Annotated in this window: 97 protein-coding genes and 1 pseudogene (2 of these 98 running past the window's edge); 46 read left to right on the forward strand and 52 right to left on the reverse strand. The window is 63.6% G+C overall.

From position 1 onward, the window contains the following. On the reverse strand, positions 1-451 hold the beginning of the coding sequence (locus AB5Y72_RS05510; RefSeq protein ID WP_325782303.1) for an acyl-CoA dehydrogenase family protein. Its footprint begins 707 nt before the window's first position; the window shows 451 of its 1,158 coding nt (coding positions 1-451); the start codon lies at positions 449-451; the stop codon falls past the left edge of the window. Positions 452-544: 93 nt separating this feature from the next. Continuing rightward, on the reverse strand, positions 545-2,056 hold the full coding sequence (locus AB5Y72_RS05515) for a CoA-acylating methylmalonate-semialdehyde dehydrogenase (RefSeq protein ID WP_325782302.1): 1,512 nt from the start codon (positions 2,054-2,056) through the stop codon (positions 545-547). Positions 2,057-2,341: 285 nt separating this feature from the next. Here AB5Y72_RS05515 and AB5Y72_RS05520 point away from each other — a divergent pair, with 285 nt between their 5' ends. The 8 genes from AB5Y72_RS05520 to AB5Y72_RS05555 all read left to right on the forward strand — a co-directional run bounded on the left by AB5Y72_RS05520 (position 2,342) and on the right by AB5Y72_RS05555 (position 13,652). After that, positions 2,342-3,490, forward strand: coding sequence for an isovaleryl-CoA dehydrogenase (locus AB5Y72_RS05520; RefSeq protein WP_325782301.1), 1,149 nt, complete (start codon positions 2,342-2,344; stop codon positions 3,488-3,490). Between the two features lie 55 nt (positions 3,491-3,545). Then, positions 3,546-5,174, forward strand: a complete 1,629-nt coding sequence (locus AB5Y72_RS05525; RefSeq protein WP_325782300.1) for a carboxyl transferase domain-containing protein — start codon at positions 3,546-3,548, stop codon at positions 5,172-5,174. A 10-nt stretch (positions 5,175-5,184) separates the two neighbouring features. Beyond that, a complete protein-coding gene (locus AB5Y72_RS05530; RefSeq protein WP_216990173.1) occupies positions 5,185-6,039 on the forward strand; it encodes an enoyl-CoA hydratase-related protein in 855 nt (284 codons plus the stop codon). Continuing rightward, the gene (locus tag AB5Y72_RS05535) at positions 6,036-8,000 is read left to right on the forward strand and encodes a biotin carboxylase N-terminal domain-containing protein (protein ID WP_325782299.1); all 1,965 of its coding nucleotides are present in this window, start codon (positions 6,036-6,038) and stop codon (positions 7,998-8,000) included. The genes AB5Y72_RS05530 and AB5Y72_RS05535 overlap by 4 nt, the downstream gene beginning before the upstream one ends. Then, positions 7,997-8,959 (forward strand): hydroxymethylglutaryl-CoA lyase, encoded by a 963-nt coding sequence (locus AB5Y72_RS05540; RefSeq protein ID WP_325782298.1) that lies wholly within the window; start codon positions 7,997-7,999, stop codon positions 8,957-8,959. Before AB5Y72_RS05535 ends, AB5Y72_RS05540 begins: the two co-directional genes overlap by 4 nt. After that, complete coding sequence (locus AB5Y72_RS05545) at positions 8,949-9,377, forward strand: MerR family DNA-binding transcriptional regulator (RefSeq protein ID WP_245195859.1); 429 nt, start codon at positions 8,949-8,951, stop codon at positions 9,375-9,377. Before AB5Y72_RS05540 ends, AB5Y72_RS05545 begins: the two co-directional genes overlap by 11 nt. A 213-nt stretch (positions 9,378-9,590) precedes the next feature. Then, positions 9,591-12,479 carry a DUF748 domain-containing protein gene (locus AB5Y72_RS05550; RefSeq protein ID WP_325782297.1) on the forward strand — a complete coding sequence of 963 codons (2,889 nt, stop codon included), beginning with the start codon at positions 9,591-9,593 and terminating at the stop codon, positions 12,477-12,479. A 576-nt stretch (positions 12,480-13,055) separates the two neighbouring features. Then, entirely contained in the window at positions 13,056-13,652 is a 597-nt protein-coding gene (locus tag AB5Y72_RS05555; RefSeq protein WP_325782296.1) for an acetate uptake transporter, read from the forward strand. Between the two features lie 90 nt (positions 13,653-13,742). Here AB5Y72_RS05555 and AB5Y72_RS05560 read toward each other — a convergent pair whose 3' ends face one another. Together AB5Y72_RS05560 and AB5Y72_RS05565 are read right to left on the reverse strand one after the other, a co-directional pair. Continuing rightward, on the reverse strand, positions 13,743-14,552 hold the full coding sequence (locus AB5Y72_RS05560) for a zinc-dependent peptidase (RefSeq protein ID WP_042077840.1): 810 nt from the start codon (positions 14,550-14,552) through the stop codon (positions 13,743-13,745). A gap of 18 nt (positions 14,553-14,570) precedes the next feature. Continuing rightward, positions 14,571-15,002: a GNAT family N-acetyltransferase gene (locus tag AB5Y72_RS05565; protein ID WP_325782295.1), complete on the reverse strand. Its 432-nt coding sequence runs from the start codon at positions 15,000-15,002 to the stop codon at positions 14,571-14,573. Positions 15,003-15,311: 309 nt separating this feature from the next. On the opposite strand from AB5Y72_RS05565, the gene AB5Y72_RS05570 reads away from it, so the two are divergent. After that, a complete protein-coding gene (locus tag AB5Y72_RS05570) occupies positions 15,312-16,805 on the forward strand; it encodes a sodium:alanine symporter family protein (protein WP_042077838.1) in 1,494 nt (497 codons plus the stop codon). 91 nt (positions 16,806-16,896) lie between these two features. Here AB5Y72_RS05570 and AB5Y72_RS05575 read toward each other — a convergent pair whose 3' ends face one another. Then, a complete protein-coding gene (locus AB5Y72_RS05575) occupies positions 16,897-17,703 on the reverse strand; it encodes a crotonase/enoyl-CoA hydratase family protein (protein WP_325782294.1) in 807 nt (268 codons plus the stop codon). Between the two features lie 158 nt (positions 17,704-17,861). Between AB5Y72_RS05575 and AB5Y72_RS05580 the strand changes: the two genes are divergently transcribed. The 5 genes from AB5Y72_RS05580 (at position 17,862) to AB5Y72_RS05600 (ending at position 24,153) form a co-directional block, all read left to right on the forward strand. Continuing rightward, the gene (locus AB5Y72_RS05580; protein ID WP_325782293.1) at positions 17,862-19,649 is read left to right on the forward strand and encodes a putative nucleotidyltransferase substrate binding domain-containing protein; all 1,788 of its coding nucleotides are present in this window, start codon (positions 17,862-17,864) and stop codon (positions 19,647-19,649) included. Positions 19,650-19,651: 2 nt separating this feature from the next. Further along, positions 19,652-20,278: a 3'-5' exonuclease gene (locus AB5Y72_RS05585; protein ID WP_219144150.1), complete on the forward strand. Its 627-nt coding sequence runs from the start codon at positions 19,652-19,654 to the stop codon at positions 20,276-20,278. Between the two features lie 109 nt (positions 20,279-20,387). Next, positions 20,388-20,699 (forward strand): DUF485 domain-containing protein, encoded by a 312-nt coding sequence (locus AB5Y72_RS05590; RefSeq protein ID WP_042077834.1) that lies wholly within the window; start codon positions 20,388-20,390, stop codon positions 20,697-20,699. After that, positions 20,696-22,351 carry a cation acetate symporter gene (locus AB5Y72_RS05595; RefSeq protein WP_042077833.1) on the forward strand — a complete coding sequence of 552 codons (1,656 nt, stop codon included), beginning with the start codon at positions 20,696-20,698 and terminating at the stop codon, positions 22,349-22,351. Before AB5Y72_RS05590 ends, AB5Y72_RS05595 begins: the two co-directional genes overlap by 4 nt. A 209-nt stretch (positions 22,352-22,560) precedes the next feature. Beyond that, complete coding sequence (locus AB5Y72_RS05600) at positions 22,561-24,153, forward strand: ABC-F family ATPase (RefSeq protein WP_323939792.1); 1,593 nt, start codon at positions 22,561-22,563, stop codon at positions 24,151-24,153. Positions 24,154-24,453: 300 nt separating this feature from the next. Here the strand turns inward: AB5Y72_RS05600 and ppiD are convergent, their stop codons facing one another. The 6 genes from ppiD to tig all read right to left on the reverse strand — a co-directional run bounded on the left by ppiD (position 24,454) and on the right by tig (position 32,891). Beyond that, positions 24,454-26,367: a peptidylprolyl isomerase gene (gene ppiD / locus AB5Y72_RS05605; RefSeq protein ID WP_325782291.1), complete on the reverse strand. Its 1,914-nt coding sequence runs from the start codon at positions 26,365-26,367 to the stop codon at positions 24,454-24,456. A 150-nt stretch (positions 26,368-26,517) separates the two neighbouring features. Next, positions 26,518-26,790, reverse strand: a complete 273-nt coding sequence (hupB, locus tag AB5Y72_RS05610) for a nucleoid-associated protein HU-beta (RefSeq protein ID WP_005315375.1) — start codon at positions 26,788-26,790, stop codon at positions 26,518-26,520. 240 nt (positions 26,791-27,030) lie between these two features. Next, positions 27,031-29,385 carry an endopeptidase La gene (gene lon, locus AB5Y72_RS05615; protein ID WP_209792075.1) on the reverse strand — a complete coding sequence of 785 codons (2,355 nt, stop codon included), beginning with the start codon at positions 29,383-29,385 and terminating at the stop codon, positions 27,031-27,033. Between the two features lie 140 nt (positions 29,386-29,525). Then, positions 29,526-30,800, reverse strand: coding sequence for an ATP-dependent protease ATP-binding subunit ClpX (gene clpX / locus AB5Y72_RS05620; RefSeq protein WP_042075566.1), 1,275 nt, complete (start codon positions 30,798-30,800; stop codon positions 29,526-29,528). A 70-nt stretch (positions 30,801-30,870) separates the two neighbouring features. After that, a complete protein-coding gene (clpP, locus tag AB5Y72_RS05625) occupies positions 30,871-31,494 on the reverse strand; it encodes an ATP-dependent Clp endopeptidase proteolytic subunit ClpP (RefSeq protein WP_325782290.1) in 624 nt (207 codons plus the stop codon). 86 nt (positions 31,495-31,580) lie between these two features. Beyond that, positions 31,581-32,891 carry a trigger factor gene (gene tig, locus AB5Y72_RS05630; protein WP_042075565.1) on the reverse strand — a complete coding sequence of 437 codons (1,311 nt, stop codon included), beginning with the start codon at positions 32,889-32,891 and terminating at the stop codon, positions 31,581-31,583. Between the two features lie 428 nt (positions 32,892-33,319). On the opposite strand from tig, the gene AB5Y72_RS05635 reads away from it, so the two are divergent. Further along, a complete protein-coding gene (locus tag AB5Y72_RS05635) occupies positions 33,320-33,754 on the forward strand; it encodes a YccF domain-containing protein (RefSeq protein WP_325782288.1) in 435 nt (144 codons plus the stop codon). A 71-nt stretch (positions 33,755-33,825) separates the two neighbouring features. After that, positions 33,826-34,416 (forward strand): 5'-deoxynucleotidase, encoded by a 591-nt coding sequence (gene yfbR, locus AB5Y72_RS05640; protein ID WP_042075561.1) that lies wholly within the window; start codon positions 33,826-33,828, stop codon positions 34,414-34,416. Between the two features lie 75 nt (positions 34,417-34,491). Here the strand turns inward: yfbR and lolE are convergent, their stop codons facing one another. From lolE to AB5Y72_RS05655, 3 genes are all read right to left on the reverse strand, one after another. Continuing rightward, on the reverse strand, positions 34,492-35,733 hold the full coding sequence (gene lolE / locus AB5Y72_RS05645; RefSeq protein ID WP_042075558.1) for a lipoprotein-releasing ABC transporter permease subunit LolE: 1,242 nt from the start codon (positions 35,731-35,733) through the stop codon (positions 34,492-34,494). After that, on the reverse strand, positions 35,733-36,431 hold the full coding sequence (gene lolD, locus AB5Y72_RS05650) for a lipoprotein-releasing ABC transporter ATP-binding protein LolD (protein WP_209792069.1): 699 nt from the start codon (positions 36,429-36,431) through the stop codon (positions 35,733-35,735). The genes lolE and lolD overlap by 1 nt, the downstream gene beginning before the upstream one ends. 79 nt (positions 36,432-36,510) lie before the next feature. Continuing rightward, a complete protein-coding gene (locus tag AB5Y72_RS05655; RefSeq protein WP_325782287.1) occupies positions 36,511-37,746 on the reverse strand; it encodes a lipoprotein-releasing ABC transporter permease subunit in 1,236 nt (411 codons plus the stop codon). A 279-nt stretch (positions 37,747-38,025) separates the two neighbouring features. Here AB5Y72_RS05655 and AB5Y72_RS05660 point away from each other — a divergent pair, with 279 nt between their 5' ends. Both AB5Y72_RS05660 and mfd read left to right on the forward strand, forming a co-directional pair. Then, positions 38,026-38,601: a PilZ domain-containing protein gene (locus tag AB5Y72_RS05660; protein ID WP_042075552.1), complete on the forward strand. Its 576-nt coding sequence runs from the start codon at positions 38,026-38,028 to the stop codon at positions 38,599-38,601. Positions 38,602-38,643: 42 nt separating this feature from the next. Next, complete coding sequence (gene mfd, locus AB5Y72_RS05665) at positions 38,644-42,108, forward strand: transcription-repair coupling factor (RefSeq protein ID WP_325782286.1); 3,465 nt, start codon at positions 38,644-38,646, stop codon at positions 42,106-42,108. A 92-nt stretch (positions 42,109-42,200) separates the two neighbouring features. Here mfd and fbp read toward each other — a convergent pair whose 3' ends face one another. Continuing rightward, positions 42,201-43,235 (reverse strand): class 1 fructose-bisphosphatase, encoded by a 1,035-nt coding sequence (fbp, locus tag AB5Y72_RS05670; protein ID WP_042075549.1) that lies wholly within the window; start codon positions 43,233-43,235, stop codon positions 42,201-42,203. A gap of 372 nt (positions 43,236-43,607) precedes the next feature. Between fbp and AB5Y72_RS05675 the strand changes: the two genes are divergently transcribed. Continuing rightward, positions 43,608-45,224, forward strand: a complete 1,617-nt coding sequence (locus AB5Y72_RS05675) for a peptide ABC transporter substrate-binding protein (RefSeq protein WP_325782285.1) — start codon at positions 43,608-43,610, stop codon at positions 45,222-45,224. Between the two features lie 48 nt (positions 45,225-45,272). Here AB5Y72_RS05675 and AB5Y72_RS05680 read toward each other — a convergent pair whose 3' ends face one another. The 3 genes from AB5Y72_RS05680 to sixA all read right to left on the reverse strand — a co-directional run bounded on the left by AB5Y72_RS05680 (position 45,273) and on the right by sixA (position 47,200). Beyond that, entirely contained in the window at positions 45,273-46,193 is a 921-nt protein-coding gene (locus AB5Y72_RS05680; protein ID WP_042075545.1) for a DMT family transporter, read from the reverse strand. 199 nt (positions 46,194-46,392) lie between these two features. Continuing rightward, entirely contained in the window at positions 46,393-46,599 is a 207-nt protein-coding gene (locus tag AB5Y72_RS05685; protein WP_005324080.1) for a DUF1107 domain-containing protein, read from the reverse strand. A 133-nt stretch (positions 46,600-46,732) separates the two neighbouring features. Next, the gene (gene sixA / locus AB5Y72_RS05690; protein WP_042075542.1) at positions 46,733-47,200 is read right to left on the reverse strand and encodes a phosphohistidine phosphatase SixA; all 468 of its coding nucleotides are present in this window, start codon (positions 47,198-47,200) and stop codon (positions 46,733-46,735) included. A gap of 162 nt (positions 47,201-47,362) precedes the next feature. Between sixA and AB5Y72_RS05695 the strand changes: the two genes are divergently transcribed. After that, a complete protein-coding gene (locus AB5Y72_RS05695) occupies positions 47,363-50,137 on the forward strand; it encodes an insulinase family protein (protein ID WP_368198670.1) in 2,775 nt (924 codons plus the stop codon). Positions 50,138-50,442: 305 nt separating this feature from the next. Here AB5Y72_RS05695 and AB5Y72_RS05700 read toward each other — a convergent pair whose 3' ends face one another. Together AB5Y72_RS05700 and AB5Y72_RS05705 are read right to left on the reverse strand one after the other, a co-directional pair. After that, entirely contained in the window at positions 50,443-51,090 is a 648-nt protein-coding gene (locus AB5Y72_RS05700) for a thiopurine S-methyltransferase (RefSeq protein WP_042075539.1), read from the reverse strand. A gap of 162 nt (positions 51,091-51,252) precedes the next feature. Then, complete coding sequence (locus AB5Y72_RS05705) at positions 51,253-52,632, reverse strand: leucine-rich repeat-containing protein kinase family protein (RefSeq protein ID WP_368198671.1); 1,380 nt, start codon at positions 52,630-52,632, stop codon at positions 51,253-51,255. 341 nt (positions 52,633-52,973) lie between these two features. Here AB5Y72_RS05705 and AB5Y72_RS05710 point away from each other — a divergent pair, with 341 nt between their 5' ends. After that, positions 52,974-53,738, forward strand: a complete 765-nt coding sequence (locus AB5Y72_RS05710; RefSeq protein WP_368198672.1) for an SDR family oxidoreductase — start codon at positions 52,974-52,976, stop codon at positions 53,736-53,738. A 51-nt stretch (positions 53,739-53,789) separates the two neighbouring features. Further along, positions 53,790-54,617, forward strand: a complete 828-nt coding sequence (locus AB5Y72_RS05715) for a bifunctional transcriptional activator/DNA repair enzyme AdaA (RefSeq protein WP_368198673.1) — start codon at positions 53,790-53,792, stop codon at positions 54,615-54,617. 315 nt (positions 54,618-54,932) lie between these two features. On the opposite strand, the gene AB5Y72_RS05720 is transcribed toward AB5Y72_RS05715, so the two are convergent. The 5 genes and pseudogenes from AB5Y72_RS05720 to AB5Y72_RS05740 all read right to left on the reverse strand — a co-directional run bounded on the left by AB5Y72_RS05720 (position 54,933) and on the right by AB5Y72_RS05740 (position 61,383). Then, positions 54,933-56,213 (reverse strand): hypothetical protein, encoded by a 1,281-nt coding sequence (locus tag AB5Y72_RS05720; protein ID WP_323902052.1) that lies wholly within the window; start codon positions 56,211-56,213, stop codon positions 54,933-54,935. Positions 56,214-56,706: 493 nt separating this feature from the next. Continuing rightward, positions 56,707-56,969, reverse strand: a pseudogene (locus AB5Y72_RS05725) (hypothetical protein). Positions 56,970-57,344: 375 nt separating this feature from the next. Next, positions 57,345-58,934 (reverse strand): glutamine-hydrolyzing GMP synthase, encoded by a 1,590-nt coding sequence (gene guaA, locus AB5Y72_RS05730; protein WP_368198674.1) that lies wholly within the window; start codon positions 58,932-58,934, stop codon positions 57,345-57,347. A gap of 84 nt (positions 58,935-59,018) precedes the next feature. After that, positions 59,019-60,482: an IMP dehydrogenase gene (gene guaB / locus AB5Y72_RS05735; RefSeq protein ID WP_103243222.1), complete on the reverse strand. Its 1,464-nt coding sequence runs from the start codon at positions 60,480-60,482 to the stop codon at positions 59,019-59,021. A 265-nt stretch (positions 60,483-60,747) separates the two neighbouring features. Continuing rightward, positions 60,748-61,383: a YitT family protein gene (locus tag AB5Y72_RS05740; protein ID WP_010674548.1), complete on the reverse strand. Its 636-nt coding sequence runs from the start codon at positions 61,381-61,383 to the stop codon at positions 60,748-60,750. 281 nt (positions 61,384-61,664) lie between these two features. On the opposite strand from AB5Y72_RS05740, the gene AB5Y72_RS05745 reads away from it, so the two are divergent. Next, positions 61,665-61,874, forward strand: a complete 210-nt coding sequence (locus tag AB5Y72_RS05745) for a hypothetical protein (protein ID WP_325782277.1) — start codon at positions 61,665-61,667, stop codon at positions 61,872-61,874. A gap of 131 nt (positions 61,875-62,005) precedes the next feature. Here AB5Y72_RS05745 and AB5Y72_RS05750 read toward each other — a convergent pair whose 3' ends face one another. Next, the gene (locus AB5Y72_RS05750) at positions 62,006-65,212 is read right to left on the reverse strand and encodes an alpha-amylase family glycosyl hydrolase (protein WP_325782276.1); all 3,207 of its coding nucleotides are present in this window, start codon (positions 65,210-65,212) and stop codon (positions 62,006-62,008) included. A 418-nt stretch (positions 65,213-65,630) separates the two neighbouring features. On the opposite strand from AB5Y72_RS05750, the gene AB5Y72_RS05755 reads away from it, so the two are divergent. From AB5Y72_RS05755 to xseA, 5 genes are all read left to right on the forward strand, one after another. Continuing rightward, on the forward strand, positions 65,631-66,404 hold the full coding sequence (locus AB5Y72_RS05755; RefSeq protein ID WP_325782275.1) for an energy transducer TonB: 774 nt from the start codon (positions 65,631-65,633) through the stop codon (positions 66,402-66,404). Positions 66,405-66,407: 3 nt separating this feature from the next. Further along, a complete protein-coding gene (locus tag AB5Y72_RS05760; protein ID WP_325782274.1) occupies positions 66,408-67,163 on the forward strand; it encodes a MotA/TolQ/ExbB proton channel family protein in 756 nt (251 codons plus the stop codon). Further along, a complete protein-coding gene (locus AB5Y72_RS05765) occupies positions 67,163-67,585 on the forward strand; it encodes a biopolymer transporter ExbD (RefSeq protein ID WP_042075525.1) in 423 nt (140 codons plus the stop codon). The genes AB5Y72_RS05760 and AB5Y72_RS05765 overlap by 1 nt, the downstream gene beginning before the upstream one ends. A gap of 145 nt (positions 67,586-67,730) precedes the next feature. After that, a complete protein-coding gene (locus AB5Y72_RS05770; RefSeq protein WP_042075523.1) occupies positions 67,731-68,639 on the forward strand; it encodes a DMT family transporter in 909 nt (302 codons plus the stop codon). 106 nt (positions 68,640-68,745) lie between these two features. Further along, positions 68,746-70,107, forward strand: a complete 1,362-nt coding sequence (xseA, locus tag AB5Y72_RS05775; RefSeq protein WP_325782272.1) for an exodeoxyribonuclease VII large subunit — start codon at positions 68,746-68,748, stop codon at positions 70,105-70,107. 76 nt (positions 70,108-70,183) lie between these two features. Here xseA and hutW read toward each other — a convergent pair whose 3' ends face one another. The 12 genes from hutW to pspA form a co-directional block, all read right to left on the reverse strand. After that, on the reverse strand, positions 70,184-71,554 hold the full coding sequence (gene hutW / locus AB5Y72_RS05780; RefSeq protein ID WP_368198742.1) for a heme anaerobic degradation radical SAM methyltransferase ChuW/HutW: 1,371 nt from the start codon (positions 71,552-71,554) through the stop codon (positions 70,184-70,186). Between the two features lie 259 nt (positions 71,555-71,813). Then, the gene (locus AB5Y72_RS05785; protein WP_368198675.1) at positions 71,814-72,302 is read right to left on the reverse strand and encodes an OmpA family protein; all 489 of its coding nucleotides are present in this window, start codon (positions 72,300-72,302) and stop codon (positions 71,814-71,816) included. 32 nt (positions 72,303-72,334) lie between these two features. After that, a complete protein-coding gene (locus tag AB5Y72_RS05790) occupies positions 72,335-73,576 on the reverse strand; it encodes a diguanylate cyclase (RefSeq protein ID WP_368198676.1) in 1,242 nt (413 codons plus the stop codon). Next, positions 73,573-74,118 carry a YfiR family protein gene (locus AB5Y72_RS05795; RefSeq protein WP_216990139.1) on the reverse strand — a complete coding sequence of 182 codons (546 nt, stop codon included), beginning with the start codon at positions 74,116-74,118 and terminating at the stop codon, positions 73,573-73,575. The genes AB5Y72_RS05790 and AB5Y72_RS05795 overlap by 4 nt, the downstream gene beginning before the upstream one ends. 193 nt (positions 74,119-74,311) lie before the next feature. Then, a complete protein-coding gene (gene tyrR / locus AB5Y72_RS05800) occupies positions 74,312-75,859 on the reverse strand; it encodes a transcriptional regulator TyrR (RefSeq protein WP_209792035.1) in 1,548 nt (515 codons plus the stop codon). Between the two features lie 142 nt (positions 75,860-76,001). Next, positions 76,002-76,340, reverse strand: coding sequence for a 4a-hydroxytetrahydrobiopterin dehydratase (locus tag AB5Y72_RS05805; RefSeq protein ID WP_042075512.1), 339 nt, complete (start codon positions 76,338-76,340; stop codon positions 76,002-76,004). A 42-nt stretch (positions 76,341-76,382) separates the two neighbouring features. Then, on the reverse strand, positions 76,383-77,177 hold the full coding sequence (gene phhA / locus AB5Y72_RS05810; RefSeq protein ID WP_209792031.1) for a phenylalanine 4-monooxygenase: 795 nt from the start codon (positions 77,175-77,177) through the stop codon (positions 76,383-76,385). Positions 77,178-77,349: 172 nt separating this feature from the next. After that, positions 77,350-78,372, reverse strand: coding sequence for a TIGR01620 family protein (locus AB5Y72_RS05815; RefSeq protein ID WP_325782269.1), 1,023 nt, complete (start codon positions 78,370-78,372; stop codon positions 77,350-77,352). 30 nt (positions 78,373-78,402) lie between these two features. Continuing rightward, positions 78,403-79,809 carry a YcjX family protein gene (locus AB5Y72_RS05820; protein WP_325782268.1) on the reverse strand — a complete coding sequence of 469 codons (1,407 nt, stop codon included), beginning with the start codon at positions 79,807-79,809 and terminating at the stop codon, positions 78,403-78,405. 71 nt (positions 79,810-79,880) lie between these two features. Beyond that, positions 79,881-80,285, reverse strand: coding sequence for an envelope stress response membrane protein PspC (gene pspC, locus AB5Y72_RS05825; RefSeq protein WP_042075505.1), 405 nt, complete (start codon positions 80,283-80,285; stop codon positions 79,881-79,883). Further along, on the reverse strand, positions 80,282-80,518 hold the full coding sequence (gene pspB, locus AB5Y72_RS05830; protein ID WP_042075503.1) for an envelope stress response membrane protein PspB: 237 nt from the start codon (positions 80,516-80,518) through the stop codon (positions 80,282-80,284). The genes pspC and pspB overlap by 4 nt, the downstream gene beginning before the upstream one ends. Positions 80,519-80,521: 3 nt before the next feature. Beyond that, positions 80,522-81,196, reverse strand: a complete 675-nt coding sequence (gene pspA / locus AB5Y72_RS05835; RefSeq protein ID WP_042075501.1) for a phage shock protein PspA — start codon at positions 81,194-81,196, stop codon at positions 80,522-80,524. A gap of 197 nt (positions 81,197-81,393) precedes the next feature. Here pspA and pspF point away from each other — a divergent pair, with 197 nt between their 5' ends. The 7 genes from pspF to AB5Y72_RS05870 all read left to right on the forward strand — a co-directional run bounded on the left by pspF (position 81,394) and on the right by AB5Y72_RS05870 (position 88,222). Further along, positions 81,394-82,440: a phage shock protein operon transcriptional activator gene (pspF, locus tag AB5Y72_RS05840; protein WP_216990136.1), complete on the forward strand. Its 1,047-nt coding sequence runs from the start codon at positions 81,394-81,396 to the stop codon at positions 82,438-82,440. A gap of 150 nt (positions 82,441-82,590) precedes the next feature. Beyond that, on the forward strand, positions 82,591-84,186 hold the full coding sequence (sapA, locus tag AB5Y72_RS05845) for an ABC transporter substrate-binding protein SapA (protein WP_209793099.1): 1,596 nt from the start codon (positions 82,591-82,593) through the stop codon (positions 84,184-84,186). A 73-nt stretch (positions 84,187-84,259) separates the two neighbouring features. Continuing rightward, positions 84,260-85,219 carry an ABC transporter permease subunit gene (locus AB5Y72_RS05850; RefSeq protein WP_209792021.1) on the forward strand — a complete coding sequence of 320 codons (960 nt, stop codon included), beginning with the start codon at positions 84,260-84,262 and terminating at the stop codon, positions 85,217-85,219. 32 nt (positions 85,220-85,251) lie between these two features. Continuing rightward, positions 85,252-86,145 carry an ABC transporter permease subunit gene (locus tag AB5Y72_RS05855; RefSeq protein ID WP_042075494.1) on the forward strand — a complete coding sequence of 298 codons (894 nt, stop codon included), beginning with the start codon at positions 85,252-85,254 and terminating at the stop codon, positions 86,143-86,145. Continuing rightward, positions 86,145-86,273: a hypothetical protein gene (locus AB5Y72_RS05860; protein WP_302055599.1), complete on the forward strand. Its 129-nt coding sequence runs from the start codon at positions 86,145-86,147 to the stop codon at positions 86,271-86,273. Before AB5Y72_RS05855 ends, AB5Y72_RS05860 begins: the two co-directional genes overlap by 1 nt. Positions 86,274-86,355: 82 nt before the next feature. Next, positions 86,356-87,354 (forward strand): oligopeptide/dipeptide ABC transporter ATP-binding protein, encoded by a 999-nt coding sequence (locus AB5Y72_RS05865; RefSeq protein ID WP_209792020.1) that lies wholly within the window; start codon positions 86,356-86,358, stop codon positions 87,352-87,354. Positions 87,355-87,436: 82 nt separating this feature from the next. After that, positions 87,437-88,222: an ATP-binding cassette domain-containing protein gene (locus AB5Y72_RS05870; protein ID WP_325782267.1), complete on the forward strand. Its 786-nt coding sequence runs from the start codon at positions 87,437-87,439 to the stop codon at positions 88,220-88,222. Positions 88,223-88,353: 131 nt separating this feature from the next. Here AB5Y72_RS05870 and miaE read toward each other — a convergent pair whose 3' ends face one another. Both miaE and AB5Y72_RS05880 read right to left on the reverse strand, forming a co-directional pair. After that, complete coding sequence (gene miaE, locus AB5Y72_RS05875; RefSeq protein ID WP_042075489.1) at positions 88,354-89,112, reverse strand: tRNA-(ms[2]io[6]A)-hydroxylase; 759 nt, start codon at positions 89,110-89,112, stop codon at positions 88,354-88,356. A 93-nt stretch (positions 89,113-89,205) separates the two neighbouring features. Continuing rightward, complete coding sequence (locus AB5Y72_RS05880) at positions 89,206-90,216, reverse strand: LacI family DNA-binding transcriptional regulator (RefSeq protein WP_368198677.1); 1,011 nt, start codon at positions 90,214-90,216, stop codon at positions 89,206-89,208. Positions 90,217-90,470: 254 nt separating this feature from the next. Between AB5Y72_RS05880 and ascF the strand changes: the two genes are divergently transcribed. Then, entirely contained in the window at positions 90,471-91,925 is a 1,455-nt protein-coding gene (gene ascF, locus AB5Y72_RS05885; protein WP_325782265.1) for a PTS cellobiose/arbutin/salicin transporter subunit IIBC, read from the forward strand. A 30-nt stretch (positions 91,926-91,955) separates the two neighbouring features. After that, positions 91,956-93,386, forward strand: coding sequence for a 6-phospho-beta-glucosidase (locus AB5Y72_RS05890; protein WP_325782264.1), 1,431 nt, complete (start codon positions 91,956-91,958; stop codon positions 93,384-93,386). A 102-nt stretch (positions 93,387-93,488) separates the two neighbouring features. On the opposite strand, the gene purF is transcribed toward AB5Y72_RS05890, so the two are convergent. The 7 genes from purF to lrp all read right to left on the reverse strand — a co-directional run bounded on the left by purF (position 93,489) and on the right by lrp (position 102,572). Continuing rightward, positions 93,489-95,009: an amidophosphoribosyltransferase gene (gene purF, locus AB5Y72_RS05895; RefSeq protein ID WP_219144115.1), complete on the reverse strand. Its 1,521-nt coding sequence runs from the start codon at positions 95,007-95,009 to the stop codon at positions 93,489-93,491. An 18-nt stretch (positions 95,010-95,027) separates the two neighbouring features. Beyond that, positions 95,028-95,519, reverse strand: coding sequence for a CvpA family protein (locus AB5Y72_RS05900; protein ID WP_042075481.1), 492 nt, complete (start codon positions 95,517-95,519; stop codon positions 95,028-95,030). A gap of 182 nt (positions 95,520-95,701) precedes the next feature. After that, complete coding sequence (serS, locus tag AB5Y72_RS05905) at positions 95,702-96,997, reverse strand: serine--tRNA ligase (RefSeq protein ID WP_209792014.1); 1,296 nt, start codon at positions 96,995-96,997, stop codon at positions 95,702-95,704. 343 nt (positions 96,998-97,340) lie between these two features. Next, positions 97,341-98,678: a replication-associated recombination protein A gene (locus AB5Y72_RS05910; RefSeq protein ID WP_325782263.1), complete on the reverse strand. Its 1,338-nt coding sequence runs from the start codon at positions 98,676-98,678 to the stop codon at positions 97,341-97,343. Positions 98,679-98,709: 31 nt separating this feature from the next. Next, positions 98,710-99,318, reverse strand: coding sequence for an outer membrane lipoprotein chaperone LolA (gene lolA / locus AB5Y72_RS05915; protein WP_325782262.1), 609 nt, complete (start codon positions 99,316-99,318; stop codon positions 98,710-98,712). Between the two features lie 71 nt (positions 99,319-99,389). Then, a complete protein-coding gene (locus AB5Y72_RS05920) occupies positions 99,390-101,891 on the reverse strand; it encodes a DNA translocase FtsK 4TM domain-containing protein (protein ID WP_325782261.1) in 2,502 nt (833 codons plus the stop codon). 189 nt (positions 101,892-102,080) lie between these two features. After that, positions 102,081-102,572: a leucine-responsive transcriptional regulator Lrp gene (gene lrp, locus AB5Y72_RS05925; protein ID WP_005300047.1), complete on the reverse strand. Its 492-nt coding sequence runs from the start codon at positions 102,570-102,572 to the stop codon at positions 102,081-102,083. A 150-nt stretch (positions 102,573-102,722) separates the two neighbouring features. Between lrp and ald the strand changes: the two genes are divergently transcribed. The 3 genes from ald (at position 102,723) to AB5Y72_RS05940 (ending at position 106,272) form a co-directional block, all read left to right on the forward strand. Further along, complete coding sequence (gene ald, locus AB5Y72_RS05930; protein ID WP_042075473.1) at positions 102,723-103,838, forward strand: alanine dehydrogenase; 1,116 nt, start codon at positions 102,723-102,725, stop codon at positions 103,836-103,838. Between the two features lie 184 nt (positions 103,839-104,022). Next, positions 104,023-104,973 (forward strand): thioredoxin-disulfide reductase, encoded by a 951-nt coding sequence (gene trxB, locus AB5Y72_RS05935; RefSeq protein ID WP_325782260.1) that lies wholly within the window; start codon positions 104,023-104,025, stop codon positions 104,971-104,973. Positions 104,974-105,030: 57 nt separating this feature from the next. Continuing rightward, positions 105,031-106,272: a diguanylate cyclase gene (locus AB5Y72_RS05940; RefSeq protein ID WP_318163149.1), complete on the forward strand. Its 1,242-nt coding sequence runs from the start codon at positions 105,031-105,033 to the stop codon at positions 106,270-106,272. A 100-nt stretch (positions 106,273-106,372) separates the two neighbouring features. Here AB5Y72_RS05940 and AB5Y72_RS05945 read toward each other — a convergent pair whose 3' ends face one another. After that, the gene (locus AB5Y72_RS05945; RefSeq protein ID WP_325782259.1) at positions 106,373-106,843 is read right to left on the reverse strand and encodes a glycine zipper 2TM domain-containing protein; all 471 of its coding nucleotides are present in this window, start codon (positions 106,841-106,843) and stop codon (positions 106,373-106,375) included. 17 nt (positions 106,844-106,860) lie between these two features. Between AB5Y72_RS05945 and aat the strand changes: the two genes are divergently transcribed. From aat to infA, 3 genes are all read left to right on the forward strand, one after another. After that, entirely contained in the window at positions 106,861-107,568 is a 708-nt protein-coding gene (gene aat / locus AB5Y72_RS05950; RefSeq protein ID WP_325782257.1) for a leucyl/phenylalanyl-tRNA--protein transferase, read from the forward strand. Then, positions 107,565-108,281 (forward strand): arginyltransferase, encoded by a 717-nt coding sequence (locus tag AB5Y72_RS05955; protein WP_216990126.1) that lies wholly within the window; start codon positions 107,565-107,567, stop codon positions 108,279-108,281. Before aat ends, AB5Y72_RS05955 begins: the two co-directional genes overlap by 4 nt. 68 nt (positions 108,282-108,349) lie before the next feature. After that, positions 108,350-108,568: a translation initiation factor IF-1 gene (infA, locus tag AB5Y72_RS05960; protein ID WP_005300033.1), complete on the forward strand. Its 219-nt coding sequence runs from the start codon at positions 108,350-108,352 to the stop codon at positions 108,566-108,568. Positions 108,569-108,637: 69 nt separating this feature from the next. Here the strand turns inward: infA and clpA are convergent, their stop codons facing one another. After that, positions 108,638-110,890 carry an ATP-dependent Clp protease ATP-binding subunit ClpA gene (clpA, locus tag AB5Y72_RS05965; protein ID WP_325782256.1) on the reverse strand — a complete coding sequence of 751 codons (2,253 nt, stop codon included), beginning with the start codon at positions 110,888-110,890 and terminating at the stop codon, positions 108,638-108,640. Between the two features lie 60 nt (positions 110,891-110,950). Beyond that, the gene (gene clpS, locus AB5Y72_RS05970; RefSeq protein ID WP_005325410.1) at positions 110,951-111,268 is read right to left on the reverse strand and encodes an ATP-dependent Clp protease adapter ClpS; all 318 of its coding nucleotides are present in this window, start codon (positions 111,266-111,268) and stop codon (positions 110,951-110,953) included. A gap of 228 nt (positions 111,269-111,496) precedes the next feature. Here clpS and cspD point away from each other — a divergent pair, with 228 nt between their 5' ends. After that, positions 111,497-111,715: a cold shock-like protein CspD gene (gene cspD, locus AB5Y72_RS05975; protein ID WP_005300025.1), complete on the forward strand. Its 219-nt coding sequence runs from the start codon at positions 111,497-111,499 to the stop codon at positions 111,713-111,715. Between the two features lie 131 nt (positions 111,716-111,846). Here cspD and asd read toward each other — a convergent pair whose 3' ends face one another. Further along, the gene (asd, locus tag AB5Y72_RS05980; RefSeq protein WP_325782255.1) at positions 111,847-112,959 is read right to left on the reverse strand and encodes an aspartate-semialdehyde dehydrogenase; all 1,113 of its coding nucleotides are present in this window, start codon (positions 112,957-112,959) and stop codon (positions 111,847-111,849) included. Between the two features lie 337 nt (positions 112,960-113,296). Between asd and sugE the strand changes: the two genes are divergently transcribed. Continuing rightward, on the forward strand, positions 113,297-113,611 hold the full coding sequence (sugE, locus tag AB5Y72_RS05985; RefSeq protein WP_042075456.1) for a quaternary ammonium compound efflux SMR transporter SugE: 315 nt from the start codon (positions 113,297-113,299) through the stop codon (positions 113,609-113,611). A gap of 123 nt (positions 113,612-113,734) precedes the next feature. Here sugE and AB5Y72_RS05990 read toward each other — a convergent pair whose 3' ends face one another. Then, positions 113,735-114,433, reverse strand: a complete 699-nt coding sequence (locus tag AB5Y72_RS05990) for a B3/4 domain-containing protein (protein WP_209792006.1) — start codon at positions 114,431-114,433, stop codon at positions 113,735-113,737. Positions 114,434-114,724: 291 nt separating this feature from the next. Here AB5Y72_RS05990 and ycaO point away from each other — a divergent pair, with 291 nt between their 5' ends. Continuing rightward, positions 114,725-114,848, forward strand: partial view of a 30S ribosomal protein S12 methylthiotransferase accessory factor YcaO gene (ycaO, locus tag AB5Y72_RS05995; protein WP_368198678.1) — the 5' portion only. The gene runs 1,637 nt beyond the window's last position; only the first 124 of its 1,761 coding nucleotides appear in the window; the start codon lies at positions 114,725-114,727; its stop codon lies off the right edge, out of view.

Here is a 114,848-nt window from a genome sequence, read left to right on the forward strand (position 1 = left end):
CGTCGATGAGGTAGTCATCGCCGTCCCGCACGGCGCGAGTCTTGAGGGCCGCCGCATCCGACCCGGCCCCCGGCTCGGTGAGGCAGTAGGAGCCGAGCAGCTCGCCGCTGGCGAGCCTCGGCACCCACTCCTCGGCCACCTCAGGAGGCAGCCAGCTGCCCAGCATCCAGCTCACCATGTTGTGGATGGTGAGATAGGCCGTGGTGGAGGTGCAGCCCATGGCGAGGCGCTCGAAGATCAGGCTGGCATCGAGGCGGCTCAGGCCCAGGCCGTCGTATTGCTCCGGGGTGTAGAGGCCGCACAGCCCCAGCGCCGCCGCCTGCTTGATGGTGGGGATGGGGAACTCGTGCTCCCTGTCCCAGCGCGCGGCGTGGGGTTTGAGCGCCAGATCGGCGAAGGCGCCGGCCGACTCGACACAGGCTCGTTGGGATTCGGTCAGGGTAAAATCCATCTTGTTCGCTTCCTCGTTATCTCAATCGTTCGGGCCACTCAAGGCAGGTGGCCGGTCGTGGCTGTCCCGGCGGGAGTGCCTTAGGCCCATCCCTCAACGCAAATGGATGGTCATATTGGGCCCGCCCGGTATGTCCTCGTCGAACCAGCGCTCCGTCACCGTCTTGGTCTCGGTGTAGAAACGCACCGCCTGCTTGCCGTAGGCGTGCAGATCCCCGTAGAAGGAGCCGCGCCAGCCGGTGAAGGAGAAGAACGGCAGCGGCACCGGGATGGGCACGTTGATCCCCACCTGGCCCACCGCCACCTCGTGGCGAAACTTGCGGGCCGCGGCGCCGCAGCCGGTGAAGAGGGAGGTGCCGTTGCCGTAGGGGTTGGCGTTGATCAGGGCAAGCGCCTCGTCCAGGCTCTCCACCTCGAGGCAGACCAGCACTGGCCCGAAGATCTCCTCTCTATAGATGCGCATCTCGGGCGTCACGCCGCGAAACAGGGTGGGCCCCACCCAGTTGCCCACAGGGTAGCCGGGCACGTCGCAGAAGCGTCCGTCCAGCAGGCACTCGGCCCCCTCGGCGATCCCCGCCTCGATAAGCCCCTCCACCCTGACCTTCGCCTCGGGGCTGATAAGGGGACCGTAGGCCGCCTCTGGATCGTGCCAGACGCCGGGTTTCACCCTGGCAAACTCGGCGGCGAGCTCGGGGATCCACTCCCTCGCGCTCCCCACGAACACCGCCACGCTGATGGCCATGCAGCGCTGGCCGGCGGCGCCAACACCGGCCCCCACCAGGTTGCCGAGCACCTGCCCCTTGTTGGCATCCGGCATGATCACCATGTGGTTCTTGGCGCCGACGAAGCACTGGGCCCGCTTGAGCTGCGACGTGGCGGTGCGATAGACGTGGGCGCCCACCCGGGCCGACCCCACGAAGCTCACCGCCTTGACGTCGGGATGGGCCAGCAGCGCATCCACCTGCTCGGCGCCGCCGTGCACCACCGACAGAATGCCCGCTGGCGCCCCTGCCTCGGCGAACAGCTGTGCCAGGCGCATGGGGGTGAGCGGGTCCTGCTCCGAGGGCTTGAGCACGAAGCCATTGCCGCAGGCCACCGCCAGCGGGAACATCCAGAGCGGGATCATGGCCGGAAAATTGAACGGCGTGATGCCCACGCACACCCCGAGCGGCTGCACCCAGGAGTGGCCGTCCACCCGGCGTGCCACGTTGCCCATGGTCTCCCCCAGGGTCTGGCTCGCGATGGCACAGGCCTGCTCCACCACCTCGATGCCGCGCCACACATCCCCCTTGGCGTCCGCCAGATTCTTGCCCGTCTCCTGGGCCAGCAGGGTCGCCAGCTCGTCGTGATGCACCTTCAAGAGATGCTGGTAGTTGAACATCACCCGGGCCCGCTCCGAGGCCGGCACCTCCCGCCACTGCAGATAGGCGTCGTGGGCGGTGCGCACCGCGAGTGCGATCTCTCCCTGGGTGGCTTTCGGTACCCGCGCCAGCAGGCTCTGATCCGCCGGGTTGGTCACTTCGATCCACTGCTCGCTCGCCGACGGGTAGGCCTCGCCGCCGATATGGAGCGGCAGATCCCCGTACTGGGTATGGTGTTGGCTCATGCCGCCCCCTCCTCTGGTTGACAGGAAATAGCGGCTCGCGACAGACCCGCCTCCCCCATGCACATGCTGTTCATCCTGTTCGCTCCTTGCGGTTGCCCACCCGAAGGGATCCCCTTGCAGTCGGCAGGCAACGAATTTACCTTAGACTAACAACTCATTTACGTTTACGCTAACGTAAACTTAATTCATGAATGGACTGACCAGTGCCAACGGTGCCAACCCGCCTGGGTGAGCCCACAGCACTCGGTCCCACAGAACGGAACCCCCAGGAAAAGGAGAGCACGGATGCATGCCCTGATGGACGACACCCTCCAGGCCCTGACCGAACAGGTCGAGGCCTTCTGCCAGAAAATCATCGCGCCGCGCGCCGAGGAGATAGACAGGAGCAACGCCTTCCCCCGGGATCTCTGGCCGCAGATGGGTGAGCTGGGGCTGCACGGCATCACGGTGGCAGAGGCCTATGGCGGGGTGGACCTGGGTTACCTCGCCCATGTGCTGGTCATGGAGCAGGTGAGCCGCGCCAGCGCCTCGGTCGGTCTCTCCTACGGCGCCCACTCCAACCTCTGCATCAACCAGATCCACCGCCACGGCACCCCTGATCAGAAGGCCCGCTACCTACCTGATCTGGTCAGCGGTAAACACGTGGGGGCGCTGGCCATGAGCGAGCCGGGGGCCGGCTCCGACGTGGTCGCCATGCGCCTGAGCGCAGAAGAGAGGGGCGATCACTTCCTGCTGAGCGGCAACAAGATGTGGATCACCAACGGGCCCGATGCGGACACCTTCGTCATCTATGCCAAGACGGATCCCGTCGCCGGTCCCAGGGGCATTTCCGCCTTCATCGTGGAGAAAGGGACGCCGGGCTTTACCACGGCCCAGAAGCTCGACAAGCTCGGCATGCGCGGCTCCAGCACCTGCGAGCTGGTGTTCGAGGCGTGCAAGGTGCCCAAGGAGAATCTGCTCGGCCCCCTGCACGGCGGCGTCCGGGTGCTGATGAGCGGCCTCGACTACGAGCGGGTGGTGCTGGCGGCCGGGCCGCTCGGCATCATGCAGGCCTGCATGGACGTGGTGCTGCCCTATGTGCGCGAGCGCAAGCAGTTCGGTCAGGCCATCGGCGAGTTCCAGCTGGTGCAGGGCAAGCTCGCCGACATGTATACCCGTCTCGCCAGCAGCCGGGCCCTGGTCTATTCGGTGGCCTCGGCCTGCGACAAGGGGCATACCAGCCGCAAGGATTGCGCCGCCGCCATCCTGTTTGCCGCCGAAAACGCCACCCAGATGGCTCTGGACGCCATCCAGCTGCTGGGGGGCAACGGCTATATCAACGACTATCCCACAGGCCGCCTGCTGCGGGACGCCAAGCTCTACGAGATCGGCGCCGGCACCTCGGAGATCCGCCGCTGGCTCATCGGCCGCGAACTGATGGGGGAACACGCATGAAGCATGTCGCCCCGTCCACCACCATCGGCAACGACGCGCCCAGGGGAGAAGGCAGATGAGCCGCATCCACTCCCGTCTCGACACGGCCAGCCCCGACTACCTCGCCAACAGATCCGCCATGCAGGAGCTGATCGAGGATCTCCATGCCCGGCTGGAGGAGATAGCCCAGGGGGGCGGCGCCGCCAACAACGCCCGCCACCAGGCCCGAGGCAAGCTGCTCCCCAGGGAGCGCATCGACCGGTTGCTGGACCCGGGCTCCCCCTTCCTCGAGCTCTCGGCCCTGGCCGCCTGGCAGGTCTATGACGAGCCGGTGCCCGCCGCGGGCATCCTCACCGGCATAGGCCGGGTCTCTGGCCGGCTCTGCATGCTGGTGGTGAACGACGCCACCGTGAAGGGCGGCACCTACTACCCCCTCACGGTGAAGAAGCATCTGCGCGCCCAGGCCATCGCCGAGCGGCTGCGCCTCCCCTGCCTCTATCTGGTGGATTCCGGTGGTGCCTTCCTGCCCATGCAGGACGAGGTGTTCCCCGACCGGGACCACTTCGGCCGCATCTTCTACAACCAGGCGCGCATGTCGGCCAAGGGCATCCCCCAACTCGCGGTGGTGATGGGACTCTGTACCGCCGGTGGCGCCTATGTGCCCGCCATGGCGGACGAGTCCATCATGGTCAAGGACCAGGCCACCATCTTCCTGGCGGGCCCGCCGCTGGTGAAGGCCGCCACCGGCGAGGAGATCAGCGCCGAGGCCCTGGGCGGCGCCCTGGTGCACTGCGCCCACTCCGGGGTGGCGGATCACCTGGCGCAAGACGATGCCCATGCCCTGGCGATTGCCCGCACCCTGGTGAGCAACCTGGGGGCCAACAATCCGGGAGAGTCACCCGCCCAATCCAGCGCCGCCCATAACGAACCGCTCTACCCCATCGAGGAGCTCTATGGCCTGGTGGGCACCAGTCTCAAGCGCCCCTATGACGCCCGGGAGCTGATCGCCCGTCTGGTGGATGGCTCTGAACTCGACGAATTCAAGGCGCTGTTCGGCACCACCCTCGTCACCGGCTTTGCCCGGATCCAAGGCATGCAAGTGGGGATCCTCGCCAACAACGGGGTGCTGCACAGCGACAGCGCCCAGAAGGGCGCCCACTTCATCCAGCTCTGCAATAAACGCGCGATTCCCCTGCTGTTCCTGCAGAACATCACCGGCTTTATGGTGGGCAGCCAGGCGGAACAAGAGGGCATCGCCAAGCACGGCGCCAAGCTGGTCACCGCCGTGGCCTGCAGCCGGGTACCCAAGATCACCCTGATCGTCGGCGGCAGCTTCGGCGCCGGCAACTACGGCATGTGCGGGCGCGCCTATGAACCCGATTTTCTCTTCAGCTGGCCCAACAGCCGCATCTCGGTGATGGGGGGCGAGCAGGCGGCCGGCGTGCTGGTGCAGGTGCGCCGTGACAGGCTGGCCGCCGAGGGCAAGGCCTTGAGCGAGCAGGAGGCAGGCGCCATCCGCGCCCCCGTGATAGCGCAGTATGAGCAGCAGGGTCACCCCTATTACGCCAGCGCCAGGCTGTGGGACGACGGCGTCATCGATCCGGCCCAGAGCCGCACCGTGCTGGCCCTGGCGCTGGCCACCTGCCAGGGGGCCCTGTCAGACTCAACAACCAGCCCCGAGCAGTACGGCATCTTCCGGATGTAAGGAGTTCGACATGTCTGATCCTATCTGCAATGACCCCCTGGCAGGTTTTCGGCTGGAGCGCCATGGCCCCCTGATCGAGCTGGTGCTCGCGCGCCCCGAACGCCACAACGCCCTCGACGCCGACCTGATGCAGGGGCTGCTCGAGTGCCTGGGGGATCTGGCCCACTGCCACGGCCAGCCCCTGGCCGAACGCCCCCATGTGCTGCTGCTGCGGGCCGAGGGCCCCCACTTCTGTGCCGGCGCCGATCTCAACTGGATGCGCAAGATGGCCGGAGGGGATGCCTCCCCCGGCGCCTTCGACCGGAACCGGGAAGACGCCAGGGTGCTGGCACACCTGATGCAGGCTCTGGATGAGCTCCCCTTCCCCACCCTGGCCCTGGTACAGGGCGCCGCCTACGGCGGGGCCTTGGGACTTATCTGCGCCTGCGACATCGTGCTGGCCAGCGAGGATGCCCGTTTCTGCCTCTCGGAGGTGAGCCTTGGCCTGGTCCCCGCGGTGATCAGCCCCTATGTGGTGCGCGCCATGGGCATGCGCCAGGCCCGCCGCTACATGCTGAGCGCCGAACCCTTCGATGCCATCACCGCCTGCCGGCTCAATGTGGCGCACCGACTCAGCAAACCGGCCCAGTTGCTGGCCGAAGGGCGCCTGCTGGCCCTGCGCCTGTGTCGCAACGGTCCAGAGGCGATGAAGGAGACCAAGCGGCTGCTGGCCGCCATCGAGGATCACCCCGGCCGTCAACACGAAGAGAAAACCGTCGAGACCATCGCCCGGGTGCGGGTTGGACTCGAGGCCCAGGAGGGGATCCAGGCCTTCTTCGACAAGCGCCCCCCCACCTGGCGCCCCCGTTTCAAGGACGAAGCATGACCCAATACCATCCCATCAAGCGCCTGCTTATCGCCAACCGAGGCGAAATCGCCGTGCGCATCATCAAGACCGCCAGGCGCCTTGGCATTCACACCATCGCCCTCTATTCGGACGCGGACGCCAACGCCATGCACGTGCGCGAAGCCGACGAGGCCTGGCACCTGGGGCCAGCCCCCGCACGGGAGAGCTACCTCGATGCCGGCAAGGTGCTCTCCATCGCCAGGGAGACGGGCGCCGACGCCGTGCACCCGGGCTACGGCTTCTTGTCGGAGAACAGCGACTTCGCCACCGCCTGCGAACAACGCGGCCTGCGTTTTGTCGGCCCAAGCGGCGCCGCCATCCTCGCCATGGGGGACAAGTCCGGCGCCAAGGCGCTGATGGAGGCGGCCGGCGTGCCCGTGCTGCCCGGCTATCACGGTGCGGATCAACGACCGGCAGTCTTGCGTGATCAGGCGACCCTGGTGGGCTTTCCGCTCCTGATCAAGGCCGCCAGCGGTGGCGGCGGCAAGGGGATGCGCCGGGTCGATCAGCTGGGCGAGTTCGACGCCGCCCTGGCGGCGGTCAGGCGCGAGGCCCTGGCGGCCTTTGGCGACGACAGGGTGCTGCTGGAGCGCTACCTGCCCCGCGCCCGCCACGTGGAGGTGCAGGTCTTCGCCGATACCCTCGGCAACGCCCTCTACCTGGGGGACAGGGACTGCTCCCTGCAGCGCCGCCACCAGAAGGTGATCGAGGAGGCCCCCGCCCCCGACATCCCTCCGGCGCTGCGCCGCGCCATGGGCGAGGCGGCCGTGGCCGCCGCCCGGGCCATCGCCTATGTGGGGGCCGGCACCATCGAGTTCCTGCTCTGCAAGGATGAATTCTTCTTCATGGAGATGAACACCCGGCTGCAGGTGGAGCACCCGGTCACCGAGGCCGTCACCGGCCAGGATCTGGTGGCCTGGCAGCTGGCGGTGGCCGAAGGCAGGCCGCTGCCCCTGACCCAGGAGGAGGTGGTGCTGCGCGGCCACGCGGTGGAGGCGCGCCTCTACGCCGAGGACGTCGCCGCCGGCTTCCTGCCCGCCAGCGGCCCCATCCAGTGGCTCAATTGGCCCAAAGGGGTACGCATCGATACCGGGGTGGCCGCCGGTGATGCGGTGAGCCCCTATTACGACCCCATGATCGCCAAGCTCGTCGCCCACGGCGATGACAGGGCCCAGGCCTTCGCCAGGCTGGCGGACGCCCTGGCGGCACTGGCACTGGGCCCCCTGGTGCACAATGGCCCGCTCCTGCTGCGCCTGTGCGAGGATCCCGAGGTGCTGCAGATGGACCACCACACCCAGTGGCCCATCCCCACAGCCCCCCTGCCCATCCCGGCGCTCGCCTGGCCCCTGGCCACCCTCTGGCTCGCCAGTCGCCCCGGTCCCTCCCCCTGGCAGCAGGCCCCCGGCTTTCGACTGGGGCAGGCCGGCAGCCTGACGGCGGCGGTGCGCATCGGCGACGAGGCCAGGGTGCTGACCCTGCGCGCCCTGCCCGGCCGCATCGAGTGGCAGGGGGAGAGCATCCACTATGCCCTCGGGCAGGATCACATCCGCCTGCGACGAGGCGATGGCTGGCTACGCTGCCCCGTCAACGAGCTGGCCGACGGGGCCTTCGTGCTGCAGCTGGATGGCCGGCGCCTGCGCGTTGACGAAGACGATCAGCAGCACAGGCCGCACCATGATCACGACCACCCCAGGGGCGCCGTTGCCCCCATGCACGGCATCATAGTGGCGATCCTGGTCGAGGCCGGGCAGGCCGTCACCCGGGGCCAGCCCCTGCTGGTGCTGGAAGCCATGAAGATGGAGCACGTCCTGAAAGCGGACAAGGACGGGGTGGTCGCCGCCCTGCCCTGTCGCCAGGGGGATCAGGTGAGCCAGGGCACCCTGCTGGTGCACTTCGCCACCGATCATGACGAGACAGACGAGCAGGGGGAAGCGCCATGAACAAGGAGATCCACTCTCCCGTCGATCGGGTCAGCCTGGTGGAGATGGGGCCGAGGGACGGCCTGCAAAACGAGGCTCGCATGCTGTCGCTGGCCCAGCGGCGGGCCTTCGTCGAGCGCCTCGTGGCGTGCGGCCTGCAGCGCATCGAGGTGGGGGCCTTCGTCTCCCCGAAACGGGTGCCCCAGATGGCGGACTCCGCCGCCCTGCTCGAGGCGTTGCCGCGCAAGGGCGCCACCCGTTACGGCGCCCTGGTGCCCAACCTGCAGGGCCTGCAGGGGGCCATCCAGGCCAGGGTCGACGAGATCGGCCTCTTCACCGCCTGCTCGGACGGCTTTACCCGGGCCAACATCGGCATCGGCGTGGAGGAGTCCCTGGTGCGTTTCGCCCCTCTGGTGCAGGAGGCACGCCGCCTCGGCATCAAGGTGAGAGGCTATCTTTCCACCGTCATCGCCTGCCCCTATGAGGGACCGACCAAGCCCAAGCGGGTCGCCGCCCTGGCCGAGCGCCTGCTGGATCTCGGCTGTCACGAGATCTCCCTTGGCGACACCATAGGCGTCGGGACCCCGGGCACCGTCGTCCCCATGCTGGACGCCGTGCTGCACGAGGTGCCGGCCGGGCGCCTCGCGGTGCACTTCCACGACACCTATGGCCAGGGGCTGGCCAACCTGCTGCCGGCGCTCGAGCGCGGCATCCGCACCATAGACTGCTCGGTGGCCGGGCTAGGTGGCTGCCCTTATGCACCCGGCGCCTCGGGCAACGTCGCTTCGGAGGAGGTGGTCTATCTGCTGCACGGCCTTGGCATGCACACCGGGGTGAACCTGGAGGCGCTGGCAGCCACCGGCCAGTGGGTGAGCGAGCAGCTCGGTCGCCCCAACGGCTCCCGGGTCGGCCAGGCCCTGCACGCCAGGGCCCGCCAGCCTGCTGCTGAGACAACGCAAGGAGATCACCATGCCGGATAACGTCATGAGGACCGGCGGCTTCGGCGGCAAGGAGAGAACCTACAGCATCTCGGAGCTCGCCCAGGAGTTCGACATCACCCCGCGCACCATCCGCTACTACGAGGACGAGGGGCTGATCACCCCGGCCCGGGAGGGGCAGACCCGCATCTACAGCCACAAGGACAGGATCCGCCTCAAGCTCACCCTGCGGGGCAAGCGGCTGGGGTTCAGCCTCGCGGAGATCCGCGAGCTGTTCGACATGTACGACACCGACCGCTCGAGCCGGATGCAGCTGCACTCCATGATCCAGCTCATCGAGGCGAGGCGCCACTCCCTGCGCCAGCAGCTGGAAGACATCCAGATGGTGATGGCCGAGCTCGATGCCGCCGAGCAGCGCTGCATCCACTCCCTCGATGGCTTGAAAACCGACGCGGATTGACCGAATCTGGGGGCATATCGCCCCCGGAGTCCCCCATGCCACAGATGCGCCCCAGGTACACGACAGCCCCGGCAGGAGTGGCTCTGTGCCCCTTGCTCAACATGGTGCTCAACATTTGTGCCATCCCGGTCAGAGTACGGCGCAACCCATGAGCCCCAGCCATGATCCCCTCTCGATTACTTGCTACCATATGCGCATCAAATGGAGACCATCATGCTCAAGCCCCTCCCTGCTCGTCTGCTGCGCTATGTCTTCTATCTCTGCGCCGGTCTGCTCGTCTGCGTCACCCTACTGCTCTGGCAAGCCCCCAACCTGATCCAGCGTCACCTGCCCGGCTGGCTCGCCACCCACTACGGTCTGCACCTCACCCTGGGAGAAATAAAGGTAGGGCTGCGCTCCCCCTCCCTCACCCTGGGCCCCAGCGCCCTGCTCGATGAGCAACAAAAGACCCTGGTGTCGTTCGACGAGCTGAAGGTCATTCCCGCCCTGAAAGAGAGCTGGCGGCAGAGGGCACTGGTACTGGAGGAGGTCACCCTGACCGCCCCCAGGGCAGATCTGGTGCGCCTGGACGATCTCAAGGGGAAGGTGCGCTTCAACCTGACCGAGGCCCTGGCCTCCCTGCTCACGCCTTCGCAGGTGCAGACGCCGCCATCCGCCACCGAGCCCCTGCCGGTACGCATCGGCAAGCTGTCGGTTGAACAGGGTCGGCTCAGCTACCGGGACAGCCGCAAGCAGAGCAGTCCGGGCTGGGTGCCCCCCCTCGCCCTTGCCGACCTCGGTCTGCAGGTGCCCGGTTTCTCCAGCGCCGCGGGCGCCCTCACCCCCTATCGCCTCAGGGCCACCCTCAACGAGAGGAGCCCCCTCAAGGCCGAAGGCGAGCTCGACCTCCTGACCGGCGCCGGCAAGGGTCGACTCAGCCTCGGCAAGGTGGTGGTCGCCCCCTTCACCCCGCTCTGGGCGCCCTACGTCAGGGCCAGACTGACCAAGGGAGAGGTCAGCGCCGAGCTGGACTATCGCCTCGCCCCGGGCAAGCAGGGGTTGGGGTGGCAGCTCTCCAAGGGCAGGCTGACCCTCGATGACTGGCAGCTCAAGCAGGAGAAGGGCGGCGAGTTTGCCCGCTTCAAGCAACTGGCGCTGACGGGGATCCGGGTCGATGGCAACAAGCACTCCCTCGCCGTCGATGCCGTCACCCTCAAGAGCCCGGCGGTCAACGCGGTGCTCGACGACAAGCAGCAGCTGGATCTCGCTGGCCTCATCATTCCCCAGCCGACCCCCAAGGCGGTCAAACCACCGGCCAAACCAGCCGCCCCATGGCGCTGGGCCCTCAAACTGACCCGCATCGACCAGGGCCGGCTCAAGCTCACCGAGTCCAGCAGCGGCAAGCCCCTGCTGAGGGAGCTCTCCGGCCTCACGCTGGCCCTGGGCCCCCTCGGCAGCCAGCCAGGCCAGGGCAGCCCCCTCACCCTCGGCACCACTTTCGACAACCACACGACGCTGGACTTTGACGGCACCCTGGGGCTGGCCCCCTTCACCCTGGACGGCACCCTCAAGCAGCAGGGGCTGCCGCTCACCCTGGCACAACCCTACCTGCAGGATCTGCTGCGCATCAGCGTGCGGGAAGGCGAGCTCGCCAGCCGCATCAAGCTGGCGCTGGCCACCGATGACAAGGGGGCACTGAGCAAGCTGGAGGTCAGCGGCGGGCTCGACGTCGCCGGGCTCAACGTGCTGGATCGGGCCGACAACCAACGCCTGCTGCAGATAGACAAGCTGCAGCTGAGCGGCCTGCACTACGACGGCCTCAGCCGGCGGGTGACGATTGCCGACATCCTGCTGAGCAAGCCCTTCGCCCGCATCGAGATCAGCGAAGAGGGGATCACCAACGTGCAGCAGTTGCTGCTGCCGCAACCGGCCGGCCAGGAGAGCGCCCCAGCCCCACGCATCCTCATCGATCAGGTGCGCACCGAGCAGGGCAACCTGCGCTTCGCCGATCGCAGCCTGAGCCCGGAGTTCGTGGTGGACATCGCCTCCCTCGAGGGTCAGAGCCGCCACATCAGCAACACGCCGGGACAGCGCTCCGAGCTCGCCTTCCACGGCAAGGTGGACAGGTATGCCCCCGTCACCATCCGGGGGGGCGCCAACCTGCTCATCGCCGATCCCGTGCTCGACGTGGCCGTGGCCTTCAACAACCTGGAGCTCACCACCTTCACCCCCTACTCCAGCACCTATGCGGGCTACGCCATCGACAAGGGTCAGCTCTCCATGAGGCTCAACTACAAGCTGCAGGGCAACCGGCTGGAGGGGGACAACGACATCACCATCAAGAAGCTGCAACTCGGGGAGAAGGTGAAGAGCGAGCAGGCCAGGGATCTGCCCCTGGGCCTCGCCATCGCGTTGCTGAGCGATGCCAGCGGCGTCATCAAGATGAACCTCAAGGTGAAGGGCAACCTGGATCAGCCGGATTTCAGCCTGGGCAACATCTTCTGGGACGTGCTCGGCAACACCCTCGGCAAGGCCATCACCTCCCCCTTCTCCCTGCTGGCCTCCCTGACGGGCGGCACCCAGGATCTCGACGAGCTCCCCTTCCTGCCCGGCGATCCCGCCCTGACCCCGACCCAGCAGACCAAGCTCGCCACCCTGGCCAAGGCGCTGCAAGAGAGACCCAGGCTCAGCATGAACATCCGCGGCAAGGTCAACTTCAACGAGGAGCGGCCCATTCTGCAGCGCCAGAAGCTCGAGCGGGCGCTGGCCAAGATCACCGGCAGCCCGGTGGACCTGGCGCAGCTGGAGCAGGATCCCACCATGCAGTCGGCACTGGCCCAGGCCTATGAGGCCAAGTTCAACGAAGACCTCAGGGATCTGGCCGACAAGTTGCAGCTCGAGGAAGGGAGCGAGGCCCTGCACGCCCGGGCGGTGCTCCTGCTGCGGGATCAGCAGCTCATCACCGCCAAGTCCCTGCGCAACCTCGCCATGCGCCGCGCCCAGAACACCAAGGAGTATCTGGTGGACACCCAGGGTATAGCGCCGGAGCGCCTCTTCGTGCTCGACAGCCAGGTGAAGGAGACGGACAAGGAGGCCAAGGTCGTGCTGACCCTGGACGACTGACCCAAAAAGGGGAGCCATAGTGGCTCCCCTTTTTGTGGTCGGGCACGTTAGCCTTGGTTACGCCCCGCCCGTTCGCCGCTTGGCGCCACTCCCTTTCTTTACTGGCGGCCACGCCCCTTCCCCACAGCCGCTGTTCGGCCTTTCCCCTCCCTTAACCCCCTCGCAAGGGTTCTCCCGTCCGCCTCCGAGTGGCCGACAGAAAAGGGCATGCCGGTTGTCTGGGAGTCGAGGTGAGAGAAATGGTGGTAAACATCTATTGTCTGATGGCATATCAGATGTTTTTTTGTACCAAACCCTGCTTGCACCCAAGTCCCGCAGCACCCGTTCGCTGCCAGCGGGGTCACTGCCCCATTCGTTACCCAGTTTCATTTTCGACGTCAAAAACACAAAAATGCAACGAAGAAAACGTTATTCATTCACGTGTTGCCTACCTGAATCGCACGAATGGTTGGCTGCGTAAAATTTCGTGTCATTTTTTTACCGTTTCAGCCCTTCCCCCCCTTGCCCGGGACCAAGAGCCTGCCTAAAATCGCGCGTCTTTTATCAACCCCCACCTCTATTGTTGGAGAACACCACGTGAGCGAAAAATTGGCCAACCCTGCCCCTCTGGGTCTGATGGGTTTCGGTATGACCACCATTCTGCTGAACATCCATAACGCAGGTTTCTTCCCCATCAGCGCCATGATCCTGGCCATGGGCCTGTGCTATGGCGGTCTGGCCCAGATCATCGCCGGCATCATGGAGTTCAAGCGTGGCAACACCTTCGGCGTCACCGCCTTCATCTCCTACGGTACCTTCTGGTGGAGCCTGGTGTTCCTGCTGGTGATGCCGACCATGGGTCTGGCCGAAGCCACTCCCCACGCCTACATGGGCTGGTACCTGCTGATGTGGGGCATGTTCACCCTGTTCATGCTGGCAGGCACCGTCAACTTCCCGCGCGTGAAGCAGTTCGTGTTCGCCTCCCTGACCGTGCTGTTCTTCCTGCTGGCCGCCCGTGACTTCACCGGCAGCACCCTGATCGGCACCATCGCCGGTTTCGAAGGCATCATCTGCGGTGCCAGCGCCATCTACCTGGCCATGGCCACCGTGTTGAACGAGCAGTTCGGCCGTACCGTGCTGCCCATCGGCGATCACAAGAAGGCCGCCGCCGTCCAGCTGAAAGCCGCTGCCTAAGTCTGCCGCTGTCATTGCTGTCACGAAAAAGGCACCCCGCGGGGTGCCTTTTCGTTTTTGCTGGTTTGGCCATGCCAGGGGATCTCCCAACTAGCCGCGAGGCTCAGCCTCCCCCGCCAGCAGCCGGGTGGCCGGGAAGCGCGTGGCAGGCTCCTGGCCGTAGAAACGGCAGAACTGCTCATACACCGCCGGATAGACGTCGCGCAGGCGCAGCGGCTCGGTGAAGAAGCTTTCGCTGCACACCGCGAAGAACTCGGCGGGGTGCGAAGCCGCATAGGGATCGATCTCGGTCACCTCCCCCCTGGCCAGCTGGTCGTTCATCTCGTCGAATGCGCTTTGCAGCGCCCGGGTCCATTGGCGCGGATCCATGCCGCCCGGCAGCGGCGGCGCTCCGTCCGCCGCCCCCCCCAGCATGTCGAGCTTGTGGGCGAGCTCGTGGATCACCAGGTTGAAGCCATCCCAGTCCCCGTCCTGCTGCAGCTCGCTCCAGGCCAGCACCAGGGGGCCCTGGGGCCAGGATTCACCGGCGTTCTCCTCTTCAACCTCGCTCACCAGACCGAACTCATCCTGCACCTCCTGCCGGCGGGTGACGGGCTCCGGGATGATGATCACCTCGTGAAAACCGCGATACCACTCCAACCCCAGGTGCAGGATGGGCAGCACCGCCTGCAGGGCCAGCACCCCCTGCTGCCGGGGGCTCAGCTCGACCCCTATCTGGGTGAGCGTCTTGCGCGCAAGGAAGTGGCGCGCCAATTCAATCAGAGTCTGCTCCTCCTCGCCGGAGAAACCCTGCAGGATGGGCACGGCCGCCAGGGCCTGCCGCCACTCCAGCTCCCCCGGGAGCGCACGCTCGATGGGGGAGGCACGCCCAAACACCTCTTTCAACCTGGACCAGAACACAGGGACTCCTCTTGCCAATCAGACAGCTTTCACGAAGCGCTTCGGGCGCTCGCAATAGCCTTGCGCCAGATAGAAACGGTGTGCCCCCTCGCGCTTGAGGCTGCTGGAGAGCTCCAGCTGGCAGCACCCCAGATCACGGGCCCGCCGTTCGGCCGCCGCCAGCAACCGGGCACCGATACCGCCTCCCCTTGCACCCTCATCGACAACCAGCGCCGAGATCAGGCCCCAGGCTGGTGCAAGGTGCACGGGGTGCAGGCGGTGCCACACCAGCACACCCACCATGCCACCCCGGTGACATGCCACCAGCACCTCCCGGGCCGGATCGGGCTCGGCCAGGCGCGCGGCCACCTCGCCGTCAGGGTTCGGGTAGCCCAGCTGGGCAAACAGTCCCGACAACGTGGCCCCATCCCCCCGTTCGGCAGGGCGAATGGTGCACTCCTGTTCCGTCATTGCCACTCATGGCCTCCTATTTGCATTATGCCCCTTGGCCCCAGGACATGAAAAAGGTGTAGATGATGGGTAAGTACCGAATCTTGTCCAGTTCCATTCATCGTTTGTTAATGTCAATTCACAAATTAACAAAGTGACAACACATTTCACTAGGAAGGGCCTGTACAAACCGATATGTTAAATCCCGCGGACCAAGCAGTGGAAAGTCCTGCCCAATGCTGAGTGACCCCCTTGGTCACCGTCTATTTCAATGTTAAGGGAGCGAGGCACAGACCTCGCCAAGACAGCGCAACAAAGGAGTTGTTGTACATGAATGAGATCGTCAATGCCATCAATGGCGTGATTTGGAGCCCAGCGCTCATCTATCTGTGCCTGGGGGTAGGCCTCTACTTCTCCCTGCGCAGCCGCTTTTTGCAACTGCGCCACATCAAGGAGATGATTCGCCTGATGTTCGATGGCAAGAGCACGGATGCGGGAGTCTCCTCCTTCCAGGCCCTGGCCATGACCCTGGCCGGTCGCGTCGGTACCGGCAACATCGCCGGTGTCGCCACCGCCATCACCTTCGGCGGTCCGGGTGCCCTGTTCTGGATGTGGATGGTCGCCTTCCTCGGTGCCAGCTCCGCCTTCGTGGAGTCCACCCTGGGCCAGGTCTACAAGGAGAAGATCAACGGTGAATACCGCGGCGGCCCGGCCTTCTACATCGAGAAGGGGCTCGGCATGAAGTGGTACGCCTGGACCTTCGCCATCGCCACCATCTTCGCCTGCGGCGTGCTGCTGCCGGGCGTACAGGCGAACTCCATCGGCTCCAGCCTGCAGACCGCCTTTGCCATCGATCCCAACGTGACCGCCGCCGGTCTCGCCCTGCTGCTCGGCTTCATCATCTTCGGCGGCGTCAAGCGCATCGCCAACTTCGCCAGCACAGTGGTGCCCTTCATGGCGCTCGGCTACATCATCGTCGCCTGCGTCATCATCGCCCTGAACATCGGCCAGCTGCCAGGCGTGATCCTGCTGATCTGGAAGAGCGCCTTCGGGATGGAAGCCGGCTTCGGTGCCATTCTGGGCCTGGCCATCATGTGGGGCGTCAAGCGCGGCGTCTACTCCAACGAAGCCGCCCAGGGCACGGGTCCGCACGCCTCCTCCGCCGCCGCGGTGAGCCACCCGGCCAAGCAGGGTCTGGTGCAGGCGTTCTCCGTCTACATCGACACCCTGTTCGTCTGCTCCGCCACCGGCTTCATGCTGCTCATCACCGGCCTGTACAACGTGCAGGGTCCGGACGGTGCCGCCCTCTACACCGGCATCGCCGGCGTGGCCGCCGGCCCGGGCTATGTGCAGACCGCCATGGAGAGCATGATGCCGGGCTTTGGCAACTACTTCGTCGCCATCGCGCTGTTCTTCTTCGCGTTCACCACCATAGTGGCCTACTACTACATCGCCGAGACCAACATCGCCTACATCAACCGCAAGATCAACCGCCCCTGGCTCACCTTCCTGCTGAAGCTGGCCCTGATGGCCTCCACCGTCTATGGCACCGTCAAGACCGCCGAGCTGGCCTGGGGTCTGGGTGACATCGGGGTCGGTCTGATGGCCTGGCTCAACATCGGCGCCATCCTGCTGCTGCAAAAGCCCGCCTTCGCCTGCCTGAAGGACTACGAGGCCCAGAAGGCCCTGGGGCTGGATCCCGTGTTCCATCCGGAGAAACTCGGCATCAAGAACGCCGACTACTGGACGGGCCGCCGCTCCGAGCAAAACCTGGAGCAGGAGCAATCCGGTCACCCATTCGAGCCGGATCGCGAACCCACCTGATCCTGTGATCCACAAGCAGATAAAAAAATGGCAGCCTAGGCTGCCATTTTTTTGATCCATTTTGATTGGGCCAGACGGGTGAGCCAACCGCTCAGAGGGCGTTGCGCCTGGGGCCGAACGGCAGGCGCCAGCGCAGCAGGCTGTTGAGGGTGGCCCGCCACTGGTTCGGACGCCCCAGGATCTGCCGCTGCAGCCGGGTCTCTTCCTTGAGCATGGCCTCATCACTGCGGGCCCAGGCCTGGGTGTAGAGCTGCTTGATCCCCGCCAGCGCATCCGGCGACTTGGTGATGAGGGTCCTGGCGAATGCCCGCGCCTCCTCCAGGGGGTCAGTGCAGACCCGGCTCACCAGCCCCAGGCTCTTGGCCTCCGCCGCCTCCAGCTCGCGGCCGCTCATGGCCAGCTCCATGGCGGTATCCATCCCCATCAGGTTGCGCAGGGTGACGCTGCCACTCATATCGGGGATGATGCCCCACTTGATCTCCATCACCGAGAAGCGGCAATCCGGGGTGCTGAAGCGAAAATCGGCGCCGAGCGCGATCTGCAGGCCGCCACCGAAGCAGACTCCCTGGGTCACCGCGATCACCGGCACCGGCAGCTGGTGCCAGCCATAGGCGACCCGCTGGGCCAGGTTGGTCGCCTCGTCCGCCTCGCGCTTGAGGATCTCGAGCGCCGCCACCGGCTGTCTCAGCATGGATTTCACATCCAGCCCGGCGCAGAAGGCCCGCCCCTCCCCGTGCAGGATCACCGCCCTCAGCCCCTTCTGCCGCGACACCTGGCCCAGCACCTCGTCGATGGCATCAAACATGGCCCGATCCAGCGCGTTGAGCTTGTCACCCCGGGTCAGCATCACCTCGGCGATACCGTCCTGAAACCCCCATTTGACCCTTGGCTTGTCCATTTCCGTCCTCGTCCTCTCATTCAACTGGTCATACCACAACGTTACCAGAGTGTTACCGGCAGGTACAGGGAGGCGACCCCGGGTCTGCGACTAAAGTCGGCTGGCCCCGGCCCTGTCCCTTTGCCAGACTGGCCCCATGCTCACGGCGGAGAGTCGTCATGTCACTTCTGTTCAATTTTTCCCGCCCGCCGTTCGACTGCCTGGACGAGGCGGCCCGCCAACGGCTCGGCCAGCTGCTCAGCATCTGCTACTTTCGCGCCGGCCAGACGGTGCAGAGCCCGGGGGACGAGCCCGAGGGCCTCTATCTCATCATCAAGGGGGCCGTAGAGGAGTCCGCCCCCCATCAGACGTTCGGCGACTACGGCGAGGGGGACATGTTCGACGTCCGGGCCCAGTTCGACGGTCGCTGCCGCCACCGCTTCGCCGCCCTGGAAGACACCCTCTGCCAGCTCGTTCCCCGCCCAGACTTCCTGTCGCTGTGCGACCAGCATCCCGACATCGCCCGCTACTTCACCGCCACCCTGGCGGAACGCCAGCGGGAGCAGGAGCGGCGCGGCCAGCTCGGGCAACAGAACCTGGCGGAGTTCATCCTGACGCGGATAGACCCCGGGCATCTGCAGCCGGCCCTGCAACTGGACAACCAGACCAGCCTGCTGGCCGCCACCGAGGCCATGGTGGCCCGGGGAACGGACTGCCTGCTCTACCCCGCCGCTGATGGCAGCCAGAGCCTCGCCACCCGCAAGACCCTGCTCCATGCGCTGACCCTCAAGGGACTGCCGCTCACGGCGCCGCTCGCGGTGCTGACCCCCGCCCCCCTGATCGGCCTGGCCCAGGGCAGCTATCTGTTCGACGCCCTGCTGCTGATGACCCGCCACCGCATAAAGCGCCTGGTCATCTGGCAGGGGCAGGAGGTGGCAGGCATACTGCACCTGACCCAGGTGCTGGGGCTCTTCTCTGCCCACTCCCACGTGCTGACCCTGCGCATCGCCCGGGCCGACAGCCCCGCCGCCCTCGAGGCGGTGGCCCGGGAGCAGCAGCAGCTCACCCGCTCCCTGTTTGCCCAGGGGATCCACACCCTCTTTCTGATGAAGCTCATCGCCACCATCAACGAACAGCTGATCGCCAAGGCCTTCGCCCTGGTGATCCCCCCCGAGGTGCAGGAGAAGGTCTGTCTGCTGATGCTGGGCTCGGAGGGGCGCGGCGAACAGATCCAGAAAACCGATCAGGACAACGCCCTGATCCTGCCAGAGGGCCTGACATGGCCCGCACGGGAGGCGGATCTGGCCGCCTTCAGCGATCTGCTGGCACGGCTCGGCTACCCTCCCTGTCCGGGGCATGTCATGGTCAGCAACCCGGCCTGGGTGAAGGGGGCGCAGCAGTGGCAGGCGCAGATCGAGCTGGCCTGCGCCCGGGCCGACGAGGACGATCTGCTGTGGCTCGCCACCCTGGCCGATGCCCAGGCCATCATGGGGGATCGCCCCCTGCTCGCCCCCGTCGCCCGCCACCTGAGAGCCTGCCTGGCCGACAGGCCGGATCTGCTGGCGGAGATGGCGCGGGCGGCGGTGGCCTTTCACACCCCCCTCACCCTGTTTGGCCGGCTGGAGCAGGATCCCGAAGGGCTGGATCTCAAGCGGGGCGGCCTCTTCCCCCTGGTGCACGGTGTGCGGGTGCTCTCCCTGGAGGCGGGCGTGCTGGAGACCTCGACCCTGGGGCGCATCGACGCCCTGGTGGCCCAGGGGCGCCTCAGCAGCGACTACGGCGCCAATCTGGCGGAGGCCTTTCGACTGTTTATGCGGCTTCGGTTGCGCAGCCAGTTGCAGGAGGGGGACGGGCGGGTACACGTGGCCGGGCTCGGCCACACCGAGCGGGATCTGCTGCGCCATGCCCTGCACCAGGTGAAGAAGTTCCAGCAGTGGCTCACCTTGCACTTTCGTCTGAGGCAATAGGGATGTGGGCGCACTGGCGACGCCGCTGGCAAGGCAGGGCCTTCCGGGACGGGGAGTTTGCCCCCCTCTTTGCGAGCCCTCCCGCCGACGAGTGGGTGGCGCTGGACTTCGAGACCACCAGCCTCAACCCGGCGCGGGCGGAGATCGTCTCCATCGGGGCGGTGCGCATCCGCGGCAACCGGATAGAGACAGGCGACGCCCTCAGCCTCCGGGTCCAGGCCCCCGCCAGCCTGAGCACCCAGTCTGTGGTGATCCACGGCCTGCGCCACCGGGATCTGCAACAGGGCATGACGCTGGAAGCCGCGCTGCGCCAGCTGCTCGCCTTCATCGGTCCCCGCGAACTGGTGGGTTACCATATCGCCTATGACCTGCGCATCCTCAACCTGGCGTGTCAGCGGCTGTGGGGGCTCACCCTGCCCCAGCGGGGCCTTGAGGTGAGCCGGCTCTACCACGACCAGCTCTACCGCCGTTATCCCGATGCCGCCATCGACCTGCATCTGGCTGCCATCTGCGCCCACCTGGCACTGCCCCCCCTGCCCCTTCACGACGCTCTGAGTGACGCCGCCGCCGCCGCCCTCATCTTTGTCCGCCTGCGCAATGGCGGCCCCCTGGCTTATCCCAAAGTCTAATTGTCGACAAATAACATTTAATTCACATTTTGCTTACATGAGCGGCCTGGCTGCTCGGTAGGGAACCCCCTTCATCCACCGCTGACACTCAATGTCATGGAGCACTGCAATGGAACAGCAACCGTATCTTCGGATCCAGCAAGATCCCAACTTCCAGGCTCTGGTCGCCAAGCGCCAGCGCTTTGCCTGGATCCTCTCCATCCTGATGCTGGGACTCTACCTGGCGTTCATCCTGCTCATCGCCTTCGCCCCCGGCTGGCTCGGCACCCCCTTGAGCGAAGGCTCGAGCATCACCCGCGGCATCCCGGTCGGGATTGGCCTCATCCTGTCGGCCTTCGTGCTGACCGGCGTCTATGTGTTTCGGGCCAACGGCGAGTTTGACGAGCTGAACCAGAAGATCCTCAAGGGAGTGCAATCATGAAAGGCAAGTCTCTGCTGCTGTTGACCGGTCTGGTCTCCACCCCCCTGCTGGCGGCCGATGCCCTCACCGGCGAGGTGCAACGCCAGCCCCTCAACGTCTCGGCCATCGTCATGTTCGTGGCCTTCGTGGCCGCCACCCTGTTCATCACCTACTGGGCCTCCAAGCGCAACCGCTCGGCCTCCGACTACTACGCCGCCGGCGGGCGCATCACCGGCTTCCAGAACGGTCTGGCCATCGCCGGTGACTACATGTCTGCCGCCTCCTTCCTCGGCATCTCCGCCCTGGTCTACACCTCGGGCTATGACGGCCTCATCTACTCCATCGGCTTCCTGGTGGGCTGGCCCATCATACTGTTCCTGATCGCGGAGCGGCTGCGCAACCTCGGCAAGTACACCTTCGCCGACGTGGCCTCCTACCGCCTCAAGCAGACCTCGGTGCGCAGCCTCTCCGCCTGTGGCTCCCTGGTGGTGGTCGCCCTCTACCTCATCGCCCAGATGGTCGGTGCCGGCAAGCTCATCGAGCTGCTGTTCGGCCTGCAATACCATGTGGCCGTGGTGCTGGTCGGCATCCTTATGGTGCTCTACGTGCTGTTCGGCGGCATGCTGGCCACCACCTGGGTACAGATCATCAAGGCGGTGATGCTGCTCTCCGGTGCCTCCTTCATGGCCATCATGGTGATGAAGTCCGTCAACTTCGACGTCGGCGCCCTGTTCAGCGAGGCGGTCAAGGTCCATGCCAACGGCGCCGCCATCATGAGCCCGGGCGGCCTGGTCGCCGATCCCATCTCCGCCATCTCGCTCGGGCTGGCCCTGATGTTCGGCACCGCCGGTCTGCCCCACATCCTGATGCGCTTCTTCACCGTGAGCGATGCCAAGGAAGCCCGCAAGTCGGTGTTCTACGCCACCGGCTTCATCGGGTACTTCTACATCCTCACCTTCATCATCGGTTTTGGCGCCATCCTGCTGGTCAGCACCAACCCTGACTTCAAGGACGCCACCGGCGCCCTGCTGGGCGGCACCAACATGGCGGCGGTCCACCTGGCCGATGCGGTGGGCGGCAGCCTGTTCCTGGGCTTCATCTCCGCCGTGGCCTTCGCCACCATACTGGCGGTGGTCGCCGGGCTGACCCTGGCGGGTGCCTCCGCGGTCTCCCACGACCTCTATGCCTGCGTGATCAAGCAGGGCAAGGTCAACGAAACCGACGAGCTGCGCGTCTCCAAGATGACCACGCTAGTGCTGGGGGTCGTCGCCATCGGTCTGGGCATCCTGTTCGAGAAGCAGAACATCGCCTTCATGGTGGGCCTGGCCTTCTCCATCGCGGCGAGCTGCAACTTCCCTGTGCTCTTCCTCTCCATGTTCTGGTCCCGCCTGACCACCCGTGGCGCCGTCTATGGCGGCTGGCTCGGGCTGGTGAGCGCCGTGACCCTGATGATCCTGGGTCCCACCGTGTGGGTGAAGGTACTGGGCCATGCCGAGGCTATCTTCCCCTACGAATACCCGGCGCTCTTCTCCATGGCGCTCGCCTTCGTCGGGATCTGGTTCTTCTCGGTGACCGACAAGTCCCAGAGCGCCTCCGACGAGCATGCTAAGTTTTTCCCGCAGTTCGTCCGCTCCCAGACCGGGCTCGGTGCCTCCGGCGCCTCCGCCCACTGAGGTCCCCCTCCCCCTTCCAAGCCGGCCCTGCGCCGGCTTTTTTCATGTGAGGCGCCCCTCGCCCCCCCCTGTTCGCCCCGGCGGCCCCAGGGGTCCGTTGCACGATGGCAAAACCCCCTGCAACCGGTCTGGATCACAGTTCTTGCTAAAACTTTCGGGGGATCTGTGCCATAATGCGCGCCATTTGACAGATCAACCGGGACATTCCAGTGCTTTCGAGTAACAACATCACCATGCAGTTCGGCGCCAAGCCGCTGTTTGAGAACATCAGCGTCAAGTTTGGCGGCGGCAACCGCTACGGCCTTATCGGTGCCAACGGCTGTGGCAAGTCCACTTTCATGAAGATCCTCGGCGGCGATCTGGAGCCCACTGGCGGTAATGTGAGCCTGGACGTCAACGAACGTATCGGTAAGCTGCGTCAGGATCAGTTCGCCTACGAAGAGATGCGCGTACTGGACGTGGTCATGATGGGTCACACCGAGCTGTGGGCCGCCATCGCCGAGCGCGATGCCATCTACGCCAACCTGGAAGCGACCGACGACGACTACATGAAGGCCGCCGAGCTGGAAGGCCTGGTCGCCGAGTATGACGGCTATACCGCAGAATCCCGCGCAGGCGAGCTGCTGCTGGGTGCCGGCATCCCCATCGAGCAGCACAACGGCCCCATGAGCGAAGTGGCGCCGGGCTGGAAACTGCGGGTGCTGCTGGCACAGGCGCTCTTCTCCAACCCCGACATCCTGTTGCTGGACGAACCGACCAACAACCTGGACATCAACACCATCCGCTGGCTGGAACAGGTGCTCAACGATCGCGAGAGCACCATGATCATCATCTCTCACGACCGTCACTTCCTGAACTCCGTCTGCACCCACATGGCGGATCTGGACTACGGCGAACTGCGGGTCTACCCGGGCAACTACGACGAGTACATGACGGCCGCCACCCAGGCCCGTGAGCGCCTGCTGGCCGACAACGCCAAGAAGAAGGCCCAGATCGCCGATCTGCAATCCTTCGTGTCGCGTTTCAGCGCCAACGCCTCCAAGTCCAGCCAGGCCACCTCCCGTCTCAAGCAGATCGACAAGATCAAGATTGAGGAAGTGAAGGTCTCCAGCCGGCAGAACCCCTTCATCCGCTTCGAGCAGGAGAAGAAGCTCTACCGCAACATCCTGGAGATCGAAGGGGTATCGAAAGGCTATGGCGAAGCCCCTCTGTTCAAGGGCCTCAACATGATGCTGGAAGTGGGCGAGAAGGTCGCCATTCTGGGGACCAACGGGATCGGTAAATCCACCCTGATCAAAACCCTGGTGGGTGCGCTGGCACCGGATACCGGCACCATCAAGTGGTCCGAAAACGCCCAGATCGGTTACTACGCCCAGGATCACGCCGAGGACTTCGACACCGACCTCAACGTGTTCGACTGGATGGCCCAGTGGAAACAGGAGAACGAAGACGAGCAGGCGGTACGCTCCGTACTGGGCCGTCTGCTGTTCTCCCAGGACGACATCAAAAAGCCGGTCAAGGTGCTCTCCGGTGGTGAGCAGGGCCGCATGCTGTTCGGCAAGCTGATGATGCAGCGCCCCAACATCCTGATCATGGATGAGCCGACCAACCACCTGGACATGGAATCCATCGAATCCTTGAACCTGGCGCTGGAGATGTACAAGGGCACCCTGATCTTCGTCTCCCACGACCGTGAGTTCGTCTCCTCCCTGGCGACCCGTATTCTGGAGCTGACTGAAGACGGCATCCGCGACTTCGGCGGCACCTACGAGGATTACCTGCGCAGCCAGGGCGTGGTGTAACCCCTCGCAATGCAAAGAGAGAAACCGGCGCCGGGTGCGCCGGTTTTTTTATGGGCGCCTCACGCTTCCGGGATTGTCCGGAGGAGCTGGCCCGCTGGCTTGCGCAGCTTTAATTGACGATAGCGGCGGCCCGCGTCCCCTCCCCCGGGGCTGCAACCCGCTTCTCTTGCTCCCCCTTCTCCCGCAAGGAGGCAGTAGAAAAGCACAGAACACAAGTTGGCCGCGCAACCGGCCTCCCCCTCTCGCGCATAAAAAAACGGCCCCGTAACGGGGCCGTTTTCAAGCGGGAGCGGCGTCGGCTTACTCGACGGCCGCTTCCACATCGGTGAAGTACTCGATCTTGGCCGCCTTGCGCAGTTCGTCGATGAGGGACTTGTAGTCCGCCTGGGCCTTGCCCTGGCCGAGCTGGCCTTGCAGCAGGCTCACCATCTGGGACGGCTCCTTGATCAGGTTGACCCTGTCAAGGGCCACCACCACGCGATCGCCGTTGGCCTCGGTCACCAGCTCCACGCTCGGCTTGCCATCCTTCGGATGGGGCATGCGGAAGGCCTGGGCCACCAGGTTCTGATCCATCTCCTGGGCGAAGCGGGCAACACCCTTGTGGGTCTCCACCTTCAGTCCCAGCGCAGCCAGGTCGGCCTCGATGGATTCGCCGGCACGCAGCTTGTCCAGCAAGCCCTGCGCCTTGCCGCGGGCCACTTCGCTCGCCTTGTCGTGCTTGATGGCCGCGATCACCTGCTCTTTCACCTCCGCCAGCGGCTTGGCCGCCTTCGGCTGGTGACCCATGATGTGCAGCACCAGCGCCTTGCCGTCGCCGAGCTCGATCACGTCGGAGTTGGTGTTGTCATCGCGCAGCTGCTCGGAGAAGGCCACGGAGAGCACCTTGGGATCGCTGAGCGGTGCCGGCGCATCGGCCTGGCTGAAATAGTCGGAGGAGACGACTTTCAGACCCATGGTCTCGGCGGTGAGATCTAGGGAGTCCGGGTTCTCGAAGCTGCTGTCGGCCATCTTCTGCTGCTCGGCGAAGAACTGCTCCTTGGCCTTGTCAGACTGCAGACGGGCGATGGTGTCGCTCTTCACATCGGCAAAGGGCTTGGTCTTGGCAGGCTCGACCGCCAGCAGCTTGATGATGTGGAAACCGAACGGGCTCTTCACCACGGCAGAGAGATCCCCGGCCTTGGCCAGCGCGAAGGCGGCCTGCTCGAAGGCGGGATCCATCACCCCTTTCTCGAACCAGTCCAGCTCGCCGCCCTTCTTGGCGGAGAAGGTATCGGAAGACTCGGCCTTGGCCAGCGCGGCGAAGTCGTCGCCCGCCTTGGCCTTGGCCAGCACGGCCTCGGCCTTCTGTTCGGCGGCCTTGTCATCCTTGCCAAACGGGATCAGGATATGAGCCACCTGGCGACGCTCGGCACGCTGGAACAGATCCTGATGCTGATCGTAGTAATCCTGGGCGTCCTGCTCGGTGACCTTGATGTTCTTGCCAAGATTGGCGGCATCCAGCAGCAGATAGTCGACCTTGACCTTCTCGTCGTTCATGAAGCGGCCGCTGTTGGCCTTGTAGAACTGCTCAATCTCGGCATCGCTGACCTCGACCCCGTCCACATAGGCGGAGGCGGCCAGGCGCACCAGGCGCAGATCCCGGGTCTGGTTGTAGAGCCGGTCGAGCTGCTCGGCCTCGCCCTTGAGGGCGAACTCTGAGCCCAGCACGGCCCCCATCAGTTGCTGGCGCACCATGTCCTGGCGCAGGGAGTCGCGGAACATCTCGGGGGTCATGCCGGCGCGGCGGATGAGCTGCAGGTAGCGGTCGTTGCTGAACTTGCCATCTTCGGCAAACTCCGGCATGGCGACAATGGCCTGCTTGATCTGCTCGTCACTGACGCGCAGGCCCAGGGAGCGGGCCTTGTCATCGATCAGCGCCTGATCGATCAACCGGTCCAGCACGCCGCGACGGAACTGTTTCATGTAGTCGGGGTTGGCAGCCAGCTGGTTGAAGGCCTCACCCATTTGGGCTTCCATGCGGGCCCGCTCGTTGCGGTAGGCATTCTCCAGTGCGGGGGCACTGATGTCATTGCCGTTGACGGTGGCGGGGGCGGTACGTGCCGGGCCGTTGAGGTAGCTGCCTACACCGGCCAAGGCAAAGGAGAGGATGATCAGGCCCAAGATAACCTTGGCTACCTTGCCCTGCGCCCCTTCGCGTAGTTTATCCAACATCATGTTTGTACTTATGCTCCCGAACTCGATGGGCGTAAATAATGAAAAGGCGCACCGATTGCGATGCGCCTTGGTCAATCAGTATGAGGGAGAGCCCTCTCACTTGTCTGGTCAACGACCAAGGACGGTGCCGATGTGATATCAGCGACCGGCTTAGTTGACCGCGTCTTTCAGGGCCTTGCCGGCTTTGAAGGCAGGAACTTTACCGGCGGCGATTTCGATGGTCGCACCAGTTTGCGGGTTACGGCCAGAACGGGCGGCACGCTCGCGCACGGCGAAAGTACCGAAGCCAACCAGTGCAACCTGGTCACCCTCTTTCAGAGCTTCGCCCACGGCATCGATGAAGGCATCCAGCGCACGGCCAGCGGCAGCTTTGGAGATATCAGCACCGTCTGCAATCTTGTCAATCAGTTGAGATTTATTCACTCTTATATTCCCCTTTTATCGAACATCGCTGCGGCGCTGATTTCCCTGGCCACAACAAGTGGAGGTTTTATAACAAGCCTCCTGATCAGTTGCAAGTGACAATCTGGCGCAAACCCGCGCCACATCACGCCTTGCGACTCATCATGAGTACCCGATCGGTGGTCAAGGCTACTTCCGTTGTCCGGCGCATGCAAGCCTTAACCACCCCCCGAATGCGCCAAATTTGCGGCGCATCAACATTTACACGACAGAAACGCGTTCGAAACCCTGCGGATTGTCCTGCAGCGCCAGTGCAAGCACCTCGTCAATCCAGCGAACCGGATAGATTTCAAGATCTTGTTTGACGTTGGCCGGGATCTCCTCGAGGTCACGCTCGTTCTCTTTCGGGATGAGCACCCGCTTGATGCCGCCGCGGTGGGCCGCCAGCAGCTTCTCCTTGAGACCGCCGATGGGCAGCACTTCACCGCGCAGGGTGATCTCGCCGGTCATGGCCACGTCGGCACGCACCGGGTTGCCGGTGAGGCTGGAGACCAGGGCGGTACACATGGCGATGCCGGCGCTCGGACCGTCTTTCGGGGTCGCCCCTTCCGGCACGTGCACATGGATGTCGCGCTTCTCATAGAAGTCCGCGTTGATGCGCAGTTTCTCGGCACGGGCCCGCACCACCGTCATGGCCGCCTGGATGGACTCCTGCATCACGTCACCTAGGGAGCCGGTGTAGGTGAGCTTGCCCTTGCCCGGCATGTTGGTGGTCTCGATGGTGAGCAGATCGCCCCCCACCTCGGTCCACGCCAGGCCGCACACCTGACCGATCTGGTTCTGGTCGGTGGCCTTGCCGTAGTCGAAGCGCTGTACCCCCAGGAACTCCTTGAGGTTGGCCTGATTGACCTGAACATGCTTGATGCTCTTGTCCAGCAGGATGCGTTTGACTGCCTTGCGACAGATCTTAGAGATCTCGCGCTCCAGGCTGCGTACCCCAGCCTCGCGGGTGTAGTAGCGGATAACCCCAATCAGCGCCGAGTCCTCAATGGTGATCTCGGAGGCCTTCAGGCCGTTGCGCTGGATCTGCTTGGCCACCAGGTGCTGCTTGGCGATGTTCAGCTTCTCGTCCTCGGTGTAACCGGACAGGCGGATCACCTCCATCCGGTCCAGCAGCGGACCCGGGATGTTCATGGAGTTGGAGGTGGCCACGAACATCACGTCCGACAGGTCGTAATCCACTTCCAGATAGTGATCGTTGAAACTGCTGTTCTGCTCGGGATCCAGTACCTCCAGCAGGGCGGAGGCGGGATCGCCACGCATGTCCGAGCTCATCTTGTCGATCTCGTCGAGCAGGAACAGCGGGTTCTTCACGCCGACTTTCGCCATCTTCTGGATGAGCTTGCCGGGCATGGAGCCGATGTAGGTGCGACGGTGACCGCGGATCTCCGCCTCGTCACGCACGCCACCGAGCGCCATGCGTACGTATTTGCGGCCAGTGGCCTTGGCGATGGACTGACCGAGGGAGGTCTTGCCCACCCCGGGAGGCCCGACCAGGCAGAGGATGGGGCCCTTGAGCTTGTTGACCCGCGCCTGCACCGCCAGGTACTCGAGGATGCGATCCTTGACCTTGTCCAGGCCATAGTGATCCGCGTCCAGCACCTCCTGGGCCTTGCCCAGGTCCTTCTTGACCTTGGAGCGCGCCTTCCAGGGCACCTGCACCATCCAGTCCACGTAGCTGCGCACCACGGTCGCCTCGGCAGACATGGGGGACATCATCTTCAGCTTGGCGAGCTCGGCCTGGGCCTTCTCGCGCGCATCCTCCGGCATCCCCGCCTCGTCAATCTTGCGATTGAGGGCTTCGAATTCGTCCGGGCTGTCTTCCAGCTCACCCAGCTCTTTCTGGATGGCCTTCATCTGCTCGTTGAGGTAGTACTCCCGCTGGCTCTTCTCCATCTGTTTCTTGACCCGGGAGCGGATGCGCTTCTCGACCTGCAGCAGATCGATCTCCGACTCCATCATGGCCATCAGAAACTCGATGCGTTCGGACACTGAGGCGATTTCCAGCACCTTCTGCTTGTCTTCGAGCTTGAGCGGCATGTGGGCAGCCATGGTGTCGGCCAGGCGCGCCGCGTCATCGATCGCCGAAATCGAGGTGAGCACCTCGGGCGGGATCTTCTTGTTGAGCTTGATGTAACCTTCGAACTGGCCGATGGCGGAGCGCACCAGCACATCCTGGTCCTTCTCCTCGATGGGGGAGGATGCGATGTACTGCGCCTCGCCGACGAAGAAGTCGCGATCGTCGATCATCCGCTCGAGGCGGGCACGCTGGCTCCCTTCCACCAGCACCTTGACGGTGCCGTCCGGCAGCTTGAGCATCTGCAAAATATTGGCCACTGTCCCGACGGAGAAGATCTCCTCCACCGTTGGCTCGTCAGTAGACGCATCCTTCTGGGCCACCAGCAGGACTTTCTTGTCCTGCTCCATGGCCGCTTCCAGACAGCGAATGGATTTTTCCCGCCCCACAAAGAGTGGAATGACCATGTGGGGGTAAACCACCACGTCACGAAGAGGCAGGACGGGAATCTCGATGCGTTCTGAACGCTCTAGGTTCATATATGTCCTCTCGGCTTGTTATACCGTTGGCAAAGCGCTTGGCTGAGTATATGGGGGCGCAAAGATGAGATTCAATCGCCTTGGCCGTAAAAAGCATGAAAGGGGCAAAAAGCCCCTTTATGTGATTAAAAATCAGACAGTTACTCTGAGGCTGCGGCCTGAGTCTCGGGATTGTCGTAGATCATCAGGGGCGCTGAGTCTCCCTTGATCACCGTCTCGTCGATCACCACCTTGCTGACCCCTTTCAGGGACGGCAGGTCATACATGGTGTCAAGCAGCACGGCTTCGACGATGGATCTCAGACCGCGGGCACCGGTCTTGCGCTCCATGGCCTTGCGGGCGATGGCGTTCAGAGCGTCGTCACGGAACTCCAGTTCCACCTCTTCCAGAGCGAACAGGGCGGCATACTGCTTGGTCAGCGCGTTCTTCGGCTCTTTCAGGATCTGGATGAGGGCGGCCTCGTCCAGCTCGGTCAGGGTCGCGACCACCGGCAGACGACCGATGAACTCGGGGATGAGACCGTACTTGATGAGATCTTCCGGCTCCACCTTGGCAAAGTTCTCGCTCAGGGTTGCCTTGGCATTCTTGGACTTCACCTCGGCGCCAAAACCGATGCCGGTTCCCTTGACGGAGCGCTGCTCGATCACCTTGTCCAGACCCGCAAAGGCGCCTCCACAGATGAAGAGGATCTTGGAGGTGTCGACCTGCAGGAACTCCTGCTGCGGGTGCTTGCGACCACCTTGCGGCGGCACTGAGGCAATGGTGCCCTCGATCAGCTTCAGCAAAGCCTGCTGCACCCCTTCCCCGGAAACGTCGCGGGTGATGGAGGGGTTGTCCGACTTGCGGGAGATCTTGTCGATCTCGTCGATGTAGACGATGCCGCGCTGGGCCTTCTCCACGTCGTAGTCGCACTTTTGCAGCAACTTCTGGATGATGTTCTCCACGTCCTCGCCCACGTAACCGGCTTCGGTCAAGGTGGTGGCATCGGCCATGGTGAAGGGCACATCCAGCAGGCGTGCCAGCGTTTCGGCCAGCAGGGTCTTGCCGCTGCCGGTCGGGCCAATCAGCAGGATGTTGGACTTGCCCAGCTCCACGCCACCGGACTCGCTGCCGCTGCGCAGACGCTTGTAGTGGTTGTAGACGGCGACCGCCAGCACCTTCTTGGCGTACTCCTGCCCGATCACGTAGTCGTCCAGATGGGCGCGGATTTCATGAGGGGTCGGCAGGTCGCTACCATCGCGCTTGGGAGAGATCTCGCGGATCTCCTCGCGGATGATGTCGTTGCACAGCTCGACACACTCATCACATACGTAGACGGAAGGGCCAGCGATCAGCTTGCGCACTTCATGCTGGCTTTTGCCGCAGAAAGAGCAATACAGCAGCTTGTCGCCCTCACCCTTGCGTTTCTCTGTCATTCAGCGACCTCGTTTTATCAATAGAGGATGGATCGTCCTGTTGAGTTTACAACAGGACGGGATACCCTGCTCAGCCGCGCTGGCTCAGGATGCCGTCAACCAGACCATAGGCCACGGCCTGCTCCGCCGACATGAAGTTGTCACGGTCGGTGTCGCGCTCGATGGTGACCATGTCCTGGCCGGTATGGAACGCCAGACGATCGTTCAGGGTATTCTTGATTTTCAGGATCTCCTGGGCATGGATCTGGATGTCAGAAGCCTGACCCTGGAAGCCGCCCAGCGGCTGGTGGATCATCACACGGGCATTGGGCAGGCAGAAACGCTTGCCCTTGGCGCCACCGGCCAGCAGGAAGGCCCCCATGGAGCAGGCCTGCCCCATGCAGACGGTGCTGACATCCGGTTTGATGAACTGCATGGTGTCATAGATGGACATACCCGCAGTGACGGCGCCACCCGGCGAGTTGATGTAGATGCTGATGTCCTGATCCGGGTTCTCGGACTCCAGGAACAGCAGCTGAGCCACCACCAGGTTCGCCATGTGGTCCTCGACCTGTCCGGTCAGGAAGATCACCCGCTCCTTGAGCAGACGGGAATAGATGTCGTAGGAACGCTCACCCTTAGCCGTCTGCTCGACCACCATAGGGATGAGCGCATTGCGTGGGGATTCAGTCACATCGTTATAGTTCTTGTACATAAGGCATTGTCCCTAAAATAAAATGGCCCGAGTGGAGATCACACGAGCCATTATACTTAACAGTTTTGACCTTAAGTCAAATGTTCTTAGGCAGCGGCACCGGACTTGTTGATCACTTCGTCGAAGGCCACTTCTTTCTCGGTCACTTGCGCCTTGGACAGGATCAGATCGATGGCTTGATCTTCAATGGCCAGGTTACGCACGCCGTTCAGCATCTGCTCGTTCTGCTGGTAGTACTCGATCACTTCCTTCGGATCTTCGTAAGCGGTGGCCATGGACTCGATGATGCTGGTCACACGGGCTTCGTCAGCCTTGATCTCGTTGGTGCGGATCACATCGCCCAGCAGCAGGCCAACGCGTACGCGACGTTCGGCCTGGGCCTGGAACAGCTCGGCCGGCAGCTCGGGAGCGTTGCCGCCCTGGAAGCCACCGAAGCGCTGCAGAGCCTGCTGACGCAGGGTGTCGATTTCCTGAGCAACGGCAGCCTTCGGCAGATCGATCTGGTTGGCTTCAACCAGGCCGTTCAGCACCTGCTCTTTCACGCTGTTTTTCAGGGCCTGGGCCAGTTCGCGTTCCATGTTCTTGCGCACTTCGGCTTTCAGCTCTTCAACGCTGCCGCTCTCGATGCCGAAACGCTTGACGAACTCTTCGGTCAGCTCGGGCAGGATCTGCTCTTCAACCTTGTGCAGCTTGGAGGCGAACTTGGCAGCCTTGCCCTTCAGGGCTTCGGCGTGGTAGTCGGCTGGGAAAGTCACGTCGATGGTGAACTCGTCGCCCGCTTTCTTGCCCAGAATGGCGTCTTCGAAGCCCGGGATCATGCGACCGGCGCCCAGTTCCAGCGTGAAGCCTTCGGCCTTGCCGCCGTCAAACTCTTCACCGTCGATGGAACCGACGAAGTCCAGGGTCACGCGCATGCCGTTGGCGGCAACTGCGTCAGTTTCGGACCAGGTGGCGTGCTGCTTGCGCAGGGTGTCGATCATGTTGGCCAGATCGGTATCCTTGACGGAGGCAACCGGCTTCTCAACCTTGATGCTCTCCAGACCGGCGATCTCGAACTCCGGGTACACTTCGAAGGTAGCGGTGAATTCGAAGTCCTGGCCTTCCTTGATCTCTTTCGGATCCATGGTCGGCGCACCGGCCGGGCTCAGTTTGTTCTCGATGATGGCCTTGATGAAGTTGTTCTGCATCATTTCATCGGCAACACGGGCGTGAGCCATGGCACCGAACATCTTCTTGATAATGGCAACCGGAGCCTTGCCAGGACGGAAACCGTCGATGCGACGAGTCTTGGCCAGGCCATTCAATTCTTTGCGCACGGCGGCGTCAACGGTAGCGGCCGGTACAGTGATGGTAAGACGGCGTTCCAGACCCTGGGTTGTCTCTACAGAAACTTGCATTCTTTTACCTCGTTCAACTCAGCACTGCGTGCTGACCCTTTATTGCCCCCGGGCGAACCCGGAGTCTTCCTGTTTATAAAGACAACGACTGTCTTTGTGATGAGAAAATATGACGCGACATTATAGCGGCGTGCAGTGGTCGCGTCGAGCCGCACGTCCCCCATCCGGGGCACAGACAGCACAATTTGCGCAAGACTTTCTCCTATATGGGGAAGCCTTGCACCGAGTTCAAGCAATCGATCCGCAATAATTTGCACTGGCTCACTCTTTTTCACGGCGAACGGGCCATTTTGATCGCCATCCTGTCCCAATCGACCGCCAAAATGGCGTGTTGCGACCCAAATTGTCCACCTTCTCGCCTGTGCCATTGCGTCCCCCGGCAGGGCTCGCTATGGTGACAACCAATTCATGACCCTGGAGTCACCCACATGTCCTTTTTCCGCTTCTTGTTCAATCTGCTCTGGTTCCTGCTCGGAGGCGTCTTCATGGGGCTGGCCTGGTGGCTGGCGGGGCTGCTCTGCTTCGTCTCCCTCATCGGGATCCCCTGGGGGCGCGCCTGCTTCGTCATCGGCACCTTCACCTTCTTCCCGTTTGGCAAGCAGGCGGTAAGCCGCAAGGCCATGACGGGCCAGAGCGACATCGGCACCGGCGCGCTCGGGATGATTGGCAACATTCTCTGGTTCGTGCTGATCGGTGTCTGGCTCGCCATCGGCCACATCGCCTCGGCGCTGGCCTGTTTCGTCACCATCGTCGGCATCCCGTTCGGCATCCAGCATCTCAAGCTGGCGCTCATCAGCCTGGCCCCCATCGGCCAGATGATAGTGACCAATCAGGAGGCGGAGTCGGGCCGCTATATTCGCTGAGGGCGATGCCTGGAACCGAAAAAAAGGGCAGACTAGGGTCTGCCCTTTTTATTTCCCAGTTCGAGGCCCCCATGCTCCCCAGCCACTTCTTCGCCAACCTCTCCCGCATGCGGCTCATCTACCGCTGGCCGCTGATGCGCAACATCCAGCCCGAGAACATCGCCGAGCACAGCCTGCAGGTGGCCATGGTGGCCCATGCCCTCGGCGTCATCGGCAACCGGCTGTTCGGCGGCCATGTCGATGCCGATCGCGCCGCCGTCATGGCCCTCTACCACGACGGCAGCGAGGTGCTGACCGGGGATCTGCCCACCCCGGTCAAGTATTTCAATCCCGAGATTGCCCGGGAATACAAAAAGATAGAGCTCGCGGCCGAGCAGCGCCTGCTGGGGATGCTGCCGCCCGAGCTGGTGGAGGACTTTCGCCCCCTGCTCGACTCGGCAGCCCAGGATGACGACCTCGCCCGGCTGGTGAAGGACGCCGACACCCTCTGCGCCTACACCAAGTGCCTGGAGGAGTTGAGCGTCGGCAACCGGGAGTTCGAGCCGGCGCGCAAGCGCCTCGAACAGATGCTGACCGAGCGGATGAACCCGCCCATGCGCTACTTTATCGATGTCTTTGTGCCGAGCTTCTCGCTTCCCCTGGACGAGCTGAACGCCCACTGACCCCCGCAAATGCGAAGGGCCCGTCGGCAATGCCGGCGGGCCCTTCTTTATTTTGACACCGTGGTGGTGTCCGGATCAGTGTCCCAGCTCCCGTGACGGCACCAGGCCGCTCGCCCGCCAGGCGGGGTAGAGGGTCGCCACCAGGCTCATCAGGATGGCCGCACCTGTCACTATCCCCACGTCCTGCATGTGCAGCTCGGTGGGCAGGAAGTCGATGAAGTAGATGTCCGGATTGAGGAAACGGTGGCCGATCACCCCTTCGATGGCGCCCAGGATCTGGGTCAGCTTGCTGGAGAGCAGGCCGCCGAGCAGGGCGCCTAGGAGGGCACCCGCCACCCCGTTCACCATGCCCTGGATGACGAAGGTGAGCCGGATCTGGCCGGGGCTCGCCCCCATGGTCTTGAGGATGGCGATTTCGCTGCGCTTCTCGTTCACCGCCATCACCAGGGTGGAGACGATGTTGAAACAGGCCACCGCCACCACCATCAGCATCACCACGTACATCACGGTGCGCACCATCTGGATGTCCTGATAGAGATAGCCCTGGCGGCTCATCCAGCTGCTGATGTAGACGTAGTGCGGGAATTTCTGGGCCGCCGCCACCGTGATGGACTGCGCCTTGAGCACGTCGCTCACCTTGAGGCTGAAGCCCTCCACGGCGCTGCCCATGCCGGTGATGGCCTGGGCGTCGGCCAGATGCATGAAACCGAGCAGGCCGTCGAGCTGGCCGCCGATCTCGAGCAGGCCCACCACCTTGAGCACCTCCCGCTTCGGGTTCTTGATGCCGGTGGCATCGCCCCCCTGGGGCAGCAGCAGGGCGACCGAGTCCCCTATCTTGACCCCCAGCTTGTCGGCGATGGTCTTGCCGAGGATGAGGCCGTGCTCGCCCGCCTGCAGTTCGCGAAAGCCTCGCCCCGTCATGTACTTGCCCGCATCGGACAGATTGGCCTCGAGCTCGGGCAGCACGGCACGCACCTGCACCCCCTTGATGGCCGAGCCGTGCTCCAGCAGGCCGTCCAGACGAATGACGGGGGCAGCCGCCTCGATCCCCGGCTGGGCCAGCAGGTAATCTCTGAGCCTCGGCCAGTCCGGCAGCGGCGCCTCCATGCCGATGAGCTCGCCGTGGGGCACCACGGAGAGCACCCGGTTCTTGAGCTCCCGCTCGAAGCCGTTCATGGCGGAGAGCCCCAGGATCAGCGCCATCACCCCGAGGGCGATGCCGATGAGGGAGGAGGCCGAGATAAAGGCGATGAAACCGTTGCGACGGCGGGAGCGGCTGTAACGCAGGCCCAGGAAGAGGGGCAGCGGCTTGAACATCAGGCGACCTCCGCCATGATGCCGCTCACCAGGGTCACCCGCCGGTGCAGCTTGGCGGCCAGGCTCAAGTCATGGGTGACCACCACGAACGCCGTGCCGAGCTCGCGGTTGAGCTCGCACAGAAGCTCGTAGACGGCGGTGGCGCTGGCGTGGTCCAGGTTGCCGGTGGGCTCGTCCGCCAGCACCAGGCTGGGCTCGTTGACCAGCGCCCGGGCGATGGCCACCCGCTGGCGCTCGCCGCCGGAGAGCTCGGACGGACGATGGTGGAGGCGATGGGAGAGCCCCACCCGTCCCAGCATCCTGCTCGCCTTCTCGGTGGCGACCGCCACCGATTCACCCGCGATCAGCAGCGGCATGGCGGCATTTTCCAGCGCGCTGAACTCGGAGAGCAGGTGGTGGAACTGATAGACGAAGCCCAGCTCCTGGTTGCGGAATCTGGCCTGGGTACGGCTGTCCCAGCCATGGATGTCCTGCCCCTTGAACAGCACGGCGCCGCTGGAGGGGTTGTCCAGCGCCCCCATCAGGTGCAGCAAGGTGGTCTTGCCCGAGCCCGAGCTTCCCACCACCGCCAGCATTTCGCCGGGGGCGACACAGAGATCGATCCCCTTGAGCACCTGGGTCTCCAGATTGCCCTCTTTGTAGACATGGTTGAGGGCCTGGCAGCGCAGCAGCGGCTCACGGGACTGGGGTTGATTCATACAGGGGACTCCACATATACCAGTCACGACGCCGGCACTCGCACCGGGGGTCGCAACAGAAGATGAATGATTCACGGCACTATTCATAACGCAGTGCCTCGGCCGGTTTTACCCGGGCCGCACGGGCCGCCGGATAGAGGGTGGCACTGAAGCTGAGCAGCACGGCTCCCAGCAGGATGGTCACCACCTGGGCCGGTTCGACGATGACCGGCAGACCGGCCCCGCCGGCCGCCATATAGAGGTTGAGCCCCAGCCCATCGAGCAGGGGGTTGAGACCGAGACAGAGCGCCAGCCCAGCAAGGCCGCCCACCAGGGCGCCGATGACGCCGCTCGACGCCCCCAGCACCATGAAGATCTTGACGATGCCGGACTCGCTCATGCCCATGGTGCGCAGTATGGCCACCTCCCCTTCCTTGTCGGTGACCACCATCACCAGGGCGGAGAGGATGTTGAAGGTGGCGACCGCGATGATGAGCACCAGCATCAGCCCCATCATGCGCTTCTCCATGGCCACCGCCTGGAACAGCTCGCCGCGCTCGCGGCGCCAGTCCTGCCACTCCAGCCCGTCCGGCAGGACGGTCTTGATCACCTCGTCGGCGGCGAAGGGATCGTCGAGCCAGAGGCGAATGCCGCCTACCTGGTCCGCAGGCAGGCGCAGCATGCGCTGGGCATCCCCCAGGGCGATGAGCGCCACCTGGCTGTCCACGTCCGCACCGACCCCGAAGATGCCGGAGACGGTGAAGAGGCGCTGGGCCGGGACTCGGCCAAAGGGGGTAAAACGGGTGCCTTCGGTCAGGATGAGGCGCACCTGGTCGCCAATGGAGACCTTGAGCCGGTTGGCCACCCCCTGCCCCAGTACGATGTGGTATTCACCGCGCTGCAGGCTGTCCAGGCGCCCCCCCAGCATCTGGGTGTGCAGGATGTCATCCTTGGGCCAGCGGGCGGGGTCGATGCCCTGCACGCTGACGCCGGTGAGCTGGCCCGGGCTTTGCAGCATGCCTTCGCTGTCGAGCATGGGCGCCGTGGCCACCACGTGGGGCAGCCCGGCCAGATCGGGCAGACCCTCTGGCTCGGCCGCCATGCGCCCGGCCTGGTTGGTCACCACCACATGGGGGATCACCCCGAGGATCCGCCCCTTGAGCTGTCCCTCGAATCCGTTCATGACCGAGATGACCACCATGAGGGCGGTGACCCCGATGGCGATGCCAAAGGTGGAGAACAAAGAGATAAAGGAGACGAAGCGGTTACTGCGTCGCGAGCCTGCGTAACGCAGGCCGATGGCCAGCGAGAGTGGCTGAAAAAGTCCGGTCTTCAAGGATATCTACGTTGCCAACAAAATAAGATGCCGGATAATAGGGTCTGTTGACGCTTCAACGCAAGCCGCGTCGCTGCGGCAAGTGGCGCCGGAACCGGTGCAGGACGCAGGCGGTGGCCGCTCCCTCGCCGGGTTTTGCAACCCTCCCTGGCGCCATGATCCGCGCCTTTTGCCAGGGACGGGCCCCGTGACGGTCCGCTCGGGCACGCCAGCCCCGCGTCGCGATGAAACGCCAACGGCCCCTACCGCGACATCGTTAAGACAACAAGGGATAGCCCCATGCAGGAACAGTTCTTCAGCGTCACCCATGCCATGCCGGTCAATGTGATCCCCATGCCGGCCGACTTCCACCTGCCGACGCTGGAGGCCCTGGAGGCCGAGTTGCCCGAGCCCTTTCGCATCGCCTCTGCCATCACCTCCATCGACCTGGTCAGCAGCCGCCTGATCCGCAACCAGAACGAATCCATGCACGATCTGGTGGAGATCATCAACCAGCAGTCCCGCAAGATCGACATGATCATGGGCTATGTGCTGGCGGCGCAGGATCATCCCGAACATCGCTTCCATACCCTGCGCTTCGGTGCCGGCCAGCTCACCTACCTCCATCCGCGCCAGGGCCACGGGGAACCGCCGGCACTGCACCAGATAGTGCGGCTCAAGATCTTCCTGCGGGAGGAGGCCTCCGCCGTCTACTGCTATGGCGAGGTCAAGCAGCGGGAGCCCGGGGAGCACGGCACCCACGTGGTGCTCGACTACGTGCGGATCCGCGAGGATGACCGGGAGCTGCTGGTGCGCGCCAGCCTCCACGTGCAGTCAAAACAGCTCAAGCTGCGTGCCCAGGAGCGCCAGCGCTAACCCGTCCACGCCAACAAACACGCCAACGCCAGAAAGAATCCCATGATGCCAATGACACTCCCCGCCTTGCCCGCCAAGGCGGGCCAGAAGTTAACGTTCGGCCAGCTGATCGGCAGCAGCCTGGCACTGGTCGCCGCCCGCCTCACCCGGGAGGTTCGCCGCCCCGTTCTGCTGGTGACCGCAGATACCCCGAGCGCCCTGCGCCTCGAACAGGAACTCGGCTTCCTGCTGGCCGATCAGGATTGCCCCGTGCTGCTGTTCCCGGACTGGGAGACCCTGCCCTACGACAGCTTCTCCCCCCATCAGGACATCATCTCCCAGCGGCTCGAGACCCTCTACAGGCTGCCGCAGATGAGCCACGGCGTGCTCATCGTACCCATCTCCACCCTGATGCTGCGCACGGCCCCCCGGGCCTACCTCGACAAGTACAGCCTGATGGTGACAAGCGGCCAGCGCCTCAACCTGCAGCAGTTGCGGGGGCGCCTCGCCGAGGCGGGCTATGTGGCGGTGGAGCAGGTACTGGAGCACGGCGAGTTCGCCGCCCGCGGCTCCCTGCTGGATCTCTTCCCCATGGGGAGCAGCCGCCCCTATCGCATCGACTTCTTCGACGACGAGGTGGACAGCATCCGCCCCTTCGATCCCGAGAGCCAGCGCTCCAGCGAGCCGGTCGAGTCGGTGAGCCTGCTGCCCGCCCGGGAGTTTCCCACCGACGAGGGGGCCATCGAGCTGTTTCGCGGCCAGTATCGGGAGCAGTTCGAGATCTCCCGTGCCGAGGGCTCCGTCTATCAGGAGGTGAGCAAGGGACGCTGGCCCGCCGGCATCGAGTACTACCTGCCGCTCTTCTTCCAGCAGACCGCCAGCCTGTTCGACTATCTGCCGCCGAACACCCTGCTGCTCACGGTGGGAGAGATTTATCCTGCCGCCCAGCGTTTCTGGAACGACATCGGCCAGCGCTATGAAGACAGGCGCTGGGACAACACCCGTCCCCTGCTGCCGCCCCAGCACATCTACCTGCCGGTGGAGCAGCTCTTCGCCGCCCTCGGCGACTATGGTGCCGTACGCCTGCAGGAGGCGGCCGGTGACGGCGGCGCGGGCCAGCACGATCTGCCCCTCGCTCCCCTGCCCGACCTGCAGCTCGATCACAGCAAGGAGCAGCCCCTGCTGGCCCTCAGCCAGTTCCTGCAAGACTTTGCCGGACGCACCCTGTTTGCGGTGGAGTCCGAGGGGCGCCGCGAAGGGCTCGGGGATCTGCTCGCGCGGATCAACCTGCAACCCCGGGAGTTTGCCTCCCTCGATGCCTTCCTCGGGAGCGAGGCGCGCCACGGGCTCCTGGTCTGCCCCCTTGAGCGGGGCTTCCTGTTGCAGGAGCCGGGGCAGGAGGCGCTGGCCCTCATCACCGAGACCGAGCTACTGGGCGGCAAGATCCGCAGCAAACGGCAACGGGACAAGAGCAAGAACCTGAGCTCGGATGCGGTGATCCGAAACCTGGGCGAGCTGACCCAGGGCCAGCCCGTGGTGCATCTCGATCACGGGGTCGGTCGCTATCTGGGGCTGGAAACCATAGACGCCGGCGGCCTGCCCACCGAGTTCCTCACCCTGGAATACGCCGGCGGCGACAAGCTGTTCGTGCCGGTCACCAGTTTGCACCTTATCAGCCGCTACACCGGATCCGACAACCCGCCCAGCCACAAGCTCGGCGGCGAGGCCTGGGTCAAGGCGCGGCGCAAGGCGGCCGAGAAGGTGCGCGACGTGGCCGCCGAGCTGCTCGACGTCTATGCCCACCGTGCGGCGCGCGCCGGCTTTGCCTTCAAGCACGACCGTGAGGCCTACCGCCAGTTTGCCGCTGGCTTCCCGTTCGAGGAGACCGAGGATCAGCTCAACGCCATCAACGCCGTGCTCGGCGACATGTGCCAGGCCAAGAGCATGGACCGCCTGGTATGCGGCGACGTGGGCTTCGGCAAGACGGAGGTGGCGATGCGGGCGGCCTTCGTGGCGGTGCACGGCGGCAAGCAGGTGGCCGTGCTGGTGCCCACCACATTGCTCGCCCAGCAGCACTACGACAACTTCCGCGATCGCTTCGCGAACTGGCCGGTGCGGGTCGAGGTACTGAGCCGCTTCCGCTCCGCCAAGGAGCAGACCGGCGTCTTGAAAGAGCTGGCCGATGGCAAGGTGGACATCATCATAGGCACCCACAAGCTGCTCGGCTCGGAGCTCACCTTCAAGGATCTCGGCCTGCTCATCGTCGACGAGGAGCATCGCTTCGGGGTGCGCCAGAAGGAGAAGATCAAGGCGCTGCGGGCCGACGTGGACATCCTCACCCTCACCGCCACCCCCATTCCGCGCACCCTCAACATGGCGATGTCCGGCATGCGGGATCTCTCCATCATCGCCACCCCGCCCGCCAAGCGGCTCGCCATCAAGACCTTCGTACGCCAGCACGAGCCGGCTGTGGTGCGCGAGGCGGTGCTGCGGGAATTGAAGCGCGGCGGTCAGGTCTACTACCTGCACAACGACGTGGAGAGCATCGAGAAGTGCGCCGCCGATCTGGCGGAGCTGGTGCCGGAGGCGCGCATCGGCATCGCCCACGGCCAGATGCGCGAGCGAGACCTCGAGCGCATCATGTCGGACTTCTACCACCAGCGCTTCAACCTGCTGGTCTGCACCACCATCATCGAGACCGGCATCGACGTGCCGAGCGCCAACACCATCATCATGGACCGGGCGGATCACTTGGGATTGGCCCAGCTGCACCAGTTGCGGGGCCGGGTCGGTCGCTCCCACCACCAGGCCTATGCCTACCTGCTCACCCCCCATCCCAAGCTGATGACCAAGGATGCGGCCAAGCGGCTGGAGGCCATCGCGTCGCTGGAAGATCTCGGCGCCGGTTTTGCGCTGGCCACCCACGATCTGGAGATCCGCGGCGCCGGCGAGCTGCTCGGCGACGATCAGAGCGGCCAGATCGAATCGGTTGGCTTCACCCTCTACATGGAGATGCTGGAGCAGGCGGTGGAGGCGCTGAAACATGGCAAGGAGCCGTCCCTGGAGCAGCTCATGAGCCAGCACACCGAGGTGGAGCTGCGCCTGCCCGCCCTCTTGCCGGACGACTACATCCCGGACGTCAACATGCGCCTCTCCATGTACAAGCGCATTGCCAGCGCGGCGGACGAGCAGGAGCTGCGCGAACTCAAGGTGGAGCTCATCGATCGCTTCGGCCTCTTGCCGGAACCGACCAAGACCCTCATGGAGCTGGCCGCCTTCCGCCAGCGCGCCACGGCGCTCGGCATTCGCCGGGTGGAGATGAGCGAGCGCGGCGGCTATCTGGACTTCACCCAGGAAACCAGGGTCAATCCGGCCTATCTGGTCAAGCTGCTCTCGGAGCAGCCACGCATCTACAAGATGGACGGGCCGACCCGGCTGCGCTTCCAGGTGCCGACCCAGGACAGGGTCATGAGGCTCAAGCTGGTGGACGGACTGCTGGCGGATCTCGCCAGTCACGCCAGCCACTGAGGTGGCGGTGATGGAGCGGCGAGCCGCTCGCCCAAATAAAACGGGAGCCCTGAAGGCTCCCGTTTTTTTACCTACGATTCATCGTCCGCGGATCACGCCTGGCTGGCCGGGTCCTCGTGGGCGGAGAACTCCCGCATGAAGGCCTCGGCCCGCTCGACCATCTTGGTGGACCCCACGAAATAGGGGGTGCGCTGGTGCAGGGCGGTGGGCTGGATATCCATGATGCGGCCAAAGCCGTCTGAGGCCTTGCCACCCGCCTGCTCCACCAGAAACGCCATGGGGTTGCACTCGTAGAGCAGGCGCAGCTTGCCGTTCGGAGAGTTGGTGCCGGACGGATAGATGTAGATGCCGCCCTTGAGCAGGTTGCGGTGGAAATCCGACACCAGGGAGCCGATGTAACGGGAGGTGTAGGGCCTGTGGGTCGCCTCGTCACGCTCCTGGCAGTACTTCAGGTACTTCTTCACCCCGTCCGGGAACTTGATGTAGTTGCCCTCGTTGATGGAGTAGATCTTGCCCTCTTCCGGGATGCGGATGTTCTCGTGGGAGAGGCAGAAGCACCCGATGGAAGGGTCGTAGGTGAAGCCGTTGACCCCGAAGCCCGTGGTGTAGACCAGCATGGTGGAGGAGCCGTAGACCACGTAACCCGCCGCGACCTGACGGTGGCCCGGCTGCAGGAAGTCCTCCAGGGTGACCCCGGAGCCCGGCTTGCTGACCCGGCGATAGATGGAGAAGATGGTCCCGACCGAGACGTTGACGTCGATGTTGGAGGAGCCGTCGAGGGGGTCGATCAATACCACATACTTGGAGTGACGGGAGAGCTCGGAATCGAAGGAGACGAAATCCTCCTCCTCCTCGGACGCCATGCCGCACACTTCGCCACGGGCTTCCAGCGCCGCCTTGAAGCGCTCGTTGGCGTAAACGTCCAGCTTCTGCTGCACCTCGCCCTGCACGTTTTCAGCGCCCATGGAGCCGATGATGTCCGCCAGCCCCGCCTTGTTGATCTCCCGGTTCACCACCTTGGCGGCCAGGCGGATGGAGCTGAGCAGCGAGGTCAGCTCGCCGGTCGCGGTGGGATAATCCGCCTGCTTTTTGACGATGAACTCGCCCATGGTGATCATGTTTCGCATTCTTGTTCCTTTAAGATCGTTTCCGTTGGCCGTTGAAAACGTTTGCAAGTGTCGGCAAAAAAAATGCCGATCCCCGGCAGCGTTGTTTTGTAACCTAATGTAACGCCTGTTTTTTGTTTTTGCAGCGAATTAAGGCGGCGCATAAATCGCCAGAAAGCCCGCCATGGCTGGAACATTCGCCGAAAAAACCGGGTTCATTCGACCTCCATGGTCATGTTAATTCGTGACAAGAATGCACCTGGTCGTCGTCTCTCTCCATCTTCCCCCCATACAGTCCCCTCCCGGCTCCGCCTGTTGGGAGCCTCTTGAGATCTCCCCCTCAATCCCGCACACTGGCCAGGCTTTGGAAGCAAAAAAACATAAGGATATTCAATGAAAAGGACTCTCATTGCCGGCGCGGTTGCCGCCCTGCTCGCCCTCCCCTCCCTGGCCGCCCAGGTGCCTGAAGGCACCCAGCTTCTGCCGGATGCCCAGCAAGTCTTCGTGCGCAACATCGGCACAGAGCCTGCCTCCATCGATCCCCAGATGGTGGAAGAGAGCGCGGGCAGCGACGTCGTCAACGATCTGTTCGAGGGGCTCTACACCCTGGATGGCAACGGCAAGCTGCAGGCGGCCGGCGCCCTTGACTACGAGCTCGACGCCACGGGCACCGTCTACACCTTCAAGCTCAGACCCGATGCCAAATGGTCCAACGGCGAGCCGGTGACGGCGGCAGACTACGTCTATGGCTGGCAGCGGGCGGCGGATCCCAGGAACGCCTCCAACTACGCCTGGTTCATCGAGCTGACCGGTGTCACCAACGCCAGCGAGGTGGTGCAGGGCAAGGCCAAACCCGATGCCCTGGGGATCAAGGCGCTCGATGATCACACCCTGCAGATCACCCTGAAAAACCCGGTCCCCTTCTTCCTGAAGACCCTCTCCCACTACACCACCTTCCCGGCGCCCAGGGCGACCATCGAGAAGTTCGGTCATGAGTGGGTCAAGCCGGGCAACATCGTCTCCAACGGCGCCTTCGCCCTCAAGGAGTGGACCCCGAACGAGCGCCTCATTGCCGAGCGCAACCCCCACTACTGGGACAACCAGCACACAGTGCTGAACAAGGTGGTCTATCTCGAGATCGTCTCCGATACCGCGGCCTACAACCGCTATCGTGCGAGCGAGCTGCACTACACCACCTATCCCCTGGAGCAGTATCAGCAGATCAAGCGCCAGAGCCCGGACGAGCTGGTCAGCGCCCCCCTGCTCGCCACCTACTACTACGTGTTCAACACCCAGCGCAAACCCTTCGACGACGTCAGGGTGCGCAAGGCGCTCTCCCTGGCCATAGACAGGGACACCATTACGGAGAAGATCCTGGGACAGGGTCAGCTCTCGGCCTTCAGCCTGACCCCGCCGAGCGTGGACGGCTTCGAGCTCAAGCGCCCGGCCAGCGAGCTGATGAGCAAGGAGGAGCGCATCAAGCAGGCCAAGGCGCTGCTCGGCGAGGCCGGATACGGCCCGGACAAGCCGCTTGAGGTGGATATCCTCTACAACACCAACGAGGGGCACAAGAAGATAGCGCTGGCCATCTCCTCCATGTGGAAGCACAACCTGGGGGTCAAGGCGGAGCTCAACAACATGGAGTGGAAGACCATGGTGTCGGCCCTGAACGAGGGTGACTTCGGGGTGAGCCGCTACTCCTGGAACGGAGACTACAACGATGCCTCCACCTTCCTCGACATCATGACCTCCAGCAGCAGCGCCAACAGCGGCAAGTGGTTCAACAAGGAGTACGACGCCCTGCTGGCCAAGGCCCATGACGCCAAGGATCCGGCCGAGCGCAACCGGCTCTATCAGCAGGCGGAAGTGCTGATCGACAAGGAGGCCCCCATCGCCCCCGTCTACTTCTACGTGAAATCCCGGCTGCTCAAGCCCAACGTCAAGGGCTACCCCTATCAGAATCCGCAAGACCTGGTCTATGCCAAGGATCTCTATCTGACGGCACAATAAACCGCCCCGGAATCGCAAAAGACCGCCTTCGAGGCGGTCTTTTTTATCTCAGTCTTCCTGACAGCTCGCCATCGCCAGCCGGGCCCGCCTTCGCACCCTCACGGGCCTGACCAACAACTGGGCCAGCAGAACCCCCAGCAGGGTCATGCCGCCGCCGATGAGGTGATAGCTGGTGAGCCGCTCCCCGAGCCAGCTGATGGCGAGCGCGGCCGTCATCACCGGCAGCAGGTTCATGAAAATGGCGGTGCGGCTCGCCCCGAGCAGGGCGATGCCCTGCATCCAGAGCCAGGGGGAGAGGGCCGAGGTCGGGATCCCCGCATAGAGGATGAGCCAGAGGGCGCTGCCATCGGGCCAGTGCCCGTCCACCAGCAGATAGAAGGGTGTGAGGAACAAGAGGCTGCAGAGCACCTGACCATAGAGCATGGACCAGTTGTCCAGACCCAGATCCCAGCGTTTGAGCAGCACGCTGTAGAGCGCATAGGTGGCAGCCGAGAGCAGCATGTAGACGGAGCCGATGTGAATGCCCTGGGTCAGCAGCCGGGCCGGATCCCCCTGCCCCAGCAGGATGCCTAGCCCGAAGAGGGAGATGACGCCCCCGAGCAGGGCGCCCCAGGTGGGCCGTTCGCGCAGCAGCCAGATGCTGAGCAGCACCGTCATCAGCGGAGTCAGCCCCATCATCAGCCCGATCTCGGTGGCCCCCAGGGTCTGGGCCGCGTAATAGCCGAAGGTCTGGTTCAGCACCATGCCGAGCAGGGCCAGCACCGCCAGCTGGTAGAAACCGGCCCGCAACCTGGCACGATCCCGCCAGGCCCGATGGGCCAGAAACGGGGTCAGCACCAGGGCCGCCACCATCCAGCGCGACCAGGCCAGGGCCGCCGGCGAGAGCACGCCCACCGCCAGCTTGCTGACGATGCCATTGCCGGCCCAGATGGCCATGCAGGAGAAGGGAAACAGGAAGGCGGTGTGCATCGCGATATCCAGAGAAAGGGGGCGGGTATTTCGCGGGAGTATAGAGAGGCAAACGGGATAAGCAAGCGCTCTGATGCAGGGGCGACGATGTTGCGTCAGCCTGGATGAAGGCGGCCCTCCCGGCCTTCCCCAGGGCCATCAAGCATCATGCCCGCACTGGGGCGGGCATGATGGGGGAAGAGGGTCAACCCTGGGTGCCTCAGGCGGCATCCATATGAAGCCTCGAAATCAGCTCGTTGACCTCGAGCACCGTCTGGCGATGGGGAATGTCGGCCTGCAGCGGCATCATCAGCAAACCCGACTGGAAGTCGAAGCGCCCCCTACCGTGGATATAAATGCGCCCCTTGAAGAAGGTTTTGACATGTTTCGCCACCATCAGTGGCAGGTACTTCTTGAATACTCTCATCGTTTGCAACCTCTTGCAGTTGTATCCGTATGACAGCAGCTTCTGCGAAATAATTCCGTTAAATTTATATAAAAAACCGGAAAAATCGCCTATCTCTTCCCCAAAAAACCAATCTGTAACTTTTTATTAACTTTTACCGTATTGTATGCGGTCCTTCCAGCCAGAGCAAGGCCCCTTTGCCATCTTGCCACTCGATGCAGGCCAGGCCGGAGGTGGCGAACATGGGGGCGCCCGCAGCCGGACAGAGGCTCTGCACCAGATACCCCACCAGAGGCAGGTGGCTGACCATGAGAATGTTGTCGTGCTCCGCCGCCAGCGCGGTGAGGTAGCTCGCCACGAAGGCCGGATCGCCATAGGGGGTGATCTCGCCACTCTCCTCGACCTTGAGGGCCTCGGGCAGCTCGGGGGCGATGGCCTGCCAGGTCTGTCTGGCACGCAGGTAGTTGCTGTGGATCACCAGGCTCAGGGAGCCGGTCAGCTGGGGAGCCAGCCAGCATGCCATGTGGATGGACTCTTCGATGCCTTGTTCGGTCAGTGGACGCTGTTCATCAGTCTTTGCGTTCATGCCAGCCTGGCCATGACGCATGATGTAGATTTTCATTACAACCTCGCCCAGGGGGCCTGTTTAAATAGCCGGGGGATCTTACCCCGCCATGCCGGGGGAAACAATTGCGCTACCTCTCAGAAAAGGGTTTGCCTCGTGAGATAGCGGGGTCGATAATCATGTTTAAATTCAAATAAATTCACCGCGAGTCACGCCCCAATGAGCCCATATGCCAGTCCCAACGACCATCGGCGGTATCACTATCTGGAGCTGGCGAACCGGCTCAGAGTCCTGTTGATCTGCGATCCACAGACCGATAAATCGGCCGCCTCCCTGGCCGTCAACACCGGCCATTTCGACGACCCCGTCGATCGCCAGGGCATGGCCCATTTCCTTGAGCATATGCTGTTCCTCGGTACTCGTACTTATCCCAAACCCGGCGAATATCAGCAGTTCATGAGCCGCCACGGGGGCAGCAACAACGCCTGGACCGGGACCGAGTTCACCAACTTCTTCTTCGACATCGACAACGGCTTCTTCGAGGCGGGGCTTCATCGTTTCTCCCAGTTCTTCATCTGCCCCACCTTCGCCCCCGAGTGGGTCGACAAGGAGCGCAACGCGGTCGACTCCGAATATCGCCTCAAGCTGCAGGACGACGTGCGCCGCAGCTATCAGGTGCACAAGGAGACGGTCAACCCGGCCCACCCCTTCGCCAAGTTCTCGGTCGGCAATCTGGACACCCTGGCGGATCTGCCGGGGCGGGATCTGCGCTCCGACCTCATTGCGTTCTACGAGACCCACTACAGCGCGGATCGCATGGCGCTGGTGATGCTCTCGCCGGCCTCCATCGATACCCAGCTGGCCTGGTGTGATCGCTTCTTCAGTGCCATCCCGGATCGCCGCCTGGGCCCGCCGGCCCTGTCGGTGCCCCTCTACCGGCTCGATGATCTCGGCATCCGCATCCAGATCAAACCGGTCAAGGAGACCCGCAAGCTGGCCCTGACCTTCCCGCTGCCGAGCGTGGATGCCCTCTACGACAAGAAGCCCCTCACCTTCCTGAGCCACCTCATCGGCTACGAAGGGGAAGGCAGCCTGCTCTCCCTGCTCAAGGGCAGGGGCTGGGTCAACCAGCTCGCCGCCGGCGGCGGCATCAGTGGCGCCAACTTCAATGACTTTGGCGTGAGCTTCGGCCTCACCCCCCTCGGGCTTGACCATGTGGACGAGATCATCGCCGCCCTGTTCGGCTATCTGAAACTCATTGAGCGGGATGGGGTGCAGGCCTGGCGCTATGACGAGAAACGCAACGTGCTGGAATCCGCGTTTCGCTTCCAGGAGCGGGGCCGGGCGCTGGATACCGTCTCAGGGCTGGTGCTCAACCTGTTCAGCTATGCCCCGGACGATCTGCTCCACGGCGACTACATGATGCGCGAGTTCGACGAGCCGCTGATCCGGCGCTTCCTCGCCAAGCTGACCCCCCACAACCTGAGGGTGACCATCCAGGCCCCCGAGGTGAGCACGGATCGCCTGGCCCGCTGGTATCAGACCCCCTACGGCGTGGCCACCATCACGGAGGCGGAGAAGATCCGCTGGCAACAGAGCCAGCCCGATCCCGCCCTGCATCTGCCGGCGCCCAACCCCTTCATCAGCAGCCGCCTCGACGCCCGTCTGCCGGCACTGACCGCCGACATGCCCGCCTGCCTCATCGACAGGCCAGGGTTCCGCCTCTGGCACCTGCACGAGCACCTGTTTGGGGTGCCCAAGGGCAGCCTCTATATCTCCATCGACAGCGAACATGCGGTCAAAAGCCCGCGTCACATCGCCATGGCCAGGCTTGCGGTGGAGCTGCTCACCGACCACCTCAACGCCCTCACCTACCCGGCCGAGCTCGCCGGGCTCGGGTACCAGATTTATGCCCATCAGGGAGGCTTTACCATCAACCTGAGCGGCTTTGCCGACAAGCAGCCGCTGCTGCTCGACATGATCCTCGGCAACCGCACCCTGGGGTATCCGGATCCGGCGCGCTTCAGCGAGATCAAGGAGCAGCTCATCCGCAACTGGGAGAACCAGTCCAAGACCCGCCCCATCTCCCAGCTGTTCAACCAGCTCACCAGTTTGCTGCAACCCAACAACCCGCCGTTCGAGCAGTTGCTGCGCCACCTGCGCACCATCGAACTTGGCGAGATGCCCGACTTCGTCTCCCGGCTCTTCGCCGAGGTGCACATCGAGACCCTGGTGCACGGCGACTGGACGGCGGCCGAGGCCCTCGAACTCGCGTCCCTGCTGGAGCGCCACCTAGGTCCCAGCAGCCAACCCAGCGCCGAGACCCGCCGCCCCCTCATCTCCATCCAGGACAGGGGCACTCTCATTCGCGAGCAGGGCTGCGAGCACGAAGACTCAGCGCTCCTGGTCTACTACCAGTCCCGCACCACCCGGGCACGGGATCTCGCCTGCTTCACCCTGGCCAACCACATCATGTCCTCCACCTTCTTCCACGAGCTGCGCACCCGCCAGCAGCTCGGTTACGTGGTGGGGGCCGGCAACCTGCCCCTCAACCGCCACCCGGGCCTCATCTTCTATATCCAGTCCCCCGTGGCGGGGCCGCAGATCCTGCTGGACGCGGTGGAAGAGTTCATCGATCTCTTCCCGCTCGCCATGCTGGAGTTCACCGAGCAGCAGTGGCAGGACAGCAAGGCGGGCCTGCAGGCCCAGCTCAGCGAGCGGGACGCCAACCTGCGCAGCCGCGGCCAGCGGCTCTGGGTCAGCATCGGCAACAAGGATCTGGGCTTCGATCAGCGGGAGCGGGTGCGCGAGGAGGTGGGGCAGCTCAGTCGCGCCGATCTGGTGCGCTTTATCACCCAGCTGAGATCGAGAACGTCGGATCGGCTGATCCTCTGCAGCTATGGCCTGGGCCACGAGCACGACGAGCGGATCACCGGCCAGTTCATCGACGACCCCAGGGCGTTTCGGCTCAATGCCGCCACCTTCGAGGCCTGATCCCGCCTCGCCCCTCCCCCGACTCTCGCTCGCCGGCAATAAAAAGCCGACCCCTGGGGGTCGGCTGGAAAAACCATAAAACAATTGCGACAGAGCCGCCAAAAGTGAACATGAGCGTGAAAATCAGACACTGGGTTGATGGTCGGCCTGAGGGTTCAAACCAGAGCCTATCGGTCGGCACCAGCAGTGATTGAGAAACAGCCTCATCTTAGGCATTCCCCCGATTTACCACGTTGATCTATGTCAAAGGAGGTAACAAAGGGGAAGGCACCTGTCGCTTTGTCAGGCGGGATCACAGTTTTGCCTCACCCCCTGCGGATCAGGCGATAGGCCACCTCATCGAAATAGGAGAGCTGCCCCGAGAGCACTCTGGGGTGATCCAGCTCCGCCGCCCGGCCCAGCACCTCCACGCCAAAGTCACGCTCGAACAGGGTACGCACCTCCATCTCCCCCACCGAGAACGGCGGTTGTTGCTGCTGCTCGGGTTGATACTCCAGGGTCACCAGCAGGATCTGTCCCCCCGCCTCCACCATGCGGCTCATCAGGGTCGCATACTGGCGGCGCATGGCCGTCGGCAGGGCGATGAGGGCGGCCCTGTCATAGACCAGCCGATAACGTCGGCCCAGCTCGGGGGCGGCGAAAAAATCCCCCTGGTAGATGCGCAGATCCTCGTGCCGGTGGCACTGATAGGGGCCCACCTCGCTTGTCTCTGCACTCAGCTTGTTCTCGCCGAAAAACTGGGTAATGGCGAGCCCGGAGAGCTCGAAGCCATCCACCGGATGACCCTGCTCGCGCAGCCAGAGCATGTCGCGGGACTTGCCGCACAGGGGCACCAGCACGGGTTCGTCCCCCTGCTGGGCAGACCACCAGGATTGCAGCCAGCGGTTGAAGTCTGCCTGATGAAAGCCAATCCGGTTCTCTTTCCACTTCTGATGCCAAAACGCCGCTTCCATCCTCATCCTCCCGTCATCTGCAATGATGCATCACTATCACAACTTCACCGAAACGGCGCAAGCCTTGTCTCCCCACTCCCCGGCTTTTTGCAAGCAGAGGGTGACCAGGCGGCAAGGGCTCCTGTTTGACAGAGAGATCCGCGGCCATAGTATGGCCCGCACTCAGGCCCCCACCGGCTCTTCGGCCAGGCTGGCGGCCACGGCGTCGAGCCGTGCGGCGATGCGCGCAAAGGAGGGGCGCTGAGGCACGGCGTCCAGCAGACACTCTTCGGCCAGACGATGAAGCGCCCCAAGATCGTCATCCCGGGCATCACAGCGCGCCAGCAGCTCCTCCAGCAGGCAGCCGAAGGCCCTCACTTCCAGGCGCTCCAGCCGCCCGGCCAGTGCCTCATCGGCTCGGTCGTAACAGGAGGCGGCGCCAAAGTCGCCGAGCAGGACCCGGCTCTGTGCTTGTTCTTGCCCCTCTCCTTGCTCTTTGCCTTGCACAGAGTGCAACAGGTTATGGGCATAGAGATCCCCGTGCAGTATGCCCCGCCCGTGCAGATGCCGTGCGGCGCTCGCCACGCCCTGCGCCAGGCTGAGCAGCGCGGCGGGTGTGAAGCGCACCCCGGCCGGGTAGACATCCCGGGTGCAGGAGTCCAAGCTGGGCGGCCCCGCCAGGTTGACATAATCCGGGTCTATCAACGCCATCACCAGCGCCGGGATGCCGGAGGGGTGAGCCCCCACCCTGCCCACCACGCCGACCAGGTTGGGGTGGCGGCCGGCGGCGAGCGACACCGCCAGCTCGCAGCGGGGCAGACCGTCGCTGGTCACGGCCCCCTTGAAGAGCTTGACCGCCACCGCCTGCGTCCCCACCTCCCCATCCAGCCCGGCACGATGGATCACGCCGGACGCCCCCTGCCCCAGCAATTCCCCCACCTTCAATGCAGCCCACGGGATATCGGCCACCGAGGCGCACTGCCCCAGCCGGCGCTCCAGCCTGTCGCTGAAGGGGTTGCCCGCGTAGGCGAGCCAGCTGAGGCGCGGTAGCGCCAGCAGCCAGTCGGGGAAGACCTCGAGCCGGTTGGCGGCGATGCGCAACAGCTCGAGCCGGTGGCAGTTGGCCAGGCTTGCCGGCAGCTCGCGCAGGCGGTTGCCCGAGAGCATCAGCTTTTGCAGGGCGTTGCACTGGCCCAGCTCGTCCGGCAGCCGTTCGATGGCATTGTCGGTCAGAATAAGCCAGCGCAATCTGGCAGGCAGGGAGGCGGCCGAGACGGTTGCGATGCGGTTGGCCTTGAAACCCACCATGGAGAGCGCGGGGCAGCGCCCCAGCACCTCGGGCAACTCGGTAAAGCGGTTCTCGGAGCAGAAGAGAATGCGCAGCTTCTTGCATTCGGCCAAACCGTCCGGCAACTCGCTCAGCTGGTTGCCGGTGAGATCCAGCACCTCCAGCGTCTCCTTGAGGCTCAGGATCTCGGGGGGGAAAACCGTAAGTCCTTCAGCGAGTTTCAGGTGGCGGGCGCCGCAGAGTTCACCTGCGCGAAGCTGTTCCAGGGTATGCATGACATCGTCTCAATCAGGGTGGCCGGCTCGCGGCCAACGGCGCCGCCGGTGGTTGGCCCGGCAGTCAAACCTGCAGTCAAAAAAAGAGGGGGCATTATAGAGAATGACGGCCGAATATCCCCTGTTTTGTTGCCGCAGGGGCCGCCATCAGCGCGCAGCAAAGCGACGTGAGGGCAAAGAGAGCAAGATCCGGGTCGTGCCAGCGAGGGCCGGTTGCCATAGTGGGGCCTGAGCGGGGTCAAACCCAAGTGGGTTCGAACCTATTGAGAGCCGAACCCATTGGGGTTCCAACCCACTACCAACCCTGTGCGCCCGCACAACACACCAGCGAGGGAACTGCCATGCCACAACTGTCCAACAAGGTCGCCATCATCACGGGAGCCAGCTCCGGCATCGGTCGCGCCAGCGCCATCCTGTTTGCCCGGGAAGGAGCCAGTGTCGTCCTGGGTGCCCGTCGCCAGCCCGAGCTGGATGCGCTGGTGGAGGAGATCAGGGGATTCGGGGGCCAGGCGGTGAGCCTGGCGGGGGATGTAAAAAGCGAAGCCTACGCCAGCGCCCTGGTGGAGCTGGCCGTGGGACATTTCGGGGGGCTCGACGTTGCCTTCAACAACGCCGGCACCACGGGGACGCCGGGCAGCGTGCAGGAGATGGCGCTGACCCAGTGGCAGGAGACCCTGGATACCAACCTCACCAGCGCCTTTGTGGGGGCCAAGCACCAGATCCCCGCCATGCTGGCGCGCGGGGGCGGCTCCCTTATCTTTACCTCCACCTTCGTCGGCCATACCCTAGGGCTGCCCGGCATGGCGGCCTATGCGGCGAGCAAGGCGGGCCTCGTCGGCCTGACCCAGGTGCTGGCCGCCGAATATGGGGCACAAGGGGTGCGGGTCAACGCCCTGCTGCCGGGGGGCACCGACACCCCCATGGGACGCGCCTTTACCGATACGCCACAGAGTCTCGCCTTTGTGCAGAATATGCATGCCCTCAAACGGCTGGCCCAACCGGAGGAGATCGCCCGCTCGGCCCTCTATCTCGCGTCCGATGCTTCCAGCTTTACCACCGGCATTGCCCTGCTGGCCGATGGTGGGGTATCTATTTGTCGCACATGACGTTGTCGCCCCCAAGATCCTGCGACCGCAACCTTATCGTGAGAGCACCTTATGTCCGATTACGCCCGCATCAGTGATGCCATTGCCTTTATTGCAGGCCAGGTGGCGCGCCAGCCCACCCTGGACGAGATAGCGGCGCACGTTCACTTAAGCCCCTTTCACTTCCAGCGGCTGTTCAGCCGCTGGGCCGGAGTGACCCCCAAACGCTATCTGCAGGTGCTGACCCTGGAGCGGGCCAAGGCGCTGCTGCAGGAGTCGCGCCCGCTGCTGGAGGTGGCCGATACCCTGGGCCTTAGCAGCGGCTCGCGGCTCTACGATCACTTCGTGCAACTGGAAGCTGTGACGCCGGGCGAATACAAGCAACGCGGGGCCGGGCTGGTCATCGATCACGGGGTGCACGACACCCCCTTCGGCCAGGCGTTCGTCGCCCTGACCCAGCGGGGGGTGTGCAACTTCTCGTTTCTCGGTGACCAGGTCCCAGAGGCGCCCCTGGCCGCCCTCGCCCAGCGCTGGCCTGCGGCAGAGCTGCGAGAAGCGCCCTCACGCACCCAAAGCGTCATCCACACCATGTTCGATGGCAGCAAGACGCCTGATCGCCCCATCTCCTTGCACGTGAGCGGCACCAACTTCCAGATCAGCGTCTGGCGGGCGCTGCTGCAGATCCCACCAGCCAGGGTGGTGAGCTACACCCAGGTGGCGAGCGCCGTCGGCAATCCCAAGGCTGCCCGCGCCGTGGGGCTGGCGGTGGGTGCCAACCCCGTCGCCTTGATGATCCCCTGCCACAGGGTCATCCAGCAAAACGGCAAGCTCGGCGGCTATCACTGGGGCGAGACCCGCAAACAGGCGATACACGCCTGGGAAGCGGCGAGGTATGAGTGAGCTCGGCCTTTTATGCTCTCCTGATAGGAGGAAAAACAGGGCTGTTGGTTGTGAGTCAGCAGACTATCAAACCATGCCGGACCAGCATGCCGTGATATAAAGCGGGGGCATTAGCAGAGTCGGGGCGCAGATCGCCCCTTTTCTTGCTTTGGCGAGGCTCAGCACTCAGCCGCCCCACCCCAGCAGATTGACGAAAAGACGTAGGGTGCAATAAGCGCAGCGCATTGCACCGTTTGCTGAGCGGCTTTTGTGCAAGGTATGAGGAACAAAAGTAGAGGTGCAATTTCATTGCACCATACGGCACCACGGCACTTGTCAGGCATTTTTTCCAATCAATTCTATTTCTTCTTGAATAACTCTATTGGTCATCCATTGAAGCTTATGGAAAAGCCCACGCTCATACCGGCTTAATTGTGATTTTCCTCTATGGACAATTTTAGATCTTATATCGTAGATCTTTTTAAAGTCATCGAGTATCTCCTCTCTTTGTGAGTGTGTATTACCAATTAAGTATGCACACCGATTTCTCAATAGCTCACCCAAACCCATCAAGTCCGAAACAGACTTGTCACCAAGAAGAATCTCGAGGGATACCGTTGTTTGAATAAACGATAGCAACTCATTGTTGCCACAATAACTATCAAACAGCCATTTTCCTGCAAGCCTTAATTTCTCAGCCTCTTCTCTAGAAAGAGCCTTAGATATCAATCTTAAACGATTTAATACGAAACCATTTTTTTTCTCATCGGTATCCAATGAACCGTCTAAATCATCTAAGCGAAGATCTGATATTGTCTTACTAACATCTCTATCTAACTCATGACTATCTTCAACGGTCCAAATATCGGTTTCTTTATGTATATAAAATCGACTATTGATTATACTCGATGAATATGAATAGCTAACTTTTAAAGCTCGCATTGCGAGCATTAAGCCGAGAAATGATTTAAATGTATCAACAGCTCTATTCTCTGGAGTAGTAGTAACATATTTACCAACGAAACCACTCGCCGTTATCTGTACATACAGAGACTTTTCTTTCCATTCTGCATGTCCAGCCAATCCTAGCAATCCACCGCCATGTAAAAACCTATCTCGATTAGGGATGCCAGAGTTAAGAGGAAATTTATCGGCCAGCTCTCCGTGAGCTTTTAATAACTTTATATCGGGAGCTATTTCGATTACGTCCTCAGTAAAAAAATCTGTGATTGAAGTTCCTAGATTGAATGTAAAAGCATACTTCCAGGGTAGACTATCAAATTTATCGACCAAATTACTTGCAACTAAAGACAAATCATTGAAGCCTTCAAGAATGCTTAACGGTTCATCAGGATGAGTGGAATCGTATTCTACGATGTCATTAGCTATTTTGGATAACTCTCCATAAACAAAATCAAATAATGGACTTTCCGATACATAGCTTTCTAGTTCAGACTTTATATTGCCAGTATTTGGCAAGATTGATTCTAAATCAAAAACCCTGTATAGACTTGAACGCTCAACGAATGACAAATTCCTGAGTCTTACATCAGCCAACACTATAGAAAGCTGGCTTTTTAAACGTTGCTTGCATCCATCATGTAAATTTATTGCCATTGATGTTCCTTTAATTAACTTGTCGAGCTAAATGCTATTTTTTAAATGGTGCTAGACCATTAATTTCCGTTGAAAGAGCTTTCTGTTGAGTAGCTATATCAAGGAAACTTACTTGTCGTTTAGCCATACTCCACTTGATGGAAGTCGTTCAGCACTGACTGCATAAAGTGCCGCGAGTTTAGACGCTTGGCTATCGTGTGCTGTGAGATGCCTTAACACTCAATCGAGACTCTGCGACTCAATCTATTTCTGCTCTGCGCCATCCATTGTCAAATGGCAATCCTAGCGAGCGATATAAGCAAGAAAAAGAATGGAATGACAGTTTCCTGAGCAAGATCAACAAATTAATCAATAAGTACAAATACTGGCCACATATCTGCAGTGCCGGAGCATAGATAAAGAAAAGACGCCCTAAGGCGTCTTTCTTATTTTCAGGCTTTGGAGCAAACAGGTTGGAGGTTATTCCCCCTCCCCGCCTTGCCCCACCACCCAATCAAATCGGGGTAATGGAGGTGATATGGGCATCCCCGTCCAATGATTTGAAGATCTGTACCACGGCTTCGCCATGGATCGGTTTGGCAAGCGGCACAGTGCTCTTGCACTTGAAGCGGTAATTGGTGCCGGCCACCACCTGGGTGGAGACTTCAAAGGGGTTGGTACTGCACCCCGACAAATCCTTCCTGCGCCCGATTGAATACGGCCTGAGCCTTGGTGGTGCGCAGTCCATCCGCCTAACAGCACCGCTTGTTCTGACATAACAAACCCTTAGTGATCTCTTGTCCCTACTCGTTTGGCTGTTCGGTTTCCGCCCCGTTTATGCAAGTGGTGTCCGGACTCCGCCGGGGGCCATACCAGATATCGGTATGTCCGGTGTCGACAGTGCACATGAAAGCTTTGCTGTTTCCCCCTCCCCTGCTGCCACGACCGCCGCCTCACGGCGCAGGTCTTAATTGGCACGGCAGAGCCTAGCGTGAGATCCATAACTCCCCATGCCATATATGACAGTGGCAGGGAGGTGAGAAAGCGGCTAGAGAACGGAAAAGTGAGGCGCAAACGATTGGAAAAAGAAAAGGCGCCTCAAGGGCGCCTTTTTGACAGTTTTGCGTTACCGCTGGGAGAGGCGTTAGCCCCTTATTCCCATTCGATGGTTGCGGGCGGCTTGCCGGAGACGTCGTACACCACGCGGGAGATGCCGTTGATCTCGTTGATGATGCGGTTCGACACGTGGCCGAGGAAGTCGTACGGCAGGTGGGCCCAGTGGGCGGTCATAAAGTCGATGGTCTCGACGGCGCGCAGCGCAATGACCCAGTCGTACTTGCGGCCATCACCCATGACGCCGACGGAGCGCACCGGCAGGAAGACGGCGAACGCCTGGCTGACCTGGTTGTAGAGGTCGGCCTTGCGCAGCTCTTCGATGAAGATGGCGTCAGCCTTGCGCAGCAAGTCGCAGTACTCTTTCTTCACTTCGCCAAGCACGCGCACGCCCAGGCCCGGACCCGGGAAGGGGTGACGGTAGAGCATGTCGTAGGGCAGGCCGAGTTCGAGGCCGACACGGCGCACTTCGTCCTTGAACAGCTCGCGCAGCGGCTCCACCAGACCCATCTTCATCTCTTCCGGCAGGCCGCCGACGTTGTGGTGAGACTTGATGACGTGGGCCTTGCCGGTCTTGCTGGCAGCGGATTCGATGACGTCCGGGTAGATGGTGCCCTGGGCCAGCCACTTGGCGTTCTTGAGCTTCTTGGACTCGTCGTCGAACACTTCGACGAAGACGCGGCCTATGGTCTTGCGCTTGGCTTCCGGCTCGTCGATGCCCGCGAGGGCGGAGAGGAAGCGCTCTTCGGCGTCGACCTTGATGATGTTCAGGCCGAAGTGATCGCCGAACATGTCCATCACCTGCTGGCCTTCGTTCAGACGCAGCAGGCCGTTGTCGACGAAGACGCAGGTGAGGCGATCGCCGATGGCGCGGTGCACCAGCATGGCGACCACGGAGGAGTCCACGCCGCCGGAGAGGCCCAGGATCACCTCGTCGTCACCCACCTGATCACGAATGCGGGCAACGGCGTCGTCGATGATGGTGGCCGGGGTCCAGAGGCACTCGCAGCCGCAGATGTCCTTGACGAAGTGCTCCAGCATGCGGGCGCCCTGACGGGTGTGGGTCACTTCCGGGTGGAACTGCACGCCGTAGAAGCGCTTGGCTTCGTCGGCCATGGCGGCGTGGGGGCAGGTCGCGGTCTGGGCGATGGTGGTGAAGCCGGCCGGGATCTCGGTGACCTTGTCGCCGTGGCTCATCCAGACATCCAGCAGGGCATTGCCGTTGTCGGCGATGGCGTCTTCGATGTTGCGCAAGAGCGCGCTGGTCTTGCCGGAGTGGCCCAGCACTTCGACCTGGGCATAGCCGAATTCACGCAGGTTGGAGGACTGCACCTTGCCGCCGAGCTGCTCGGACATGGTCTGCATGCCGTAGCAGATGCCGAACACCGGCACACCAGCGTTGAACACGTACTCGGGGGCGCGCGGGCTGCCCGCCTCGGTCACGGATTCCGGGCCGCCGGAGAGGATGATGCCGCTCGGGTTGAACTCGCGGATCTGCGCTTCGGTTACATCCCAGGCCCACAGCTCGCAGTAGACGCCGATTTCACGGACGCGACGGGCGATGAGCTGGGTGTACTGGGAACCGAAATCCAGGATAAGGATGCGGTGGGCGTGAATGTCTTTAGTCATTTTATTCCTGCATCAGGCTGATGTTGTCACAAAAAGCACGGGATAAAAAAAGGGTGGAAAAACGGGGCGCAGGGCCCCGTTTTATCAGCCCATCCGGTAGTTGGGGGCTTCTTTGGTAATGGTCACGTCGTGAACGTGGGACTCTTTCATCCCGGCGCCCGAGATGCGCACGAACTCGGCCTTGGTGCGCATGTCGTCGATGGTCGCGCTCCCGGTCAGACCCATGGAGGAGCGCAGGCCGCCCATCTGCTGGTGGATGATCTCCTTGAGGCGGCCCTTGTACGGCACGCGCCCTTCGATCCCTTCCGGCACCAGCTTGTCGGCGGCGTTGTCGGTCTGGAAGTAGCGATCGCTTGAGCCCTTGGACATGGCGCCCAGGGAGCCCATGCCGCGGTAGGACTTGAAGGAGCGGCCCTGGTAGAGCTCGATCTCGCCCGGAGCCTCTTCGGTACCGGCAAACATGGAGCCCACCATGACGCAGCTCGCACCGGCGGCGATGGCCTTGGCCACGTCACCGGAGAAGCGGATGCCGCCATCGGCAATCACCGGCACGCCAGTGCCTTCCAGGGCGTCCACGGCGTCGGAGATGGCGGTGATCTGGGGCACGCCCACACCGGTCACGATACGGGTAGTACAGATGGAACCCGGGCCGATACCGACCTTGACGGCGTTGACGCCCGCTTCCACCAGCGCCTTGGCACCGGCGCCGGTGGCCACGTTGCCGCCGATGATCTGCAAGTCAGGATAGGCTTCACGGGTCGCCTTGATGCGATCCAGCACGCCCTGGGAGTGGCCGTGGGAGGAGTCGATCAGCAGCACGTCCACACCGGCTTCCACCAGGGCGGCGACGCGCTCTTCGTTGCCGGCACCAGCACCGACGGCAGCACCGACCCGCAGGCGGCCACGCTCGTCTTTACAGGCGTTGGGCTTGCGCTCGGCTTTCTGGAAGTCCTTGACGGTGATCATGCCCTTGAGCTTGAAGTCGCCGTTGACCACCAGCACCTTCTCGATGCGGTGCTTCTGCATCAGGGCCACCACCTCTTCGCGAGGGGCCCCCTCACGCACGGTCACCAGACGATCCTTCTGGGTCATGATCTGTTCGACGGTCTGGGAGAGATCGATGACGAAGCGCACATCACGGCCGGTGATGATGCCCACCAGCTGGTTGCCGTCAGTCACCACGGGGTAACCGGCGAAACCGTTCTTGTGGCTCAGCTCCTTGATCTGGGCGATGGTCATGTCAGGGCGCACGGTAACGGGGTCGCTGACCACGCCGCTCTCGTACTTCTTGACCTTGCGCACTTCGGCAGCCTGCTGCTCGATGGACATGTTCTTGTGAATGAAGCCGATGCCGCCTTCCTGGGCCAGTGCGATAGCCAGACGGGCTTCGGTCACTGTGTCCATGGCAGCGGAGATCATCGGAATATTCAGCGTGATCGCAGACGTGAGCTTGGTACGCAGGTCGGCGGTATTGGGGAGAACAGTGGAGTGGGCTGGAACCAACAGTACATCGTCGAAGGTCAGCGCTTCTTTGGCAATCCTGAGCATGGCAATATCTCACCGTTGAGGAGTGGGGGTGTAAAATATTGCCGACAAATTTTACTCATGCATTGGGCAGTGGTAAAGAAGTTTTTTGAATTTTTTATGGCGTAGCCCGATTTAACGCCACCAACAGGGCAAAAAACCAATAAATTCAGCCGTAACCATGCCGTTTTTCCCGACAAGATGATCTTTTTTGCCGTTGAGCCCCTTTCTGCCGCCAGTCTCCCGGAACGGCCTTTTTTCCCCTCTCAGCCGTCAGCCAGACCGGCGGTCAGTTCCCCTGATAGCGGCCCGGCTTGTGCCAGTTCATCAGCATGGCGTTCATGGCCAGCGCACTCAGGGTTGACCAGAGCAGCAGGGGAAGCGGCAGGGTGAGCAGAGAGAGCGCAAACACCAGCACATCCAGCACCATCTGGCTCTTTCCCGCATTGATGCCGGTGCGCCGTTGCAACCAGAGCGTCACCACGCCGGTGCCCCCCACGGAGGCATTGTGGCGCGCCAGAGACAAGACCCCCATGCCGAGGAAGGTTCCCCCCACCAGGGCGGCAAACAGGGGATGGACATAGCTCACCGTCAGCAGCAGCGGCACCGCCTGGGTGGCCGCCGAGAGGGCGACGTTGACGATCAGCGTCTTGAGGGTGAAGGCGCGCCCCATGGTGACGTAGCAGAACACCATGAAGGGCAGGTTCACCAGGAAGAAGAGCACGCCGATGGGCAGGGTGCTGACATGGGCGATCAGCAGGGCGATGCCCGCGATGCCACCGGTGATCATGCCGGAACACTTGAGCAGATTGAGCCCCACGGCGATAAACATGACCCCGAGCACCATGCCGTAGACATCGTCCTTGAGGGTATGGGCCAGCCCCCTGCCCGCAGCCGCTGGCTGCATGGTCATTTCACCTTCCATATGACTCCTTAACACGAATCGATTGTGGCGTCCGATGCCCGAATACCAGGCCGCTCCGGCACGGATGGCGGCGGCGCATTCACCCCGCTGGCACCCGCCCCCGGCCTTGCGGCCCCCTGCCCCTGATGTCGCCATCATGGGGATGACAAGTCACAGCAAAAAGAGCGCCAATCAAAACAAGAGTCCGAGATACCATGAAAAATCGAATTTAAATTCCGTACAGCCGACAAAAAACAGATTGATCATGCCAGCCCCGGGATCGGCCCCCATGCCGGATCAGCATGTTCAGCCAATTAACCAAAAAACATGTCGTGGTCCTTCCTGATCAACCCGTTTATTCGGTGGATCATGCCGATGGAATGCCACTTTACAGCATGGATGATGCCCATCATGGGGGAACCATGGGGGCGATATGGCGTGTTTCTGCGGAATTGGGCTCAAGGGCAAATGACAAGGAATTGCACCACATGAGGGCAAGAGCACTAAAATAGTGCAACCCGGTGCCGTGCGCTTGCCTCGCCCGACGCGACCTGCGCCTGCTCTCATCCCCCCGCTTCATGCCTCGGTGCCATAAAAAAGTCGGCCCGAAGGCCGACTCGCTGCACAGGGCGACTGCGTTTCCTTACTTGAGGTATTTGCCGTCCACCCCCACCTTGCCCGGGCCATTCAGCACCCAGACTCGGGCCGAATAGGCGGGCACCGCGAAGCTCAGACTGCCGCTGCTGACGCTCTGGCTCGCGCCGGTCACCGCGTCCCTGTAGGTGCCGTTCTTCAGGCCGCTCAGGCTTATCTGCTGGGCCGAGTTGGCCGCGAGGCCCACGGCGGCGTAGCTGCCTTCGGCGCTCAGATCACGCACGAAGCTGATGCCGCTACCCCACTCGTTCACCTGGCTCATGGGCGCCTTCTGCAGGGCGGGCACCGCCTTGCGGATCTGGTTCAGGCGCTTGATGTGCTGGTAGAGCGGGTGGCTCGGGGTGGCCGGGTTGTCCAGCACCTCCCCGTAGTAGGCGCGGCCGGTCTGATCCACCGTCATGGTGGCACCGTCGATGTCTTGCGGCTTGCCCGCCTGGAACATCACCTCCTCCCCGTAGTAGAGGGTCGGGATGCCCCGCGCCGTCCAGAGCAGGTTGTAGGTCATGGCCGCATTGCCCTCTTCCCCGCCGTAGCGGTACTTGAAGTCATTGTCCGGCCCCACATCGTGGTTCTGGAAGAAGGTGATGAGCTTGGTGGCATCCCCATAGACCCAGTCCATGGCGAAAATCCCCCCCACCCCGCCAAAGTTCCCCCGGGTGACGTTGTCACGGAAGGTGGAGAACAGCGAAAAGTCCAGCACAGAGAGACCCGAATCGCCCCCTGCCCGGGGATCCGCCGGGTTTGGCGTGGTGCGGGTATACCACCAGGGGCGGATCACCGCCGAGGCGTTGTCATTGGCCAGCTCAGAGCCCCAGCCGGTGCCCTTGACCAGGTTTTCGCCAAAGACGAACAGCCCCGGCTTGTGGGCCTGCCAGTCGTGGACATAGGTCAGCAGTTCGTCCCGCTCGATGTGTTTCAAGGTATCGATGCGAATCGCATCCACCCCCATGTCGAGGTACTGACGGATGGCGCCGTTGAGGTAGTCCTTGACGTTCTGGTTGCCGGTGGCGAGATCGATGCAGTCCCCCGCCATGTGCTTGCGCTGCAGGGCGAGCGGGCTCTCCCAGTCACCGCCGGACATGAAGCCGTCCAGGTGATACCAGGTGGGATCCAGGGTCTGGGCGTCGATGCCGAAGAAGCGGTTGGGGTTGTAGCCTGCGCTCGGCACGGTGGCGCCGGTCTTGGGATCTATCAGGGGCTGGGTGCCCGCCGGATCGGACTGGCAGCGGGCCTTGTACCAGTCGGGAGCCGCCGGGTTGTCGTCGTCACAGCGGTTGGCGCTGGCGTAGTCCCCGAGGTTGCCCTGATAGGGGCCGTTGTTGATGAGTCCCTGACTCGACCCCGCCGGTACGTAGTATTTGACCGGCAGGCGATCGATCCAGGTCTTGCCGCGCAGACCGTACTGGCTCGAGTGGTTGAGCACTACGTCCTGGATCACCTTGAGCCCCTTGGCGTGGGCCGCCTGGATGAACTCCCGGTAACCCGCCCCCGGCGACTCCAGACGGGGATCGACCCGGTAGAAGTCGTAGGCATGGTAGCCGTGGTAGTCGAGGCCGGAGCGGTTCTCCACCGGCGGCGTCACCCAGATGGCGGTGAAGCCGAGATCCTTGATGTAGTCGAGCTTGGCGATCAAGCCCTTGAAGTCGCCGCGCCAGTGGGGATCCCCCGCCTTGTAGCGATCCCGGTTATGGTAGTTGTTGCCGGCATCGCCGTCATAGAAGCGGGCGGTCAGCAGGAAATAGATGCTCTCGGCGCGAAAATCGCCGCTCGCCACCCCCTGCTCGCCGATACGGTACTCGAAGCGCTGCTCGCGCTGATTGCCGCTGGCGTCGATGGCAAGGGTGCGGATCACCAGATCGGTGCCGCTCCCCTTGTCGCTCGCCACCAGGGGCTGGCCTGCATAGCGGGCCGATGCCGTGGTGGGCTGGCTGCCGTCCGTGGTGAAATGCACGGTGGGGGCGCTGTCCTGATCGTCGCTCACCCCCAGGGTGATGGACTGGCTGTCCACATAACTCCCCGGGGCCGGGGTGGCAGTCACCGTGGGGGCCTGCAGATCGGCCCCGGCCAGTGTCTCCACCTCGATGGCCTTGCGCAGGCTGTCAAAGCAGATGCGATAGCTGGTGTTGGCGCTGACCAGGTAATCCTGGGCCGGATACGCCTCGGTCCAGTCCCCCTTGTGGTCAATCTTGAAGCGGGGGTTGTTGCTGCCAAAGGCCTGCTCGGTGCAGAAGGTGGTGCCATCCTCGCTGATCATGGGGGTGAGCCCCCAGTTGTTGGCCGTGCCCCGGAAGTACCAGCTGTCGCCGCTCTGTCCTGCCCCGACCACCACGCTCACGCTGCTGCTGCCCTTGGCACCCTGATCGTCGGTGACCGTGAGGCCATAGGTGAAGGTGCCGGTCTGGGTAGTGTTGACGACCATGCTCTCCGTGGTCTCGCCGCTGCTCCACAGATAGCTCGCGATCTGGCCGTCGGGATCCGTTGAGTCGCTGCCGCTCAAGGTCAGGGACGCCCCCTGGGTCACGTTCACCGTGCCCCCCGGGGTGATGACCGCGAGCGGCGGCTGGTTGTCATCCCCAAGGGGGGTGATGCTGTAGGCCAGGGTCTGGTCGTTGACCTGGATGCGCACCGTGCCCACGGCGTTCCAGAAGATATCGCCGCCACTTTTCTCCAGCACGCCGTCGCCGTTGCTGTCGCCAAAGTTGACGGCCCAGTCGCCAGCCTGATCAAACTTGAGGCGCTGGCTCGCCTTGCCATCCATGTAGGCGTCCACCTGCCACAGGTGATCCCCTACCAGGGTCATGGGGAGGCTGGCCCAGCCGTTGAAGGTGCCGCGCACGTTGAGTTGCGGCAAGGTGCTGGCAAACCCCGAGGCCTCGCAACTGGCCACCGCCGTCGCGCTCACCGCCTGGGTGCTGGCGTTGATGCGGATCTGGTACGCCGTGTTGGCATTGACCCCGTAGTCGGCCGCCGGGTAGCTCTGCTGCCAGTTGCCGTACCTGTCTATCTTGAAGCGCGGGCCGCCGCTGGCATCCCCGCTCACGAAGCGCTGGCAGGTATCAAAATTGACGCCGTCCGTCGACGTCATGGCGGTCGCCGCCCATCCATTCGCGGTGCCCCGGAAGAACCACTCCGCCGCCGTGCTCGGCGCCGTGATCAGGGTTCCCAACAATCCGGCCACGAGTATCCATCTAGCCATTGATAGTCCTTTATTCTCATTGTTTATGTGTGATGCCGGTGTGTCCCGGCATTCCCCCATCCGCAACGTCCCGCCTTCAGATGAGCCCAGCCAGTCTAGGGAATGGACTGGCCATTTTTTGGCCTCAGAGTGCGAAATGTGACCACCATCGACCTCGAGGTAGGCTGTATGTGATTGATAGCGCTTTCATTTCTGCCCACTCAGCCTCTTTTCGGCCCAGGCTGCCCACCTGTGCCCGGCGTGCCTGTCGCTCCGCCTTCAGCAGCCTCAATCTCGGCATTGGCGATTAAAACGCGATTGATAATGTTTCTTGTTTGATGGATGCAGGGTGGCGCATGCTGAGCACCACGGGCCGGCCTCGGCGCCATTTCATAAGACATTTGAGTACGAAGATGACAGTCAGTAAGGAAGCAGGCAGATGAACGCCAGTGCAATGAGACCGGCCATCGCCCGCGACAAGATGGCATTCGGCCCCGTCCAGCTCGCCTGCCTGAGCACCGCCCTGGTCCTGCACCTTGCCATCCTCTGGCTGGTGCAGGAGAGCCGCCCCGCGCCCATGACGCCGCCCGAGCCCCTCACCCTCTCCGCCCGCTGGGCCGGGGAGTCGAGCCGGGATGACGCGCCGGCCAAAGCCGCAGCTGCTCCCGCCCGGTCCCCGGCTATCAACAAGCCTGCGCCGGTGCGGCAGAAGGTGGTCAGGCCCGTCGTCAAGAAGCCAGCTCCCAAGCCGGTGCCCAAGGCGCCGCCCAAGCCCAAACCCCTTCCTGAGGTCAAACCCGCCACCCAGGCCCTGCCTGGGGTGCCCCCCGTTGCAACCACCGCACCGGCTACGTCCACATCCAATAGCCAGAGTGCCAACAGCCACAGCGCCCCGGCCAAGACCCGGCAGACCGGGACCGGTGGAGGGAGCAGTGCCCCCATCGCCCGGGATGCCAGCTTGCACAACCCCGAGCCTCCCTATCCTCCCGAGTCGCGCAGACGAGGTGAAGAGGGTCGCGTGGTGCTGAAGGTGCGGGTCAGCAGGGAGGGCACGGCGGAGTCGGTCGAGGTGGAACGCAGCAGCGGTCATCGGCGCCTGGACATGACGGCCCGCAGGACCGTCAGCCGCTGGCGCTTCATCCCGGCCCGGCAGAACCAGGTCGCCGTCGCGGACTGGGCCAGGGTCACCATCATTTTCAAGCTAGGAACCTGAACCATGAATCCGGAAGTCGACACCCACGCCATGGGCATCGCCCACCTGCTCAGCCAGAACTCCGGGATCGGGCTTGCCCCGCTGATCCTGCTGGTGCTGATGTCACTTGGCACCTGTTATTACGCCCTGCTCAAGCTCTGGCTCGGGGCTCGCGAACAGCGGCACAGCGCCCGCTTCATCGCCGACTTCTGGCGGCAGGAGAGTCTGCACGAGGTGAAGCGCCAGCTCGCCCGGACGCCGCCGCAAGAGAGCCATGGCCGCGTGACCCGTGCAGCCCTCGCCGCCATGGCCCAGTTGGGCCGGGTGCAGGAGCGCCCCCCCACCCTTGCGCTGGGCTCCCCCGACGATTTTCTGCTGCGCGCCCTGCGTCAGGCCATCACGGCCGAGCGGATCCGCCAGGAGCAGGGTCTGGCCTTCCTCGCCTCCGTGGGCTCGGCGGCCCCTTTCGTCGGGCTCTTTGGCACAGTCTGGGGCATCTATCACGCCCTGCTGGCCATAGGGGCCGCCGGCCAGAGCAGTCTGGACAAGGTGGCAGGGCCGGTCGGCGAGGCGCTGATCATGACCGGCTTCGGCCTCGCCGTCGCCCTGCCGGCGGTACTCGTCTACAACTTCTTCGTGCGTCGCAACCGTCTCACGCTGGCGGCTCTCGACGACTTTGCCCATGACCTCTTCACCCTGCTGGTGACCGGGTTTGCGCAAGGCTCCGCCAAGGTCACCCCGCTCGCCACCGTCGAGTCCGTCAAGAGGGGGCCGCGATAATGGCTTTTGGCAAACTGCCGGGTGAGTCGGACGATCAGCCACTCTGTGAGATCAACATGATCCCCATGATCGACGTCATGCTGGTGCTGCTCATCGTCTTCATGATCACGGCCCCCCTGCTCACCAACGCGGTCAAGCTCGAGTTGCCCGAGGCCAGCAGCCAGGCCAACCAGCCCAGGCAGGAGGACGTGGTGCTCTCCATCGACGGGGCCGGCAAGATCTACTGGAACGCCAAGGAGGTCGACGAGGCGACGCTGCTCACCAGGATGAGCGAGGCCGGCCAGGCCAAGCCAGAGGTTCCCGAGATCCAGCTGCGCATCGACAAGCGCGTGGAGTACGGCGTCATCGCCCGGGTGATGGCCCAGGCCTCCCGGCAGGGCCTGCACAAGATCGCCTTCGTCAGCCAGCCCGGGGACGAGTGACGGCGGCGCAAAGGGCAAGGCATCACCCGGGGGGTGCCTTGCTTGTCTTTCGCCTTGACCCTGAGGTTGCCAGGGACGGGCAGGCCCTGCATGATGCAAAGCCTGCCCGCCACCATGGCGCGGCCCGCCATGTCAAGGAGAGAGCATGAGAACATCGGATTATGGAAGGCTGCTGGCACTGGCGGCCATCTGGGGCGCCAGTTTCCTGTTCATGCGCATCGCGGCGCCGGCCTTCGGCTCGATCAACACCACCTTCCTGCGGGTCTTCTTCGCCCTCGTCGGGCTCGCCGCCATGCTCCTGCTGCTGCGCACCCCCATGCAGTTTCAGGGCAAGCTCAAATCCATCATGGTGCTTGGCATCATCAACTCCGGCGTCCCCTTCCTGATGTATGCCGTGGCGGCCCTCTGGTTGCCCGCGGGTTATTCCGCCATCCTCAACGCCACCACGCCCCTGATGGGAGCCCTCATCGGCTTCTCCTTCTTCCACGAGGTGCTGACCTTGCGCAAGTGGGCCGGGGTCATGCTGGGGCTGGTGGGCATCGGGCTCATCACCACCACGGGGGAGGTCGACCTGAGCGGTCAACTGGCCATCGGGGTGCTGGCCTGCCTCATCGCCACCGCCTGCTATGGCTGCGCCGGCTTCCTGACGAGGCGCTGGATCACAGAGCGGGGCGGACTCGATGCCAAGCTGGTGGCCTTTGGCAGCCAGATCGGCGCCGTCCTCTTCCTGCTCCCCTTCTTCGGCTACACCCTGGCCACCGGCCCCGCCGTCGACTGGGCCCAACCCGGGGTCTGGGCCAGCGTGCTGGCGGTCGGCTTCCTCTGCACCGCCTTCGCCTACCTGCTCTACTTCAGGCTGATCGCCGACATCGGCCCCCTGCGCAGCCTCACGGTCACCTTCCTCATTCCGCCGTTCGGCATCCTGTGGGGCTATCTGGTGCTGGGCGAGACCCTCACCGGCGGCTTCGTCCTCGGCGGCGCCGTGGTCTGCCTCGCGGTCTGGCTGGTGACCAGCCCCGCCAGAGCCGCCAAACCGGCCAAGGCACAAGCCTAGGCTCCGCGTCATCTGCCGGGCCCCATGGCTCGGCAGATGGACGCAACTGGGGTAAGATGACCCCCATCGTTTCTCCCGCCCCGGCGGACACACAGCAGGGCCAGCCTTGAATCAGCTCAACCAATCCAGCCAGAACAAGCAGCAGATCTTCACCGTCACCCGCCTCAACAGCGCCGTGCGCATGATCCTGGAGCAGGATCTCGGGCTGGTGTGGCTGACCGGGGAACTCTCCAACCTGGCGATGCCAAGTTCCGGCCACTGGTACTTCTCCTTGAAAGACATGTCGGCCCAGGTGCGCTGCGCCATGTTCAAGGGCAACAACCGCCGGGTGCCGTTTCGCCCCCAGGACGGCATGCAGGTGCTGGTGCAGGCACGCGTCTCCCTCTATGAACCCCGGGGCGACTACCAGCTCATCATCGAATCCATGCAACCCGCCGGGGACGGCATGCTGGCCCTGCGCTTCGAGGAGCTCAAGCGCCGTCTCGGCGCCGAGGGGCTGTTTGACGAGGGCCGCAAGCGCCCGCTCCCCCGCGAACCCCGCGCCGTGGGGCTGGTCACCTCGGCCACCGGCGCCGCCCTGTACGACATGCTGACGGTGCTGGGGCGCCGGGCGCCAGACCTGCCCGTCTTTATCTACCCGACCCAGGTGCAGGGCAGCGCCGCCACAGCCCAGATCGTCGCGGCCATTGCCCTTGCCAATCGCCGTGCCGAGGTGGATGTGCTCATCGTCGGGCGCGGCGGCGGATCGCTCGAAGATCTCTGGTGCTTCAACGAGGAGGCGGTGGCCCGCGCCATCGCCCACTCCACCATCCCGGTGGTGAGCGCCGTGGGCCACGAGGTGGACGTCACCATCAGCGACTTTGCCGCGGACCTTCGCGCCCCCACTCCCTCCGCCGCCGCCGAGCTGGTGGCGCCGGACAGCAGCGCCCGCGCCCAGCGCCTGGTGCACCTGCACCAGCGGCTCACCCAGGCCATGACCCGGCATCAGACCGCCGCCCGCCACGGCTTCGTCCTGCTGCAGAAGCGGCTCGAACACCAAGATCCCAAGCGCCGGCTGGAGCAGCAGTCCCAGCGCCTTGACGAGCTCGACCGCCGGTTGCAGCAGTTGCTGGCAAGCCGCCTCCATCTGGGGGAGCGACGCCTCGCCAACCTCGAGCTGCGCCTGCAGGCCCAGAGCCCGGAGAAGCACTTGGCAGCCGGGAAGCGCCGCCATCAGCTCGCCGAGGAGCGGCTCCACGCCCTGATCGCCAGGCGCCGGGATCTGGCAAGCCACCGCCTCGCCATGCTGAGCGCACGCCTCGACGGGGTGAGCCCCCTGGCCACCCTGGGGCGCGGTTACGCCATAGTGCGCACCCCGTCCGGCGAGGTGATCAGTCGCGCCGGCCAGGTGAGTGCCGGCCAGCCCCTGGTCACCACCCTCGCAGAGGGACGTCTGCGGGTACGGGTGGAAGAGGTCGACAACGACTGACGAAAAACGGGGGCACAGTGGAGCCCCCGTTCTCGTCATCCCCTCTTTGCCTGGATCCGGCCGCCTGCCCGCAAGCTCACGCCAGCGAATGGCGCACGGCCTGCGCCGGATGGGCGGGGGTTGTCTCCGACCCTGCCAGCGGATTGCGCTGCAGATACTCAAACAGCCCCGCCTGTAGATTGACGCTCCAGAAACGCCCCGCCAGGGTCAGCGCCAGTGTCTCCCCGGTCAGCTCGGCCAGGCCATGCTGCTGCCAGCGTTCAAAGAGCGGCAACAAATGCGCCCGCAAAGGGGATGGCAAGCGCCCGAGGACAAGCCAGCCGGTGTCGAGTGCCCCGCGCAGCAGCCCGTCGAGGCGGGCATCCGGATTGGGCCTCATCACCATGCCGGGGGCGCGCACACCCTCCGCCAGCGCCGCGTGCCAGGCCGCCAGATCCCGGCCATACATCAGGCCGTGGCCCAGCACGTTGCCTCCCGCTCCCGCCCCGAACGGGAGGATCTCGGCGCCCCGCTTCGCCATCTGGTTGTAGCGGCTCTGCTCGGCATCGCTTCGCCGCCAGTGGCTGCAGGAGAGCCGCTGCCATCCGGCCGCCTCCAGGGTGCTGGCGCCATGGGCATACATGGCGGCCCGTTGCTGCCCGTCCGCCGACCATCCCGCCTTGCCCCCGGCTTCGGCGCGCGCCAGGTTGGTGCCCGCCATGGAGATGAGCTGATAGAGATCCACCCCGTGCACGCCGCTCGCCATCACGTCCGCGATGTCCTGACGCCAGACGGCGTCGTCCTGACCGGGCAGGCCGAAGATGAGATCCGCGACGATGACGGCCTCGTCGCACCGGGTCAGCGCCCCCAACCGGGCGAGCAGGGTCTCCCTGTCGTCGAAACGGCCCGCCTGCCGGCGCACCCCGGTATCGAAGCTTTGCACCCCGAACGAGAAGCGGTTGAACCCCCCCGCCAGGGCCGTCTGCCACTTGGCGTCATCGAAACCGTTGAGCCGTCCCTCCAGGGTCAGCTCCGCATCCGGGGTCAGGGGGAAGGCGCGGATCGCCTCGCCGAGGCGCGTCAGATCGGCCACCGCCATGTCGGTCGGCGTGCCGCCTCCCACATAGACAGCCGAGAAGGGCTTGCTCTGCGCGAGCGGTGTCTTCGCCGCCCGGCTCAGCTGGTCGCACAGGGCCGCCACATAGCGGCTCATGCGCGCCGGGTTGGCGCCGTTTTCGAAGAAGTTGCAGAAGCTGCAGCGCTTGCGGCAGAACGGAATGTGGATGTAGATCGCCCGCTCCCCGGCCTCGCTCTCCCGCTGCCACCAGGCGTGCCAGCCTGCATCGTCGAGCATCAGCGGCCCCCCGCCGCCCCGGCTGGCGTGGGCCGAGGTCTTGGCGGTAAAGGCGAATCTGAGGGGATCCGGGGTCGCAAGCCCGGTCATGGTCCGGGTCAGCAGGGGTGTCATCACGAGGGGCTACCATCTGGAAATAATGCAAATGATAACGAATATCAATTAAGTCTTGCTTGTGCTGGATCAAGCCCAGGGCACGGGACTCGTCTCCCCGATCCTGTCAGCCGGCAAGCCATGGGGAGTACAAGCGTCGAAGGGGCATGGGTCGGGGCGAGAGGGCCACTCCCCGCCAGGAGAGTGGTGGCACACACGCAGTCGGACTGACAGAAACGGGATCCCGGCGGGATCGTGACGCCGACGCAGGGTTGGGGGTTCAGTCGTTGCCGATGATGATGGCGACGCGGCGATTCTCCGCCCGTCCGGCGGCGGTGCCGTTGTCGGCGATGGGCGCCTCTTCACCGCGGCCGCGGATATCCAGGTTCCCTTGGGGCATCCCCACCGACATCAGGACGTCGGCCACGGACTGGGCCCGCTTCAGCGAGAGCTGCTGATTGTAGGCGGCTTCGCCGTTGGAGTCGGTGTGGACGTCAACTCTGGCCCGGTTCAGTCCCACGTCGATGAGGGCCTTGCCGAGCCGCTCCACCACCTGACGAGTCTGGGGATTGAGGGCCCCGACATTGTTGGCAAACAACACCTTGTTGGAGATGTCCAGGGTCCAGCCCTCGTCGGTCAGGTGAAAGCCCTGCTCCTTGAGGGTGGCGACCTGATCCGCCGTGAGCCCCTGCGGCACGCTCTGGCATGCGGCCAGCAACGTCAGCAGCAGCGCGACAAGCCCCGTTTTGATCGGGTTCAAAATGGTCATTGTTATCATCCTTTCACTATTTCGGTTCAACTTCACGTGGCTCTCTTGTGCTCTCTCCCCTCCTCCTTCCGTTGTCGTTTGGCTTGATACATGGCGTCGTCGGCGCACTGCAACAGGGCGTCCGCCGTCTCCCCCTGCTCGGGATAGAGGGCGGCGCCCATGCTGATGCCCACCCCCAGATGGCGGCCGTCGCTCAGGACCACAGGGGTGCTCATCGCCTGCTGGATCCGCGCCATGACCTCGTGCACCTCGCTCTCTCCCCGGACTGGGGCGAGCAGGATGACGAACTCGTCCCCCCCGAGGCGACACACCAGATCCAGCGGCCTGAGCTGGTGCTGCACCCGACGCGCCAGCGCGATGAGCACCTCGTCCCCGATGCCGTGGCCCAGGTTGTCGTTGATCTGCTTGAAGCGGTCGCAATCGAGATAGATCAGGGCGAAGCGCTCCTGCTGGGTGCTGCCCGCCTGGATGGCCTGCCCCAGGCGCGCCTCGAACAGGGCGCGGTTGGGCAGGCCGGTGAGGGCGTCATGGGTCGTCCGGTGCAACAGGCTGGCGTTCTCCCGCTTCTGATGGGCCTGCCAGGCCTCCAGCTCGTCGAGCAGGGAGTTGAAGTCCTCCCCGAGCTCGTGCAGTTCGGCAATATTGGCCGCCGGCACCCGCTGCTTGAGGGCGCGCTGGCGGCTGACGTTGTAGGCGACCTCGGTCAGGGCCTTGAGGGGGGCCGTGATGGAGCGCTGCATGCGGCGCGCCACATGGAGCGCCCCGAGGATGCTGAGCAGCAGGCACACCAGGGTCGCCAGCAGGGTTTGCAGCAGGAAACGCAACAGGAACTGCCCGTGGCCGACCAGGAGCACCCGGGCTATCTCCCGGTGCTCCCGCACCATGGGCTGCACCACGGGCCCCGGCAGGATGAGGCGGGCCAGGTGCTGCTCCAGCGCGGTCCAGGGGGTGGTGATGGCCCGGCGCCAGCTCGCCAGCACCTGGCCGTCCGGCAGCACTATGCTGGCGCTGGCGATATCTTCCCGGGAGGTGATGGCCTCCAGGGCGTCTCTCGCCGCCTCCTCGTCATCGAACACCACGGCCGCCTCGGCGGTATAGCTGATGGCCCGCGCCACCAGCTTGAGGTTGTGATCCGCATAGAGGCGCAGCGCCAGCAGTGCCGTGACGGTCAGGAACAGGCCCGCCATGCAGACGGCGGTCAGGGAGATCATCATGTGGGTGCGCCCCAGGCTCTGGCGCAGGGTGAGCCTCTGGCCTGCGTACGGGATCCTCATCGCGGATCCTCGTCTGCCCGTGCGAGTTTGAGCACGGCCGGGTGCACCCGCACGCCGCTGCGGGCGAGCGCATCCAGGTTGACCCTAAAACGCACCCGCTCCCCTGCCTGCAGGCAGAAGACCGCGTCGGCGATGCACTCGCGGCTCTGCTCGCTGATGCTGAGGATGGCGTGCCCCCGCAGCCGCTCGAACAGGGAGAGGCGCTGCTCCGAGGTCAGGATCCCCAGATAGATGACATCGCAGCGCCGGGTAAGCGCCTCGTCGTCGAACTCGTAGCGATGCACCTCCACCGGACGCCCGTTGGCCTGGCGGTCTATGGCGAGGAGCGATGCCGCGTATTCCGTCGGAGCCGTGATGCAGACCTGCAGCCGGGCAGGCTCGCTGGGCCAGCGGGTATAGCTGAGGATGTCGAGCACCGTCTGGCGCACCATGTCGCTGCGCACCTCGGCCGAGGTGGCGGCCACGGCGGCGTTGGCCAGCACCAGCATGCAGACCAGCGGCACCAGCCACGTCAATATCCGGATGAAACAAAACAACTGCATGATGCCCGCGCTTATGTTCACGCCGGCGCCGGAATGGGCCGACGCCCATGAAGGGTGTGCCTGAAGGGGAGTCGCACCGAGCTTACCAGCCGGATGGCCGAGCCCCATCCGTATACGCACAGGGTGCGTCACCCCGTGTCGCAACGGCGCCCCCGAGGGGCAGGGCACAGTCCTCCGGCAGGGCGCGCCGAGGCTACTTCTTGCCAATCCCGTATTCGCGCAGCTTGTTGGCGATGGCGGTGTGGGAGACCCCGAGCCGTTTGGCCAGCTGGCGGGTGGAGGGAAATGCCGGGTAGAGCCGCTCCAGCAGCCGGCTCTCGAAGCGTTTCACCGCCTCGTCCAGCCCCCCCTCGAACCACTCGTCGATGAGCGGCATGGCATCCGCCGCCACCGGCAGATCCACGTGCTCGGGGCCGAGCTCGTCCCCTTCCAGCAGGGTCATGGCACGGTAGAGGCAGTTGCGCAGCTGGCGCACGTTGCCGGGCCAGCGGTAGGCGGTCAGGTATTCGGCCATGTTGCGGGTAAAGCGCGGGCGGGGGCGCTGCAACTCGCTGGCGAAGCGGGCGACGAACTGCTGGGCCAGGGCCATGATGTCCGCCTTGCGCTCGCGCAGCGGCGGCAGGCTGAGGCTCAGCACGTTGAGGCGATAATAGAGGTCTTCCCGGAACTTGCCCTCGTGCACCAGATCCAGCAGCTGCTTCTGGGTGGTGCAGATGAAGCGCACGTTGACCCTCACCTCCTGCTCGTCCCCGACCCGGCGGAACACGCCGTCCTGCAGTACCCGCAGGAACTTGGTCTGCAGATGGGGGGACATGTCGCCGATCTCGTCCAGCATCAGGGTGCCACCGCTCGCCAGCTCCAGCACGCCGCGCTTGCCCTCGGTGTTGTTGCCAAAGGCGCCTGGGGCATAGCCGAACAGCTCGCTCTCGGCCACGTTGTCCGGCATGGCGGCGCAGTTGAGCGCCATGAAGGGGTGGCTGGAGCGCAGGCTGGCACCGTGACAGGCGCGGGCCAGCAGCTCCTTGCCGGTGCCGGTCTCGCCCACGATGAGCAGGGGGGCATCCTGCATCGCGAGCTTGGCGGCCTGGGCCAGCACCTCTTTCATCTTGGGGCTCTCGGCCTGCAGATGCTCGAAGCCGCCCACCTCCACCGCGTGCAGGGCGCTGAAGTGCATGCCGACCCGGCGGGCGGATTTCAATACCACCACGGCGCCGGCCAGGGCCTGCCTGCCCTTCTCCTCGGCAACGAAGAGCGGCATCAGATCCCCGAGGTACTCCTCGCCGCCGAGGCTCAGCTTGCAGGTCTGGGGCTTGATCTCGCTCGCCTCCAGCCAGCGGGTGAAGGAGAAGCCCTTGACCAGGGAGCCGAGCGCCACGCCGCGCACCTCGTCCACCGACAAGCCGAGGGTGGTGAGGGCCGCCTGGTTGGCCTGGGTCACCCGCCCCTTGCTGTCGAGGGAGAAGACCAGATCCGGCAGCGCCTTGAGCAGGGCCTCGATCTCGTGGTGCTCCCGCTCGGAGGGCATGTAGGGGATGGTCTTGACGTCGTAGACCCCGGGAATGCGGCGGATCTCCGGCATCAGGTGCTGGAAGTCGCGAAACTCCAGCTCGGGAAAGTTGAGATAGATGATGCCTGAGGTATCGATTTCGATGCCGCGCAGATCGATGTTGTGCTCCACCAGTCGGTCGAGCAATTCCCGGGTCAGGCCCAGACGGTCTTCACAGCTGACTTCAAGACGCATTCGGCACACACTTCCTAGCTAACATTCTGAATGACCGGATAATACAGACTCGATCCCGCCAGTGCGAGCGCTCCCCCATAAAAATGCGGGCCCGCCCCGTTTTCACCGGGCAGGCCCATCTTGTGCCGTGTTTTGGCGGCGATTACTTCAGCAGCTCGTCGGTGCGTGCCGCCATGATGAAGTCGTTGCGATGCAGCCCACCTATCTTGTGGGTCCACCAGCTGACGGTCACCCTGCCCCACTCCGTCAGGATCGCCGGGTGGTGAAACTCCGCCTCCGCCAGCTCGCCGAGCCGATTGGTGAAGGCCAGCGCCTCCTTGAAGTTGCGAAACACGAATTCGCGCCTCAGCTGCAGCTCGCCGTTGACCACCAGGGGCTGCCAGTCGGGGATGAGGTGCATCAACTCGCCCAGCTCCTCGTCGCTCACCTTGGGGGCGTCGGCGCGGCACGCCTCGCATCGTTGACTCGCCAGTTCAGACATTCGGGACTCCTTTCATTACTGCATCGTGGGGATGGAAACGGGTTAGCTCGCCTGCTTGCCGGAAACGGGCGCAAAGCGGGGCGGACGCAGGCCGAGGCGACGGGCCTGGGCGACGGCGTCCATGATGGCCTGGGGTGCCAGACGGTAGAGGGTATCCAGGCTCGGCAGCACGAAATAGACGGGTTGCATGATGTCGATGCGATAGGGGGTTCGCAGTATTTCCAGCAGATCGAAGGGTTGCAGCTCGGGTTTGCCGGAAAGCGCGTAGGCGGTCTCGCCGATGGAGGAGAGGATACCGCCGCCGTAGATACGCAGCCCCTCGCCCCCCTGCAAGAGCCCGAACTCCACCGTAAACCAGTAGAGCCGAGCCAGAAAGACCCGCTCCTCCTTGCTGGCACCGAGCCCGAGCCGGCCATAGAGGTGGGTGAAATGGGCGAAGGCCGGGTTGGTCAGCATGGCGCAGTGGCCGAAGATCTCGTGAAAGATGTCGGGCTCCTGCAGGTAGTCGAGCTCGTCCCGGCGCCGGATGAAGGTGGCCACCGGAAACTGGCGATCCGCCAGCAGGGCGAAGAAGCGGTCGAAGGAGATGAGCGCGGGCACCGCAGTCACCGACCAGCCGGTGGCTGGGGTCAGGGCGGCGTTGATCTCGCCCAGCTGCGGAATGCGATCCCGGGGCAACGCGAGTCGCGCCAACCCTGCCCGGTATTCGTCGCAGGCCTTGCCCTCCAGCGCCGCGAGCTGGCGTTCGATCAGGATCTGCCAGGTGCCGTGCTCCTCGTCCGTGTAGTGGACCCTGCCCTGTGCATCCGGTTGATGCGCCGTGTAGAGACTTGCCATGAATGCTTCCATCCTCTGGGTGCCGACCCCGCCCTTCGGGCGGTGACTCGCCTGCGAGCCATGGGATCATGGTAACGGTTTGCCCCCCAAAAAAGCAGCCGACCCAAGGGTCGGCTGCCGCGGACATTTGTAAATAATTTGTGACAACCACAATCGACCCCTGGCCCGCCACTCACCCCTTGTTGAGGTAGCCCGCCAGCTGGCCGATCAGCCGCTTTCTCAGCTCGCCCAACTTCGGCTTCTCGTCCGCGCACCAGGGCAGCGGGCGGCACGCCTCCATGGTGCGCAGGCCCAGACGGGCGGTGAGCAGCCCTGCCCCCACCCCCTGCGCCGCGCGGGCGGAGAGCTTGGCGGTGAGCTCGGCGCCCAGCAAGTCCATGCCCACCTCGGTCACCAGCTCGGTGGCGCCCGCATAGAGCATGTTGCGAAACACCTGGCGAATGAGGCGAATGCGGCTCCAGTAGCCGAGCTCGATGGCGTAGACGTCGGCGATGTCCTCGATCATCCGCAGGTTGCGCCACAGCATCAGCATCATGTCGACGGTGGCGAGCGGGCTCAGGGCCACCAGCACGGCGGCCTCCCCCGACCATTTCGCCACCCTGGCCTGTGCCAGCCTGTCCCGCTCGGTCAGCACCAGCTGGCTGTAGAGGGTCAGCACCTCCCGGTCGCTGTGGCTCTCGTCGAGCTGGGCGAGCCAGCTGCGATACCCCTCCCGCCCCTTGTCACCGCTGCGCTCGGCCAGCTGCTCGCAGAACGCCTGCCCCTGCCCGACCCCCTGATGGGCGAGCAGGTCTTCGGCCCGCGAGCGCACGTCCTGGCGTTTTTTAAGGGTGCGCAGACGCAGCCATTCGCGCCCTGCTACGCCGGCCGTGCCCACCGCCACCAGGCCGCTGGCGAGCAGCCAGGCGCCGCCCCAGAACGGCGACGAGGCAAACTGATCGACGAGGAAGACGCCGAACTGACCCAGGGAGAGCAGACCGACCGCCCCCAGCCCCCAGGCCAGCAGGCGGTGGCGGCGCGGCCTGGGGGTGAGGGCGGGCTCGACCTCGGTGAGTTCGTCCAGCGCCTCGAGACGCTCGAAGCTCGCCTCCTCCAGGCGCTGGGCGGGAGCCGGTGGCCGCTCTTCCTGCGCCGCCAGGGCGGGTTCCAGGATCACCTTGCCTTGCAGCGGTGCCGGTTTGATCTGATCGTTCATCTTGTTGTCTGCTCCTTCGGACGATGCCGGTTATTCGAGGTGATCCCCGAGCAGAAACTCCAGCGCCGCGTCGAGCCGGATATGGGGCAGCGCCTGATGGGCGCTCATGGGCAGCGGGCGAAATGCCTGAAAATCGAAGCCCTGGGTGTGCCACCACTGGGCCGGCGGTATCTGGGAGGGCACCTCCCCCGGGAAGACGAGCAGCGGCTCGCCGGCGAGGCTGGTGCCGCGAATGGCCGGGAACTCGCGGCCATTGGCCATTCCCTTGCCGACCTCGGTGGCCTTGATGGCGGCGAGCGCCAGACACTCGGTCTCTATCCCCTCGAAGCGGGCCTGACCCCGGCCGCGACTCACCAGGTGCTGCAAGAGGGAGACCAGGGGAGCGTGCTGCTCCGGGGTGACGTGATCCGCCTTGCTCGCCACGAACAACAACTTGTCGATGCGCGGGGCAAACAGCCGCCGCCACCAGTTGCTCTTGCCATAGGCGAAGCTCTCCATGATGCGGGCGATGGCCTGCTGCATGTCGCCGAAGCTGGCGGCGCCGGCATTCAGGGGTTGCAGGCAGTCCACCAGCACGATCTGGCGATCAAAGCCCGCGAAGTGCTGCTCGTAGAAGCCCTGCACCAGGTGCTGCTTGTACTGCTCGAAGCGCTGCTTGAAGGTGGCGTAGAGGGTGCCGTCGGCCGGGGTCCGGGCCGGGACATCCCAGACCCAGGGCACGAACTGCAGCAGCGGTGCACCGGCATACTCCCCCGGCAGCACGAAGCGCCCCGGCTGGATGAGGTGCAACCCGAGCTCCCGCTTGCAGGCGTGCAGATAGTCGGTGTAGCGGGCCGCCAGCTCGCTGGCCGCTCGCTCCTCTAAGGGCTGATCCGCCTGCCAGCCGGGCGTCAGCCAGCCCGAGGCCAGGGCCTGCAGCTCGGGGCGGCGCAGTTGCCCACGCACCTGCTCGCTCCACTGCTCGTAGTCGAGCTCCAGCAGCGGCAAGTCCAGCAGCCACTCCCCCGGGTAGTCCACCAGATCCACATAGAGGGTGGAGATCTCCCCCAGGTGCCGACGCACCGGGTGGCGGGTGCGATAGCGGATCTCGAGGCGCACCTCGGCCACCCCGCGGGTGGGCTCCGGCCAGGCGGGCGGCTCGCCAAACAGGGCGTCCAGGCCCCGCTCGTAGGGAAAGGTGGGGATGTGGGCGTTTTGCTGGGGCACCCGGCGGGCCCCCAGGATCCGCCCCTGGCGCTGGGCATCCCAGAGCGGCAGCCGGCCGTCGATGGCCGCGTGCTCCAGCTGGTTCACCAGCGCCGTGATGAAGGCGGTCTTGCCGCTGCGGGAGAGGCCGGTGACCGCCAGCCGGATGTGGCGATCCCGGGCCCGGTTCACCACCTCGAAGGCCTTATGCTGCAGCACGGACCAGGAGTGTTCGAGTTTGTTACGTATCAAGGCGGGTCTTTGCCTCCTTGTTGTCAGGTCGGGCGCAGGGGCCACGAGGCATCACCCTCGGGCCCAGGGCATTACAGCTTGCTGAACTCCCGCTGCAGGGTGAACTCCTTGGAGGTCACCAGCTTCTCGAGGCGCTGCACCCTGGGCTCCAGGCTGTCGAGCTCACGGGCGATGCGGCCCAGGGCCTGATGGGGAGTGATCCCCGCCTGCCAGCTGCGCGCCTTCATGCGCACCTCGGCAAACTCCTCCTCCTGCTCCCCGTAGAGGGTGACCGGCTTCTTGTCGAGCAGGAACCAGGCGGCGATGTAGGCGGTGAAGGTAATGAAACCGGCGAAGATGAGGCCGCTGATGGCCAGCAGCCGCACTATCCAGGTCTCGACGCCGAAGTAGTCGGCAAGACCGGCACAGACGCCCGCTATCTTGCCCCGCTGGGGGTCACGATAGAGATTGCGTTTCTCTCTGCTCCACTGTGTCATACCCTGCTCCTCCAGCCCGGGACTTCAGCGTCCAGAATCGACTCCAAGGCCCCGACCCGCTCCTGCATCTTCTCGGCACGGGCCAATAACCCCTGCAACTGTTCCCGCTCGCTGTCGGCAAGGCCTGCACCGATCCGCCCCTTGGCGCGGTAGTGCAGCACCAGCCAGATGGGGGCCACCACCACCATGAAGACCACCATGGGAACCATCAACACACCCAGCAGATCTTCCATCTGTTACTCCCCCTGTTTGCTGTCGCTCTGACCGAGTTTCTGGCGCATGGCCTCGAGCTCGCGGCTGATCTGATCGTCGGCTTCCAGCTCGGCAAACTGCTGGGCGAGCGCTTTGTCGGACTGGCCCAGATCGGCGCGGGCCTCCATCTCGTCGATGCGGCGCTCCATGCGCTCGAACTTGCTGACCACGGACTGGCTGCCGCCACGGGCCACCTGGCTCTGGACGTTGAGGCGGCTGCTGGCCGCTTCGCTGCGAATGGCCATCGCCTTCTGGCGGGCACGGGCGTCCTCCAGCTTGGCTTCCAGCTGGCGGATCTCCTCCCCCAGCTTGTCGATGCCGCTGTTCACCGCCTGCAGCTCCCGTTCGAGGGTGTCGGCGAGCTCGGTCTGCTTGCTCTTCTCGATGAGGGCGGCCCGGGCCAGATCCTCGCGTCCCTTGGTCAGGGCCAGCTCCGCCTTGCCCTGCCACTCGGCGACCCGCTCCTGATGGCGGCTCACCTGGCGACCGATCTCTTTCTGGTTGGCGAGGAAGCGGGCCAGGTTGGAGCGCTCCTTCACCAGTTCATCTTCCATCTCCTGGATGATCAGACGCACCATCTTCTGGGGATCTTCCGCCTTGTCCAGCAGGGACGTCAGATTGGAATTGATGATGTCGGCCAGGCGGGAAAAAATGCTCATGATTGTACTCCTGTGATAGGCATCGGGTTGTTTCTCCATTGACAATGGCAACTTGTGTGCCAATCTGGAACAATTATTAACTTGTTGATTTATATGGGCACTCCCGTTGACATTCAAGTGCCCCAGAAACAAGAGATGATTAAAATAACCAACTTTTGGTAAGATTAACCAGATTTTTCAACGATACAGGGGCAGGGATGACCACGGCCACGGAAAGTCTGTTGGGTGAATCCAACGCGTTTCTAGAAATCATCGAGCAGGCCTCGCGCCTCGCGCCCCTGCGCAAACCCGTGCTGATCATCGGCGAGCGGGGGACCGGCAAGGAGCTCATCGCCCACCGCCTACATTATCTCTCGGATCGCTGGGATCAAAGCTTTGTCACCATCAACTGCGCCACCTTGAGCGAGAGCCTGCTGGAGACCGAGCTGTTCGGCCACGAGGCGGGCTCCTTCACCGGCGCCGCCAAGCGCCATCAGGGCCGCTTCGAGCGGGCCGACGGCGGCACCCTCTTCCTCGACGAGCTGGCCACCACCAGCGCCCGGGTGCAGGAGAAGCTGCTGCGGGTCATCGAGTACGGGGAGTTCGAGCGGGTGGGTGGCGCCAAGGCGCTCAAGGTGGACGTGCGGCTGGTGTGCGCCACCAACGAGGATCTGCCGGCGCTGGCCGACAAGGGGCAGTTTCGCCACGATCTGCTGGACCGGCTCGCCTTCGACGTCATCACCCTGCCCCCGCTGCGGGAGCGGCGCGAGGACATCCTGATGCTGGCGGAGCACTTCGCCCACGGCATGACCCGGGAGCTGGGCTATCCGCTGTTTGCCGGCTTCTCGCGCAAGGCGACCCAGCTGCTGCTGGACTACCCCTGGCCCGGCAACGTGCGGGAGCTGAAGAACGTGGTGGAGCGCAGCCTCTATCGCCAGGGCAACCCCCAGTTGCCGCTGGCGGAGCTGGTGCTCAACCCCTTTGACTCCCCCTGGCGCCCCAATGCCACCGGCAAGACCGTTGCCGCAACCCCCGAGCCGACACAGGTAAACGGTGCCTCTGCCCCGAACCTGCCGCTGGATCTCAAGGGGGCGGTAGCGGAATACGAGATTAATTTACTCAAGCAAGCGATGCAGCAATCCCAGTATAATCAGCGCAAAGCGGCCCAGTTGCTGGCCCTGAGCTACCACCAGTTCAGGGGCATGCTGCGCAAATACCAGCTGCTCGACGGGGATGACAACAGTGGCAACCTGGAGCAGGGCTGATGCCCAAGGCCAGGTCTGTGCGTGCTGTGCGTGTGGACTGCGCAGCGCGACGCACGCCAACCCCGATGGGAGTGCCCGCCCGGCAGGCTCCCGCAACGCGCCCGCCCCATGGTGGGCAACTTTGTCTGACAACATGGTTCCAACATGAGAATGCTCACCCCCCTGCTGATCGGTGTCCTGGTACTGGTCGGCGGCTGTCAAAAACGCGATGAGGCCTCCAAAACCGGGCTCATCTATTGCGCCGAAGGGGCTCCCCGGACCTTCAACCCGCAACTGGCCAACTCGGATGCGACCCTGGATGCCAGTGCCCGCCCCCTCTACGATCGCCTGCTCGAGGTCAATGCCAACACCCTGGACATCGAGGGGGGGCTCGCCACCCGCTGGCGGGTGAGCGAGGACGGCCTCTCCTATACCCTGACCCTGCGCAAGGGGGTGACCTTCCACCACACCCCCTGGTTCAATCCGACACGCCACTTCAACGCCGATGACGTCCTGTTCACCTGGCAGCGCCTGCTGGACGAGCAGCACCCCTTCCATCACGTCTCCGGCGGCGAGTATCCCTATTTCTACGGGCTGGGGCTCAGCAGCCTCATCAAGCGGGTCTACAAGAAGGGCCCCCGGGAGGTGGTGTTCGAGCTCAGCCGGCCTGACGCCTCCTTCCTCGCGACCCTGGCCAGCGACTACGCCATCGTGCTGTCGGCGGAGTATGCGCAGCAGATGCAGGAGGCCGGCACCCCGGACCTGCTGGACAGCAGGCCCGTCGGCACCGGCCCCTTCAGCTTCAAGGAGTACCGCCACAACGAGTTCGTGCGCTACCTGCGCCATCCCGGCTACTGGGGGGGCGAGGCCAGGATGGAGCAGCTCGTCTACGACATCACCCCCAAATCCTCCAAGCGACTCGCCAAGCTGCTGACCGGTGAGTGCGACGTCATGAGCACCCCCTCCGCCAGCCAGCTGTCGGTGATCGACAAGGACTCCCACCTGGATCTGTCGGTGCAGTCGGGGATGAACGTCGCCTTCCTCGCCCTCAACACTCGCAAGGCGCCCTTCAACAAGGTGCAGGTGCGCCAGGCGCTGGCCAGCGCCATCAACGTGCAGAACCTGCTGCAGGCGGTCTATTTCGAGACGGGCCAGAGCGCCGCCAGCCTGTTGCCGCCGCTCTCCTGGGGCTACAACCCCTCCCTGCCCCAGCGCAAGCAGGATCTCAAGCTCGCTCGCCAGTTGCTCAAGGACGCGGGTTACCCCAACGGCTTCGAGATGCAGGTGCTGGTGCAGCCCGGCGCCCGCCCCTACAACCCGGACGGCCTCAAGACCGCCCAGCTGATGCGCAGCGATCTCGCCAAGATTGGGGTGAGCCTCAAGATAGTGCAGCAGGCCTGGCCGGTCATCGAGACCCGGCTCGCCAAGGGGCAGTACGACAGCCTGCTCTCCGGCTGGATCGCCGACAACGCGGATCCGGACAACTTCTTCCGCCAGTTGCTGAGCTGCGCCGCCGTCGAGCGGGGCAACAACTACAGCCGCTGGTGCAGCCCGGCCTTCGATCAGCTGCTGGACGACGCTGTGACCACCCCGCAGCTCGCCTTCCGCCTGCGCAACTATTACTATGCCCAGTCCCTGCTCAACGAGCAGTTGCCGCTCATTCCGCTGGCCCATGCCCTGCGCACCCAGGTGAGTCGCAACGACATCCAGGGGCTGAGGCTCATGCCCTTCGGGGGCACCACCTTCAACCAGGCCTATCGGGAGTGACGATGACTGATACCCATCCCATCGGCGGCGGCCGTCGGCGCCCATCGGCGCAGCCGCACCTGGAGGCATAAGCATGTTTTTCTATATTCTGCGCCGCATCACCCTGCTGGTGATCACCCTGCTGGTGCTGACCCTGGGGGCCTACCTGCTGGAGTTTCGCCTCGTCACCCAGGTGCTGGACTTCTGGCACGGCTATCCTGACTTCCTGCTGCGGATCTTCGCGGGGGACTTCGGCCTCTCCAGCGTCTCGGGCCAGCCGGTGCTGGACGAGATCCGCCACTATTTCCCGGCCACCCTGGCGCTCTGTCTCGCGGCCTTCGCCATCTCGCTGCTGGTGGGGATCCCGCTCGGGACTCTTGCGGCCCTCTACCAGGGGCGCGGACTGGATCTCTCCATCATGGCCGCCGGCCTCGTCGGCTATGCCGTGCCCGTCTTCTGGCTGGCCCTGCTGATGGTGATGTTCTTCTCCCTGGATCTCGGCTGGCTGCCCTCTTCCGGCCAGATCAGCCTGCTCTACGACGTCCCCTCCATCACGGGGATCGCCATCGTCGACGTGCTGCTGAGCGAGGAGCCCTGGCGGGAAGCGGCGCTGCATGACGCCCTGCGCCACCTGGTGCTGCCCTCTCTGGTGCTGGCCGTGGTGCCCACTACCGAGGTGATCCGCCACGTGCGCAGCTCCCTCATCGACGTGATGAAACAGAACTACATCAAGGCGGCGGCGAGTCGTGGCCTCTCCCGTCGCCAGATCGTCTGGCGCCACGGCCTCAAGAATGCCCTGCCGCCCGTACTGCCCCTGCTCGGGCTGCAACTCGGCAGCGTGCTCACCTCCGCCATGATCACCGAGGTGGTGTTCGACTGGCCCGGCATCGGCCGCTGGCTGGTGAGCAGCATCGCCCTGCAGGACTATGCCGCCATCCGCGGCGCCTCCCTGGTGGTGGCCAGCTTCGTCATCTTCATCAGCGTCAGCACCGAGCTGCTGACCACCATCATGTATCCGGCACGGCGCAAAGAACTCTATGCACGACAAGACTGAATCCGCTGACGGCCAGGGCGGGAGCCTGCATCATGCACGATAAATCGAACATCTATCCGGAGCTCAGGATCCTCTCCCCCCTCGAGCAGACCTGGGCCTCCTACCGGCGCAACCCGCTGGCCATGGCGGGGCTCTGGTGCTTTGGCCTGCTGCTGCTGGTCACCCTCATCGGGCCCCTGGTGATCCCCTACGGCATCGACGATCAACACAGCAACCGCCTGCTGCTCGCCCCCTCCTGGGCCAGTACGGGCAACATCGACTACTTCCTCGGCACCGACGATCTGGGCCGCGACATCCTCTCCCGCCTCGTCGCGGGCGCCCGCCTCACCTTCGGCAACGCCCTGCTGGTGGTGGTGATCGCCCTCGTCGTCGGCTCGGCCATCGGCATCCTCGGCGGCATGAGCAAGGGGGTGAAGTCGAGCGTGCTCCATCACCTGCTCGACACCCTGCTCTCCATCCCCTCCCTGCTGCTGGCCATCATAGTGGTGGCCATCCTGGGGCCTGGATTGTTCAACACCCTGATCGCCATCACGCTGGCGCTCATTCCCCCCTTCATCCGGGCGACCTACAACGCGGTCCACGCCGAGATGCAGAAGGAGTACATCATAGCCAGCCGCCTCGACGGCTCGCCGCCCCTGCGGATCATGCGCCTGGCCATACTGCCGAACATCGTCGAGACCCTGGTGACCCAGACCACCCGTACCCTGTCCGCCGCCATCCTCGACATCTCGGCGGTGGGCTTCCTCGGCCTCGGGGCCCAATCCCCCCAGCCGGAGTGGGGCGCCATGCTGGCCGACTCCAGCGATCTCATCTACCTCGCCCCCTGGACCGTGACCCTGCCGGGCATGGCCATCCTGTTCAGCGTGCTGGTGACCAACCTGGTGGGTGAAGGCATTCGCGAAGCGCTTAAAGAAGGGAACGACTGATGCAATGTTCTATGCCGAAGAAAGGCATGCTCACCCTTGTTCTCCGCCCATTGCCGTACGGCGTGCTGGTCAACCCATCGCTGGTGGGCGAAGGGATCCGCGAAGCACTCAAAGAGGGGAACGATTGATGATACTGCGGCTCTATACCATCAAGGACGGCATCACGCCGATGCAACGCGCCGTGCCACACCCTCATGAGGAGCGCCACTGATGCCCTTGCTCGACATACGCAACCTCACCATCGAGATTGACACCCCCCAGGGCAAGGTCAAGGCGGTGGACAGGGTCAGCCTGACCCTGAACGAGGGGGAGATCCGCGGCCTGGTGGGGGAATCCGGCTCCGGCAAGAGCCTGGTCGCCAAGGTGATCGTCGGCATCCAGAAGGACAACTGGACGGTGCGCGCCGACCGGATGCGCTTCAACGACATGGACCTGCTGACCATGGCCCCCAAGGAGCGGCGCCGCATCATGGGCCGGGAGATCGCCATGATCTTCCAGGACCCCATCAGCTGTCTCGACCCCTCGGAGGAGATTGGCACCCAGCTCGAGGAGGCCATCCCCACCAGCGCCTTCGCCGGCAAGTTCTGGCAGCGCTTCCAGTGGCGCAAGAAGCGGGCCATCGCGCTCTTGCACCGGGTCGGGGTCAAGGATCACCGCAAGGTGATGCGGGCCTATCCCCACGAGCTGTCGGACGGCATGTGCCAGAAGGTGATGATCGCCATGGCGATCGCCAACCAGCCGCGTCTGCTGGTGGCGGACGAGCCCACCAGCGCCATGGAGTCCACCACCCACTCCCAGATCCTGCGTCTGCTGGACAAGATGAACAAGCTGGGCAACACCACCATCCTCATCATTAGCAACGACATCGCCGCCATCGCGAACCTGACCGACACCATCAACATCATGTACTGCGGCCAGATGGTGGAGGTGGGCACCCGGGAGCAGATCCTCGAATCCCCCCACCACCCCTATACGGATGCCCTGCTCAAGTCCATCCCGGACTTCGACAAGCTGGTGCGCCACAAGTCACGGCTCGAGACCCTGCCCGGGGTAATACCGCCGCTGCAGCACCTGCCCATCGGCTGCCGTCTTGGCCCCCGCTGCCCCTATGCCCAGAAGCAGTGCGTGCAGACGCCGCTGATGAGCAAGGTGAAGGGGCATCAGTTCAGCTGCCACTTCCCGCTGAACATGGAAGAACCGAAGAAATGAACCAGCACCAGACCATGATCCGGGGCACCTACCCGCCCCGTCAGCCCCTCTATCCGGCGAGCGCACGCAAGGAGACCACGTCGTGACCGAACCTTCCCTGCTGCAGGTCAGGGGCCTGTGCAAGACCTATCAGAATCGTACCGGCCTGTTTAGGCGCCGCGCCGTGGAGGCGATCAAGCCGCTCTCCTTCGATCTTGGCGTCGGCCAGACCCTGGCCATCGTCGGGGAGGCGGGCTCCGGCAAGAGCACCCTCGCCCGTATTTTAGCGGGCATGATAGAGCCGAGCGGCGGCGAGATCGCCGTCGAGGGGCAGCCCCTGGTCCACGGCGACTACCAGACCCGCTGCAAGCTGCTGCGGATGATCTTCCAGGATCCCAACACGTCGCTCAACCGCAAGATCCGGGTCGGCCAGATCCTGGAGACGCCGCTGCGCCTCAACACCGAGATGACCGAGGAGGAGCGCCGGGAGAAGGTGATCCAGACCCTGCGCATGGTGGGCATGCTGGCGGATCACGCCCTCTTCTACCCCCAGATGCTCTCCGCCGGCCAGCAGCAGCGGGTGGGACTGGCGCGGGCGCTGATCCTCAACCCGAAAATCGTGGTCGCGGATGAGGCGCTCTCCACCCTGGACATCTCGGTACGCTCCCAGATCATCAACCTGCTGCTGGAGATGCAGGAGACCATGGGCCTGAGCTATGTGCTGGTGGCCAACGATCTGGGCATCGTCAGCCACATCAGCGACGAGGTGCTGGTGATGCACGAGGGCCGGGTGGTGGAGCGCGGCAAGACCCTCAAGGTGTTCGCCGATCCCCAGCACGAGGTGACCCGGCGCCTCATCCAGAACTACAACAACGAGTACCGCCGCTGATCCCCGCCGCGCTCCCTTCCCCCCTAGCGCAGACATAAAAAAACCCGGCTTGCAGGCCGGGTATTGCGCTCAAAAAAGTGATTGCGTCGCTCGTAGTAGGAACAGGGCAATGGTAGGCAGCCCCCGTCACCTCAACAACTGTCAGATCTGACAGGCAGTCCGCTATGGAACCTGAACTGCGGATCCGGCGAGCGGATGAGCTCCGCCTCCAGCTGGCCGAAGAAGGCCACCCGTTCGCTGATGTCCTCTCCCGCATACTGCTCCGCAAGGGCCAGATAGTCCTGATAGTGGCGCGCCTCCGAGCGCAGCAGGGAGACGTAGAAGCGGCCAAGCTCCTCGTCCAGATGGGGCGCCAGCCTGGCAAAACGCTCGCAGGATCGCGCCTCGATATAGGCGCCGATGATCATCTTGTCCACCACGGCGGCGGGCTCGTAGGTACGCACATGGGCCAGCAGGCTGCGGGCGTAGCGGGAGGCGGTGACGGGACCGTAGGGAATGCCGCGGGCCTGCATGATCTCGAGCACCTGCTCGAAGTGGTGCAGCTCCTCCTGGATGAGCCGCACCATGGGGAACAGCAGGGGATTGCGCTCCAGCTCGGCGAACACGGTGCGCTCGGCCTCGCCCATGGTGCGCTTGCCGAGGATCTCCGCCTTCTCGGGGATGGCGTCCAGCTCCCGGTAAAACGCGAGCTTGGGCAGCAGGTGGCGCTTCTCCTTGGGCAGGCAGTAGCGGCGCACCAGGCTGTGGGCGGTCAGGGCCGCCTTGTTCTCGCAGTTGGCGTGATCGATGAGCAGGGTCGGCAATTGGGCGGGATCCCGCGCCATCTCCACCCACTCATCCGGGGTCTCGCAATGCAGGAATTGGCGCACGGGGGCTAACAGGTCATCCATCTGAACTCTCATCTGTTGATACGACACGCGGCGCCGGGACGCCGGGGCGCCTATGCTAACGGATCCCGCAGGGCCTGCCCACCGCCATCATGATCACCTCGTCAAGCGCCTGAGAGAGTCACGGCTGATCAGGGTGCCGCTGAACGAGAGCAGTGCGTCACTCCCCCCCTCCTCCACCATGGTGATCAAGCGGCTGATGGTCTCCTGGATCATCCCGGTCACCGGCATCTTGACGCTGGCAAGCGAGGGAATGACATAGGGAGCCAGGGCGATGTCGTCAAACCCCACCACCGAGACTGCATCAGGCACAGCCACGCCAGACTCGTGCAGCCGTTTGATGGCGCCGATCGCCATGTCATCGTTGCTGGCCACCAGGGCGCTGAAACGGATCCCCCGCGCCAGCAGGGTCGAGACGGCGGCCGAGCCGCAGGCGGGTGTCCATCTGCCGGGTGCGATCAATGCGTCCTGCACGGGGATGCCGTGCCGGATCAGCGCCTCGCGGTAGCCGGCCAGACGCTCGACGCCGGTGGGCGAATCCGCCGAACCGGCAATGAAGGCGATCTCCCTGTGCCCCATGGCCACCAGCGTGTCCACCACGGCCGCCGCCGCCGCCTGCTGATCCGCATAGACGCAGTGGGCAGGATGACGTGGCAAGCGCCGGTTGAGCACCATGATGGGCTGGGGATGCTGCTCGATGATCTCGTCCATCTCCTCGACGCTGAGAAAACGCGGATAGATGATGACGCCGTCGCAGCGTGAGTCGAGCAGGTACTGGATGGCCTGGCGCTCCTCGTCGGCGCTGTGCTTGCCATCCGCCAGGATGAGCTGCCGCCCCCGCTCCTCCGTCATCCGTGCCGCATGGGAGAGCAGCTCGCTGAAGTAGACGCCGTGGTAGAGGGTGTTGGTGACCACCAGCCCCAGGGTCTGGGTATTCTTGGTCGCAAGCTGCCTCGCCACCAGATTGGGACGATAGCCGCTCTCCTCAATGGCCTGAAACACCCTGTCCCGGGTCTCCTGGCTGGTATAACCATTGCCCGACAGCACGCGGGAGACCGTCGCCTTCGACACCCCTGCCCGCTTCGCCACCTCCAGCATCGTCGTCATTCTTGTCCCCCTTGCGTTCGACGGGTCGCAGTGTACTGCACCCTCGCCGGCTTGTCGTAGCAAGAATGGCGCCATGGCCCGGGTTCAGTGATCCCATTCACGGATCTGCACAAAGGGGGGCGGCCGTCTTGTGTCCCGACAGGAAACTGCGCATGCTATGTGGAACCGGTTCCACATTCAGTTTCATGCCTTCTCGCTCGCCATCAGCTGCGGCGAGCACGAGCGGGCCCACTTGGTTAAAAGGATCAACCTCGATGTCAAAGAACTATGCGGCCCTGGCCAGCACCGTCATCACCGCACTCGGCGGCGCCGACAACGTCGTCGCCGTGACACACTGCATGACGCGGCTGCGCTTCGTGCTCAGCGACCCCGCCCGGGTCAACGGCCCTTCCCTGAAGGCCACCCAGGGCGTGCTCGGCGTGGTGCAGGCCGACAACCAGTGCCAGGTGATCATCGGCAACACCGTCTCCCACGCCTACCGCGAGGTACTGGCCCTGCTGCCCCAGGGCGGACAGACGCCGCCCCCCGCCCCCGCACGTGGCTGGAGCCTGCGACGCATGGGCGCCGCCATCCTCGACGCCCTGATCGGCACCATGTCGCCGCTGATCCCGGCCATCATCGGCGGCTCCATGCTCAAGCTGCTGGCCATGGTGCTGGAGATGACCGGCCTGCTGGAGAAAGGCTCCTCAACCCTCACCATCCTCACGGTGGCCGGGGACGGCGCCTTCTTCTTCCTGCCCCTGATGGTGGCCGCCTCCGCCGCCGTCAAGTTCAAGACCAACATGTCGCTCGCCATCGCCATCGCCGGCGTGCTGGTGCACCCCAGCTTCATCGAGCTGATGGCCCGGGCCGCCGAGGGGGAGCAGGTGACCTTCGCCCTGATCCCGGTGACCGCGGTGAAATACACCTACACAGTGATCCCGGCCCTGGTGATGACCTGGTGCCTCTCCTACATCGAGCGCTGGGTCGACCGCATCACCCCGGCGGTCACCAAGAACTTCCTCAAACCCATGCTGATCGTGCTCATCGCGGCGCCGCTCGCCATCCTGCTCATCGGCCCCGTAGGCATCTGGATCGGCACCGCCATCTCGGGCCTGGTCTACACGGTTCACGACTACCTGGGCTGGCTGTCGGTGGCCATCATGGGGGCGCTCTGGCCGCTGCTGGTGATGACCGGCATGCACCGCGTCTTCACCCCGACCATCATCCAGACCATCGCCGAGACCGGCAAGGAAGGCATGGTGATGCCCTCCGAAATCGGCGCCAACCTCTCCCTTGGCGGCTCCTCCCTGGCGGTCGCCTGGCGCACCCGAAACCCTGAGCTGCGCCAGACCGCGCTCGCGGCGGCCGCCTCCGCCATCATGGCGGGGATCTCGGAACCCGCCCTCTACGGCGTGGCCCTGCGCCTCAAGCGCCCGCTCATTGCCAGCCTCATCAGCGGCTTCATCTGCGGCGCCGTCGCCGGCATGGCCGGCCTCGCCAGCCACTCCATGGCGGCCCCCGGCCTCTTCACCAGCGTGCAGTTCTTCGATCCGGCCAACCCCATGACCATCGCCTGGGTGCTCGGCGTGATGGCGCTCTCCGTGGTGCTCTCCTTCGTGCTGACCCTGGTGATGGGGTTTGAGGACATCCCGGTGGAGGCCCCCGGCGAGAACGCTGCTCCCCAGCCCGTCACGGCCAGCCAGGCACAGGCCACCGCCGGCGCGTGACTCCCTATCAGACATGACAAGAGGTAACCAATGTCGTTAGCAAGATTTCCCGAAGGCTTCCTGTGGGGCGGCGCCCTGGCCGCCAACCAGGCGGAAGGCGCCCATCTCGAGGGGGGCAAGGGCCTGACCACGGTGGACATGATCCCCCACGGCCCGAGCCGCATGGCGGTCAAGCTCGGCCAGGAGAAGCGCTTCTCCCCGAGGGATGACGAGTTCTACCCGAGCCACGGGGCCATCGACTTCTATCACCGCTACAAGGACGACATCGCCCTGATGGCCGAGATGGGCTTCACCGTGTTTCGCACCTCCATCGCCTGGGCCCGTCTCTACCCCAGGGGTGACGAGCGGGAGCCCAATGCGGAGGGCATCACCTTCTACCGGGCCCTGTTCGAGGAGTGCAAGAAGCACGGCATCGAGCCCCTGGTGACCCTGTGCCACTTCGACGTGCCCATGCACCTGGTGACCGAATACGGCTCCTGGCGCAACCGCCAGATGGTGACCTTCTTCACCCGCTACGCCCGCACCTGCTTCGAGGCATTCGACGGCCTGGTGAAGTACTGGCTCACCTTCAACGAGATCAACATCCTGTTGCACAGCCCCTTCTCCGGGGCCGGGCTGGTGTTCGAAGAGGGGGAACACCAGGAGCAGGTGAAGTACCAGGCGGCCCACCACGAGCTCATCGCCAGCGCCCTGGCGACCCGGATTGCCCACGAGGTCAATCCGGCCAACCAGGTGGGCTGCATGCTGGCGGGGGGCAACTTCTACCCCTACTCCTGCAAGCCCGCCGACGTCTGGGTCGCGCTGCAAAAGGAGCGGGAGAACCTGCTGTTCATCGACGTGCAGGCCCGGGGCGCCTACCCGGCCTATGCGGCTCGCGTGTTTCGCGACAAGGGGGTGGTGCTGGTCAAGGAGCCGGGTGACGACGAGATCCTCCAGCACACCGTCGACTTCGTCTCCTTCAGCTACTACGCCTCCCGCTGCGCCGCCGCCGACATGAACCAGGGCAACACCAGCGAGGCCAACGTGGTCAAGTCCCTGAAAAACCCCTACATCGAGGTAAGCGAATGGGGCTGGGGCATAGATCCTCTGGGCCTTCGCATCACCATCAACACCCTGCACGACCGCTACCAGAAGCCGCTGTTCCTGGTGGAGAACGGCCTGGGGGCCGTGGACGAGGTGAACGAGCAAGGAGAGATCGAGGACGACTACCGCATCGCCTACCTGCGGGAACACATCCAGGCCATGGGAGATGCCATCGAAGACGGCATCCCCCTCATGGGCTACACCAGCTGGGGCTGCATCGATCTCGTCTCCGCCTCCACCGGCGAGATGAGCAAGCGCTACGGCTTCGTCCACGTGGACAGGGACGACGCCGGCCGGGGCACCCTGGCGCGCAGGCGCAAGAAGTCGTTCTGGTGGTATAAAAAGGTGATCGCGAGCCACGGGGAAGATCTGGCCTGATGGCGCATCGCCCGGGCATCCCGGGTAATGTACTAATGCAGTGGAAAATAACATGGGGGCCCAGGGCCCCCATGTGTTGTTTCAGCGCGACGCGGAAAACGTTTAACTGCCTTCGTTGAAAATTTCCAGGTTGCTGGTCCCTTCCTGCCACTCGCGCACCGCCTTGTTGTCGTCGCTGCGCAGGGCATTGAGGTGGTCCAGATAACCCTGATCCACGTCCGAGGTCACGTAGTGGCCGTTGAACACCGAGGTCTCGAAGTGGCGCAGCTCGGGGTTGATCTCCCGCACCGCCGCTTCCAGATCTTCCAGATCCTGGAAGATGAGGCCGTCGGCGCCGATCAGCTTGCACACCTCTTCCACTTCCCGGCCATGGGCAATGAGCTCGTTGGCGGTGGGCATGTCGATGCCGTAGACGTTGGGGAAGCGGATTTCCGGCGCCGCCGAGGCGAAGTAGACCTTGGCCGCCCCCGCCTCGCGGGCCATCTGGATGATCTGCTCCGAGGTGGTGCCACGGACGATGGAGTCGTCCACCAGCAGCACCTTCTTGCCCTTGAATTCGGAGCTGATGGCGTTGAGCTTGCGACGCACCGACTTCTTGCGCTGGGTCTGGCCCGGCATGATGAAGGTACGGCCGATGTAGCGGTTCTTCACGAAGCCCTGACGATAGGGCAGACCCAGGGTGTGGGCGATCTCCAGCGCCACGTCGCAGGAGGTCTCGGGGATGGGGATGACCACGTCCACGTCGAGATCGTCCCACTCTCGGGCGATCTTCTGGCCCAGCTTGCGACCCATGTTGAGGCGGGCGGCATAGACGGAGACCTTGTCGATGCAGGAGTCGGGGCGGGCAAAGTAGACGTACTCGAAGATGCAGGAGCTCATCTGCGGGTTATCCGCGCACTGCTCGGAGAAGAGCTGGCCCTGCTCGGTGATGTAGATGGCCTCGCCCGGCGCGACGTCACGCACCGTCTCGAAACCGATGGCGTCGAGGGCCACGCTCTCGGAGGCGAGCATGTACTCCACCTGGCCCTGCTCGTCAACCCGGCGACCCAGGATCAGCGGGCGGATACCGTTCGGGTCGCGGAACCCGATGAGACCGTGGCCGATCACCAGGGAAACCACGGCGTAGGCGCCGCGGATCTGCTGATGCACCTTGCGCACCGCCGAGAAGATGTCCTCCGGGCGCAGCGCCATCTTGTCGCAGAGATCCAGCTCGTGGGCCAGCACGTTCAGCAGCACTTCGGAGTCCGAGGTGGTGTTGATGTGGCGGCGGGCCACCTTGAACTGCTGCTCCTTGAGCTCCTTGGCGTTGGTGAGGTTGCCGTTGTGGGCCAGCACCATGCCGTAGGGGGAGTTCACGTAAAACGGCTGGGCCTCCGCGGCACTGGAGCTGCCGGCGGTGGGATAACGGACGTGTCCTATGCCGATATTCCCCTTGAGCCGCTGCATGTGGCGCACTTCAAACACATCCTTCACCAGACCGTTGGCCTTGCGTTGCCGGAAGTTTCCACTGTCAATGGTCACGATCCCGGCGGCATCCTGTCCCCTGTGCTGCAACACCGTCAAGGCGTCGTAGAGGGCCTGATTGACGGGGGTGGTGCCAACTATACCGACAATACCGCACATGTCTTTGCTACCTCGATGTCACTGTACCTGTTGAAGAAAACTGGACGAGTTCATCATGAACCCGAAGAACCACTGGATCACCGGCTTGAACTCGGGAACCAGCCTGGATGCCGCCCACCAGTCGCTCTGGGAGAGGCTGGTGAAGGTATCCATGAAAAACAGCAGGGCGCTGACGATCAGCACCCCGCGAATGGCGCCAAAACAGACCCCCAGCACCCGATCGGTCCCGGAGAGCCCCGTCTTCTCCACCAGCAGGCCCACCACGTAGTTGACCACGCTGCCGAGGATCAGGGTCGCCACGAACAGGGCCGCGATGGCGAGGCCGTTGCGCACCATGGCGTCGGAGAAGGAGGTGAAATAGACGGCGAGATCGGGATAGAAGCGGCTGGCAATGAAAAAGGCGACGAACCAGGTGACGAGGGACATGGCTTCCTTGAGGAAGCCCCGCACCAGGCTGATGAGGGCGGAAAAACCGACGATGCCCATGATGGCGTAATCAATCCAGACCATAGAAAAAGATGTCCTGCGAAATTGCGGCGCAGTCTAACAAAAACGATTGCGCAATGCTTGATAAAAATGTGTTAAACGCACGACGGGCGTGCCGGGACGGCGATGGGGCTCCGCTCACGCGGCCGGCGCCAGAATGCACAACGCCATGGCAAAGCCATGGCGTTGTCGTCTGCAACGAGCGCTTACCCGATGTGGGTCAGGCCGCCCATGTAGGATTGCAGCGCCGCCGGGATGGCGATGCGGCCATCTTCCTGCTGGTAGTTCTCCAGCACCGCCACCAGGGTGCGACCCACCGCCAGGCCGGAGCCGTTCAGGGTGTGGATCAGCTGCGGCTTGCCGTCGATGCGCACGCGAGCCTGCATGCGGCGCGCCTGGAAGTCGGTGCAGTTGGAGACAGACGAGATCTCGCGGTAGGTGTTCTGGGCCGGCAGCCAGACTTCCAGATCGTAGGTCTTGGCGGCGCAGAAGCCCATGTCACCTGTAGAGAGCGCCATCACGCGATACGGCAGCTCCAGCAGCTGCAGCACCTTCTCGGCGTGGCCCACCATCTCTTCTAGGGCATCCCAGGACTTCTCGGGGTGCACCAGCTGCACCATCTCGACCTTGTCGAACTGGTGCATGCGGATGAGACCACGGGTGTCGCGGCCATAGGAGCCCGCTTCGGAGCGGAAGCAGGGGCTGTGGGCGGTCATCTTGATGGGCAGTTCCTGCTCGTCGAAGATCTCGTCGCGGGCCATGTTGGTAAGCGGCACTTCGGAGGTCGGGATCAGGGAGAACTTGCGCAGCTTGCCCTCGTCTTCCCCTTCCCCCTCGATACCGGTGTTGAACAGATCCTGGGAGAACTTCGGCAGCTGGCCGGTGCCGTACAGGCTGTCCGGGTTGACCAAATAGGGCACGTAGCACTCGGTGTAGCCGTGCTGCAGGGTGTGCAGGTCCAGCATGAACTGGGCCAGGGCGCGGTGCAGGCGGGCAATCTGGCCCTTCATCACCACGAAGCGGGCGCCGGAGAGCTTGACGCCGTTCTTGAAGTCGACACCCTTGGCCGCCTCACCCAGATCGATGTGATCGCGCACCGGGAAGTTGAACTCGCGCGGGGTGCCCCAACGGCGCACTTCCACGTTGTCGTTCTCGTCGCGGCCCACCGGGGTGGTGTCGCTCGGCAGGTTCGGGATGGCATCGGCAATCCCCTTGAGCTGGGCCAGCAGGGCGTCCAGCTCGACCTTGCTGGTCTCAAGCTCGTCGTTGATCTTGGTCACCTGGGCCTTGAGCGGGGCCACATCCTCGCCACGACGGGCAGCCTCACCGATGGACTTGGAGCGGGCGTTGCGCTCGGCCTGCAGCTCCTGGGTACGGGACTGCAGATCCTTGCGTTTCTCTTCCAGAGCGTTGACCGCCGCTACGTCCAGAACGTAGCCACGTGTCGCCAGACGAGCGGCAGCTTCATCGATGTCGCTGCGCAGATATTTGGGATCCAGCATGGTTTACCTACTTTTTTTAATGGGATCTGGGCCCGGGTCGTCGTGACCGGGCCGGGAAACAGATCCGGAAGTTAACATCGGTTGGCACACCCCTGTCGTCTTTTGCATCGGGCCAGCAAGATGGGGCCTTCGAAATCAAGAAGATGGCACCAGGCCAAGACAAGCGGGGTCAGACGGGCAGTGTAGCAGACCGCCCCCCCGCCCGAACAGGGACTATTGCGGTCGTTTTGCCCTGTTTTCCGGGGGATGGCGACCCCGATGGAATCGGTTGGCCAATTAACGCACAATCGGTCCGGCCGGCCAGGCGCAGACCGCTCGTGGCGGGCCGAACCCGGCCTTGCCGCTATTTTTCCCGCCGCTTCGGGCTCTGCCTGTCCAGCTCGCGCAGGTAGTCGAGCTTCTGGCCGATCTGCTTCTCCAGGCCCCGTTCGGTGGGCTGGTAGTAGTGCTTGCCGGCGAGCTCGGGCGGAAAGTACTCCTCCCCCGCCGCATAGGCCCCCGGCTCGTCGTGGGCGTAGCGATACTCGGCGCCGTAGCCGAGCTCGCTCATCAGCCTGGTGGGGGCGTTGCGCAGGTGCGGCGGCACCTCGAAGTCCGGCAGGTTTTTGGCGTCCGCCAGCGCCGCCTTCCAGGCGGTGTAGACCGCATTGCTCTTGGGCGCGCAGGCGAGGTAGACGATCGCCTGGGCGATGGCCCGCTCCCCTTCAGCCGGCCCGATACGGTGGAAGCAGTCCCAGGCCGAGAGCGCCACCTGCATGGCGCGGGGGTCGGCGTTGCCCACGTCTTCCGAGGCGATGGCCAGCAGCCGGCGCGCGATGTAGAGGGGATCGCAGCCGGCGCTCACCATGCGGGCATACCAGTAGAGGGCCGCATCCGGCGCCGAACCACGGATGGACTTGTGCACCGCCGAGATGAGGTCGTAGAAGTGATCGCCGCCCTTGTCGAAGCGCGCCACGTGCTCCCCCACCACGGCGGCGAGCAGGCCACTGTCGATGAGCCGCCGGCCCTGGCCGTCGGCCTCGGCCATGTCGGCCAGGAGCTCAAGATAGTTGAGGGACTTGCGCCCGTCCCCGTCCACGGCTTTTGCCAGCGCCTCCTTCACCCCGGGGGCAAAAGTGAGGCTGGGGTCATTGAGGCCGCGGGGATCGGTCAGCGCCTGATCGATCATGGCGAGGATGTCCTCCTCCTCCAGCCGCTTGAGCAGATAGACCCGGGCCCGGGAGAGCAGCGCGTTGTTGAGTTCGAACGAGGGGTTTTCGGTGGTGGCGCCGATGAAGGTGATGGTGCCGTCTTCGATGTGGGGCAGGAAGACATCCTGCTGGCTCTTGTTGAAGCGGTGCACCTCGTCCACGAACAGGATGGTGCGCACCCCGCGCCAGCCGTTCTCCTTCGCCTTGTCGATGGCGGCGCGGATCTCCTTGATGCCGGAGGTGACGGCGGAGAGGCGCTCCACCTCCGCCTGGCAGTAGTGGGCCATCAGCTCCGCCAGCGTGGTCTTGCCGGTGCCGGGCGGCCCCCAGAGGATCATGGAGTGGCAGTGGCCGGCCAGGATCGCCTTTCGCAGGGGCTTGTCGGCCCCCAGGATATGCTGCTGGCCGATGTACTGCTCCAGGGTCTGCGGCCGCATGCGGGCCGCCAGCGGTCGAAAGTCAGCGGAAAAGTCCAGCGACAGGTTGCTCATCGGCGTGGCTCACTTGGGGTGATGCGGGTCATCAGCGCTGGTCGTCCAGCGCGACCCCCTTGGGGATCTTGAACACGAACTCGTTGCCCTTGAGCACCGGCTTGCGGTTGAAGTTGCTCAGGGTGAATTCGCTCCACTGCCCCTGGGCCTCCTTCACGTCGAAGCGGCTGATGTTGTTCTGGCGATCAAACGTGATGCGGAAGGAGGCGATCAGTTCGTCCTGGCTGCGGCTGGTGACGGTGTAGACATCCCCTTCCTGGGTCACGTCGTAGTTCTTCCAGAGGCTATTGTCGTTGCCGGCGATGAGCACGAAGGGGGTGTTGAGCACGGCGTCCTTCATCTTGAGGGCGGTCACCTGCTCGACGAAGGGATCATAGACCCAGACGTCCTTGCCGTCGGCCACGATCAGGCTCTCGTCCGGGGAGGTGGTGTGCCAGTTGAAATGGTTGGGTCGCTGCACCAGCAGGGAGCCGCTCGCCTTTTGCAGCTCCTTGCCCTTGCTGTCATAGACGGTCTGGGCAAACTTGGCGGAGAACAGGCTCACCCCTGCCAGCTTCTGCTTGAGATCGCTGGCCGTATCGGCCCACACCTGGCTGCTGGCGACCAGCAGCACGGAACCCATCAACAGTTGTTTTTTCATCAGGCTCTTCATAAAGACGTTCTCGATAAAAGGCCACGCCCGCAGAGGGCATGGCCAGGATGATGTGAGGCTTAATCCCGCACCGGCGGCGGTGCCAGCACGTCGCGCTGGCCGTTGCCACCCGGGGCGCTGACGATGCCCTGGTTCTCCATCTGCTCGATGAGACGGGCCGCCCGGTTGTAGCCGATCTTGAACTTGCGCTGCACGCTGGAGGTGGAGCCGCGGCGGGATTCCACCACGAAGGCCACCGCCTCGTCGAACAGGGGATCGAGCTCCTCGTCGCCACCGCCGCCGTAGTCGCCGCCACCGCCCTCGCCGTCCGACTCGCCGGAGAGGATCTCGTCGATGTAGTCCGGCTCGCCGCGCAGTTTCCAGTCCGCCACCACCTTGTGCACCTCGTGGTCATCGACGAAGGCCCCGTGGACCCGGGTCGGGTTGGAAGTACCGGCCGGCATGTAGAGCATGTCCCCCATGCCGAGCAGGGATTCGGCCCCCCCCTGATCCAGGATGGTGCGAGAATCTATCTTGCTCGACACCTGGAAGGAGATCCGGGTCGGGATGTTGGCCTTGATGAGGCCGGTGATCACATCCACAGACGGGCGCTGGGTCGCGAGGATGAGATGGATGCCAGCCGCCCGCGCCTTCTGGGCGATGCGGGCGATGAGCTCTTCCACCTTCTTGCCGACGATCATCATCATGTCGGCGAACTCGTCCACCACCACCACGATGTGGGGCAGCTTCTCGAGCTCCGGCGGCATCTGATCCATGGAGTCGCCCGGACGCCACAGGGGATCGAGCAGGGGATCGCCCGCCTCGATGGCGGCCAGCACCTTGTCGTTGTAGCCCTTGAGGTTGCGCACCCCGACCGCGGACATCAGCTTGTAGCGGCGCTCCATCTCGCCCACGCACCAGCGCAGGGCATTGGCGGCATCCTTCATGTCGGTCACCACCTCGGTCAGGAGGTGCGGGATCCCCTCGTAGACCGAGAGCTCCAGCATCTTGGGGTCGATCATGATGAAGCGCAGATCCTCGGGGGAGGACTTGTAGAGCATGGAGATGATCATGGTGTTCACCCCCACCGACTTGCCCGAGCCCGTGGTACCGGCCACCAGCAGGTGCGGCATCTTGGCGAGGTTCACCACCACGGGCTCCCCCGCGATGTCCTGGCCCAGCCCCATGGTCAGCGGATTGCGGCTGTCGCGAAACGCCTCGCAGTCGAGGGTCTCACGCAGGTAGACGGTCTGGCGCACCCGGTTGGGCAGTTCGATGCCGACATAGGTCTTGCCGGGGATCACCTCCACCACCCGCACGCTGCTGGCGGAGAGGGAACGGGCGAGATCCCGCGACAGGTTGGTGATCTTGCTCGCCTTCATGCCCGGCGCCAGATCCAGTTCGAAACGGGTGATGACGGGGCCCGGATAGACACCGACCACCTTGGCCTGCACGTTGTAGTCGGCGAGTTTCGCCTCCACCAGCCGGCCCATGCGCTCCAGCTCGTCCTTGCTCATCATCTGGGTCTTGGCAGGCGGCCTGTCCAGCAGCTCGATGCTCGGCAAGGGAGCCAGACCGGGCTGGGGACGGCGCTTGGCCTTGACCGGCGCCGGGGCGACCGGTGCCTCGGGTTCATCGTCCCCCTCGGCCCAGGGCAGATCGAGGTCGTCCTCATCCTCCTGGCTCACCACGGGGCGCTGACGGCCGCTGGCCACGCGTTTGCCCTTGGGGGCCGGGGTCTCGTCCTCATCTTCGTCGTCAAACTGCGGCTCGAACTGGAAGGTGTCCTCGTCCAGCTCCGGCAGCCACTCGTCAGATTTTGTCTTTTGAGCCCGATTTTTAGCCTTGGGATTTCGCGTCCAGCTGCCGTGGGGCTCGTCTTCGTCGTCCTGGTCGAAGGCGCCCACGCCCCCTTCCAGCAGGGGATCCGGTCCCTCATAACGGGGCTGACGCCAGCCCCCGGTCAGCCAGCGCCCCAGGGTGGTGGGGAAATGGTAGATGGCGCTGACGCTGCCGGTGCAGGCGGCACCGATCCGCTCAACGATGGTGAGCCAGGACCAGCCGGTGAACAGGGTGATGCCGGTCGCCACGAAGCAGAGCAGCATCAGGTTGGCTCCCACCCCGCCGAACAGCGGCACCACGGCGGAGGCGATCACGTCACCCACCAGGCCGCCGGCGGAGAAATTCTGCAGGTCGTTGAAGTTGATGCTGGCGATGGCGGACATGCCGAGCACGGTGAGGATGAAGCCGATGATCCGCACCGACAGGGTGAGATAGTCCACCTCCAGCAGCTTGCTCGGCCGCCAGAACAGGCTCCAGCCAAGCAGTACCGTCAGCGGCGGCACCAGGTAGGAGAACGCCCCGAAGGTAAACATGGTGATGTCGGCGAGCCAGGCCCCGGCGCTGCCTGCCAGGTTCTTCACCTCCCCCTGCCAGGAGGTCTGGGACCAACCGGGATCGGCGGGGTGATAGGTCAACAGGGCAAGCAAGAGATAGGCAGCCATCAGGGTGATGGCGATCAAGACGGCCTCGAAGATCCGTTGTGTACCTGATAAAGGAGTAAACAGCTTTTTATCGGCCAAACTCCGGCTCCTTTGTGAAAACATGAATGCGGGATAGGGGGCCTAGTATCCCTGAAAAGCCCACCGGTTGTCAGCCAGTGCCTGAAGACGGGCCGTGAAACAGCAATAATGAAGAAACGAGCGGACCGGCCGCTCGTTTCTGACTATCGTGACTCGTCATGGAACGAGCAAGTCACAGCACAACCCCGCTTATCGGGTGCTGATCACCAGACGACTGCTCTGTTTGACCTCTTCCATCACCACATAGGTGCGGGTGTCGTTGACGCCGGGCAGACGCAGCAGGGTTTCCCCCAGCAGGCGGCGATAGGCGGACATGTCGCTGACGCGGGTCTTGAGCAGATAATCGAAATCACCGGACACCAGATGGCACTCCTGGATCTCCTCGAGCACCTGCACAGCCTTATTGAACTGTTCGAACACGTCGGGGGCGCCGCGATTGAGGGTAATTTCCACGAATACCAGCAGAGACGCGTCCAGATAATGAGGGTTCAGAATGGCGGCATATCCTTCGATATAGCCTTGTCGCTCCAGGCGACGAACCCGTTCCAGACACGGTGTGGGACTCAGGCCAACTCGTTTGGACAACTCAACGTTCGAAATCCTGCCATCCTTTTGCAGTTCATTCAGAATGTTGCGGTCAATCCTGTCCAAATCCTTTAGCCGACTCTTAGCTTCCATCATTTAATTCCATCCTTTGGCTATTTTTTGGTAAGAATCACCAGTCATTTTATAATAATGGTCACAAATCCTGTCAATACCTGAATATACTAGGCGCAAATGTCGCTTAACATCTAGGCAACATAAACCACCAATCGATAGACGAGGGATAGCATGATTATCGGTGTACCTAAGGAAATAAAAAACCATGAATATCGCGTAGGCATGGTTCCGGCCAGTGTACGTGAACTGACAGCACGAAACCATACCGTTTTCGTCCAAAGCGGCGCAGGAAATGGCATTGGGTTCAGTGACGCAGATTATCTGGCTGCCGGAGCCGAGATCCTGGCCTCTGCGGCAGACGTTTTCGCCAAGGCGGAGATGATCGTCAAGGTCAAGGAGCCCCAGGCGGTCGAGCGCGCCATGCTGCGTCCGGGCCAGACCCTCTTTACCTACCTGCACCTGGCGCCAGACCTGGCCCAGACCCGGGAGCTGGTGGACAGCGGCGCTATCTGCATCGCCTACGAAACCGTCACCGACGGCCGTGGCGGCCTGCCCCTGCTGGCCCCCATGTCGGAGGTGGCCGGACGCATGTCTATTCAGGCGGGTGCCCAGGCGCTGGAGAAATCCCGCGGCGGTAGCGGCGTGCTGCTCGGCGGCGTGCCCGGCGTGGAACCGGCCAAGGTGGTGATCATCGGCGGCGGCGTGGTGGGCTCCAACGCAGCCCGCATGGCCATCGGCCTGCGTGCCGACGTCACCATACTCGACAACAACATCGATACCCTGCGCCGTCTCGACAGCGAGTTCCAGGGTGCCGCCAAGGTGGTCTACTCCAACCGCGAGACCCTGGAGCGCCATCTGCTGGCGGCAGACCTGGTCATCGGTGGCGTGCTGGTACCGGGCGCCACTGCGCCAAAACTTGTCAGCCGTGACCACATTGCCCGCATGAAGCCGGGGTCGGCCATCGTGGACGTGGCCATCGATCAGGGCGGCTGCGTCGAGACCTCCCATGCCACCACCCATGAGGATCCCACCTTCATCGTCGACGACGTGGTGCACTACTGCGTGGCCAACATGCCGGGCGCCGTGGCACGCACCTCCACCGTGGCCCTGAACAACGCCACCCTGCCCTTCATCATCAAGCTGGCCGAACAGGGCTATCGCAACGCACTGCTCAGCGATCCCCACCTGCGGCACGGCCTGAACGTGATGGCGGGCAAGATCACCTGCAAGGAGGTCGCCGTGGCCCACAACCTGGCCTACACGGATCCCCTGACCCTGCTGAACTGATCGCATCCCCGCGAGGGGAGGTAGATGAGTGAAAATCCGCCCGCGATGGGCGGTTTTTTTTTTATGCCTGCCATCCCCCCTGCCCCTCTCTTTGGCGATTGCCCCAATCGATGCGCCGGCCTTTGACCACGGATCACGAATTACCTACAATCGCGCAAACTCATCACGTCTCGGAAATCACATCATGAGCCAAGTCACTCACAGCAAACTGCTGATCCTGGGATCCGGCCCGGCAGGTTACACCGCGGCCGTCTATGCCGCCCGCGCCAACCTCAATCCCCTGCTCATCACCGGCATGCAGCAAGGTGGCCAGCTGACCACCACCACCGAAGTGGAAAACTGGCCGGGGGATGCGGAAGGGCTGACCGGCCCGGCCCTGATGGAGCGCATGAAAGAGCATGCGGAGAAATTCGATACCCGCATCCTCTTCGATCACATCAATGAAGTGACGCTGACCGAACGCCCCTTCCACCTCAAGGGCGACAACGGGGAATACACCTGCGATGCGCTGATCCTCGCCACCGGCGCCTCCGCCAAATACCTGGGCCTGCCCTCCGAGGAGGCGTTCAAGGGCCGCGGCGTCTCCGCCTGCGCCACCTGTGACGGCTTCTTCTACCGCAACCAGGAAGTGGCCGTGGTCGGCGGCGGCAACACCGCCGTGGAAGAGGCGCTCTATCTGGCCAACATCGCCAAGAAGGTGCACCTCATCCATCGCCGCGACGAATTCCGCGCCGAGAAGATCCTGATCAAGCGCCTGCATGACAAGGTCGAGAGCGGCAATATCGTGCTGCACACCCACCAGACTCTGGACGAAGTGCTGGGGGACGACATGGGCGTGACTGGGGTGCGTCTGCGCAGCACCCGGGATCACTCCACCTCCGAGCTGCCGCTAATGGGGGTCTTCATCGCCATCGGCCACCAGCCCAACACCCAGATCTTCGAGGGCCAGCTGGCCATGGAGAACGGCTACCTGAAGGTGCGTGGCGGCCTGGAAGGGTTTGCGACCCAGACCAGCATCCCCGGGGTGTTCGCCGCCGGCGACGTTGCCGACCACGTCTATCGTCAGGCGATCACCTCGGCCGGTACCGGCTGCATGGCGGCCCTCGATGCCGAGCGATATCTGGACGCCCAGTAACCATAAAGATATAAAGGGCATGCCAACCGGCATGCCCTTTTCTTTTTAAGGAGCAGAATGAAACGGAAAATCATGATTGTGGAAGACAGCCTGACGGTTCGCCGCATGCTGACCCAGGCCATTGCGCAGCAGACCGGGCTGGAAATCGATGCGTTCGACACCCTGGAAGGGGCACGCGACTGTCATGGCGAAGAGTACGTGGTCGCCCTGGTGGATCTCACCCTGCCGGATGCCCCCGGCGGGGAAGCCGTCAACGTACTGCTGGCACGCGGGTTGCCGGTGGTGATCCTCACCGCCGACATCAGCGAGGAGAAGCGGGAGGCCTGGCTGGAGGCCGGGGTGCTGGATTACGTGATGAAGGATTCACGCCACTCCCTGCAATACGCCGTCAGCCTGGTGCACCGCCTCTACCTCAACCAGGCCATCGAAGTGCTGGTGGTCGATGACTCGCTCACCTCCCGCCATCGCACCGCGGCCCAGCTGCGCAAGCAGCTGCTGCAGGTTCACGAGGCCAACTGTGCCCGGGATGCCCTGGCCCTGCTCGAGCAGCATCCCGCCATCCGGCTCATGCTGGTGGACTACTACATGCCGGAGATCGACGGCATCAGCCTGGTGCGGATGCTGCGCGAACGCTACAACAAGCAGCAGCTCGCCATCATCGGCATCTCGGTGTCGGACAAGCACGGCCTCTCGGCCCGTTACCTCAAGCAGGGGGCGAACGACTTTCTCAACCAGCCGTTCGAGCCCGAGGAACTGCAGTGCCGGGTCAGCCACAATCTGGAGGCACTGGAGCAGTTCACCAGCATTCAGGAGTCGGCCAATCGCGACTACCTGACCGGGCTCTACAACCGGCGCTACTGGTTCAACGAGGGACAGAAGTGGTTCGAGGAGCATCAGCGTCAACAGGCGCCGCTCGCCCTGTGCGTGCTGGACGTGGATCATTTCAAGCAGGTTAACGATCACTGGGGCCACGCCATCGGCGATCAGTTGCTCTGCCACCTGACCCGGCTGCTCACCCAGTTCTTCCCGGATGCCATGATAGCCCGCTTTGGCGGCGAGGAGTTCGCCCTGATGGTGCCCCACTGCTCCGTCCCCGTGCTGCTCAAGCGGCTGGAGGGATTGCGGCAACAGATGCGCCAGCAACCGTTGTCACGGGAGACACCGCTGTTTGTGCGCGCCAGTTTTGGCGTCATCAACGTCGGGCGGCTCTCCATGGACGAGGCGCTCTGCGAGGCCGATCGCCAGCTGTATCAGGCCAAGAACACCGGGCGCGACAAGATAGTCGCCCAGAACGCCTGACAACGCCTCACGAAAGACACTCCGTGTAGTTCCGCCCGGCGCCCCTTGCGGTGGCCGCCGGGTCATTTTCCTTCCCCAGGGCTCCCTGCCCACCGAGTCGTCAGTAAGTCTTGTCGACCCGCACCCCATCGCTGAAATAGAGGATGCGCACCTTGTCTCCCTGTGCAAACACCATGGCCGGATCGTAATCCTGGATCACGTTGATGAGCCTGTCCTGATCGCTCCTGATCAGGAGCTCCACCAGCTTGTTCTCCACCACGCTGCCCCCGGACTGGTAATGTTGCACCGCGGCCGCCCCCGCCAGCGCCCCGATGGCAGTGGCAATCTCACGCCCGTGACCGCCGCCAAACTGATTGCCGAGCAGGCCGCCGAGCACGGCACCTCCCAGGGTCTTCCAGCCGGTATGCTCGGACTCCACCACCTGGCGCTGGGTGATGTTGCGCACCGTATCGACCTGGCCAAAGACCACCTGCTCCACCGGACGCGCCGTGTTGCGCTCATACACGGCGCCCCAGGCGGGTGCCGTGACAAAGCCAAGCAAGCTGGATACTATCAGGATAATGGCCTTCATCTATGAACCTCTGCCTTATGTCTCGCTATCTTACCGAACTGGATGATGAGCTGTGCTGGTTTCCCTCCCCCAGCCATGCGCTGGAAGAGCCCAACGGGCTGCTGGCGATAGGGGGGGATCTCTCCCCTGCTCGATTGCTGGCAGCTTACCACAGCGGGATCTTTCCATGGAATGAACCCCATCAGCCATTGTTGTGGTGGTCACCGGACCCCAGGGGAGTCATCGTGCCCGACGAACTCCACATAGGCCGCAGCCTGCAGAAGTGCATTCGCCGCACCTCCTTCGAGGTGTTCATCGATCGTGCCTTCGACGAGGTGATCGCGGCCTGCGCCGCCCCTCGTCGCGGTGCCAGCGGCACCTGGATCAGTGCTCCCATGATCGACGCCTATCGGCAACTGCATCGGCTCGGCCATGCTCACTCCGTCGAGATCTGGCAGGACGGGGAGTTGCAGGCGGGACTCTACGGTCTCTCCCTTGGCCGCCTCTTCTGCGGTGAATCCATGTTCAGCCGCATCGACAACGGCGCCAAACTGGCCATGGTGGCACTCTGCCGCCATTTCGCCCACCATGGCGGCGCCCTCATCGACTGCCAGATGCAGAACCCTTTTCTGGCCACCCTGGGGGTCCAGGAATGGCCCAGACACCGCTTTCTGGCCACATTGGCAAACCTGACCCGGCAACCACTGCGGGACGGTTGCTGGCAACCGAGGAGAATCAGCCTGTGAGTGAAGAAGTGATCCTCAAGGTAGGCCTGACCCCCCGGCATCCTTGCAGCTACCTGGGCCACGAGCAGGAGCAACTGCTGGTGCTGATGGACCATGAGCTGCTCAATGCCGCAGGCTATGAGCGGCTGCTGACAGCCGGATTCCGGCGCAGCGGCAACGACATCTACCGCCCTCACTGCCCGGCCTGCAGCGCCTGCCAGTCCCTGCGCATCCACAGCGAACGCTTCGTACCCAGCCGGAGCCAGAAACGCATCCGCCAGCTGAACCGTGACCTCGAGCTGGTGCTGAGCTACGACGACAAGCCCGAGTATTACCAGCTCTATGAACGCTACATCCGCGAGCGTCACCGGGATGGCAGCATGTATCCGCCGAGCCGTACCCAATATAAAGGCTTTTTGCACTGCGACTGGATGCCGCCTCTCTACATGGAGATACGCAAGGAGGGACGCCTCATCGGGGTGGCGACCACGGATCTGCTCCCCCATTCCCTGAGCGCCATGTATACCTTCTTCGATCCCGATTATGCCGACCGGTCGCTCGGCACCTTCGCCATCCTGAGCCAGCTGGAACTTGCCAGGCGCACCGGTCGCCAATGGCTGTACTTGGGCTATCTGGTGGAGGAGTGCCGCAAGATGAATTACAAACGCCAATACCTGCCCCACGAGTTGCTGGTGCAGGGGGAATGGAAAAAATTCGACGCCAAGCCCGAGTAAACTTTACACATAGCCTTAAATCCGGCATGATCCAGCGGTTTTTTGTTGTGGCTTATCAAGAGGATTCAATGGCTAAAGAAGACAGTATTGAGATGCAGGGTACCATTCTCGAAACCTTGCCCAATACCATGTTCCGTGTGGAACTGGAAAATGGTCACGTGGTTATCGCTCATATTTCCGGCAAGATGCGCAAAAACTACATCCGTATCCTGACTGGAGACAAAGTAACGGTGGCTCTGACTCCGTACGATCTCTCCAAGGGACGTATTGTTTTCCGCTCTCGCTAAGCCAGGAATTCAGCAAAAAACCCCAGCCTTTCGGTTGGGGTTTTTTGCTATTGCTGGCACTCGCACAGGTTAGTGGGATACAGCTTCAACGTTGACCTGAAAATCAAAGCTGAGGCTGTTGTTCACCAGTTCGACTCTCACCACACCGCCATCGACCAGTGAACCGAACAGGATCTCGTTGGCCAGAGGCTTCTTGAGGTGTTCCTGAATGACCCGTCCCATGGGTCTGGCTCCCATTGCCCGATCATAGCCCTTCTCGGCCAGCCAGTGTCGCGCCTCTTCCGATACCTCGAGCGAGACTCCCTTGGCATCCAGCTGAACCTGCAGCTCGACGATGAACTTGTCGACGACCTGATGGATCACCGCCATGTCGAGATGGTTGAACCAGATGATGTGATCCAGCCGGTTGCGAAACTCCGGGCTGAAGGTCTTGTTGATCACCGCCATGGCATCGTGGCTCATGTCCTGTTGCTGGAAGCCGATGGACTTGCGCTGGGTCTCCTGCACCCCTGCGTTGGTGGTCATCACCAGGATCACGTTGCGAAAATCGGCCTTGCGCCCGTTGTTGTCCGTCAGGGTGCCATTGTCCATCACCTGCAGCAGCAGGTTGAACACGTCCGGGTGCGCCTTCTCGATCTCGTCGAGCAGCACGACCGAGTGCGGGTGCTTGAGCACGGAGTCGGTCAGCAGGCCGCCCTGCTCGAACCCCACGTAGCCGGGAGGCGCCCCGATCAGGCGGGAGACGGTATGGCGCTCCATGTACTCCGACATGTCGAAACGCAGCACCTCGACCCCGAGCGCCTTGCCCAGTTGCTGGGTGACCTCGGTCTTGCCCACCCCGGTCGGGCCGGCAAACAGGAAGCAGCCGACGGGGCGGCGCTCGTTGCCAAGGCCGGAGCGGGACAGGCGGATGGCATCGGTCAATACCGTGATGGCCTTGTCCTGGCCAAACACCACCATCTTGAGGTTGCGCTCCAGATTCTTCAGCACTTCCTTGTCGGAAGAGGAGACGGACTTTTCGGGAATGCGGGCAATCTTGGCAACGATGGCCTCGATCTCCGGCACATTGATCACCTTCTTGCGCTTGCTGGCCGGCAGCAGGCGTTGCCCAGCCCCCGCCTCGTCGATCACGTCGATGGCCTTGTCCGGCAGGTGGCGATCATTGATGTACTTGGCGGAGAGCTCCACCGCGGCACGGATCGCCTTGACGGTGTAGCGCACGCCATGGTGAGACTCATAACGGCTCTTGAGCCCCATCAGGATGCGGGTCGTGTCATCCAGGCTCGGCTCGACGATGTCGATCTTCTGGAATCGACGGGCCAGGGCACGGTCTTTCTCGAAGATCTGGGAATATTCCTGGTAGGTGGTCGAGCCTACACAGCGCAGCAGGCCATTGGAGAGCAGCGGCTTGATGAGGTTGGCCGCATCCAGCTGGCCGCCGGAGGCTGCCCCTGCCCCTATGATGGTGTGGATCTCGTCGATGAAGAGGATGGCCCCCTCCTGGCGCTCAATCTGCTTGAGCAGCACCTTGAGGCGCTTCTCGAAGTCACCGCGGTATTTGGTCCCCGCCAGCAGGGAGCCCATGTCCAGGGAATAGATGGTGCTGCCCGCGATCACCTCGGGCACGTCGCCCTTGACGATGCGATAGGCCAGCCCCTCGGCGATGGCTGTCTTGCCCACCCCGGCCTCCCCCACCAGCAGCGGGTTGTTCTTGCGACGGCGGCACAGCACCTGAATGGTGCGGTTGAGCTCCTGATCGCGGCCGATGAGCGGATCGATACGCCCCTCCAGCACCAGCTGGTTGAGGTTGGTGGCAAAACTCTCGATCTGGGCGGAAGAGACCTCATCGTCGGACTCGGCATTGCCGCCACCACTCTCGGGCTTGCTGTCTTTGCGCACCCCGTGGGAGAGGAAGTTCACCACATCGAGTCGGCTGACTTCGGCCTTCTTCAGGAAATAAGCTGCCTGGGACTCCTGCTCGCTGAAGATGGCGACCAGCACATTCGCACCGCTCACCTCGGTGTTGCCGGAGGACTGGACATGGAACACGGCCCGTTGCAGCACGCGCTGGAAGCCCAGGGTCGGCTGGGTTTCCCTGTCTTCATCATCACGGGGGATAAGCGGGGTCGTTTGATTGATGAATGCGCGGATCTCCTTGCGCATCTGCTCCACGTCCGCACCACATGAACTCAGCGCCTCATGGGCTGAGCTGTTATCCAGCAGGGCTAACAACAGGTGCTCGACGGTCATGAATTCGTGGCGCTCGTCACGGGCCAGCTTGAAAGCCTCGTTCAGCGTCTTTTCTAGATCTTTGTTCAACATAGGCACCTCCCCTCAGTACAGCAACAATGCGGTGTCGTTATCGCCATCAAGTCATCAGCTTCAAGCCTTTTCCATGGTACATAGCAGTGGATGTTCGTTGTTACGTGAATAGGTGTTGACCTGGACCACCTTGGTTTCGGCAATTTCTGCGGTAAAGGTGCCGCAGACTCCCTTACCACTATAATGCACGCTCAGCATCACCTGAGTGGCCTTCTCCAGATCCATACCAAAGAACCTTTGCAGCACCTCCACCACGAACTCCATCGGTGTGTAGTCATCGTTGTTCAGGACAACCTTGTACATGGGTGGCGGTTGCAGCTTCGTTTTCTCTGCTTCTGCAATCTCTTCATTAGCAAAGAGTTCTTTCTGCTTGCTCATAATCGTGCTTTGGTACCTCTAGATTACTACCGTCTCGTTCTCGATTGTCAATAGACTTGTTAACCAGATCACATCGGTTGTTAACAACTTCTTGACTCGCTTAAAAGTTGGACTAGATTGGTTACTTGCTAATCGGCGCCCGTCTGCTATGGGGTCATGCCCTAGTTATATAAGGCCGGCGCAGGTTACTCAACGACTTCAGGGTAATCAATAAAAGGATGTAGATGTATGGCAACCGGAACAGTCAAGTGGTTCAACAACGCAAAAGGATTTGGGTTTATCTGTCCGGAAGGCGGTGGTGAAGATATCTTCGCTCACTACTCCACGATTCAAATGGAAGGTTACAAGACCCTGAAAGCGGGTCAGGCAGTCAATTTTGAACTGCAGCAGGGGCCGAAAGGAAATCACGCCTCTGTCATCGTGCCAAACGAAGCACAGAACATGTAAGAGTCAGACTGGATAAATTGAAAAACGGCATCCTGCAGGGATGCCGTTTTTTTATTGGCCTTGCCGCCTCACACAGCAAGAAAGGCCAGGCCTTCCTTGCTGTGCTTCGGGGACTTGCTCGCGGCCTATGCTCAGCGGGCCAACAGGATGTTGAGCATGCGGCGCAGCGGTTCGGCTGCGCCCCACAGCAGCTGGTCGCCCACGGTGAAGGCGGCCAGGTATTCCGGCCCCATGTTGAGCTTGCGCAGACGACCCACCGGGATGCTGAGGGTGCCGGTGACGGCGGCCGGGGTCAGCTCGCGGGCGGTGATGTCGCGATCGTTGGGGATCACCTTGACCCAGTCGTTGTGGGCAGCCAGCAGGGCTTCGATCTCGGCCAGCGGCACGTCCTTCTTCAGCTTGATGGTGAAGGCCTGGCTGTGGCAGCGCAGGGCGCCGATACGCACGCACAGACCATCCACCGGAATGGCGGCGTCTTCTAGCCCAAGGATCTTGTTGGTCTCGGCCTGACCCTTCCACTCCTCGCGGCTCTGGCCGTTATCGAGCTTAGTGTCGATCCATGGGATGAGACCACCGGCCAGCGGCACGCCGAAGTTGTCCACCGGTAGGGTGCCGGAGCGGGTCTTCTCGGTGATCTTGCGCTCGATGTCGAGGATGGCGGAGGCGGGATCCGCCAGCTCCACCGCCACTTCATCGCGCAGCAGCCCCATCTGGGTGACCAGCTCACGCATATGGCGCGCGCCACCGCCGGAGGCTGCCTGATAGGTGGCCACGCTCACCCACTCCACCAGATCGGCCTTGAACAGACCGCCCAGGGCCAGCAGCATCAGGCTGACGGTACAGTTGCCGCCGACGAAGGTCTTGACGCCGTCATCCAGCGCCCGCTCGATGACGCCGCCGTTGACCGGATCCAGGATGATGACCGCGTCCTTCTCCATCCGCAGGGAGGAGGCGGCGTCGATCCAGTAGCCCTGCCAGCCGGCGGCTTTCAGGCGCGGATAGACATCCTTGGTGTAGTCGCCGCCCTGGGCGGTGATGATGACGTCCTGTGCGGCCAGTGCCTCGATGTCGAAGGCATCCTGCAGGATGCCGGCATCGACGCCGAAGTTGGGGGCGGCCTCACCGGCCTGGGAGGTGGTGAAGAAGGTGGGTTGAATGCGGGCAAAATCCTTCTCTTCCTGCATCCGGCTCATCAGGACCGAACCCACCATGCCACGCCAACCGACCAAACCTACTTTTTTCATAATGTCCTACCCTGGATAGCTGCTATAGAAACCGTGTGTTGCACCCGTGCCCCTCGCCCGGCGCAGGCCGTTTACAAGGTGTTCACAAAATATGGGTTGCGAAGAATGTGTCTGTCCACATTACGGATTGTGACGGCGGGCGCAAGTCGAATTGCGCAATATTCTGTGCCGTTCGTTGCAATATCCGCCAGCCTGGCGTGTGGCCGAGCAAGCCACTGGCATCCGGTATCGGCTTGGGGCATCATTGAGACCGACCGGCAGCCCCGCTGCCCCTCGGGGACGACCCCGAGGCCTCCTGATGCGCAGGGACGACCCTGCTCCCTGCGGAACCTTCCTTATGTCCTGGTTGCTCCTGCTGCTGGCCGGCCTGTTCGAGGTCGCCTGGGCCATCGGCCTCAAGTACACCGACGGCTTCAGCCGCCCTCTCCCCACCCTGCTGACCCTGAGTGCCATGGCCGTGAGCGTGCTGCTGCTCGCCATGGCGGTCAAGCAACTGCCGCTCGGCACCGCCTACGCGGTCTGGACCGGCATAGGCGCGGTCGGCACCGTGCTGATGGGGATTTGGCTGTTCAACGAGCCGGCCACCCTGGCCCGGGTGCTCTGCCTGCTGCTGATCATCGGCGGCATTCTGGGGTTGAAGCTGATCGGTTGAGCCGCGGCGCTGCCCACGAAGGAAGACTCGAAAAACCACAACAAGCCGCGGGCGGTCAAAGCAGACCCCCCGCGGCTTGTGAGAGACATCACTCTTACCAGTGAGCGGCAAGAGAAGCGCTGGTCATGCCCCGCCAGGCTCACCTATCAGGGTTCTCTCGATCCGGGCCTGCGGCATCATCTGCAGCAACCCCTCGATCAACCGATCTCCGGCCTGGTGCAACGCAGCCAGCGGCATGGATGGCAGGCTCTCCAGGATGAACCACATCTGCCCGCACTCCACACTGAGCCGAGTACGTACCCCCTGACGCCAGTTCCAGCGGCGACAGGTCACCCCTCTGTCGTCCCGCCACACCACTTCCCCGGGCTCAGGCCTCTCCTGGGCTGGCAGCCCTTCCTTTATGGTGTCAAAGCGTTCACTGCCATCGGCGATCACCAAGCGGGGCTCCCCTTCATAGGCCGCCAGATTTTCCCCACCCACAGGAATGGCATATTCTATGCTCACCGCGTTGTAGAGATCGACCACGGGATCGATGCTGGGCATGACGCCATCGCGCAGCACCCGCTTGCGCAGTGCCTGCGCCGAACAGGGGGTACGCTGGGGTTTGGCACCAAACGACTTGAACACCTCGTCCCAGGCAGACAGATGCGCCTGAGCCCAGGGTGCCTCCCCTGCCTGCACGGCCTTGCACGCCCGCGCCAGGGCGGCGGCGCCGACCTCGGGGTGCGTCACCCCAGGAGTCTCCACCAGAATACTGAGGGCTCTGAATCCGGACACCAGGTGGGCGACGTCAGGGGCAATACGGGGGATCATGAAGGGCATGGCGACTCCCGGTCAGCAAACGATGACCAATAACGAGAAAACACGGGGTGGCGAGGGGCAGCCCTCGTCACCAGACGAGGCGCCATGATGGAAGAAGCCTTCACGCAATCAAATCGACTTTCTCTTAAGGCACTTCAGAAAAACTGATGCGCCTCCCCCTTAGCGATGAATCCTTCATCACCCTGGCGCCGTGCAAGCGCGCGACGCGACCGCATTGCCCTGGCCGCTTTCCCCGTCACTCATGCTATTATCTGCGTCCAAACATGAGCCCATAAGAATCAGGATATTGTGATGACCGACCACACTTTTATTCCCGGCAAGGACGCGGCGCTGGAAGACTCCATCGAACGCTTCCAGACCAAGCTGCAAGCCCTGGGGTTTGATATCGAGGAGGCCTCCTGGCTCAACCCCGTGC

It is taken from the genome of Aeromonas sp. R7-4, assembly GCF_040908055.1.
GTDB lineage: Bacteria > Pseudomonadota > Gammaproteobacteria > Enterobacterales > Aeromonadaceae > Aeromonas > Aeromonas sanarellii.

What these genes read in the sequence shown, in the direction of transcription:
- AB5Y72_RS05660 (WP_042075552.1), top strand. Translation starts at nt 38,026, where the DNA reads ATGCAGGAACAGTTCTTCAGCGTCACCCATGCCATGCCGGTCAATGTG.
- AB5Y72_RS05990 (WP_209792006.1), bottom strand. Translation starts at nt 114,433, where the DNA reads ATGCCCTTCATGATCCCCCGTATTGCCCCTGACGTCGCCCACCTGGTG.
- tig (WP_042075565.1), bottom strand. Translation starts at nt 32,891, where the DNA reads ATGCAAGTTTCTGTAGAGACAACCCAGGGTCTGGAACGCCGTCTTACC.
- serS (WP_209792014.1), bottom strand. Translation starts at nt 96,997, where the DNA reads ATGCTGGATCCCAAATATCTGCGCAGCGACATCGATGAAGCTGCCGCT.
- clpA (WP_325782256.1), bottom strand. Translation starts at nt 110,890, where the DNA reads ATGTTGAACAAAGATCTAGAAAAGACGCTGAACGAGGCTTTCAAGCTG.
- ald (WP_042075473.1), top strand. Translation starts at nt 102,723, where the DNA reads ATGATTATCGGTGTACCTAAGGAAATAAAAAACCATGAATATCGCGTA.
- AB5Y72_RS05520 (WP_325782301.1), top strand. Translation starts at nt 2,342, where the DNA reads ATGCATGCCCTGATGGACGACACCCTCCAGGCCCTGACCGAACAGGTC.
- fbp (WP_042075549.1), bottom strand. Translation starts at nt 43,235, where the DNA reads ATGCGAAACATGATCACCATGGGCGAGTTCATCGTCAAAAAGCAGGCG.
- lolA (WP_325782262.1), bottom strand. Translation starts at nt 99,318, where the DNA reads ATGAAAAAACAACTGTTGATGGGTTCCGTGCTGCTGGTCGCCAGCAGC.
- AB5Y72_RS05860 (WP_302055599.1), top strand. Translation starts at nt 86,145, where the DNA reads ATGCAATGTTCTATGCCGAAGAAAGGCATGCTCACCCTTGTTCTCCGC.
- AB5Y72_RS05540 (WP_325782298.1), top strand. Translation starts at nt 7,997, where the DNA reads ATGAACAAGGAGATCCACTCTCCCGTCGATCGGGTCAGCCTGGTGGAG.
- pspB (WP_042075503.1), bottom strand. Translation starts at nt 80,518, where the DNA reads ATGGAAGATCTGCTGGGTGTGTTGATGGTTCCCATGGTGGTCTTCATG.
- AB5Y72_RS05815 (WP_325782269.1), bottom strand. Translation starts at nt 78,372, where the DNA reads ATGAACGATCAGATCAAACCGGCACCGCTGCAAGGCAAGGTGATCCTG.
- tyrR (WP_209792035.1), bottom strand. Translation starts at nt 75,859, where the DNA reads ATGCGTCTTGAAGTCAGCTGTGAAGACCGTCTGGGCCTGACCCGGGAA.
- AB5Y72_RS05770 (WP_042075523.1), top strand. Translation starts at nt 67,731, where the DNA reads ATGAGAACATCGGATTATGGAAGGCTGCTGGCACTGGCGGCCATCTGG.
- AB5Y72_RS05710 (WP_368198672.1), top strand. Translation starts at nt 52,974, where the DNA reads ATGCCACAACTGTCCAACAAGGTCGCCATCATCACGGGAGCCAGCTCC.
- AB5Y72_RS05635 (WP_325782288.1), top strand. Translation starts at nt 33,320, where the DNA reads ATGTCCTTTTTCCGCTTCTTGTTCAATCTGCTCTGGTTCCTGCTCGGA.
- mfd (WP_325782286.1), top strand. Translation starts at nt 38,644, where the DNA reads ATGATGCCAATGACACTCCCCGCCTTGCCCGCCAAGGCGGGCCAGAAG.
- AB5Y72_RS05910 (WP_325782263.1), bottom strand. Translation starts at nt 98,678, where the DNA reads ATGAGCAACCTGTCGCTGGACTTTTCCGCTGACTTTCGACCGCTGGCG.
- AB5Y72_RS05550 (WP_325782297.1), top strand. Translation starts at nt 9,591, where the DNA reads ATGCTCAAGCCCCTCCCTGCTCGTCTGCTGCGCTATGTCTTCTATCTC.
- AB5Y72_RS05595 (WP_042077833.1), top strand. Translation starts at nt 20,696, where the DNA reads ATGAAAGGCAAGTCTCTGCTGCTGTTGACCGGTCTGGTCTCCACCCCC.
- AB5Y72_RS05580 (WP_325782293.1), top strand. Translation starts at nt 17,862, where the DNA reads ATGTCACTTCTGTTCAATTTTTCCCGCCCGCCGTTCGACTGCCTGGAC.
- asd (WP_325782255.1), bottom strand. Translation starts at nt 112,959, where the DNA reads ATGAAAAAAGTAGGTTTGGTCGGTTGGCGTGGCATGGTGGGTTCGGTC.
- AB5Y72_RS05680 (WP_042075545.1), bottom strand. Translation starts at nt 46,193, where the DNA reads ATGCACACCGCCTTCCTGTTTCCCTTCTCCTGCATGGCCATCTGGGCC.
- sugE (WP_042075456.1), top strand. Translation starts at nt 113,297, where the DNA reads ATGTCCTGGTTGCTCCTGCTGCTGGCCGGCCTGTTCGAGGTCGCCTGG.
- hutW (WP_368198742.1), bottom strand. Translation starts at nt 71,554, where the DNA reads ATGACACCCCTGCTGACCCGGACCATGACCGGGCTTGCGACCCCGGAT.
- cspD (WP_005300025.1), top strand. Translation starts at nt 111,497, where the DNA reads ATGGCAACCGGAACAGTCAAGTGGTTCAACAACGCAAAAGGATTTGGG.
- trxB (WP_325782260.1), top strand. Translation starts at nt 104,023, where the DNA reads ATGAGCCAAGTCACTCACAGCAAACTGCTGATCCTGGGATCCGGCCCG.
- lon (WP_209792075.1), bottom strand. Translation starts at nt 29,385, where the DNA reads ATGAACCTAGAGCGTTCAGAACGCATCGAGATTCCCGTCCTGCCTCTT.
- AB5Y72_RS05785 (WP_368198675.1), bottom strand. Translation starts at nt 72,302, where the DNA reads ATGACCATTTTGAACCCGATCAAAACGGGGCTTGTCGCGCTGCTGCTG.
- AB5Y72_RS05880 (WP_368198677.1), bottom strand. Translation starts at nt 90,216, where the DNA reads ATGACGACGATGCTGGAGGTGGCGAAGCGGGCAGGGGTGTCGAAGGCG.
- AB5Y72_RS05805 (WP_042075512.1), bottom strand. Translation starts at nt 76,340, where the DNA reads ATGTCTGAACTGGCGAGTCAACGATGCGAGGCGTGCCGCGCCGACGCC.
- purF (WP_219144115.1), bottom strand. Translation starts at nt 95,009, where the DNA reads ATGTGCGGTATTGTCGGTATAGTTGGCACCACCCCCGTCAATCAGGCC.
- AB5Y72_RS05760 (WP_325782274.1), top strand. Translation starts at nt 66,408, where the DNA reads ATGAATCCGGAAGTCGACACCCACGCCATGGGCATCGCCCACCTGCTC.
- lolE (WP_042075558.1), bottom strand. Translation starts at nt 35,733, where the DNA reads ATGTTCAAGCCGCTGCCCCTCTTCCTGGGCCTGCGTTACAGCCGCTCC.
- AB5Y72_RS05525 (WP_325782300.1), top strand. Translation starts at nt 3,546, where the DNA reads ATGAGCCGCATCCACTCCCGTCTCGACACGGCCAGCCCCGACTACCTC.
- infA (WP_005300033.1), top strand. Translation starts at nt 108,350, where the DNA reads ATGGCTAAAGAAGACAGTATTGAGATGCAGGGTACCATTCTCGAAACC.
- AB5Y72_RS05765 (WP_042075525.1), top strand. Translation starts at nt 67,163, where the DNA reads ATGGCTTTTGGCAAACTGCCGGGTGAGTCGGACGATCAGCCACTCTGT.
- sapA (WP_209793099.1), top strand. Translation starts at nt 82,591, where the DNA reads ATGCTCACCCCCCTGCTGATCGGTGTCCTGGTACTGGTCGGCGGCTGT.
- AB5Y72_RS05530 (WP_216990173.1), top strand. Translation starts at nt 5,185, where the DNA reads ATGTCTGATCCTATCTGCAATGACCCCCTGGCAGGTTTTCGGCTGGAG.
- pspF (WP_216990136.1), top strand. Translation starts at nt 81,394, where the DNA reads ATGACCACGGCCACGGAAAGTCTGTTGGGTGAATCCAACGCGTTTCTA.
- lolD (WP_209792069.1), bottom strand. Translation starts at nt 36,431, where the DNA reads ATGAATCAACCCCAGTCCCGTGAGCCGCTGCTGCGCTGCCAGGCCCTC.
- AB5Y72_RS05855 (WP_042075494.1), top strand. Translation starts at nt 85,252, where the DNA reads ATGCACGATAAATCGAACATCTATCCGGAGCTCAGGATCCTCTCCCCC.
- yfbR (WP_042075561.1), top strand. Translation starts at nt 33,826, where the DNA reads ATGCTCCCCAGCCACTTCTTCGCCAACCTCTCCCGCATGCGGCTCATC.
- AB5Y72_RS05755 (WP_325782275.1), top strand. Translation starts at nt 65,631, where the DNA reads ATGAACGCCAGTGCAATGAGACCGGCCATCGCCCGCGACAAGATGGCA.
- phhA (WP_209792031.1), bottom strand. Translation starts at nt 77,177, where the DNA reads ATGGCAAGTCTCTACACGGCGCATCAACCGGATGCACAGGGCAGGGTC.
- AB5Y72_RS05850 (WP_209792021.1), top strand. Translation starts at nt 84,260, where the DNA reads ATGTTTTTCTATATTCTGCGCCGCATCACCCTGCTGGTGATCACCCTG.
- clpS (WP_005325410.1), bottom strand. Translation starts at nt 111,268, where the DNA reads ATGAGCAAGCAGAAAGAACTCTTTGCTAATGAAGAGATTGCAGAAGCA.
- AB5Y72_RS05535 (WP_325782299.1), top strand. Translation starts at nt 6,036, where the DNA reads ATGACCCAATACCATCCCATCAAGCGCCTGCTTATCGCCAACCGAGGC.
- AB5Y72_RS05720 (WP_323902052.1), bottom strand. Translation starts at nt 56,213, where the DNA reads ATGGCAATAAATTTACATGATGGATGCAAGCAACGTTTAAAAAGCCAG.
- AB5Y72_RS05675 (WP_325782285.1), top strand. Translation starts at nt 43,608, where the DNA reads ATGAAAAGGACTCTCATTGCCGGCGCGGTTGCCGCCCTGCTCGCCCTC.
- AB5Y72_RS05715 (WP_368198673.1), top strand. Translation starts at nt 53,790, where the DNA reads ATGTCCGATTACGCCCGCATCAGTGATGCCATTGCCTTTATTGCAGGC.
- AB5Y72_RS05745 (WP_325782277.1), top strand. Translation starts at nt 61,665, where the DNA reads ATGTTCAGCCAATTAACCAAAAAACATGTCGTGGTCCTTCCTGATCAA.
- AB5Y72_RS05565 (WP_325782295.1), bottom strand. Translation starts at nt 15,002, where the DNA reads ATGACGGAACAGGAGTGCACCATTCGCCCTGCCGAACGGGGGGATGGG.
- pspC (WP_042075505.1), bottom strand. Translation starts at nt 80,285, where the DNA reads ATGACACAGTGGAGCAGAGAGAAACGCAATCTCTATCGTGACCCCCAG.
- AB5Y72_RS05575 (WP_325782294.1), bottom strand. Translation starts at nt 17,703, where the DNA reads ATGGACAAGCCAAGGGTCAAATGGGGGTTTCAGGACGGTATCGCCGAG.
- AB5Y72_RS05940 (WP_318163149.1), top strand. Translation starts at nt 105,031, where the DNA reads ATGAAACGGAAAATCATGATTGTGGAAGACAGCCTGACGGTTCGCCGC.
- AB5Y72_RS05790 (WP_368198676.1), bottom strand. Translation starts at nt 73,576, where the DNA reads ATGAGGATCCCGTACGCAGGCCAGAGGCTCACCCTGCGCCAGAGCCTG.
- AB5Y72_RS05890 (WP_325782264.1), top strand. Translation starts at nt 91,956, where the DNA reads ATGTCGTTAGCAAGATTTCCCGAAGGCTTCCTGTGGGGCGGCGCCCTG.
- ascF (WP_325782265.1), top strand. Translation starts at nt 90,471, where the DNA reads ATGTCAAAGAACTATGCGGCCCTGGCCAGCACCGTCATCACCGCACTC.
- guaB (WP_103243222.1), bottom strand. Translation starts at nt 60,482, where the DNA reads ATGCTCAGGATTGCCAAAGAAGCGCTGACCTTCGACGATGTACTGTTG.
- AB5Y72_RS05590 (WP_042077834.1), top strand. Translation starts at nt 20,388, where the DNA reads ATGGAACAGCAACCGTATCTTCGGATCCAGCAAGATCCCAACTTCCAG.
- AB5Y72_RS05695 (WP_368198670.1), top strand. Translation starts at nt 47,363, where the DNA reads ATGAGCCCATATGCCAGTCCCAACGACCATCGGCGGTATCACTATCTG.
- ppiD (WP_325782291.1), bottom strand. Translation starts at nt 26,367, where the DNA reads ATGATGTTGGATAAACTACGCGAAGGGGCGCAGGGCAAGGTAGCCAAG.
- AB5Y72_RS05515 (WP_325782302.1), bottom strand. Translation starts at nt 2,056, where the DNA reads ATGAGCCAACACCATACCCAGTACGGGGATCTGCCGCTCCATATCGGC.
- AB5Y72_RS05570 (WP_042077838.1), top strand. Translation starts at nt 15,312, where the DNA reads ATGAATGAGATCGTCAATGCCATCAATGGCGTGATTTGGAGCCCAGCG.
- pspA (WP_042075501.1), bottom strand. Translation starts at nt 81,196, where the DNA reads ATGAGCATTTTTTCCCGCCTGGCCGACATCATCAATTCCAATCTGACG.
- AB5Y72_RS05795 (WP_216990139.1), bottom strand. Translation starts at nt 74,118, where the DNA reads ATGCAGTTGTTTTGTTTCATCCGGATATTGACGTGGCTGGTGCCGCTG.
- guaA (WP_368198674.1), bottom strand. Translation starts at nt 58,934, where the DNA reads ATGACTAAAGACATTCACGCCCACCGCATCCTTATCCTGGATTTCGGT.
- miaE (WP_042075489.1), bottom strand. Translation starts at nt 89,112, where the DNA reads ATGGATGACCTGTTAGCCCCCGTGCGCCAATTCCTGCATTGCGAGACC.
- AB5Y72_RS05750 (WP_325782276.1), bottom strand. Translation starts at nt 65,212, where the DNA reads ATGGCTAGATGGATACTCGTGGCCGGATTGTTGGGAACCCTGATCACG.
- AB5Y72_RS05900 (WP_042075481.1), bottom strand. Translation starts at nt 95,519, where the DNA reads ATGGTCTGGATTGATTACGCCATCATGGGCATCGTCGGTTTTTCCGCC.
- sixA (WP_042075542.1), bottom strand. Translation starts at nt 47,200, where the DNA reads ATGAAAATCTACATCATGCGTCATGGCCAGGCTGGCATGAACGCAAAG.
- clpP (WP_325782290.1), bottom strand. Translation starts at nt 31,494, where the DNA reads ATGTACAAGAACTATAACGATGTGACTGAATCCCCACGCAATGCGCTC.
- AB5Y72_RS05700 (WP_042075539.1), bottom strand. Translation starts at nt 51,090, where the DNA reads ATGGAAGCGGCGTTTTGGCATCAGAAGTGGAAAGAGAACCGGATTGGC.
- AB5Y72_RS05705 (WP_368198671.1), bottom strand. Translation starts at nt 52,632, where the DNA reads ATGCATACCCTGGAACAGCTTCGCGCAGGTGAACTCTGCGGCGCCCGC.
- lrp (WP_005300047.1), bottom strand. Translation starts at nt 102,572, where the DNA reads ATGATGGAAGCTAAGAGTCGGCTAAAGGATTTGGACAGGATTGACCGC.
- AB5Y72_RS05740 (WP_010674548.1), bottom strand. Translation starts at nt 61,383, where the DNA reads ATGGAAGGTGAAATGACCATGCAGCCAGCGGCTGCGGGCAGGGGGCTG.
- aat (WP_325782257.1), top strand. Translation starts at nt 106,861, where the DNA reads ATGTCTCGCTATCTTACCGAACTGGATGATGAGCTGTGCTGGTTTCCC.
- AB5Y72_RS05685 (WP_005324080.1), bottom strand. Translation starts at nt 46,599, where the DNA reads ATGAGAGTATTCAAGAAGTACCTGCCACTGATGGTGGCGAAACATGTC.
- AB5Y72_RS05585 (WP_219144150.1), top strand. Translation starts at nt 19,652, where the DNA reads ATGTGGGCGCACTGGCGACGCCGCTGGCAAGGCAGGGCCTTCCGGGAC.
- AB5Y72_RS05865 (WP_209792020.1), top strand. Translation starts at nt 86,356, where the DNA reads ATGCCCTTGCTCGACATACGCAACCTCACCATCGAGATTGACACCCCC.
- AB5Y72_RS05945 (WP_325782259.1), bottom strand. Translation starts at nt 106,843, where the DNA reads ATGAAGGCCATTATCCTGATAGTATCCAGCTTGCTTGGCTTTGTCACG.
- AB5Y72_RS05545 (WP_245195859.1), top strand. Translation starts at nt 8,949, where the DNA reads ATGCCGGATAACGTCATGAGGACCGGCGGCTTCGGCGGCAAGGAGAGA.
- clpX (WP_042075566.1), bottom strand. Translation starts at nt 30,800, where the DNA reads ATGACAGAGAAACGCAAGGGTGAGGGCGACAAGCTGCTGTATTGCTCT.